98 protein-coding genes, 3 pseudogenes and 1 riboswitch (2 of these 102 cut by a window edge) are annotated in these 115,343 nt (G+C 59.7%); of the genes and pseudogenes, 56 read left to right on the top strand and 45 right to left on the bottom strand.

What is annotated here, in order from left to right; translation table 11 throughout:
- From AC13QE_RS04790 to AC13QE_RS04775, 4 genes are all read right to left on the bottom strand, one after another.
- Positions 1–834, bottom strand: partial view of a hypothetical protein gene (locus AC13QE_RS04790; RefSeq protein ID WP_488482795.1) — the 5' portion only. 1,095 nt of this gene lie to the left of the window's left edge; the window shows 834 of its 1,929 coding nt (coding positions 1–834); its start codon is at positions 832–834; the stop codon falls past the left edge of the window.
- A 110-nt stretch (positions 835–944) separates the two neighbouring features.
- Positions 945–1,907 (bottom strand): FkbM family methyltransferase, encoded by a 963-nt coding sequence (locus tag AC13QE_RS04785; RefSeq protein ID WP_488482794.1) that lies wholly within the window; start codon positions 1,905–1,907, stop codon positions 945–947.
- Between the two features lie 85 nt (positions 1,908–1,992).
- Positions 1,993–4,071 carry a glycosyltransferase gene (locus tag AC13QE_RS04780; protein ID WP_488482793.1) on the bottom strand — a complete coding sequence of 693 codons (2,079 nt, stop codon included), beginning with the start codon at positions 4,069–4,071 and terminating at the stop codon, positions 1,993–1,995.
- A gap of 264 nt (positions 4,072–4,335) precedes the next feature.
- Positions 4,336–6,138 carry a Hint domain-containing protein gene (locus AC13QE_RS04775; RefSeq protein ID WP_488482792.1) on the bottom strand — a complete coding sequence of 601 codons (1,803 nt, stop codon included), beginning with the start codon at positions 6,136–6,138 and terminating at the stop codon, positions 4,336–4,338.
- 385 nt (positions 6,139–6,523) lie between these two features.
- Between AC13QE_RS04775 and AC13QE_RS04770 the strand changes: the two are divergent.
- Both AC13QE_RS04770 and AC13QE_RS04765 read left to right on the top strand, forming a co-directional pair.
- A pseudogene (locus AC13QE_RS04770) lies at positions 6,524–6,813 on the top strand (transposase family protein); the annotation flags it as partial.
- 36 nt (positions 6,814–6,849) lie between these two features.
- Positions 6,850–7,021 (top strand): annotated as a pseudogene (locus tag AC13QE_RS04765) (transposase); the annotation flags it as partial.
- A gap of 65 nt (positions 7,022–7,086) precedes the next feature.
- Here AC13QE_RS04765 and AC13QE_RS04760 read toward each other — a convergent pair.
- The 6 genes from AC13QE_RS04760 to AC13QE_RS04735 form a co-directional block, all read right to left on the bottom strand.
- Complete coding sequence (locus AC13QE_RS04760; protein WP_488482791.1) at positions 7,087–8,277, bottom strand: Hint domain-containing protein; 1,191 nt, start codon at positions 8,275–8,277, stop codon at positions 7,087–7,089.
- A 53-nt stretch (positions 8,278–8,330) separates the two neighbouring features.
- The gene (locus AC13QE_RS04755; RefSeq protein ID WP_132718417.1) at positions 8,331–9,023 is read right to left on the bottom strand and encodes an outer membrane protein; all 693 of its coding nucleotides are present in this window, start codon (positions 9,021–9,023) and stop codon (positions 8,331–8,333) included.
- 902 nt (positions 9,024–9,925) lie between these two features.
- Positions 9,926–10,489, bottom strand: coding sequence for a DUF982 domain-containing protein (locus tag AC13QE_RS04750; RefSeq protein WP_488482790.1), 564 nt, complete (start codon positions 10,487–10,489; stop codon positions 9,926–9,928).
- Between the two features lie 371 nt (positions 10,490–10,860).
- Complete coding sequence (locus AC13QE_RS04745; protein ID WP_015343001.1) at positions 10,861–11,106, bottom strand: helix-turn-helix domain-containing protein; 246 nt, start codon at positions 11,104–11,106, stop codon at positions 10,861–10,863.
- Positions 11,107–11,407: 301 nt separating this feature from the next.
- Entirely contained in the window at positions 11,408–11,941 is a 534-nt protein-coding gene (locus AC13QE_RS04740) for an NUDIX hydrolase (RefSeq protein ID WP_132718411.1), read from the bottom strand.
- Positions 11,942–12,238: 297 nt separating this feature from the next.
- Positions 12,239–13,567, bottom strand: coding sequence for a dicarboxylate/amino acid:cation symporter (locus tag AC13QE_RS04735; RefSeq protein WP_113231205.1), 1,329 nt, complete (start codon positions 13,565–13,567; stop codon positions 12,239–12,241).
- Between the two features lie 218 nt (positions 13,568–13,785).
- Here AC13QE_RS04735 and AC13QE_RS04730 point away from each other — a divergent pair, with 218 nt between their 5' ends.
- Complete coding sequence (locus tag AC13QE_RS04730) at positions 13,786–15,663, top strand: sensor histidine kinase (RefSeq protein WP_488482789.1); 1,878 nt, start codon at positions 13,786–13,788, stop codon at positions 15,661–15,663.
- On the top strand, positions 15,660–17,036 hold the full coding sequence (locus AC13QE_RS04725) for a sigma-54-dependent transcriptional regulator (RefSeq protein WP_488482788.1): 1,377 nt from the start codon (positions 15,660–15,662) through the stop codon (positions 17,034–17,036). The genes AC13QE_RS04730 and AC13QE_RS04725 overlap by 4 nt, the downstream gene beginning before the upstream one ends.
- A gap of 53 nt (positions 17,037–17,089) precedes the next feature.
- On the opposite strand, the gene AC13QE_RS04720 is transcribed toward AC13QE_RS04725, so the two are convergent.
- The 3 genes from AC13QE_RS04720 to AC13QE_RS04710 all read right to left on the bottom strand — a co-directional run bounded on the left by AC13QE_RS04720 (position 17,090) and on the right by AC13QE_RS04710 (position 20,495).
- Complete coding sequence (locus AC13QE_RS04720; protein ID WP_488482787.1) at positions 17,090–18,700, bottom strand: hypothetical protein; 1,611 nt, start codon at positions 18,698–18,700, stop codon at positions 17,090–17,092.
- Positions 18,701–18,911: 211 nt separating this feature from the next.
- On the bottom strand, positions 18,912–19,787 hold the full coding sequence (gene yghU / locus AC13QE_RS04715; RefSeq protein ID WP_488482786.1) for a glutathione-dependent disulfide-bond oxidoreductase: 876 nt from the start codon (positions 19,785–19,787) through the stop codon (positions 18,912–18,914).
- 561 nt (positions 19,788–20,348) lie between these two features.
- The gene (locus AC13QE_RS04710) at positions 20,349–20,495 is read right to left on the bottom strand and encodes a DUF1127 domain-containing protein (protein ID WP_015342994.1); all 147 of its coding nucleotides are present in this window, start codon (positions 20,493–20,495) and stop codon (positions 20,349–20,351) included.
- 234 nt (positions 20,496–20,729) lie between these two features.
- Positions 20,730–20,826, top strand: a riboswitch (TPP riboswitch).
- Between the two features lie 50 nt (positions 20,827–20,876).
- Between AC13QE_RS04710 and thiM the strand changes: the two genes are divergently transcribed.
- Genes thiM through AC13QE_RS04690 form a run of 4 tightly spaced genes read left to right on the top strand, consistent with a single transcriptional unit; the run spans position 20,877 to position 23,894 of the window.
- Positions 20,877–21,680: a hydroxyethylthiazole kinase gene (gene thiM, locus AC13QE_RS04705; protein WP_488482785.1), complete on the top strand. Its 804-nt coding sequence runs from the start codon at positions 20,877–20,879 to the stop codon at positions 21,678–21,680.
- A complete protein-coding gene (gene thiE, locus AC13QE_RS04700) occupies positions 21,677–22,315 on the top strand; it encodes a thiamine phosphate synthase (protein WP_488482784.1) in 639 nt (212 codons plus the stop codon). Before thiM ends, thiE begins: the two co-directional genes overlap by 4 nt.
- A complete protein-coding gene (gene thiD, locus AC13QE_RS04695) occupies positions 22,312–23,133 on the top strand; it encodes a bifunctional hydroxymethylpyrimidine kinase/phosphomethylpyrimidine kinase (RefSeq protein WP_488482783.1) in 822 nt (273 codons plus the stop codon). Before thiE ends, thiD begins: the two co-directional genes overlap by 4 nt.
- The gene (locus AC13QE_RS04690) at positions 23,130–23,894 is read left to right on the top strand and encodes a 3-oxoacyl-ACP reductase (protein ID WP_488482782.1); all 765 of its coding nucleotides are present in this window, start codon (positions 23,130–23,132) and stop codon (positions 23,892–23,894) included. Before thiD ends, AC13QE_RS04690 begins: the two co-directional genes overlap by 4 nt.
- A gap of 80 nt (positions 23,895–23,974) precedes the next feature.
- On the opposite strand, the gene AC13QE_RS04685 is transcribed toward AC13QE_RS04690, so the two are convergent.
- Positions 23,975–24,847, bottom strand: a complete 873-nt coding sequence (locus AC13QE_RS04685; RefSeq protein ID WP_488482781.1) for an undecaprenyl-diphosphate phosphatase — start codon at positions 24,845–24,847, stop codon at positions 23,975–23,977.
- Positions 24,848–24,906: 59 nt separating this feature from the next.
- Here AC13QE_RS04685 and AC13QE_RS04680 point away from each other — a divergent pair, with 59 nt between their 5' ends.
- Positions 24,907–25,230 carry a hypothetical protein gene (locus tag AC13QE_RS04680; protein WP_488482780.1) on the top strand — a complete coding sequence of 108 codons (324 nt, stop codon included), beginning with the start codon at positions 24,907–24,909 and terminating at the stop codon, positions 25,228–25,230.
- A 134-nt stretch (positions 25,231–25,364) separates the two neighbouring features.
- Here AC13QE_RS04680 and AC13QE_RS04675 read toward each other — a convergent pair whose 3' ends face one another.
- On the bottom strand, positions 25,365–26,069 hold the full coding sequence (locus tag AC13QE_RS04675; protein ID WP_488482779.1) for a transcriptional regulator NanR: 705 nt from the start codon (positions 26,067–26,069) through the stop codon (positions 25,365–25,367).
- 177 nt (positions 26,070–26,246) lie between these two features.
- Here AC13QE_RS04675 and oiaX point away from each other — a divergent pair, with 177 nt between their 5' ends.
- From oiaX to AC13QE_RS04595, 16 genes are all read left to right on the top strand, one after another.
- Positions 26,247–27,506, top strand: coding sequence for a 3-oxo-isoapionate-4-phosphate decarboxylase OiaX (gene oiaX, locus AC13QE_RS04670; protein ID WP_488482778.1), 1,260 nt, complete (start codon positions 26,247–26,249; stop codon positions 27,504–27,506).
- A gap of 5 nt (positions 27,507–27,511) precedes the next feature.
- Positions 27,512–28,846, top strand: coding sequence for a four-carbon acid sugar kinase family protein (locus tag AC13QE_RS04665; protein WP_488482777.1), 1,335 nt, complete (start codon positions 27,512–27,514; stop codon positions 28,844–28,846).
- A 90-nt stretch (positions 28,847–28,936) separates the two neighbouring features.
- Complete coding sequence (locus AC13QE_RS04660) at positions 28,937–29,764, top strand: phosphogluconate dehydrogenase C-terminal domain-containing protein (RefSeq protein WP_488482776.1); 828 nt, start codon at positions 28,937–28,939, stop codon at positions 29,762–29,764.
- A 78-nt stretch (positions 29,765–29,842) separates the two neighbouring features.
- Positions 29,843–30,784, top strand: a complete 942-nt coding sequence (locus AC13QE_RS04655) for a substrate-binding domain-containing protein (protein ID WP_488482775.1) — start codon at positions 29,843–29,845, stop codon at positions 30,782–30,784.
- A gap of 188 nt (positions 30,785–30,972) precedes the next feature.
- Positions 30,973–31,617, top strand: a complete 645-nt coding sequence (locus AC13QE_RS04650) for a DUF2291 family protein (RefSeq protein ID WP_488482876.1) — start codon at positions 30,973–30,975, stop codon at positions 31,615–31,617.
- Entirely contained in the window at positions 31,614–33,167 is a 1,554-nt protein-coding gene (locus AC13QE_RS04645) for a sugar ABC transporter ATP-binding protein (RefSeq protein ID WP_488482774.1), read from the top strand. Before AC13QE_RS04650 ends, AC13QE_RS04645 begins: the two co-directional genes overlap by 4 nt.
- Entirely contained in the window at positions 33,164–34,228 is a 1,065-nt protein-coding gene (locus tag AC13QE_RS04640) for an ABC transporter permease (RefSeq protein ID WP_488482773.1), read from the top strand. Before AC13QE_RS04645 ends, AC13QE_RS04640 begins: the two co-directional genes overlap by 4 nt.
- 1 nt (position 34,229) lies before the next feature.
- Positions 34,230–35,264 (top strand): Gfo/Idh/MocA family protein, encoded by a 1,035-nt coding sequence (locus AC13QE_RS04635; RefSeq protein WP_488482772.1) that lies wholly within the window; start codon positions 34,230–34,232, stop codon positions 35,262–35,264.
- Entirely contained in the window at positions 35,261–37,144 is a 1,884-nt protein-coding gene (apnL, locus tag AC13QE_RS04630; protein WP_488482771.1) for a D-apionate lactonase, read from the top strand. Before AC13QE_RS04635 ends, apnL begins: the two co-directional genes overlap by 4 nt.
- Positions 37,145–37,201: 57 nt before the next feature.
- Positions 37,202–38,221, top strand: a complete 1,020-nt coding sequence (locus AC13QE_RS04625) for a dihydroxyacetone kinase subunit DhaK (RefSeq protein ID WP_488482770.1) — start codon at positions 37,202–37,204, stop codon at positions 38,219–38,221.
- Positions 38,218–38,856, top strand: coding sequence for a dihydroxyacetone kinase subunit DhaL (dhaL, locus tag AC13QE_RS04620; protein ID WP_488482769.1), 639 nt, complete (start codon positions 38,218–38,220; stop codon positions 38,854–38,856). The genes AC13QE_RS04625 and dhaL overlap by 4 nt, the downstream gene beginning before the upstream one ends.
- 87 nt (positions 38,857–38,943) lie before the next feature.
- Entirely contained in the window at positions 38,944–40,197 is a 1,254-nt protein-coding gene (locus tag AC13QE_RS04615) for an ABC transporter substrate-binding protein (RefSeq protein WP_488482768.1), read from the top strand.
- An 87-nt stretch (positions 40,198–40,284) separates the two neighbouring features.
- Positions 40,285–41,184, top strand: a complete 900-nt coding sequence (locus tag AC13QE_RS04610) for a carbohydrate ABC transporter permease (protein ID WP_183713856.1) — start codon at positions 40,285–40,287, stop codon at positions 41,182–41,184.
- Complete coding sequence (locus AC13QE_RS04605; RefSeq protein WP_015342974.1) at positions 41,181–42,068, top strand: carbohydrate ABC transporter permease; 888 nt, start codon at positions 41,181–41,183, stop codon at positions 42,066–42,068. Before AC13QE_RS04610 ends, AC13QE_RS04605 begins: the two co-directional genes overlap by 4 nt.
- 38 nt (positions 42,069–42,106) lie before the next feature.
- Positions 42,107–43,621 (top strand): DUF5060 domain-containing protein, encoded by a 1,515-nt coding sequence (locus tag AC13QE_RS04600; RefSeq protein ID WP_488482767.1) that lies wholly within the window; start codon positions 42,107–42,109, stop codon positions 43,619–43,621.
- 17 nt (positions 43,622–43,638) lie between these two features.
- Positions 43,639–44,703 (top strand): ABC transporter ATP-binding protein, encoded by a 1,065-nt coding sequence (locus AC13QE_RS04595; protein ID WP_488482766.1) that lies wholly within the window; start codon positions 43,639–43,641, stop codon positions 44,701–44,703.
- A 24-nt stretch (positions 44,704–44,727) separates the two neighbouring features.
- Here AC13QE_RS04595 and AC13QE_RS04590 read toward each other — a convergent pair whose 3' ends face one another.
- The 3 genes from AC13QE_RS04590 to AC13QE_RS04580 form a co-directional block, all read right to left on the bottom strand.
- The gene (locus AC13QE_RS04590) at positions 44,728–45,090 is read right to left on the bottom strand and encodes a hypothetical protein (RefSeq protein ID WP_488482765.1); all 363 of its coding nucleotides are present in this window, start codon (positions 45,088–45,090) and stop codon (positions 44,728–44,730) included.
- Between the two features lie 238 nt (positions 45,091–45,328).
- Positions 45,329–47,371 carry an oxidoreductase gene (locus tag AC13QE_RS04585; protein ID WP_488482764.1) on the bottom strand — a complete coding sequence of 681 codons (2,043 nt, stop codon included), beginning with the start codon at positions 47,369–47,371 and terminating at the stop codon, positions 45,329–45,331.
- Between the two features lie 67 nt (positions 47,372–47,438).
- Complete coding sequence (locus tag AC13QE_RS04580; protein ID WP_488482763.1) at positions 47,439–48,356, bottom strand: DMT family transporter; 918 nt, start codon at positions 48,354–48,356, stop codon at positions 47,439–47,441.
- A 108-nt stretch (positions 48,357–48,464) separates the two neighbouring features.
- On the opposite strand from AC13QE_RS04580, the gene AC13QE_RS04575 reads away from it, so the two are divergent.
- A complete protein-coding gene (locus tag AC13QE_RS04575; RefSeq protein WP_132718343.1) occupies positions 48,465–49,340 on the top strand; it encodes a LysR substrate-binding domain-containing protein in 876 nt (291 codons plus the stop codon).
- Here AC13QE_RS04575 and AC13QE_RS04570 read toward each other — a convergent pair.
- Positions 49,315–50,307, bottom strand: a complete 993-nt coding sequence (locus tag AC13QE_RS04570; protein ID WP_488482762.1) for a GlxA family transcriptional regulator — start codon at positions 50,305–50,307, stop codon at positions 49,315–49,317. The genes AC13QE_RS04575 and AC13QE_RS04570 overlap by 26 nt on opposite strands.
- Positions 50,308–50,414: 107 nt before the next feature.
- Between AC13QE_RS04570 and bcoG the strand changes: the two genes are divergently transcribed.
- From bcoG to AC13QE_RS04525, 9 genes are all read left to right on the top strand, one after another.
- A complete protein-coding gene (gene bcoG, locus AC13QE_RS04565) occupies positions 50,415–51,317 on the top strand; it encodes a 3-dehydrocarnitine:acetyl-CoA trimethylamine transferase BcoG (RefSeq protein WP_132718338.1) in 903 nt (300 codons plus the stop codon).
- A 7-nt stretch (positions 51,318–51,324) separates the two neighbouring features.
- Positions 51,325–52,815: a carnitine 3-dehydrogenase gene (locus AC13QE_RS04560; RefSeq protein ID WP_488482761.1), complete on the top strand. Its 1,491-nt coding sequence runs from the start codon at positions 51,325–51,327 to the stop codon at positions 52,813–52,815.
- 12 nt (positions 52,816–52,827) lie between these two features.
- Positions 52,828–53,988, top strand: coding sequence for an acyl-CoA dehydrogenase family protein (locus tag AC13QE_RS04555; RefSeq protein ID WP_488482760.1), 1,161 nt, complete (start codon positions 52,828–52,830; stop codon positions 53,986–53,988).
- A gap of 4 nt (positions 53,989–53,992) precedes the next feature.
- Positions 53,993–56,050, top strand: a complete 2,058-nt coding sequence (locus tag AC13QE_RS04550) for an acetate--CoA ligase family protein (protein ID WP_488482759.1) — start codon at positions 53,993–53,995, stop codon at positions 56,048–56,050.
- Between the two features lie 6 nt (positions 56,051–56,056).
- Positions 56,057–56,839 (top strand): carnitinyl-CoA dehydratase, encoded by a 783-nt coding sequence (locus tag AC13QE_RS04545; RefSeq protein WP_488482758.1) that lies wholly within the window; start codon positions 56,057–56,059, stop codon positions 56,837–56,839.
- Between the two features lie 126 nt (positions 56,840–56,965).
- A complete protein-coding gene (locus AC13QE_RS04540; RefSeq protein WP_488482757.1) occupies positions 56,966–58,555 on the top strand; it encodes an ABC transporter substrate-binding protein in 1,590 nt (529 codons plus the stop codon).
- A 190-nt stretch (positions 58,556–58,745) separates the two neighbouring features.
- Positions 58,746–59,753 (top strand): ABC transporter permease, encoded by a 1,008-nt coding sequence (locus AC13QE_RS04535; RefSeq protein WP_132718327.1) that lies wholly within the window; start codon positions 58,746–58,748, stop codon positions 59,751–59,753.
- Entirely contained in the window at positions 59,750–60,577 is an 828-nt protein-coding gene (locus AC13QE_RS04530; RefSeq protein WP_488482756.1) for an ABC transporter permease, read from the top strand. Before AC13QE_RS04535 ends, AC13QE_RS04530 begins: the two co-directional genes overlap by 4 nt.
- Entirely contained in the window at positions 60,570–62,201 is a 1,632-nt protein-coding gene (locus AC13QE_RS04525; RefSeq protein ID WP_488482755.1) for an ABC transporter ATP-binding protein, read from the top strand. Before AC13QE_RS04530 ends, AC13QE_RS04525 begins: the two co-directional genes overlap by 8 nt.
- 27 nt (positions 62,202–62,228) lie before the next feature.
- On the opposite strand, the gene AC13QE_RS04520 is transcribed toward AC13QE_RS04525, so the two are convergent.
- Positions 62,229–63,338: a thioesterase domain-containing protein gene (locus AC13QE_RS04520; protein ID WP_488482754.1), complete on the bottom strand. Its 1,110-nt coding sequence runs from the start codon at positions 63,336–63,338 to the stop codon at positions 62,229–62,231.
- 163 nt (positions 63,339–63,501) lie between these two features.
- Positions 63,502–64,287, bottom strand: coding sequence for a helix-turn-helix domain-containing protein (locus AC13QE_RS04515; RefSeq protein WP_488482875.1), 786 nt, complete (start codon positions 64,285–64,287; stop codon positions 63,502–63,504).
- A gap of 122 nt (positions 64,288–64,409) precedes the next feature.
- On the opposite strand from AC13QE_RS04515, the gene AC13QE_RS04510 reads away from it, so the two are divergent.
- Positions 64,410–65,990, top strand: coding sequence for an ABC transporter substrate-binding protein (locus AC13QE_RS04510; protein ID WP_488482753.1), 1,581 nt, complete (start codon positions 64,410–64,412; stop codon positions 65,988–65,990).
- Between the two features lie 21 nt (positions 65,991–66,011).
- Positions 66,012–68,015, top strand: coding sequence for a CocE/NonD family hydrolase (locus AC13QE_RS04505; protein WP_488482752.1), 2,004 nt, complete (start codon positions 66,012–66,014; stop codon positions 68,013–68,015).
- A gap of 1 nt (position 68,016) precedes the next feature.
- Here AC13QE_RS04505 and AC13QE_RS04500 read toward each other — a convergent pair whose 3' ends face one another.
- The 9 genes from AC13QE_RS04500 to AC13QE_RS04460 all read right to left on the bottom strand — a co-directional run bounded on the left by AC13QE_RS04500 (position 68,017) and on the right by AC13QE_RS04460 (position 77,620).
- Positions 68,017–68,937 carry an alpha/beta hydrolase gene (locus tag AC13QE_RS04500; RefSeq protein ID WP_488482751.1) on the bottom strand — a complete coding sequence of 307 codons (921 nt, stop codon included), beginning with the start codon at positions 68,935–68,937 and terminating at the stop codon, positions 68,017–68,019.
- Positions 68,938–69,369: 432 nt separating this feature from the next.
- Positions 69,370–69,768 carry a (R)-mandelonitrile lyase gene (locus AC13QE_RS04495; RefSeq protein WP_488482750.1) on the bottom strand — a complete coding sequence of 133 codons (399 nt, stop codon included), beginning with the start codon at positions 69,766–69,768 and terminating at the stop codon, positions 69,370–69,372.
- A gap of 138 nt (positions 69,769–69,906) precedes the next feature.
- Positions 69,907–71,538 (bottom strand): FGGY-family carbohydrate kinase, encoded by a 1,632-nt coding sequence (locus tag AC13QE_RS04490; RefSeq protein WP_488482749.1) that lies wholly within the window; start codon positions 71,536–71,538, stop codon positions 69,907–69,909.
- A complete protein-coding gene (locus AC13QE_RS04485; RefSeq protein WP_488482748.1) occupies positions 71,538–72,266 on the bottom strand; it encodes an SDR family oxidoreductase in 729 nt (242 codons plus the stop codon). The genes AC13QE_RS04490 and AC13QE_RS04485 overlap by 1 nt, the downstream gene beginning before the upstream one ends.
- A 25-nt stretch (positions 72,267–72,291) precedes the next feature.
- On the bottom strand, positions 72,292–73,542 hold the full coding sequence (locus AC13QE_RS04480; protein ID WP_488482747.1) for a sugar ABC transporter permease: 1,251 nt from the start codon (positions 73,540–73,542) through the stop codon (positions 72,292–72,294).
- Complete coding sequence (locus tag AC13QE_RS04475; protein WP_112337216.1) at positions 73,539–74,360, bottom strand: ATP-binding cassette domain-containing protein; 822 nt, start codon at positions 74,358–74,360, stop codon at positions 73,539–73,541. Before AC13QE_RS04475 ends, AC13QE_RS04480 begins: the two co-directional genes overlap by 4 nt.
- A gap of 86 nt (positions 74,361–74,446) precedes the next feature.
- Positions 74,447–75,532 (bottom strand): ABC transporter substrate-binding protein, encoded by a 1,086-nt coding sequence (locus AC13QE_RS04470; RefSeq protein ID WP_488482746.1) that lies wholly within the window; start codon positions 75,530–75,532, stop codon positions 74,447–74,449.
- 201 nt (positions 75,533–75,733) lie between these two features.
- Positions 75,734–76,618 carry a cupin domain-containing protein gene (locus AC13QE_RS04465; protein WP_488482745.1) on the bottom strand — a complete coding sequence of 295 codons (885 nt, stop codon included), beginning with the start codon at positions 76,616–76,618 and terminating at the stop codon, positions 75,734–75,736.
- Between the two features lie 597 nt (positions 76,619–77,215).
- Positions 77,216–77,620, bottom strand: coding sequence for a DUF983 domain-containing protein (locus AC13QE_RS04460; protein ID WP_112337219.1), 405 nt, complete (start codon positions 77,618–77,620; stop codon positions 77,216–77,218).
- Between the two features lie 332 nt (positions 77,621–77,952).
- On the opposite strand from AC13QE_RS04460, the gene AC13QE_RS04455 reads away from it, so the two are divergent.
- From AC13QE_RS04455 to AC13QE_RS04435, 5 genes are all read left to right on the top strand, one after another.
- Positions 77,953–78,411, top strand: coding sequence for a universal stress protein (locus AC13QE_RS04455; RefSeq protein ID WP_488482744.1), 459 nt, complete (start codon positions 77,953–77,955; stop codon positions 78,409–78,411).
- Between the two features lie 118 nt (positions 78,412–78,529).
- The gene (locus AC13QE_RS04450) at positions 78,530–79,786 is read left to right on the top strand and encodes an arsenic transporter (RefSeq protein ID WP_488482743.1); all 1,257 of its coding nucleotides are present in this window, start codon (positions 78,530–78,532) and stop codon (positions 79,784–79,786) included.
- A gap of 59 nt (positions 79,787–79,845) precedes the next feature.
- Positions 79,846–80,445, top strand: a complete 600-nt coding sequence (locus AC13QE_RS04445; protein WP_246712164.1) for a TetR/AcrR family transcriptional regulator — start codon at positions 79,846–79,848, stop codon at positions 80,443–80,445.
- 41 nt (positions 80,446–80,486) lie between these two features.
- Positions 80,487–81,467: a zinc-binding dehydrogenase gene (locus AC13QE_RS04440; protein WP_488482742.1), complete on the top strand. Its 981-nt coding sequence runs from the start codon at positions 80,487–80,489 to the stop codon at positions 81,465–81,467.
- A gap of 177 nt (positions 81,468–81,644) precedes the next feature.
- On the top strand, positions 81,645–84,002 hold the full coding sequence (locus AC13QE_RS04435; protein ID WP_488482741.1) for a heavy metal translocating P-type ATPase: 2,358 nt from the start codon (positions 81,645–81,647) through the stop codon (positions 84,000–84,002).
- A gap of 89 nt (positions 84,003–84,091) precedes the next feature.
- Here AC13QE_RS04435 and AC13QE_RS04430 read toward each other — a convergent pair whose 3' ends face one another.
- The 8 genes from AC13QE_RS04430 to AC13QE_RS04395 form a co-directional block, all read right to left on the bottom strand.
- Positions 84,092–85,132, bottom strand: a complete 1,041-nt coding sequence (locus AC13QE_RS04430; protein WP_488482740.1) for an LLM class flavin-dependent oxidoreductase — start codon at positions 85,130–85,132, stop codon at positions 84,092–84,094.
- Positions 85,133–85,144: 12 nt separating this feature from the next.
- A complete protein-coding gene (locus AC13QE_RS04425) occupies positions 85,145–86,056 on the bottom strand; it encodes an ABC transporter substrate-binding protein (protein WP_488482874.1) in 912 nt (303 codons plus the stop codon).
- Positions 86,057–86,160: 104 nt separating this feature from the next.
- Complete coding sequence (locus AC13QE_RS04420) at positions 86,161–87,105, bottom strand: ABC transporter substrate-binding protein (RefSeq protein WP_488482739.1); 945 nt, start codon at positions 87,103–87,105, stop codon at positions 86,161–86,163.
- A gap of 93 nt (positions 87,106–87,198) precedes the next feature.
- Positions 87,199–88,980, bottom strand: coding sequence for an amino acid ABC transporter permease/ATP-binding protein (locus AC13QE_RS04415; RefSeq protein WP_488482738.1), 1,782 nt, complete (start codon positions 88,978–88,980; stop codon positions 87,199–87,201).
- 40 nt (positions 88,981–89,020) lie between these two features.
- Complete coding sequence (locus AC13QE_RS04410) at positions 89,021–89,569, bottom strand: GNAT family N-acetyltransferase (RefSeq protein WP_488482737.1); 549 nt, start codon at positions 89,567–89,569, stop codon at positions 89,021–89,023.
- Between the two features lie 8 nt (positions 89,570–89,577).
- Positions 89,578–90,777: a M20 aminoacylase family protein gene (locus AC13QE_RS04405; RefSeq protein WP_488482736.1), complete on the bottom strand. Its 1,200-nt coding sequence runs from the start codon at positions 90,775–90,777 to the stop codon at positions 89,578–89,580.
- A 15-nt stretch (positions 90,778–90,792) separates the two neighbouring features.
- Complete coding sequence (locus AC13QE_RS04400) at positions 90,793–92,142, bottom strand: LLM class flavin-dependent oxidoreductase (protein WP_488482735.1); 1,350 nt, start codon at positions 92,140–92,142, stop codon at positions 90,793–90,795.
- Between the two features lie 24 nt (positions 92,143–92,166).
- Positions 92,167–93,159, bottom strand: coding sequence for an LLM class flavin-dependent oxidoreductase (locus AC13QE_RS04395; RefSeq protein ID WP_488482734.1), 993 nt, complete (start codon positions 93,157–93,159; stop codon positions 92,167–92,169).
- Between the two features lie 273 nt (positions 93,160–93,432).
- Between AC13QE_RS04395 and AC13QE_RS04390 the strand changes: the two genes are divergently transcribed.
- The 8 genes from AC13QE_RS04390 to AC13QE_RS04355 all read left to right on the top strand — a co-directional run bounded on the left by AC13QE_RS04390 (position 93,433) and on the right by AC13QE_RS04355 (position 101,051).
- Positions 93,433–93,642: a hypothetical protein gene (locus AC13QE_RS04390; protein WP_488482733.1), complete on the top strand. Its 210-nt coding sequence runs from the start codon at positions 93,433–93,435 to the stop codon at positions 93,640–93,642.
- 331 nt (positions 93,643–93,973) lie between these two features.
- Positions 93,974–94,954, top strand: a complete 981-nt coding sequence (gene tauA, locus AC13QE_RS04385) for a taurine ABC transporter substrate-binding protein (RefSeq protein WP_488482873.1) — start codon at positions 93,974–93,976, stop codon at positions 94,952–94,954.
- Between the two features lie 55 nt (positions 94,955–95,009).
- The gene (locus AC13QE_RS04380; protein WP_488482732.1) at positions 95,010–95,798 is read left to right on the top strand and encodes a taurine ABC transporter ATP-binding protein; all 789 of its coding nucleotides are present in this window, start codon (positions 95,010–95,012) and stop codon (positions 95,796–95,798) included.
- Complete coding sequence (locus AC13QE_RS04375) at positions 95,795–96,649, top strand: ABC transporter permease subunit (RefSeq protein ID WP_488482731.1); 855 nt, start codon at positions 95,795–95,797, stop codon at positions 96,647–96,649. The genes AC13QE_RS04380 and AC13QE_RS04375 overlap by 4 nt, the downstream gene beginning before the upstream one ends.
- 84 nt (positions 96,650–96,733) lie before the next feature.
- Entirely contained in the window at positions 96,734–97,804 is a 1,071-nt protein-coding gene (locus AC13QE_RS04370; protein ID WP_488482730.1) for an LLM class flavin-dependent oxidoreductase, read from the top strand.
- Between the two features lie 152 nt (positions 97,805–97,956).
- Positions 97,957–98,406: a manganese-binding transcriptional regulator MntR gene (gene mntR, locus AC13QE_RS04365; protein WP_488482729.1), complete on the top strand. Its 450-nt coding sequence runs from the start codon at positions 97,957–97,959 to the stop codon at positions 98,404–98,406.
- A gap of 215 nt (positions 98,407–98,621) precedes the next feature.
- The gene (locus AC13QE_RS04360) at positions 98,622–100,091 is read left to right on the top strand and encodes a sensor domain-containing diguanylate cyclase (protein ID WP_488482728.1); all 1,470 of its coding nucleotides are present in this window, start codon (positions 98,622–98,624) and stop codon (positions 100,089–100,091) included.
- Positions 100,092–100,211: 120 nt separating this feature from the next.
- Entirely contained in the window at positions 100,212–101,051 is an 840-nt protein-coding gene (locus AC13QE_RS04355; RefSeq protein WP_488482727.1) for a mechanosensitive ion channel family protein, read from the top strand.
- 150 nt (positions 101,052–101,201) lie between these two features.
- Here the strand turns inward: AC13QE_RS04355 and AC13QE_RS04350 are convergent, their stop codons facing one another.
- From AC13QE_RS04350 to AC13QE_RS04335, 4 genes are all read right to left on the bottom strand, one after another.
- Entirely contained in the window at positions 101,202–101,864 is a 663-nt protein-coding gene (locus AC13QE_RS04350) for a hypothetical protein (protein WP_488482726.1), read from the bottom strand.
- Positions 101,865–102,280: 416 nt separating this feature from the next.
- Positions 102,281–103,372 carry an LLM class flavin-dependent oxidoreductase gene (locus AC13QE_RS04345; RefSeq protein WP_488482725.1) on the bottom strand — a complete coding sequence of 364 codons (1,092 nt, stop codon included), beginning with the start codon at positions 103,370–103,372 and terminating at the stop codon, positions 102,281–102,283.
- Positions 103,373–103,902: 530 nt separating this feature from the next.
- Entirely contained in the window at positions 103,903–104,244 is a 342-nt protein-coding gene (locus tag AC13QE_RS04340; RefSeq protein WP_488482724.1) for a nucleotidyltransferase domain-containing protein, read from the bottom strand.
- Positions 104,245–104,373: 129 nt separating this feature from the next.
- Positions 104,374–104,844 (bottom strand): Lrp/AsnC family transcriptional regulator, encoded by a 471-nt coding sequence (locus AC13QE_RS04335; RefSeq protein WP_488482723.1) that lies wholly within the window; start codon positions 104,842–104,844, stop codon positions 104,374–104,376.
- A gap of 127 nt (positions 104,845–104,971) precedes the next feature.
- Here AC13QE_RS04335 and AC13QE_RS04330 point away from each other — a divergent pair, with 127 nt between their 5' ends.
- Positions 104,972–106,219, top strand: a complete 1,248-nt coding sequence (locus tag AC13QE_RS04330) for an argininosuccinate synthase (RefSeq protein WP_488482722.1) — start codon at positions 104,972–104,974, stop codon at positions 106,217–106,219.
- Between the two features lie 37 nt (positions 106,220–106,256).
- Positions 106,257–107,174: an ornithine cyclodeaminase family protein gene (locus AC13QE_RS04325; protein ID WP_488482721.1), complete on the top strand. Its 918-nt coding sequence runs from the start codon at positions 106,257–106,259 to the stop codon at positions 107,172–107,174.
- Positions 107,175–107,213: 39 nt separating this feature from the next.
- On the opposite strand, the gene AC13QE_RS04320 is transcribed toward AC13QE_RS04325, so the two are convergent.
- Positions 107,214–107,795, bottom strand: a complete 582-nt coding sequence (locus tag AC13QE_RS04320; protein WP_488482720.1) for a nucleotidyltransferase family protein — start codon at positions 107,793–107,795, stop codon at positions 107,214–107,216.
- A gap of 233 nt (positions 107,796–108,028) precedes the next feature.
- Positions 108,029–108,931, bottom strand: a complete 903-nt coding sequence (locus AC13QE_RS04315) for a LysR family transcriptional regulator (RefSeq protein ID WP_488482719.1) — start codon at positions 108,929–108,931, stop codon at positions 108,029–108,031.
- Positions 108,932–109,035: 104 nt separating this feature from the next.
- Between AC13QE_RS04315 and hglS the strand changes: the two genes are divergently transcribed.
- The 3 genes and pseudogenes from hglS (at position 109,036) to AC13QE_RS04300 (ending at position 113,264) form a co-directional block, all read left to right on the top strand.
- The gene (hglS, locus tag AC13QE_RS04310) at positions 109,036–110,430 is read left to right on the top strand and encodes a 2-oxoadipate dioxygenase/decarboxylase HglS (protein WP_488482718.1); all 1,395 of its coding nucleotides are present in this window, start codon (positions 109,036–109,038) and stop codon (positions 110,428–110,430) included.
- A 59-nt stretch (positions 110,431–110,489) separates the two neighbouring features.
- Positions 110,490–112,022 carry an L-piperidine-6-carboxylate dehydrogenase gene (amaB, locus tag AC13QE_RS04305; RefSeq protein WP_488482717.1) on the top strand — a complete coding sequence of 511 codons (1,533 nt, stop codon included), beginning with the start codon at positions 110,490–110,492 and terminating at the stop codon, positions 112,020–112,022.
- A 5-nt stretch (positions 112,023–112,027) separates the two neighbouring features.
- Positions 112,028–113,264: pseudogene (locus AC13QE_RS04300) on the top strand (pyridoxal phosphate-dependent aminotransferase).
- Here the strand turns inward: AC13QE_RS04300 and AC13QE_RS04295 are convergent.
- Complete coding sequence (locus AC13QE_RS04295) at positions 113,261–113,401, bottom strand: hypothetical protein (RefSeq protein ID WP_165915246.1); 141 nt, start codon at positions 113,399–113,401, stop codon at positions 113,261–113,263. The pseudogene AC13QE_RS04300 and the gene AC13QE_RS04295 sit on opposite strands and share 4 nt — an antisense overlap.
- Between AC13QE_RS04295 and ydiJ the strand changes: the two genes are divergently transcribed.
- Positions 113,400–115,343 carry the 5' portion of a D-2-hydroxyglutarate dehydrogenase YdiJ gene (ydiJ, locus tag AC13QE_RS04290; protein WP_488482716.1) on the top strand. 1,092 nt of this gene lie beyond the right edge of the window, so only the first 1,944 of its 3,036 coding nucleotides appear in the window; its start codon is at positions 113,400–113,402; its stop codon lies off the right edge, out of view. The two genes, AC13QE_RS04295 and ydiJ, sit on opposite strands and share 2 nt — an antisense overlap.

The following is a 115,343-nucleotide window of genomic DNA, read 5'->3' as shown; positions in this document are numbered from 1 at the left end:
CGCAGAGTTAAAGACGCTGATGCAATGCGTTGTATTATAGAATAAGATATTATCGAAGTCGACCCGGCCACCATTATTTGAAATTACAAAGAAATAGGGATAGGCGTTTGGGGTCCAAGGACCAGTACCTATCGTTGGCTGATCGTCATAGAACGCTATATAAGAAAAGGAAGGCGTACCTCCTTGGCCAGAAAGTCCACTTATTGTGGCGGGGGTGAACGAAGCGCTAGAGCGGTGAATCCACGTCCCAAGCATATTTGTGCTGCTCAATGATCCCGCTAAAACCGCCTCATTCCAGCCTGCTCCGCGGAAGCAAGGGGTCTGCGCCGACATTGTTACTGCAGAGGACCATAACCAAATTCCCGCCGGGATAAAGATGCAACCAACATTTGCGTCGTAGGCTTTCTGGACATATTGGCCAATATCTGTCGAGTTGTTGTTTTGTGCGCCCCAAATGCGGATGTCCGTTATTGTGCTAGGCTGCAGCATCCAACACCCTGTCCCGCTTGATGGTTGGACCTTCGCGCCGTTATCTGGGCCGGTGCAGTTGGATGCCGACAAGGTGTATGTAGCCGCGCCGCCGTCACCGGCAGCATAAAATCCGCTACGGACAATGGTCGTTCCCACCGCCAGTCCCGAAATGGACGTCGATTGTAACGCAGCGTTTGTTTGGACCGTGCTGGCGCTTTGCGCCCAGGCACCCGTACTGAAACTGAACACGATAAGTGCCCATGCGAGCAGCAAAAATTGTCCGGCAGTACGGTCGTTGTTTTCTGGCAACCTGCCTAAGAGATAGCGATAGCCATAGCTCACGTCGTCCTTAGAAATTGGCATTTTTACAGTCCTCAACGACTTATGGAGACGAAGCCGCTTCGCGTCATCCCTTGCCACTTGCCAAAGGCACGCGAGAACTCCCAACGGAGGAAATTCTCAATAGTTATATTTCAGTTTGAAAACCGCTCACGGGGGATCAGCGCCAGATCTTCAAGGCGAGTATTCGCTCCATAGTTCTGTAAAAACAGGCCGGGATCTCCTATGTCCTTCGGTGCGCCCGTCGGGTCCGCTCGATCAAGAAGACCAATGTGATAATCAATATCGACAAACCTCTTTAAATAGCTCAGCGGGTCCACTCCAGATATGCGCTGAAGCATCTCTGGCGAAAACTCCGTCGATATGATGGGCCTATCGCGCTTTATAAGGGGCCAAGCGCCGTCAAAAACCTTGGACTCTGCGCCCTCTACATCCACCTTAATGAAATCGATGCGCTTTTGGACAAGCTGATCCAGGCGAAAAACCGGTACCACCGTACAATAAGGACTGCTTAAAACAGCGGAGGTTTCCGGCAGCAACCCGCCATTAGAACCTACATGCGTAGAGAAATAGGCAGCCCCTTCGGCACTGGATAATGCGACAGGCAGAAGCTTTACATTATCAATTTCATTTCGCTCGATGCTCAACAGTATCAAGCGACTATTTTCGGAATTCGGCTCTATTGCTGTTACAGAACCCGATGGTCCAACGAGCCTCGAGGACAACATCGTAAAATACCCGATGTTTGCACCTATATCGACGACGTGCATTCCTTCTGTGATTGTCGATTTACAAAAGGCAGTGACATGAGGCTCGTATATGCCGGAATGCAATATGGAAAGACCGACAGCCCTATCCGCATTATCTACCGCCAAGCTAAACGATCCGAGATCAGCGTAGAAAATGTCCTCTGGTCCAAATCTGACAATGATAGGCGTGTTTAAGCTCTGACGATCAAAAACACCTATAACAGAACGAATTTTTGAATAAGATAGTTCTCCATCCGAAATGCCGTGTCTGCTAATGTGATCTTTATGAGATGGAGGAATATCGTTCCCATACAGGAACTGACATATAGTTTCTAAATTTCCATCCATAAATAATCCTCCATTCACTGCATTGATCTCGGGAATCGAGATAAAAAATATAGGCGAACCAAGCCGCCTAACAGGACGGCATCGATCAGTTTCGGCCTAGCTGGGATTGGAGCATGACCTTCTCCAACAAACCCACTCGTTCCAGTGGGTCCGCCCCGTCGCAGTACGCAACGGCTGAGAGCCCGAGATGGCATGACCGGTCGCCGGTATCGCCAAATCTGCCCCGCGTCAGCAGATTGACCGTAACTTTCCCGTGCGGCCCGACAATGCCCCCGAACGAGATATAGCTCGACTGATCGACGAGTCGGAAAGAGCACGTTTCTCCCCCGGCATCGGCGATAACGGCGATATTCTCGCTGAGAGGCGGACATTTCACCTCAAGATAGATGCGCACGCTCTCGCCCTCGGCGAGTTCGCTGTCGAATACAAGCCGGGAGCGGCGCTGGCTTGCCCAAACGCCCCAATCTTCCATAGCGAACCAGCCTGAGTCCCGCGCTGCACGGAACGTGAGGATCCGCCGGCCTTCGGCAGCGATGCGCAACAACGCCGTGTCGCCACCTTCGATGATCATGTTGCGAGGCAGGCGGCAATTCAATACCCCAGGCTGGTCGCCCAGTCCAACACTCATGTCGATCGCCGTCGAGAACAGCTCGGAGCAGAACGAATCCCACGATTTTGGCACGAAATTCTCTTTGATATCGCGCTGCCAGGCGGCCAGGTTGCTGCGATCGACAATGACCTGCTTAAAGAGGTTGTAGCCGTCCTCGACGTTGTACGGATTGATGTAACGCACGAAACTCCCTCCAACCTCTGGCATTGAGGTGGCGTTGGAGGCGATGCACGGCTTGCCGTAATTCAGGCTCTCGCCAATTGGCAGGCCAAAGCCTTCGGCAAAGCTTGTATAGGTCGTAAACAGAGAATGCCGGTATAGATATTCCAGTTCGTCGTCCGAAATATCGTTGAAGATGTAGAGCCAGTCCCCGACATAGCCGTGGGTGGCCAGATGGTGGCGCAATTCATCGATCTGCCAGCCCCATTTGCCCACCCAGACGAGCTTCGGTGCCTTGTCGCCCAGTTCGCGGATCAGACGTTCCCAGATGCGGATCTGGTACATATGATTCTTGCGAACCTCGATCGTTGCAACACAGAGGACATATTCCTCCTCTGCCATGCCGAGGATGTTGGTATTAAGGATCCTCGTCTTCTTCTGTGTCTTCCGCAGCTCCGTGGCGAGCGGAATTGCCTTGACGGGCAGCTCGAAGTTGAGACGCTCCTTGAAATAGGCTCTGATTTCGGATGCGACGAACTCCGAATTCGCCAGAACGAAATCGCAAACCGACAATACATCGATCAGCTGTCTTTGAAACTTGTCGACGGCAGCCTGCTGGACATATTCGGGATTCCGGATCTGGATGAGATCGTGAATGAATACGCAGAAGCGCATGCCCTTTTCACGAAGCTTCCGCATGACATCGTAGTGCGGATAGATCCAGAAAGCGCCTGCAACGACGAATATATCATCCTGCGCGGGCCACACTTCGAAGCGCGCGTCGAATACGGCGGCAATCGCCTTATCGACCATGCTGCGATCGACAATCGGGACATCGAACTGGCGAACAAGCGTTGCAAGTGCCGCCGGGCTCGCGGCGAGAATCCGATGGCGATCATATTCGGGGATCACCGGGATGACGCGGTAATCCTTGAAAATACCGGACTCAATATGAAGGACCAGATTGGCAACGACGCGTTGAATTCCACTCAGGCTCTTGTTGTGCTGAGCATATTCCATGAGGTCGGTAACATCGAGCCAGATGGTCTTCACCGCTTTTTCGCTCTCGGCGCTGAAATCGGAAAAGACATCGCCGGCGGCGCCCGCTGCCACGAGTTCGATGACGGCATCGTGGTTGCCAGGGTTGCACTCTACCGAACGCTTGTAGCTTTCGATTGCTTCGCCCGTGCGGCCCATGACCTTCAGCAGGTGCCCGCGCTGCAGGTGAATGTCGGATTCATCCGGGCTGAGCTCCAGCGCCTTCTGATAGCGCTTGGCTGCCTCACGATAGTCACCCGCTTCCTTGAGGCAGTTTCCCGCCTGAACCCATATCCCTGTGTCCTCGGGATTGGTCTGCAGATGCTCATCATACAAGTCGGCCGCTTTCTGCCACATTCTCGAATCCCGCGCCGCGTCAGCCTCACGGACGACATTTCTCATTTCTTCCTTGCTGCGAAAAATGTTCATGAAATCTCGCCCGGTTTGTTGGGTCAGGTTGATCGCGATGGCTAAGGGGATTTCGGCGATGGTTCGTCGGCGCTCGCAACTCCGCCGGTTCCTGCCGGAGACGGATAGGTCGATCCCATCCGTCTCCGGCTGCTGAACAGCTCCTCACTCTGTCGGCGGTCCAAAGGTGGGCCGCCGCAAGGTAGGCCTTCCTCAGGCGGCGCGAAGCCCCGCCACGTCCGTTTCTTCCGGTGCCACCCAAGGTTGGCCGGCCTCCGCATAGCCTGTCAGGCGCAGGATCACATGACCCTTGCAATCGGCCCACAGCGTGGCCGGCAGCACGAGATGACCATTGGTCCACGACCAGTTGCAACCTGCAGCGAGCTCTTCGGGATGCAGGCCGACGAGACCGTCCAATGCAACGTCATGATCGGTCTTGAGGCCATCGAAGATACGCAGGCTCTCAAACCGCACGCCGAGCGCACGAACCTCGCGGCCGGGAGAAAAGGTCCGCGACACCAGGCTCGCCGTCTTGGCAGAAGCCGGGAAGATGAACCGGGCAAGGTCGCCGTCGATCTGCCCCTCCACGCGTTTGCCGTCAACCAGCATGTGCAGGTCCATATCCGCAGCCCGGCTCCAGCCGAGTGATTCGGCCCGCGCGATCAAGCGCTCGCGCATCGCCTCGACGAGGACACCGCGGTCGACGAAGGGACGGGCATAGCGGGTCAGGCTCTCGGCCACACGCTGAGCGGCGTCGACCTCGACAAGGCGACCATAAGCCTTGCCGAAGAAAGCGCGATTGCCTACTTCCATGTAGCTCTCGCAGCCCAGGCCCTCGGCCATCAGCACATCATGGCTTTCCAACTCCACATGCCAATATGTGACCTCGGGCCACTCCTCGCGGACGATCGTCGCGCCATTGGCCAGCTCGCCGACCGGCACGAACACTTCGCCCATCAAGTCCACGCACACCGCATGGCCGCCGGACAGCAGCAGATCGCGAGCGGGCAGGTTATCGCCGAAGGCGCCGGCACGAACCCGGACCGGCCACTCGTTGCGCACCGGCCGCTCGACCCGCTTGTTGCCGATCCAAATTATCGGACGGGCTTCGCCGGTCGCCGTGATCGCCAGATCGCCAACCCTCAGATCTTCGACGGCGACCTCGCCGCGCGCGGTGAGGATACGCGTTCCGGAAACGAAGCAGGGTGTTGCCACCGGAGTAATGTCTATCGCCGCGCCATTCGCAGTGATTGTCAGCGGACCCGCCTGGCCGGCTGTGAAAGTGCCGGTCGTGAAACTGGTGCCAGCAACGCTGACATTTCCGAGCGGATTGTTGCTGCTGTCGAAAAGGCTGATCGTCTGGGAGCCGCCGCTCGAAGTGATGGTGTAGTGATCGACCGATCCGGCCAGCCCCTGGAATTCGATCTTGTCCGTCGCGGCATCGAAACTATTGATGGTCGTCGACGAAAGATCGAGAACCGCCCCACCGGCGTTCGCGACGAACGTGCCGCCGCCAGCGCCGAAGTTGATGGTCGTGCCGTTCAGCGCGCTCACCAAGGCCGTTCCGTTGGTGAACGTGCCGCCATTCTCGATATCGACAGTCAAGCCGCTCAGCGCTCCGAGGACCGAGCCGCCGGCAGCGGTGGCGGTGCCGCCGTCAACGATGACGGTCATGCTGCTCAGGGCGCTAATACCCGAATTGATAGTGGCGTTGCCGCCCACATAGACCGTGGACGAGCCTAATAGCGCAGCGGTAATGTTGACGGTTGCCGTCGCGCCGGGGGCCACGACATAGTTGGTGTTTCCGAGAACCGATAGGATGGACAGCGAACTGGTGCCATTAACCGGCGTCGCGACATTGCCTGGCGCGATATTGGTTACCGTTGTTGTCGTAGCGTCAGGGTTGGTGATGGTGAGGTCGTAATTTGCACCTATCCCAAGTGGGCCACCAGGGTTGTAGGTCAGATTATACTGTACGCCACTCGCAGTGGTGGCACTATAATTGCCTTCCGCCATGTTTCTTGCTCCGTTGAAATAAACGAGTTCAGAACTAGTCTATGCTGACCCTCATCGCGTAGGACGATGGAGCTTCGGTTCGCCCTTCGCACATCTCCTTCAACGCCGTAGCACGAGGAACTCCAGAGCATGCAAAGACCATTGGCACTTTTGTCCAGGCAATCCCGCCCCTGCCACACCATTCCCGTCATGACAGTATAAAACGCGACAAAATCTTTATGATCATAGTCTAATAGAGGTATTTTCTGATTTTCTCCGAAGCGTAGTCGACTTTCCAACGCGGAATCACACGCACCATAGCCTCTGGTTGTGAGATGGGTGCAGCGTCTCGGGGTACCTCGCTTACCGCTTAAAGGCTGCCGATGGATCGTTCGCCAGCTTTTCTCGGATCAATAACCGATTGTTTCCCAATGCGCTTTTGTGGATGGCTCGCTCCGGCCGCCGCTGGCGTGACCCGCCCGAGCATCCGGACGGCTGGCGTTCTGCAAGGGGACGCTCTTATCGCTGGATCAACGTGAGCGTGCTGGACGATATGCTTGCGGCGCTTGCTCGTGAAGCAGATCTCGAATGGCTGATGATCGATTCGACCATCGTTTGTACCCATCAACACGCCGCCGGACGCACACAAAGTCAAAGGGGGACGGATGCCGGGGCCTGGGGCGATCTCGGGGCGGGCTGACCACCAGAAAGCGGGAACTGAACTCGTCATCCTGGGATCGGAAAACTAAGCGAGCCTACGACACTGGACTTATAAGGAGCGCAGCCGCATTGAGCGCTTCTTCAACAAGCTCAAACAGTTCCGTCGCGTGGCAACCGCTACGATAAGTTGCCGCAAACTTCATGGCTTCTCAAACTCGTTGCTATCGCCATATGGCTTAAATAGTTAAATCGTCTCCACCGCCTAGTAAATAGGACGAAACAGCATCGTCTTATCGCGTTATTCTTCTTTCAGGATGCTTCAGCCTCGCGGACGCGATAGCCCATTTCTTCCGCCCGCCTTTCAATAGACATACGGGCTTGCTGGAGCACTCTGCCGGCATAGACTGGTGGATAGCACCAGTCATTCCAGGTGCGCGTTGCCGTGCCTGCAAAGGAACCGAAGCGCAATACCCCAGGCTCAAGGAAGGACATACGACCACCAAGAGCGAGATATGTCTCGGTCTGTGCGCCTTCGGCAAGAATGATCGAATGCTGTTCGAGCTCGATATGGTAATACTCGAACGGCACCAAAGTCGTCTCCTGCGTGATCGTCGTACCGTTGAGGAGGAATTTTGCTGGAATCAACGATTCCTCCAGAAACATGCAACGGTCCGGCGAAACGTAAAGATCCCGGTAAGGGACGTTTTCGGCAAGGGCGCCCGCCTGTATGCGAACGGGAAGGGTATCGCGTGGCTTATCGATCGCCTTCGGATCAATCCGACGCCGTCCGACCCATCTGATTTCCGCAACGCCTTTGTGGGTGACCACAAGATCGCCCGCCCGTAAGTCCTCGACCGGAGTATCTCCCTCGGGTGTGCGAATGAGTGTGCCACGCAGGAAGCAGCTCGTAAAAGTCAGGCTGTCTGTGTTGGCATCGTAGGTGTAGGTGACACCCACAGGGATGGTATAGGAGCCGAACGGTATCGCGTTCAACAAACCACCGAAGAAGGTGATAGTATTCCCTGCTTGAGAGACGACGTTCGAGCCTACCACCTCGATCCTGTCTCCCGATTGAACGTTTACGACGTTCGGCGGGGCCGAGAGGCTCAAATTGATGCCGCCTGGATCGTAGGCGAACAGCCCACTGCCGTTTGCATCGGCAAAATCCACGGTAGCTCCGTTTAAAAGGTCAACAGTAGGCAGGCCCACATCCGCCGTAATACTCGAATTGGAACCTATCGCATAAGTATAGGTCGAAGCGGCCCCGACATTTGCGAGGCCGGCATTGATCGTCACATTCGCACCACCGATCGCTTTGATCGTTGTATTTGAAGCCGCGCCGATGCCGACGATGCTACTGATCTCGACATCAACGCCGTCAACAATCATCGTGCCGTTGGCAACAAGATTAAGTTGGATGCTATCCGAGGGAGTGCCTGCATTGCTACTATCAATCCTGGTCGTGCCGTTGTTAATTAGGTCGATGCCAATCAAAGCCATGTTATTATCCTCTCCGACAGATTAACATGTTGTCTTTCAAGGCAAAGCTGTCGTCAGAACTTGTAGTTCAGACCCACCCGAACGGCATGAAAATCAAGGCTGCCTTTTGTGTTGAGGGCATCTCCCCCAAATTTGCTGCTGCCAAAATCGACATACTGATATTCGAGTTTTGCCGTCACATGATCGGTGAAGGCGTGTTCGACACCGGCGCCGACAGTCCAGCCGGCCTTTGTCTTGTCATCGTCGAAGCCGACGCCAGCCAATGCACCCTTATAGTTGACATGCCCATAGGCGAGACCGCCGGTGCCGTAGAACAAGGTATTGTCATAGGCGTAACCGATGCGAGGACGGACAGTGCCGTACCAGTCGATCTTTGAAGATGCGCTCGCGATATCGCTTCTGAAGGAATCGCTGATGTCAGCACCCTGGAAATCAGCTTCAAGGCCGACTACCCAGTTCGGGTCAAACTGATAATTATAGCCGATCTGGCCACCACCGAGAAAACCGGATCCCTCAAGCTTGCCATACCTGCCAAGATAATCTCCGAACGAATGGAAACCGACATTGTCGTTGCCGCCGAAACCGCCGCCGGCGTTCAGACCCACATAGAAGCCGGTCCACGAAAATACCGGCGCCGCTTCGACAGGGGCTTGAGGCGGCGTGGAAACCGCAAGGTCTGCTGCATAAACGGTACTCCCCGCAACCGCCGCCATCAGAAAAACGGTGGATCCCAAAAACTTGCGCATTCGAAAATTCTCCTTAAAGGAATTCACGAGATTCAACATGTAACTTGTGAAAGTTCACGTTGAAGCCATAATATCGACGCGATTATAGCTGTAAATACGTAATTGCTAATAAATATTTTTATAAACTATACATTATTTGTATAACGCTGTCGCAATATGTATTGAGGTAATGGCGATTCTATACTGTTGGATCACCCAAATACTCCGGAATCTACCGTTGCCGATCAACACGGTTTAGAATCGGAAGGCCGGCTTCGCGTCGCTGCATGCGAATAACTTGTTTCGTCGGCAAAAGGCCGCCGTCAATTTCCGGTGACGTAATTGGATGCAGCCTGTCGCTTTCGATATAGACAGTCTACGCGCTGTTCTGCACGTTTCGAGCGCTACCGCAGATATCAATCTGCTGCGCCGGGAGGCCTGACGGGGCGGACCCTTTGAAGGAACGTCTGGCCTCCCAACTGCGCGCAATGCCCTGCCCCAACATCCCTTTCGGAAAGAACCTGCCGGCAGTGCATGCGCGAAAGCAGACGTATATGGTCTGTGCTCGCAATAGCATTCAAACGGGAGAAGAACTGGCGGCATCTCGGGCTGCAGCATTGCGAGACAGGTGGCGTGTCGGGCGTTAGGTATCGGCTTACTTTAAAACCGGCTTTCCAACGTCAGACGCAATCGGACCTCTGCTGTCGCTTTGCGTATGGACGACAGGACGGTGAAAAGCCACATCTTTGGAGCTATCGCAACCGCCAATTTGCGATGGACGGGAGGCCCGGCCGCCTTGCTTCAAGCACCGGTCGGGCCTCCTCGTTTGCACCATGCGTGGCTCACCATGCAGTTGCGTCTTTTCTCGCACACGCTGTAGCGCTTTGGGATTTCAGAGGACGGGAAGGTTAACAGACCGGCCTTTAATCGCCGGAGGTAACAACGCGTATACTCACCGCATCCGCTGCCTTCAGGAAAGCAGAGCGAACCTGTTCAGGCGAGGCTCTGCCTTTGACGCCGTCGATACAGGCTTGCAGCGCTTCTTCGAAGGCATCCCCGCTGCGGATCGGCCATTGCGTGGTAAGATACTCGATCGCCTGGCCAATTGAAGCGATGAATTGAAGCTCGCCGCCATCAGGCGGTGCAATGCCGATAGGCGCGAATGCCAGCTCTTCTGGATCGTTGGAGGCGTCAAATGGCGGCGCCTGATCTTGATCCCCGGCGTTTTCGGATTTCGCGTGTCGCCGTCTCGTCACGAGCGTGGCGAGCAATGTCATGTCCCGAGCGATCTGGTCCAGGGCTGCTAGTTTGTCCTCTTTAGCTGGCGCCCGATCCAAACTACTCCCTTCAGCTTGCGTTCGCTCCTGGGGTATTGGCGGGCGGTCATCCGCCTTCGTCTGAGGACTGGGAACTTCAACAGGGATTGAATTAACGAGCTGCTCACCATGATCGAGGTCGGCGCCGCCATTCTCATCATTCCGCCGCATGCTGTACGTCCCAATGAGCGCCATCGAATACATCTCACTTACGGCTGGCGTGCCGTATCATGCTGCTTCGATAAAAGTACGACTAATAAAACGTATTTGATTGGTACAGGTTAAAGCTTTGAAACGATTTTGACCAGTATCGCGACAGGAAAAAGAGCGAATACTCATAAAATCATACGAATATTGGCTTATTTTCGATGTATAATTATGGGAGTTTTCGCTTAAAAAGCCGATAGACATGCGTGAGCGCGACAGGCGCTCTTCGGAAGTCGTCACGCCGACCCGGTGCATGTCGCGTCAAGATCTGCGGTGTTTTGCGACGAAAAAAGCCGTCGGAACGTTGAAGGGGCGCACCGAAGTGCGCCGCCTGCTCAGACGATGAAGAAAGTCGATGGCGGAACCTGTAATGCGGTGGCAATACGGCGAAGTTTTGCCGGATCGGCCTCGGCTCCAGCCTCGATTTCAATGATTTCCTCACTGGTGAGGCCGCAGGTTTCCGAGAGGTCGTCAACGGTGTAGCCGATGGCTTCACGCGCCTGCCGCACGGCAGCAGCGATCTCACCATCAGGAACGGTAGAAACCTTTGAACTATCGATATTATTCGGAGTAATGGACATGAAATTTCTCCTTCCAAAGTCCGCCGGCCAAATCGTTGCCGGGTGAAGGCAGCTATTGCAGCCATGAGGCAAATCGGCCCAAACAAAAGCGGCCGAACGCTGCGTCAATATAGGCATCAATGCGGCGAGGGCAAGCACGCAGGCGCATAGCAGCCAATCGCTTGGCTCTCAGCTCATTTCGAAATTTAATATTCTGTGATGGCGACGACACGTCAGGGTTACAGAAGAACGAACTCTGCTGCGCGTCGTCTTGAGACGGTTGCCGCCGCCCGGCTGCGAACGCCACCTGCAACGATGACGATCACTTCCGGCCTTTTGCCTTGCGCACCTTGCGCTCAGCCGCAAGTAAAAGTCCCTTGAGTTCCGGTTCACGCACACGGTTGGCTGCTTCGACGAAGGAAACCCACTCGACACGGCGCTGGCCTCGCTCCGGGAAGTCCTGAAAGGTCTGCTCAACCTCAAGCAGATGCAATCCGACAATGCAGGGAACGCGATTACCGTCGGCAAGCTGCTTTAAATAGGTGAAATAGCCGAACGGCTTTTTCTTAACCTTGCCGCGTACGCCGGCTTCTTCGTAAGCCTCGATGGCAGCAACTTCATGCGGCTTCTTGCCCTTGATCGGCCAGCCCTTGGGCACGACCCATCGGCCGCTTTCCCGGCTGGTGACGACGAGCATCTCGGCTTCATCGCAGTCGGGCGTCTTCCTGTAGCAGATGGCGGCATATTGCTCATGGACCTGGCCGTGCAGCAACTCGTCCGCATGAGAGGCAAGTTCGGACAGAAAGCTCTCCGACCGTCGCAAGGCTTTTTGCTGCGCTGAGAGTGAGGAGGCCATGTGCGCTACTCGCGACATGGTCGATCGACGCACATGTTCCTCGAAGCTGGCTGGCTTGTGCTCACAAAAATCGTCTGTGACACGCTGCCCTCCTGTCCGCTTGGGTTTCGTCGAAATTCACAACTGTCAGTATGATGCTGTGAGCTGTTGCAGTGACAGTTTTATGAAGGCGGCTGTTGATGATGCGAGGGGCAGCAGCCATCTGGCGGTGCTACACGAAACTGTGATCAAACGGCACGGAAGTGGAAAAACGGCCCTCGAAAGGGCCGTTTCATCCTTGGGAGGATGATGCGAAGTTTACTCGGCCGCCTGCAGGGCAGGCACCTCGATCTCTTCGCTCAATTGCCCCGCCATGGCGGCGGCAAACTTGGTCTGGTCGAGTTCATTTTCCCAGCGGGCGACGACGACCGTGGCTACCGCATTGCCGACGAAGTTCGTCAGTGCACGGCATTCGGACATGAAGCGGTCGATGCCGAGGATCAGCGCCATGCCGGCGATCGGAACCGACGGTACGACAGCAAGGGTAGCAGCAAGCGTGATGAAGCCTGCACCGGTGATGCCAGCAGCACCCTTGGAGCTCAACATCGCGACGAGCAGCAGCAAGATCTGGTCGCCGAAGGTCAGCGGCGTATCGGTTGCCTGAGCGATGAACAGCGCCGCCAGCGTCATATAGATATTGGTGCCATCCAGGTTGAAGGAGTAGCCCGTGGGGATGACGAGGCCGACGACGGAGCGTTTGCAGCCGGCACGCTCCATCTTGTTCATCAGGCCCGGCAATGCAGCTTCGGACGACGAGGTGCCGAGAACGAGCAGCAGCTCTTCCTTGATGTAGCGGATCAGCGCCAGGATCGAGAAGCCGTTATAGCGGGCAACGGCGCCGAGCACGACGAGCACGAACAGCAGCGACGTGGCGTAGAAGGTGCCGATCAGGAAGGCCAGATTGGCGATCGTGCCGATACCATATTTGCCGATGGTAAACGCCATGGCGCCGAAGGCACCGATGGGAGCGAACTTCATCAGCAGGGCAACCATGCGGAAGATCGGCGTGGTCAATGCCTGCAGGAAATCCGTCACCGGACGGCCACGTTCGCCGGCAGCGCCAAGCGCAATGCCGAAGACGACCGAGAAGAACAGCACCTGGAGAATATCGCCCTTGGCGAAAGCGCCGACGATGGTATCCGGAATGATGTTCATCAGGAAGCCGACGACCGACGCATCATGGGCCTGTGCCGCATAATTGTTGACGGCCTTCGTATCCAGCGTCGCCGGATTGATGTGCATGCCGGCACCCGGCTGCACGACGTTGGCAATGATGAGACCGACGATCAGCGCCAAAGTCGAGAAGGTCAGGAAGTAGATGAACGACTTGCCGACGACACGACCGAATTTCTTCAAGTCCGACATGCCGGCGATGCCGGTCGTGACCGTCAGGAAGATGACCGGCGCGATGACCATGCGCACCAGCTTGATGAAGGCGTCGCCCAGCGGCTGCAGCGATGTACCGAGCTGCGGATAATAGTGACCAAGCAGGATGCCGGCAGCGATGGCGGTGAGAACCTGCACATAGAGATGCCGGTAGAAGGGAACTTTGGCGCGCGTTTCCGCGGCAGCGATGGGAGCAATCATGATGTCCTCCGTTAAGCCCAACCGATCTCTCGGCCCTCCGGGCGACGACTAGAATTCAACAGCCTCCGACTGTTTCATCATTTATTGCAATGACCGTGCCAAATGCGCGTCATGATTTTAACACATTGCTTTTGTTGAGTTTTAATTTCCGGCGCGGATCCAAGATCATCGATCTGTGCGACTATTCGCACAGATCGAATTGCGGCGCGCGCGAAATCATGCACAATACGGCAATGCTGCAGCGCCCGGCCAACGAACGATTTCTAACGCCCGAGCAACTGGGCCGGCGCTCACGCCGGGTCTGGCTCGTGTTTGCGTTTCTAAGTGCGGCTGTCATTGCGGCTGGTCTTTATGGCGCGAATTTCTATGGTCGGCTCTCGGCAATAGAAACGCTGCAGAGGCAGGGGCACACGGATGCGAACCTCAAGGTTGCCCTGCTGCGCGCAGTCCTCGAACGTCCGCGCGCCCTGCCGCTCTTGCTGGCCGACGATCAGCAGGTGCGAGATGCGCTCGCCGAGAAGCACATCGACGATGTTGTCGCCCTGGACCGTAAGCTCGAAAGTCTCGTCTCCGGCACCAGCGCATCCGTCCTTTACGTCACCGGCAAGGACGGCGTTGCCATGGCTTCCAGCAACTGGCGCGAGCCCTTGAGTTTCGTCGGCAACGACTATTCCTTTCGTGACTACTTCCGCAAAGCCATGGAAGCGGGAACCGCCGAACATTATGCGCTCGGCACGGTCAGCAATCGCCCTGGCCTCTACATTTCCCGGCGTGTCGGCGATGTCGGCTCTGCGCTCGGTGTCGTTGTGGTGAAGATGGAGTTCGATCAGCTGGAGGCTGACTGGAGCGAGACCGGCCGTCCCGCTTACGTGACCGACGAACGCGGTGTCGTGCTCATCACCAGCCTGCCCTCATGGCGCTTCATGACGACTGCTCCCCTTGCGCGCGAGGAAGCCGACGCGATTCGAAAAAGCCTGCAATTCGGCGCAGCACCGCTTTCACCGCTTCCCGTCAGTCATCCCGAAAAAGTTGGTCCGGATGCAACCATCGTGCGCGCCGTTCTGCCCGGAAGCAGCGCTGCCGAATATTTGCAGCTGACCGTTGCGGTTCCATCGACGCCCTGGCAGCTCGGCTATCTGATCCCGACCGATCAGGCGATCGCTTCATCCGTGCGCGAGACGCGCTTCCTTACCTTGACCGTTCTTCTGCCGATCCTCGCATTCGCTGCTTTCCTGCTGCGACGCCGCGACGTATCGGCCATGCAGATCGCCGTCAGCCGGATCGCGCGTGAAGAATTGGAGCGCCGGGTTCTTGAGCGCACGGAGGACTTAAGCCAGGCCCGCGATCGGCTGGAGGCGGAAATTGCAGACCACCGTGCGACGGAAGCCAAGCTGCAGGGTGTGCAGCAGGATCTCGTGCAGGCCAATCGCCTTGCCATCCTGGGTCAGGTCGCCGCCGGCGTAGCCCATGAAATCAATCAGCCGGTGGCGACGATCCGTGCCTATGCTGAGAATGCCAATGTCTTCCTTGATCGGCAGCAGACGGAGCCGGTGAAGGAAAATCTTTCGGCGATCGCGGCGTTGACGGAGCGTATCGGCACGATCACCGAAGAACTGAAGGCCTTTGCCCGCAAGGGAAGGACTGCACCGGAGCCGGTTGATCTCAGAAGCGTGATAGAGGGGGCCGTGGTCCTGCTGAGGAGCCGTTTTGCCGGTCGGCTGGATGCGCTGAAGATCGAGTTGCCGCCAACGGGGCTCGGCGTTGTGGGGACCCGCATCCGCCTGGAACAAGTGCTGATCAATCTCTTTCAGAATGCTCTGGAGGCCCTGGAAGGTCGCGACGAGGCCAAGGTGGAGGTGTCGGTGCATGAAACTTCAGAGGAGGTCGAGATTGTGGTTTCTGACAACGGCCCCGGCATTCCCGCGGCGATCCTCGACTCGCTGTTTACACCCTTCAACACGTCCAAGGAAAAAGGCCTCGGCCTTGGTCTCGTCATTTCAAAGGATATCGTCGTCGATTATGGCGGCCGGATCGATGTCGAGAGCAATGACAGCGGCACACGCTTCACCGTCCATTTGCGCAAGGCCACACCATGAGTGAGAGTTCCCCCGTTTTCCTGATCGACGACGATAGGGATCTGTTGAGAGCGACGAAACAGACGCTTGAACTGGCTGGCTTTGCCGTCTCCGCCTTTTCTGCGGCAAGCGAAGCGCTCCATGCTCTCAGAGCCGATTTTGCCGGTGTCGTTGTCTCCGATATCCGCATGCCGCAGATGGACGGGCAGCAGCTCTTCGCTCGCATCAAGGCGCTCGACGCCGATCTGCCGGTCATTCTGGTGACGGGTCATGGCGATATTCCGATGGCGGTTCAGGCGATCCAGGATGGCGCTTATGATTTCATCGCGAAGCCCTTCGCCACAGATCGATTGGTGCAGAGCGTGCGACGTGCGGCCGAGAAGCGGCGGCTCGTTCTGGAGAACCGCGCTTTGCGGCAGGCGGCGGAGCAGGCGCAGGGCGATCTGCCGCTGATCGGACAGACTCCCGCCATCGAGCGGCTGCGCCATACATTGCGGCAGATCGCCGATACGGATGTCGATGTGCTTGTCACGGGAGAGACTGGCAGCGGCAAGGAAGTGGTGGCGAGCCTGCTGCATCGGTGGAGCCGGCGAGCGAAGGGCAATTTCGTCGCGCTGAACTGCGGTGCCCTGCCCGAAACCGTGATCGAGAGCGAGCTTTTCGGCCACGAACCGGGCGCTTTTACTGGCGCCCAGAAGAAGCGCGTTGGGCGCATCGAACATTCAAGCGCCGGCACCCTGTTTCTCGACGAGATCGAAAGCATGCCGCCGGCAATTCAGGTGCAAATGCTGCGCGTGCTGGAAATGCGCGAGGTGACGCCACTCGGCACCAATGAAGTCCGCCCCGTCGATCTTCGCGTCGTTGCGGCGGCGAAGGTCGATCTCGGCGATCCCCGCCAGCGCGGCGATTTTCGCGAGGATCTCTATTATCGCCTCAACGTTGTCACGCTTTCCATTCCGCCATTGCGTGAACGGCGCGATGACATTCCCCTGCTCTTCGGCCATTTCGCCGATCGTGCCGCCAATCGCTTCAACCGCGAGGTGCCGGCCATGTCCACAACAGTGCGCCGCCATCTGCGGGAGCACGACTGGCCGGGCAATGTTCGCGAACTCTCGCATTTTGCCGAGCGCTTCGTGCTCGGCCTCGAATCTACGGCAGCAGCAAAATCTGACGAAGCGCCGACGGCGGATGAAGGCCTGCCGCTGCCCGCTCGGGTAGAGCGCTACGAAGCCGAACTCATCCGCGAAACCCTGTCGCAGAACAATGGAGATGTGCGCCGTACCATCGAAGCGCTCGGCATTCCAAGAAAGACCTTCTACGACAAGCTGCAGCGACACGGCATCGTCAGAGGCGATTTTGCCGGCTTTGACGGGGATGATCGCCGAGGCTCATGATCCGCTGCCGATCGGCGGATCATGCCAATCGAAGCGGGTTGGCGCGACGCGCTTCAGGCGCTGCGGCGCATTTCCTTGGCATTGGAACCGTCGCTTAGTCGGGTCGCTGCCTCGGCGGTGCGATCCAGAACCAGCATAGCTTGGGCGACCACCGCCGCAAGCGCTTCATCGCTCCTGGAAGCGGCCACGACCAGCGGCGCGCTCAGGCAAATTCTAAGAGCACTTGCCGGTACGTCACCAAAATCGGCACAGCGAACGGGCTGGCCGAGACGCACCAAGGCAACTCCATCGCCTTCGACGGCCAGCTCCTTGTAGACCGCCACCATTTCCGCTGCAGTCAGCATGGCGCCATCTGTGCAATTGCGCAGGTAAAACGAAAAGATGGAGGGAATTTCATCCCAGCGAAGAGCCGATGATGCGCCCCACAGCTCACGCCGCTCCAACGGCCGGCTCTGCAAAGGCTCGAATGCCGGATCGTTCGCAAGACGATCGGAGACTGCGTCTGCAAAGGCGGACAAAACCGTGACTACACGGGCTTCAGGAATATCGAGGAAGCATCCGAGTTCGAACAGCGCGGCTTTCCAGCGTAGCAGGAGGCCGAGATTGGCGCGGTCCGGCAAGATATTGCGAGCCGCCCAGCCTTCTGGCCACTCCGCCCTCCCGCAATAGTCGGCCAAGGCTTCGGGCAGAGTGCGCGATTTGAAGCGTTCCGACATTTCTGGCGGGCACAGAAGCGCGCCGCTGAAAATCGGTCCGGCGAGGAATTTCGAACCCGTCAGCGCGACCATGAAACCATGGGCGAGATAGGCGCGGATCGTTGCCGCTGACAAGCGAAACTGGCAGGCATCGATCATGATATCCAGCACGGTGCCGAAACGCTCCTTCAGACGCATGACGGTCTCAAGGCTCGGCGCCAGCAGGCTGGTCTTCGATACGTCTGTTACAACGAGAAGGCACCTGAGGCCGGCTGCGCGCGCAAGCTCGATGAGGCCGCGCAGCTCCTCTTCCACCTCGCTATCGGCGCGAAGCGAACCATCCTTGCTGCGCACGGCAATGGTGGCGTTGCGTGTTGCGTCCCCTGGCCGCAATTCTTCGCCCTTGGCGACGGACCGTGCGCTGCTGACGCGGCTCATGAAATGCCGCCCGGCCGACGCCATCATGACGCCGCTGCCCGTTTCGTTCCCCATCAGCGTGATGGTCATCAGGGCACGTTGATCCTCGCCCGCCAGCAGTGCTGCCGAAAAGAGATGAATGTCCGTGCCCGATGTGGCCAGGATCGCATCGATCCAGGGTGCCGACGCTTGGTTGAGGCCGAGCAAGCGCAATAGATCCTCCCGCACGCGCCCGATTTCGCGATCGTAGACAGCCGTCGGCGAGCCTGTCTCCATCTCCCGCCTCAGATCCGCGGAAAAGGATTCGACCGCGGCAAAGGCGGCGGCGGATATGGTCGATGCCGTCGACGAGCCGAAAGCGAGATCTTCGGGCCGGGGCGCCGGACCATAGCCATACATGTTGAGGCCAGTGAGCGGATCGCAATCCAGCCGTTCATCGCCACCCGACACCAGGTGTTTCAGCAGCGCATCCCTCGCCTCGCTCTGTTGCTTCGACAACGCACCCGTAGTCGCATTTTTATCCAGGGTACGGTCGTCAGCAACTTGCTGCATGGAGAAGCATTCCTCTTTCGCCAATGTCGATACGCTTTGCAGAATCGCGCTGCGGTCTACGCCGAGCGGGGGAGCCTCGGCAGCCGAACATTACGCTTCACAAGATGGAGCGAGGCTGACTTGCTAGGCCGGCAGCGCCAACAGTAAGAGCAATAAAAAAGCTCGCGATCCGGAGGGTCGCGAGCTCATTTCTGCAAAGCGAATTGTCGGGTCAGCCGGCAGCTTCCAGCTTATCCTGCGTCTTCGTCTCGAAGTCGCTGGCATCGTGGCGCTCACGCAGCTGCTCGGATGGATCGCCCGACATGCGGTTGACCATGCGGCCGCGCTTGACGGCAGGACGCGAGTAGATTTGCTCGGCCCAGCGCTGCACGTTCTTGTAGTCCTGCACCTGCAGGAACTCGGCCGCACCGTACTGCCACCCCTTGGCCAAACCGCCGTACCACGGCCAGATGGCGATATCGGCGATCGTATAGTCGCTGCCGGCGATATATTCGCTTTCAGCCAGACGGCGGTCTAACACGTCGAGCTGGCGCTTCACCTCCATGGCAAAGCGATCGATCGCATATTCGATCTTCGTCGGCGCATAGGCGTAGAAGTGACCGAAACCGCCGCCGAGATAGGGAGCGCTGCCCATCTGCCAGAACAGCCAGGAGAGGCATTCGGCACGCGCTGGCTGCTCGCTCGGCAGGAAGGCGCCGAATTTTTCGGCGAGATACATCAAAATCGAGGCCGATTCGAAAACGCGAACCGGCTTCGGGCCACTGCGGTCGAGCAAAGCCGGGATCTTCGAATTCGGATTGACGTCGACGAAGCCGCTGCCGAACTGATCGCCCTCACCGATCTTGATCAGCCAGGCATCATATTCCGCGCCACTATGACCAAGAGCCAGCAGCTCTTCGAGCATTATGGTGACTTTCACGCCGTTAGGCGTTCCAAGCGAATAGAGCTGAAGGGGATGGCGCCCAACAGGCAGTTCCTTCTCGTGAGTCGGGCCGGCAATCGGGCGATTGATATTGGCGAACTGGCCGCCATTGGCCTTGTTCCAGGTCCAGATTTTCGGCGGCGTATATTCGGCAGAACCGGTCATGGGCATCCTCCTTTTTCGGGAATCGAATTTGGGCGATCTTCGATGTAGCGCGCTACATAGATCGCACATAGGGGTCGCTCTTCATTTTTGCGAGAGGAGAATGCGCACTCTTTAACGCGGAAGCGCTCGTGCCGCCTGGGTTAGGCGCGGACTCTTCGACCGCGTTAGGCCATTGGCAAATGTCTGGAGGTTCATGAAACGAAAAAGCCTGCCGCGGGAGGAGGAGCGGCAGGCTTTTTACAAGAACCGAACAGCGGATGGGAGGAGGAGTTCCGCTATTCCTGCAGCCGTCCCTGGGAGGAGGATAAGGACGTCTGCCAAGCGAAGGGATGCGGGAGGAGATGCATCGCTTCGATGAAGACGAATATACCAGTCTCTTGCTCAGTTCATAGGCATTTCTTTGCAAGGCAGTTATGCGCCATGCGAAAACCGGGTAGCTGGGTCGATCGCAACCTTCAGGCGGCGCGGCTAAGAATGAGCGGGATGCCCATAAAGCAAAAGCGCCTGCTCGGGGGAACAGGCGCTGGCATAATGCAGCTTTATGAGGAGCCGCTGCGGCCGTTAGCGAGCGATCGCTGCGCGGGCAACGTTGCGGATTTCGCCGCGATCGATACCCAGGTCGTGCAGTTCGCGCGTGGACATACGGCCCAGTTCGGCGACCGTCTGACGATACTTGCGCCAGTTGTTGAAAGAGCGTGCTACGTTCATGATGATCCCCTTTCCTTGGGCTTTCGAAGCTGAGCTGCCGTGCTTGGCGCTCCCGTCGCTTCGATGAGAGATATATAGTCGAAACCCTCGGCTTTTTGCAGAGCTAAGGCATCACTGCACCTATGCATATATTGCATATGTCGCCGCAAAAGCAGGCGGTCGTCATCCTGTCGATCACGCCTGCCTTTGCGATTTGCTGATGACAGCGCCTCCTTTGTCTGCGAAAAGAAGAGAGATGAGAGACAGGGGCGTCCGCCATCCGGCGGGCTGAGAAGCACCCTTCGAACCTGAACCAGATCATGCTGGCGGAGGGAGTCGCTCGGGACCTCGCGAAGCTGAAGCACGTCGTCCCTACGCGTCTCGCCGCCCGAAAGGGGCGATATGCAAGACCAAATCACACCGGGTAATCTACTTCGCACCATGCGGGAAAGCCCTCCCCTGGTGCAATGCATCACCAATTTCGTCGCCATGAATATCGCGGCCAATGTGATGCTCGCCGCCGGCGCATCGCCGGCAATGGTCCATGCCGAAGAGGAGGCCGGCGAATTTGCCGCTATCTCCGGCGCGCTGACGATCAATATCGGCACGCTCTCGTCCGGCTGGCTTGCGGGCATGCTGAAAGCCGCACAGTCGGCAAACGAAGCGGGCAAGCCCTGGGTCCTCGATCCCGTCGCTCATTATGCGACCGCATTCCGTCGCGATGCCATCGCGCGCTTGCTGGAACTAAAGCCGGCAATCATTCGCGGCAACGCATCCGAGATCATCGCGCTTGCCGGCGGCACGAGCCGCGGCCAAGGCGTCGATAGCCGCGATGCCGTTGAGCAGGCGGAAGATTCCGCCCGTCAACTCGCGGAAAAGCACAGCTGCGTAGTGGCAGTCACAGGCGTTACGGATTTCGTCACCGATGGAGGGAAAGCGCGGCGCATTGCTGGAGGATCGCCGCTCATGCCGCAGGTGACGGCACTCGGCTGCTCCCTTACTTGCCTTGTCGGTGCGTTTGCGGCGGCAGCTCCAGATGATCCTTTCGATGCGACCATAGCGGCGCTTGCCGTCTTTGCCGTTGCCGGTGAACAGGCGGGAGCAATTGCAGATGGCCCAGGCTCCTTCTCCTGGCGCTTCCTCGATGCCCTCGCTGGCCTAACCCCTGAAACGCTGGATCGCGACGCAAGGATATCGGCAGCATGAAGCAAGACTTCGATCTATCGCTCTATCTCGTCCTCGATCCGCTGCTATGCCGTGATCTCGGCATGGTGGAGACGACGCGGGCGGCGGTGGCCGGTGGCGCTACCATCATCCAGCTTCGCGACAAGGAGGCTTCGACCGCCGCCATGATCGAGACCGGCCGCGCCCTCAAGCAAATCCTGCACGGAACGAATGTCCGGCTGATCGTCAACGACAATGTCGAGGCCGCCATCGCCATCGGCGCCGATGGCCTTCACATCGGCCAGGAAGATATGAATGCCGCCGACGCTCGCCGCGTGATCGGCCCGGACATGATCCTCGGCCTCTCGGTGGAGACGGAGGCCCTCGCCTCCGCCATCGATGCCCGGATTGTCGACTATGTCGGTGTCGGCCCGGTCTTCGCCACACCCACCAAGCCCGACCACAAGCAGCCGATCGGCTTCGACGGCCTTGCCCGCATTGTCAGGCTCTGCCCGGTTCCGTCAGTCGCGATCGGCGGCCTCAAGGCAGAGCATGCCGCAAACGTTTACTCGGCCGGGGCCGATGGTCTCGCGGTCGTCTCGGCCATATGCGGCCAACCGGACCCGCAAGCAGCGACAACCATCATCGCGAAAGCCATCAAGGAGGCTCGCCAATGATCCGTAATGTCTTATCCATCGCTGGCTCCGATCCCTCCGGCGGCGCTGGCATTCAGGCCGACCTGAAGGCTTTCTCCGCTCGCGGCGTTTATGGAATGGCGGCTCTGACTGCTTTGACGGCGCAGAACACGCAGGGCGTCTCCGGCGTCCATCCCGTGCCCCCGCATTTCGTGGCAGACCAGATCAATGCGATCTTTGCCGACGTCCGTGTGGATGCAGTCAAAATAGGCATGATCGCCAATGCCGCCATCGCCAATGCCGTCGCAGACATTCTGGCGCGACATCGCGATATACCCGTCGTTCTCGACCCGGTCATGATCGCCAAGGGTGGTGCCGCCCTGCTCGCTGCCGATGCCGTTGACGTGCTGACCACACGATTGTTGCCGCTTGCGACCGTCATTACCCCGAACCTGCCCGAAGCGGCTGCGCTGTTGCATGACGCGGAGGCGAAAAGCCGCGAAGACATGGCGCGCCAGGCGCGTGCGCTGGCAGCGCTCGGGCCTTCGGCTGTCCTCGTCAAGGGTGGTCACCTCGAGGAAGATGAAAGCCCGGATGTGCTCGCAAGCGGCGATCGTGTGACCTGGTTCGAAGCTGAACGGCTGCCGACCAAGAATACGCATGGAACGGGCTGCACGCTCTCCAGCGCCATCGCGGCCGAGATCGCCAAAGGCCTGCCGCTTGCCGAAGCCATTGCATCCGCCAAAGCCTATCTCGCTGCCGCGGTTGCCGCCGCAGGCCAGCTTTCCGTCGGAAGCGGCCATGGGCCTGTGCAGCATTTCCATGCGCTCTGGCCAAACGGACGAGGAGCAGAGAAATGAGCCTGTCACTCAAAGATCAGATTGTCATCGTTTCCGGTGCAGGACGCGGTCTCGGTGCTGCCATAGCGACGGCCTTCGCCCGGGAAGGTGCGAAAGTGGCGGTCAACTATCGCGCTAGCCGCGAGAGCGCAGAGGCGCTCGCAGCAGAGCTCGGCGATCATGCCAAGGCCTTTCAAGCCGATATTCGCGATCTCGAAGCCACCAAGCGGCTTGTCTTCGAGGTGACCGAGCATTTCGGAGCGCCCACGACCATCGTCCACAATGCGCTGGCTGATTTCAGCTTCAACGGTGACGCGCGTTCCAAGCTGGATGCCTTGAGCTGGGCGGAGATGGCCAAGCAGTTGGAAACCGCGCTGCAAGGCGCATTGAACCTGATACAAGCGGCGCGGCCGGCGATGGCGCAGGCAGGCTTTGGCCGGATCGTGACGATCGGCACCAATCTTTTCCAGAACCCTGTGGTGCCCTATCACGATTATACCGCCGCCAAGGCGGCATTGCTATCGCTGACCCGCACGGCTGCCGCCGAACTCGGCCCGCTGGGGATCACCGTCAACATGGTCTCCAGCGGTCTTCTGCGCACGACGGATGCTAGCAGCGCCACGCCGGAAGCCGTTTTCGACATCATTGCCGCGAACACGCCGCTGCGTCGCGTCACTACGCCCGAGGAGGCCGCCGACGCGGTTCTTCTCTTCGCAAGCCCCTGGGCACGGGCTGTTACAGGACAGAACCTGATCGTCGATGGCGGTCTAGTCTTCGGATAGTAGCTCCGCAACGAAAATGGCGCTGCCTTAGAGAGCAGCGCCATGTTTTGAGCTTCGCAGCACGCTAAAAGTCAGCTTGCTCAGGCCCAGCCCATGGTCAGCACGCCAAAGAGAATGACGGCGCCGAGCACGATACGGTAGATGACGAAAGGCCAGGTCGAGAAGCGCTCCAGGAAGCGCATCAGCCCCCAGATGGTGACGAAGGACGCTATGCTGCCGACGATCAGGCCAACGAGCAGAACCGACCAGGCCTCCATCGGAATATGCGCCTTATGGAGCTCATAAAGCTCCTTCAAGCCGGCAAGAGCGATGGCCGGCAAGCCGAGCAGGAAGGAGAACCGGGCCGCCTCCTCTCTTTTCAAACCGAGGAACAGTGCACCGGTCAGGGTCGAACCCGAGCGCGAGACACCGGGGATAAGAGCACCGACCTGCGTGATGCCGACAAAAAGGGCATCCATCAGCGTCATCTGTCCGATATCCTTCCTATGGCGACTGTAAAGCTCGGCGACGGCCAAGAGCAAGCCCATGACCACGCAGGCGATACCGATTACCCAGAGGCTGCGGAAAGACGTGCCGCAAGCGTTCAGGGATGATGACAGCAGCAGGCCGGCGATCACGATCGGTACGGTGGCAATCACGATGGCGATGGCAAGCCGGATGGAAGGAGAGCTCCAATCCCTTTGCCTGATCGCATCGAGCGATCCAAAGGTGACGTAGCGGACGTCGCTCCAGAAATAGGAAACGATCGCTGCAAGTGCTGCGAGCTGCATCGTCGCCGAGAAGGCAGAACCAGGGTCCTGCCAGCCCAGCAAGGCCGGCACCACGCGCATATGGGCAGTGGACGAGACCGGCAGTAGCTCGGTCAATCCCTGCACGATGCCCAGAATTGCGATCTTGGCATAGCCCAGGGCAACAAAGCCCGTATCCACGCCTTGCGTACAAACATCAGCCACGTTTTGATATCCTCAGTTGTTCAGGGGGCTTAGCACCGGAGTGGTGCGACGAACTAGCTGTGAAACTGGTTCCCAAATTGAACTTGGCAATACCTGGCGAAGGTGTCGCCAATTTCACATCGGGACAAGCTGAGGATATAGCCGCGCAGGCTGAACTCTATCTGAAATTGCCGGCTCAAATTTCGGAGTTTGGCGTATTTCTAGCCTTCATCCTCCGGCAACGCCTGCATGTAGCGAATCATGGTGTAGAAGCCGGCGAGGAGGACCAACGCGCCTGCCGCATGATGCAGATTGTGCAGCATCGTATGGTGATGCCTGAGCAGAAGGCAGCTCAGATTATAAAGGGTTATGGCCACCGCCGTCATGAGAGCGGCCAGGAATAGCGCCATGTTTCGCTGAAAGAAATCAATCATCACGCACACCTCATTTGAGTGCCAACAGATTCCATAAGGATTGGGGAGGAATTACGACAAAGGCACTGAGCCGCGGCGCCGTGGCGGGCGAACACCGATGGGGCTCATTTCGTATAGAGCGCGCGCGATCTTTCCAGATGCTTGAGCATGGCCTGCTCGGCGCCATCTGCATCATTTTCAGCCAGGCGCGCGAGGATTTCCTCATGTTCGACAAGCGTGAACTTTTCCTTGCCAGTCCAGATCAGCATGTCGGTATGATAGGCTTTCAGCCATGCGAGCATCGCTTCGCTGACGGCAGCAAAGATCGGATTGCCGGAAATCTGGGCGATGCGCGTATGGAACTGCATGTCCGCAGAAATGAAGTCCTCGGCATGTCCGAGTGAGCTGCGCTGCCGGTCGATGATCTCACTGAGATCGGCAACATCTTTCTTGCTCGCGCGCTGTGCGGCCTCGCGTGCCATGCCGCGCTCGAAGAAGATGCGGGCGCTCTTCAACTGTTCAAGGGAATCAGGTGATTGCGACAACATGATCTTTGCGGTCAGGTCGACCTGCCGAAAGATCGACTTCGCAGTGAGCTGAAGCACCTTGGCACGCTCACCATGGGAAATGTTGACCAGCCCCATATTGGCAAGGGCCTGCATGGCCTCCCGGATCGCCGGACGTCCGACACCGAAGCGTTCCATGAGGACACGCTCTGACGGCATCTCATCACCCGGCTTGAGCTCTCCCGACGTGATCAACCGTTCCAGCCGGTCGAATACTTCATCGGATAGCTTTCGGCGTACAATTTGTTCGACTGGCTCGCCCATGGAATCCCGCTTTCCCAAAGCTTTACTCCCTTATGCATTTTTGGCCGCCATGGCGGAAGCCCCACCCTACCGACAACCGGGCAAAAAATAGTTTGCAGAAGTTGGAATACTCATTATACCAGATCACCAGTTTGCGCCACGCGGAAAATCGTCGGCGAGAGGAGCATTCACCCACTCATGACCATCACCATCACCTACCGTATCGAAACGCCAGGCAGTATCGAGGCGATGGCTCGCAAGATCGCCAGCGATCAGTCGACAGGCACCTTCGTCGCCGTGCCGGGCGAGACGGAAGAACTCAAGGCGCGCGTGGCCGCGCGTGTCGTCGCGATCCACCCCCTTGCTGACGCGGAGCGTCCGACTTGGCCGGAGGTGGCCGAGGGCCACGGTCCGATCCATCGGGCCGATGTCGACATCGCCTTTCCGCTGGATGCGATCGGCACCGATCTTTCGGCACTCATGACGATCGCGATCGGCGGCGTCTTCTCGATCAAGGGCATGACCGGCATCCGCATTGTCGATATGAAGCTGCCGGAGGCCTTCCGCAACGCGCATCCCGGCCCGCAATTCGGCGTTGCCGGCAGCTTGCGCCTGACCGGCGTCAGCGGCCGCCCGATCATCGGCACCATCGTCAAGCCGGCGCTCGGCCTTCGGCCGAAGGAAACGGCGGCACTGGTCGGCGAGCTGATCGGCTCCGGCGTCGATTTCATCAAGGACGACGAGAAGCTGATGAGCCCGGCCTATTCGCCGCTCAAAGAGCGCGTCGAGGCCATCATGCCGCTGATCCTCGATCACGAGCAGAAGACCGGCAAGAAGGTCATGTATGCCTTCGGCATTTCGCATGCGGATCCCGATGAGATGATGCGCAACCACGATCTCGTGCTGAAGGCCGGCGGCAATTGCGCCGTCGTCAATATCAATTCCATCGGCTTCGGCGGCATGAGCTTCCTGCGCAAGCGCTCCGGGCTGGTGTTGCATGCGCATCGCAATGGCTGGGATATCCTGACCCGCCATCCCGGCGCCGGCATGGATTTCAAGGTGTATCAGCAGTTCTGGCGCCTGCTCGGCGTCGACCAATTCCAGATCAATGGCATCAGGATCAAATATTGGGAACCGGACGACAGTTTCGTCGAATCCTTCAAGGCGATCCGCACGCCGCTCTTCGACCCCACAGACTGTCCGCTCCCCGTTGCCGGTTCCGGTCAATGGGGCGGCCAGGCGCCCGAAACCTATCAGCGCACCGGCCGGACGACGGACCTTCTCTATCTCTGCGGCGGCGGCATCGTCAGCCACCCCTTCGGACCGGCGGCCGGCGTTCGTGCGATCCAGCAGGCCTGGCAGGCGGCGGTTTCGGACATTCCGCTTGAACAATATGCCAAGGACCACCCGGAACTTGCCGCCTCGATCGCAAAATTCAGTGACGGCAAGGACGCCTGAGAGCAATGTCCAATCTTCTTCTCAACTATTACGGCGATGATTTTACTGGCTCCACCGACGTCATGGAGGCGCTTGCCTCGAACGGCGTGCCGACGGCTCTCTTTCTCGGCGTTCCGAGCGAAGCCACGCTGGAGCGGTTCAAAGATTGCCGCGCCATCGGCATTGCCGGCACCAGCCGCAGCGAGACGCCGCAATGGATGGACGAGCATCTGACATCAGCATTCGAATGGCTGAAGAGCCTCGATGCTGCGATATGCCATTACAAGGTCTGCTCGACCTTCGATTCCAGCCCCGGGATCGGCAATATCGGCAAGGCAATCGAGATCGGAAAAGCGCTCTTTGCGCAATCCGTCGTACCGGTCGTGGTCGGAGCGCCACAGCTCAAGCGCTACACTGCTTTCGGCCACCTTTTCGCGGCCTATCAGGGCGAAGTCTTCCGTATCGACCGGCACCCGGTCATGAGCCGGCATCCCGTTACGCCGATGGATGAGGCTGATCTAGCCGTGCATCTGAGCAGGCAGACGTCCCTCCCCGTCAGCCTCGCCGATCTCGTCACGATCCGGGCAGCCGACGCCGATGCGCGGATCGATGCGCTGACGGGAGACAAGGAGGGTATCCTGCTGCTTGACGTCGACAGCGCGGAAACGCAGGCCGCCGCAGGACAGCAGCTATGGCGTCTGGCAAGCAAGGGCAACGCCTTCATCGCAGGCTCATCCGGTGTCGAATATGCCCTTCTCGATGCCTGGCGCAACGAAGGTCTGATCGGAGAGAAGCCGGTATTCGCCCCTCCCGGCAAGGTCGATCGTCTGGCAGTCGTTTCCGGCAGTGTATCGCCGACGACTGAACGGCAAATCCGCCGCGCCACGGCCAATGGTTTTGACGGCATCGATCTCGATCCATTGGTGCTTGTCGGTGAAAATGCCCCGCAGGCGTTAGATGCGGCAGTGGCCTCGGGCGTAGCCAGCGTAAAGGCCGGACGCAGCGTCATCCTTCATACCGCGCTCGGTCCGTCCGCTGACCGCGGCGGCGATATCGATCGTATTCCCGGCGCCCGGCATCGCCTGGGGCAGGCTCTCGGCACGATTCTGCGACGGTTGATCGAAGAGGAAACTCTCGGCCGCGCCGTCATCGCCGGCGGTGATACGTCGAGCCACGCGCTCAAGGAATTGCGTGTCGAAGCCCTGACGACACTTCTCCCATTGCCCCAAACGCCGGGATCGCCGCTTTGCACCGCCCATGGCGGCTACGCGCCCACCAATGGCCTGCAGATCGCGCTGAAAGGGGGGCAGGTCGGCACAGACGATTACTTCGCGCAGATCCGCGACGGCAGGGGATCATAGCTGCATCCTTCTTCAGCATGAAGTTGGCATGCTCATTGACTCATCATACCACTTACGATACCACATTCTGAAAGTGAACGAGGTACTAACATGACTGCAATTGCTCTTTTCGGCGCCGGCGGCAAAATGGGCTACCGGCTCGCCAAGAACCTGAAAGGCTCGCGCTTCGATGTGCGCCATGTCGAGGTTAGCGATGCCGGCAAGGCCCGCCTGAAGAATGACCTTTCCGTCGATTGCGTCCCCGTCGATACCGCGCTGGATGGCGCAGACGTCGTGATCCTTGCTGTACCGGATACTGCGATCGGCAAGGTCGCCGCCGGCATTGTCGACAAGCTCAAGCCCGGTACGATGGTCGTCGCCCTCGACGCCGCAGCCCCCTTTGCAGGCCATCTGCCGCAGCGCGAAGACCTCATCTATTTCGTCACCCATCCCTGCCATCCGCCGATCTTCAACGACGAGACCGACATGCAGGCCAAGAAGGACCATTTCGGCGGCCTCTTTGCCAAGCAGCATATCGTTTCGGCGCTGATGCAGGGTCCGGAAAGCGCCTATGCTCTCGGCGAGGAAATCGCCAAGGTCATCTGGGCGCCCGTCATGCGCTCGCATCGCGTCACCGTCGAGCAGATGGCAATGCTGGAGCCGGGTCTTTCAGAGACCGTCTGCGCCTCGCTGCTCGTCGTCATGCGCCAGGCCATGGATGAATGCGTCGCACGCGGCGTTCCGGCGGAAGCTGCCCGCGACTTCCTGCTCGGCCACATGAACGTGCTCGGCGCCGTCATCTTCAAGGAAGTCGATGGCGTCTTCTCCGACGCCTGCAACAAGGCGATCGAATTCGGCATTCCTGCCTTGATGCGCGACGACTGGAAGAAGGTGTTCGAGCCGCAGGAAATCGCAGACAGCATCCGTCGCATCACCTGATAGACGTCCCGGGAGGGCGTCGCCCTCCCTTTGCCGCCCTGCTGGGAACAGGGCCTGTTTCATAACTGGGAGGAGACCATGAAACTGAGACGCAGACTGACACTTGCAGCCTTTACCGGCGCACTAGCGCTGGGCACGGCAATGCCGGCTTTCGCGGCCGATTTGATCGCCATCATCACGCCGGCCTTCGATAATCCATTCTTCAAGGCAGAGGCCGTCGGCGCCGAAGCCAAGGCAAAAGAGCTGGGTTACGAGACGCTGGTCATGACGCATGACGACGATGCCAACAAGCAATCGGAAGTCATCGACACGGCTATCGGGCGTGGCGCCAAGGCCATCATCCTCGACAATGCCGGTGCGGATGCGACGGTCGCCGCCCTGAAGAAGGCCAAGGATGCGGGCATCCCGTCCTTCCTCATCGACCGCGAAATCAACATCACCGGCATCGCCGTCGCCCAGATCGTTTCCAACAATTACCAGGGCGCCCAGCTCGGTGCGCAGGAATTCGTCAAACTGATGGGCGAGAAGGGCAATTATGCCGAGCTCGTCGGCCGCGAAGCCGATACCAATGCCGGTATCCGCTCGCAGGGCTACCACGACGTTATCGACGACTATCCGGATCTGAAGCTGGTCGCCAAGCAGTCGGCGAACTGGAGCCAGACCGAGGCTTATGCCAAGATGGAAACCATCCTGCAGGCAAATCCTGACATCAAGGGTGTGATCTCGGGCAACGACACCATGGCGATGGGTGCGATTGCCGCTCTGCAGGCCGCCGGCCGCAAGGATGTGATCGTCGTCGGCTTCGACGGCTCGAACGATGTGCGCGACTCCATCAAGGCGGGCGGCATCAAGGCGACGGTCATGCAGCCGGCCTACGCCCAGGCTCAGAAAGCGGTCGAACAGGCCGACGCCTATATCAAGAACAAGACGGCGCCGAAGGATGAGAAGCAATTGATGGATTGCGTCCTCATCAATGCCGACAACGCCGATAAGCTTGAGACCTTCGCACTGAAGAACTGATGGCGGACCACTAGAGCCTGATGATTTTAGGTCTGTTCGACCTAAAATCTGAATCCGCTCTAGAATCAAAGAAGTAGAGCGCGATGTCGTCCGAAAATCGCCTACACTTTTCGGCATCACGCTCTGGGTTGGAGGGCGCGGCAGAACCGCGCTCTCCGGAGCTTTTCTGCAAGATCGAGGTGCATTGCATGTTGAGGATCAGGGGCGCGCTCGTGGCCTTTGTATTGGCCGCGGCATTGCCCGGCTGCAAGATTATCAAGACGCCGACGCCCGAGGAGAAGGCGGCAGCGGCGGCAAAGAGTGCCTTCGACCCCGCAACCAAAGTGGAGGCGATCTGGCAACCCCAGGTACTGCCCGCCATTGATAAACGCGCGGGCGACCTCAAGACGGTGTTGCAGGCTATAGCCGCGAATCCCGATGACGCCGGCGTGAAATACGGAAATCCGCGAAAACAGGCTTCGTCGCCCTGGACCTACGCCGTCAAGCTGAGCGGCAAGATCGTGGCTGCCGACACAGCCTCCCGCGCGGGCACCCTCGACGTCGATGTGGATGGCGACGGCAAGGCGGATGCGAAGGTGCAGATCGGCCCGGCGGTCCGCGGCACGGCGCTGCGCGACGCGCTGGATTTCCTGGACTTCAACGAATTCAGGAACCAGATCGAATGGGCTCAATTCGGCAAAGCCTTCAATGAGAAAGCAAACTCATCCTTTCTGGCAGCTCTGCCTCGCGACGGGCTGATTGGAAAGACGGTCAGCGTAACGGGTGCGTTTCCGCTCCTCCCTTCCGGTCAGCTGCCTTTTATCACCCCTTCGGCCCTGACATTGGGGCAATGACCATGAGCGAAACCCCAAGCAACGACATCATCCTGCGCCTGGAGGACGTTTCCAAGGTTTATTCCGGCATCGTCGCCGTAAAGCATGCCAACCTCGAGCTGCACCGCGGCGCGGTCAATGTGCTTGTCGGCGAAAACGGCGCCGGCAAATCTACCCTGATGAAGATCATCGCCGGCGTCGAACGGCCGACTTCGGGGCGCATCCTGCTTGAGGGCGAGGAAGTCTCCTTCAGCAGCCCGGCCGACGCGCAGGCTCGCGGAATCGGCATGATCTTCCAGGAGCTCAATCTCTTCGCCAATATGACAGTGGCCGAAAACATCTTTGCCACGCGTGAAATCACCCGCGGCATTTTCGGTATCGATCACAAGGCGCAGATCGCAAGGGCCAACGAGTTTCTGGATCGGCTCGATGCCGGCATAAGCGCCGAAACCATGGTAGAGGATCTGCCAATCGGGCAGCAGCAGCTTGTCGAGATCGCCAAGGCCATCTCGCTCGATGCCCGTATCCTGATCATGGATGAGCCGACATCGGCGCTATCCGCGACAGAAGTCGATATTCTGTTCAAGGTCATTGCGGAGCTGAAGGCTCACGGTGTGGCGATCGTCTATATCTCGCACCGGCTGGACGAGCTGATGCGGATTGGCGACTATATTACCGTGCTGCGCGACGGGCAGATCACCGGCCAGGCCATGGTTCGCGATATCGATACGAAATGGATCGTCCGGTCGATGATCGGATCGGATGCCAAGGACTTTGCCAGGGACGGAGGCCATACGATCGGCAAGGAAGCCTTCCGTGCCGAGCAGATCAGCCTGCCGAGACGTACGGGCGGCCTTGCCGTCGATCATGTCTCGCTGTCGGTGCGTGCCGGCGAAATCCTCGGCATCTACGGCCTGATGGGTGCCGGGCGCAGCGAATTCTTCGAATGCGTGATGGGCCGGCATATGCATTCGACCGGGCGGATCTACATCGATGGCGTGGAGGTTCGCGCCCGCGACACCACCCGGCGCATCCGGCATGGCCTCGCCTTGATTCCGGAGGACCGTCAGCGCGAAGGATTAGTGCAGGTGCTGTCGATCGCCAGCAATTTGACGCTTGCGAGCCTCGGCCGCTTCGCCCGGCTGTTTTTCCATATCGATCCAGGTGCCGAAAAGAACGCCATTCGCGACATGATCCGCGATCTCTCGATCAAGGCGCCCAATCCCGATTTCGAGGTTACCTCCATGTCCGGCGGCAACCAGCAGAAGGTCGTCATCGGCAAGGCGCTGATGACCGATCCGAAGGTGCTTTTGATGGACGAGCCGAGCCGCGGCATCGATGTCGGCGCCAAGGCTGATGTCTTTCGCACCATGCGCAGGCTCGCCGGCAAGGGCCTGGCAATCTTGTTTTCAACCTCCGACCTTGAAGAGGTCATGGCTCTTTCGGACCGCATCGCAGTGCTCAGCAACGGCAAACTCGTGACCGTTCTCGACCGAAGCGAAGCGACGGAAGAGGCCATCATCGCGGCATCCGCCAAGGGACACGGACATACAGGGAAACTCGCGTCATGACCGCAGATACCTCTTCCGGCCTTGCGGCCGATCGCTCGAACGGCTCCGTTCTCCTGACGCTGATGAAGCTCAGGACCTTCATCGCGCTGTTCGCCGTCGTCATCTTTTTTGCGATCTTTGCACCGAATTTCACCTCGACCGCCAACATCATCCTGATGTCCAAGCACGTCGCGCTCAACGCCTTTCTGGCCATGGGCATGACCTTCGTGATCGTCACCGGCGGGATCGATCTATCGGTCGGTTCGATCGTCGGCCTTTGCGGCATGGTGGCCGGTGCCCTCATCCTCAATGGCGTCGAACTGCCGATCGGATATACGGTCTACTTCAACATCTACGAGATCATCCTTATCACACTGGCCGTCGGCCTAGGGATTGGTCTCATCAACGGCCTGCTCATCACCAAGCTCAACGTCGCGCCCTTCATCGCCACGCTTGGAACGCTCTACATCGCCCGCGGCCTGGCGCTTCTGTCTTCCGACGGTCAGACCTTCCCGAATCTCGTGGGCCGGCCGGAATATGATACGACGGGCTTCGATGTCTTTGGCGCCGGCCGCCTGCTCGGCCTTCCCGTTTCCATCTGGATCCTGATCGTGCTGGCGCTACTCGCCGCTTACGTCGCCCGCTCGACGCCGATTGGCCGGCACATCTTCGCCGTCGGCGGAAACGAGCGCGCCGCGCGCATGTCCGGCATCCGCGTCGATGTGGTCAAGATCTTCGTCTATATGTTCTCAGGCCTCTGCGCCGCGATCGTCGGCATCGTCATATCGTCGGAGCTGATGGCGGCACATCCGGCAACCGGCGAAAGCTTCGAGCTGAACGCGATCGCGGCGGCCGTGCTCGGCGGCACTTCCATGTCCGGCGGCCGCGGCACCATCGGCGGGACGATCATCGGCGCCTTCGTCATCGGCATTCTTTCGGACGGGCTCGTGATGATGGGCGTCTCATCCTTCTGGCAGATGGTCATCAAGGGGCTGGTCATCATCATCGCTGTCGTCGTGGATCAGGCGCAACGGCGCCTGCAGCAGCGCGTAACTCTCATGCAAATGGCAAAGGCAGGCTGAAATGGCAGAACTCAAGTGCGCATTGATCGGTTGCGGCTTTTTCGCGATCAATCAGATGCATGCGTGGCGAGACATTAAAGGCGCCAGCATCGTTGCGATCTGCGATCGCGACCTGGAGCGGCTGAAGATCGTCGGCGACCAGTTCGGCATCGAGCGTCGCTACACGGATGCCGCAGCGATGTTCATCGACGGTGGCTTCGATTTCGTCGACATCGCAACGACGGTGCAAAGCCATCGCACCCTGGTGGAGATGGCGGCCTCTCACAAGATCCCGGCGATCTGCCAGAAGCCTTTCGCAAAGACGCTGAGCGATGCAAAGGCAATGGTCGCGATCTGTGCTGCGGCCGGCGTGCCGCTGATGGTGCATGAGAACTTTCGCTGGCAGACGCCTATTCAGGCCGTCAAGCATGCCCTCCAGTCCGGCGCGATCGGCGAGCCCTTCTGGGGACGTTTCTCTTTCCGCTCCGGCTACGACGTGTTTTCGGGACAACCCTATCTGGCCGAAGGCGAACGGTTCATTATCGAGGATCTCGGTATCCACACGCTCGATATCGCCCGCTTCATCCTCGGCGACGTCACCTCGTTGACGGCCCGCACCAAACGGGTCAATCCCAAGATCAAGGGCGAGGATGTCGCAACCATCCTGCTCGACCATGAGAACGGCGCGACCTCGATCGTCGACGTCAGCTACGCCTCCAAGCTTGCGACCGAGCCCTTTCCGGAGACGCTGATCGAACTCGACGGTACGAAGGGTAGCATTCGCCTCTCGCGAGGTTATCACCTCGAGGTCAATGGTCCCGATGGCGCGAGCGTCACGGACGCATCGCCGCGACTTCTGTCCTGGGCCTCGCGCCCCTGGCACAATATCCAGGAAAGCGTTCTGGCGATCCAGCAGCATTGGATCGACCGTCTTGCTTATGGCGGCGAGACTTCCACGTCAGGCGCCGACAATCTCAAGACGCTGGCACTTGTCGAGGCCGCCTATGAGAGTGCGGCCAGCGGGCGCCTGATCGATATCGGAGCGATGCTGCGATGAAGACCGAGATCGACCCGTTTCAGCTTTACGGCACGCGCGAGCTCGAAACGCCGCCGATGCGACTAACTTCGGGCAGGCTGGATGTCGATTTCAAGGATGGCAATCTCCGGACCATTCGCTATGATGGCATCGAGGTTCTGCGGGCTGTTTCTTATCTGATCCGCGATCGCGATTGGGGCACCTATTCGCCCGATATCGACGATCTACGGATCGAGCAGCGTCACGATGGTTTTTTCGTCAGCTATCTGGCGCGCTGCGCCGGCCCCGAGACCACCGAGCTTACAGTCGACGTTCGGATAACGGCTCAAGTCGACGAGGCCCTGATCTTCGAAGCAACAGCGCTCTCGACGACCGGCTTCGAAACCAACCGCTGCGGCTTCTGTATCCTGCACCCGATCGTCGGCGTTGCAGGGATGCCTGTCTCGGTTGAGCATGTCGATGGCAGCCGCGAGAGCACGCATTTTCCCGACCTCATCGAACCCTGGCAGCCCTTCAAGGATATGCGGGCAATTACACATAGCGTGGTGGCGAACGTAACAGCCGAATGCCGCATGGAAGGCGACACCTTCGAGATGGAAGACCAGCGCAACTGGTCCGATGCTTCCTACAAGACCTACGTTCGCCCGCTCGCCCTACCCTGGCCTTATCGAATTCCGGCTGGAAAGCCGATGCGGCAGCGCATCGTTTTGACCATCGGGGATATGCGCAGCCTGCCTCCCGCCTCCACCTATGGTTCGGAAGAAACGCCCGCGGTCGGGCTTAGCGCTGGAGCAAGGTCCGGAACCATGCCGTCCATCGGCCTTGTCATTGCGCCGGAGGAGGCGGATGCGACGCTAGCTGCGCGCGACCGGCTGGCTGAAATCGGACCGCAGGAGCTGCTGTTTCACTTCGATCCCGATGCCGGCCATGGTGCTGACGCCTTCAGACGCTTCGCCGCTGTTGCCGCACTCCATCCAGGCAAATCGACGCTCGAAATCGCACTGCCATGCCGCCAGGCACCTCCTGTCGAGACACAGCAAATAGCAGACTGGATGCAGGCGGCCGGCTTCAAACCCGATGCAATCATGATCTCGCCTTCCGTCGACCGGCAATCGACCCCGCCGGGCAGCAAATGGCCGGAATGTCCGCCGCTCGAGGAGGTCTACGCCGCCGCGCATGCAGCCTTTCCCGATATGCGTATCGGCGGCGGCATGCTGAGCTACTTCACCGAACTCAATCGCAAACGAGTGCCCGCGGGCGCTCTGGATTTCATCACTCATTGCACGAATCCGATCGTGCATGCAGCCGACGATCTCAGCGTCATGCAGACGCTGGAAGCACTGCCATTCATCACACGTTCCATACGTGCCATCTACGGCGACAAACCCTACCGTATCGGCCCATCCACAATACCGATGCGACAGAATCCCTATGGCAGCCGGACAATGGACAATCCCCGCGGCGGCCGTATCGCCATGGCTAACATCGACCCGCGGCACAATGCCCGTTTTGCGGAAGCCTTTGCGTTGGGCTACGCCGCCCGTGTCCTCGATGCCGGATTGGAATGCCTGACGCTTTCGGCACTGACAGGATCTTTCGGGCTGATCGCCGGAGAGAACGAACCGTCGGCGGCAGGCGCCAAACGACCGCTGTTCAATACGGTCGCGACGCTGTCACGCCTCGCCGGCCAGCAATGGCAAGAATGCCGGTCGTCCGATCCGAGCGCGGTACTCAGCTTCATCACGGTACAATCCGACGGAGCGCGGTCGCTCCATCTGGTCAGTATCACACCCATCCCACAACTGGTGGAGTTGGGGGAGTTCCGACTTAAGGAACAGAGCGGAAGCAACAGGCTCATGCTTGATGCCTACGGCACTCTTTCGGCTGAGTTGATGGATTGACCTTCAATCGTAGACGCGCATGTTAGTCCCAACAATCGCAATGATTTGGAGGACTGCGTGAAGACGAAGAAGCTGATCAACGAAGGCGCGGCCGCCGTGGATGAAATGCTAGCTGGGATCTTGGCAGCACATCCGCGCCATCTCCGCGCCGTTGAAGGATCGCCACGCTCAATCGTGGCAAACAATGGCCCGCGAGCCGGCAAGGTCGGCCTGGTCATCGGCGGTGGTTCCGGGCATGAGCCGACATTTCTCGGCTTCGTCGGCAAGGGGCTGGCCGATGCCGCCGCTATAGGTAATGTCTTTGCCTCACCGCCGCCCGATCCGATCATCGAATGCGCCAAGGCCGTCGATGGCGGCGCCGGCGTGCTGTTCATGTATGGCAATTATGCCGGCGACGTCATGAATTTCGACATGGCGGCGGAAATGCTGGCCATGGACGATATCGAGGTGCGTACCGTCCTGACGACGGATGACATCGCCTCGGCGCCGATCGATCAGAAAGAGCGCCGCCGCGGGGTTGCGGGCAATGTCTTCATCTTCAAGGCCGCCGGTGCCGCCTGCGATCTGATGTACGGTTTCGACGATGTGGAACGGGTGGCACGCTGGGCGAATGAGCGCACCTATACGATGGGTGTTGCGCTTTCGCCTTGCTCGCTGCCACAGACACGCAAGCCGAATTTCGAGATCGGCGCCGACGAGATGGAAATCGGCATGGGTATTCATGGCGAACCCGGTGTCGCTCGCGGACCAATGCGATCGGCAGACGAAGTAACGAGCGAACTTGTCGGCAGGATCCTCGATGAAATGAAGCCGGCACCGGGCGACCGGGTCGCAGTGCTCGTCAATTCGCTTGGCTCGACGCCGCTGATGGAACTCTACATCATGATGCGCAAGGTCAAGTCGATGCTCGACCATGCGGGCGTCGTCATTCACCTATCGCTGGTTGGCAACTATTGTACATCGCTGGAAATGGCCGGCGCCTCGATCACGCTCATGCATCTGGACGACGAGCTGCAACGGCTCATCGATCACCCCTGCGATTGCGCCATGTTCCGCTCCGGCGAGGCGCTGTCATGACCATGATAGGAACAGAAGAGCTGAAGTCACTTTTCGTGCGGATCGCCGAAGCGATGGCGCGCGAGAAGGACCGTCTATGTGAACTGGACGGCGTGATCGGCGACGCTGACCACGGCATCGCTATGGAGCTAGGCTTCGCCGCCGCAGCTAAGGCGGTTTCGGAGCTGGATTCATCGACATCCGATCCGACGCTGGTCTTCAACACGGCAGCGAAGTCCTTCCTCAACGCCGTGGGTGCCTCGTCCGGGCCGCTCTATGCGACCGCCCTAATGCGTGCGGGTGCCGTCGCCAAAGGGAAGAGCACGCTGAACGACGACGATATGGTCGAGGTGTTTTCGGCCCTCGCCAAGGGCATCCAGGATCGAGGCAAGGCGGAGGTCGGCGAAAAGACCATGGTCGATGCCTGGGCGCCTGCCGCCGCAGCCTGCCGCGCTGCCCGGGATCAAGGGCTTTCACTTGCCGGCTGTTTGGCCGCCGCTCTTGAAGCCGGTGAAGCGGGGGGCGAAGCCACCAAAGATATGATCGCGGCAAAAGGCCGGTCATCGCGCCTCGGCGACCGAGCGCTGGGGCACATGGATCCTGGCGCCGCGTCGGCCGTCGTCGTTATGGCCTGCTTTCGCGACCACTTCATATGATACTGCTGATAAGCTCATCATACCAGTTGACATGTTGACAACGATTTGTCAAAACCGCCCTCAGCTTTGCTCAGAGGAGGACGGGAAATGGCTGGCAACTTCAAATATGCGCGTTGGTTCGGCGCTGCTGCGATAGCGGCGACGGCTTTTTCGGCAACGAATGTTGCCGCAGAAGACTTGACGCTGTGGACATTGAACTTCGACAATGGTGCGGCAAACAGCGCGCTTAAGAAGGTGGCGAAGGATTTCGAAGCCGCCAATCCCGGCACCCATATCGAAATCGTCCAGCGCGGCGTCGATGAGCACAAGACCGCGCTTCGTGTTGCAGCGGGTTCGAGCAAAGGCCCGGATATCTATTTCAGCTGGGCCGGACTTGGCCTTGGGGGCGAATATGTGAAGGCGGGCCTCTCGCTGCCGCTGGACAAATACTACACTCAATACAAGTGGAACGACGAACTGCTTCCGTCCGCCGCCGCTTTTGCCGATCTCTATCCCGGCGGCAAGCATGGCGTTCCCTTCACCTTCAAGGGTGAAGCGATCTACTACAACAAGAAGCTCTTCCAGAAGGCTGGTATCACCGGGGAACCGAAGACCTACGAGGAGCTGCTGGCCGCAGCCGGCAAGCTCAAGGCCGCCGGCATTCCGGCCTTCACCTTCGGCGGCTCGGTCAACTGGCATGTCATGCGCCTGATGGACGTGCTGCTCGAAACCAAGTGCGGCGCCGACAAGCATGACGCGCTGATGGCGATGAAGGCCGATTGGACGAAGGAGCCCTGCGCGACCGACGCCTTCACCGAATTCGCCAAGTGGACGAAGGATTACACGCTGAAGCCCTTCATGGGGATCAGCAACCAGCAGTCCTATACGCTGTTCGTCGCCGGCCGCGCCGCGATGATGCTCGAAGGCGACTGGCTGGTCAGCCAGCTGAGCGGCAGCAAGGTCAATCTCGACGATTACGGCATCGTGCCGTTCCCGACGAACACCAATCGCCTCTATGGCTTTGCCGAGTACAATTACGTCAGCACCAAGAGCAAAAGCCCGGATCTTGCCGCCAAGTTCCTCGACTATTTCCTGTCGACGAAAGTGCAGCAGGATCTCGTTGGCCAGATCAGCTCGATCTCGGTCAACAAGAATGTCCAGTACACCGACCAGAAGCCGCTCGAGGCGAAATGGCTTGAGATCTTCAAGACCTACAGCAAGGTCTACATGAATGGCGACCAGGCCTTCCCGCTTGACGTGACAACCGAATACTTCCGGGTGATCAACGATGTCGCCTCCGGCAACGTCCAGCCGGCCGATGCTGCCAAGCAGCTGCAGACCTTCATCGCCGGTCGTACCTGATCTATCGAGGGGGCCGCCAATGCCAGTTGTGGCGACGGCTCCCTCACCTTCATGCCCACGTGCCAGCTGCCGCCGGGAGCAAGCAGAATGTCATTCCGCAATCGTACTCATGACCCCCGCTTTCAGGCAGCGATCCTGCTTGCCCCGGCCATGCTGATCTATGTGATTTTCGCGCTCTATCCGATGCTGAACGTGGTGGTGCTAAGCTTCCAGAAATGGAACGGCCTCGACCCGCAGCGCCCCTTCGTCGGCCTCGCGAACTATCAGTATATCTTCACGCAGGATCCGGTCTTCTGGGTTGCCTTCCGCAACACGGTGATCTGGACGATCATGTGTGTGATCTTTCCGCCCATGGTCGGGCTGCTGCTGGCGCTGAGCCTCAATCAGAAGCTCTTTGCCCGCAATACCTTTCGCGCCATCTTCTATCTACCTGTTATCATCGCCCCGATTGCGGTCGCGACCATGTGGAAGTGGATGTATGATCCCTTCTTCGGTCTCTTCACGGAAATCCTGACGTCGATGGGCCTGCAGGGCTGGATCCAGGACTGGCTCGGCGACAAGGATATCGCACTTTATTCGGTCTTCGTCGCCTTTCTCTGGCAATCCGTCGGCTTTTCCATGGTGCTGTTTCTCGCCGGCCTGCAGAATGTCTCGCAGACGCTAGTGGAAGCCGCCCGCATCGACGGCGCCGGGCGTTGGAATATCTTCCGCTACGTCACTCTGCCCGCGCTGCGCACGACGCTGACCATCGTGCTGGTGCTGTCGGTCATTTCCTCATTGAAGGCCTTCGATATCGTTTACGGCCTGACCGGTGGCGGGCCGGCGCAATCGACCCAAATGCTGGCGCTTTGGGCCTTCACGCAGGCCATGCAGATCTTCGATTTCGGCCGCGGTGCTGCGATCTCCGTCGTCCTGCTGCTCATCACCATCGCCATCGTCATCCCGTATCTGCGCTGGACGCAGAAGCATGAGGAGGCCGAACAATGACGGCAACATCGGCCACATCCATTTCGGACGACTTCGAGACCATCATACCGGCAAAGCGCAAGCGGGACCCTGTTCTGATCGGCCTATGGATCGCACTGCTGGTCGTCGCCGCGATCTGGCTTGCACCTTTCGTCTTCATCGTCTTCACCTCGCTGAAGACACAGGCCGATGTGACATCGACCGGTGCCTTCATGCCGCCGCTCGATCCGGCCTTTGAAAATTATTCGAGCGCCTGGGGGCGCGGCAATTTCGCCAATGCCTTCCTGAACAGCACCATCATCACTGTGATCAAGGTGCCGCTCGGTCTCATCCTCTCGGCGATGGCCGCCTATGCACTCGCCAAGATCCGGCTGCGGTTCAGCAAGTTGCTGCTGCTCCTCGTCGTTTTCGGCACGATGATCCCGTTTCAGGTCATGCTGGCGCCGCTGTTCACGCTGGTCAATTCACTCGGGCTCATCGACACCTACCCGGGCGTGATCCTGCCCTATATCGCCTTCGGCGTGCCTTATCAGGTCTTCATTCTCCACGGCTTCTTCAAAGGCATCCCGAAGGAGCTGTCGGAAGCCGCCCTGATCGACGGCGCAAGCCATTTCACCATTTTCCGCCGGATATTCTTGCCCGTCTGCCTGCCAGTGCTCGCCGCACTGCTGATCCTGGACTTCGTCTCGACATGGAATGAATTCGCCATGGCGCTCGTGCTACTGCAGGACCAGCATATGTGGACGCTGCCGCTCGGACTCATGTCCTTCCAGGGGCAGTTTTCCAATGATTACGGGCAGTTGAACGCAGCGATCGTCATGACCGTGTTGCCGGCCACCATCGTTTATCTGATCTTCCAGCGCTACTTCGTCTCCGGTCTCACTTCCGGCGCGGTCAAGGGCTGAGCGGTCGCTCCATCCATACATCTTCCGAGGAGAATATCATGTCCAACGCGTCCGTCGAAAAATGGGGCGTCTTCGAAGCGGCCTTCAACGGTCCTTCGAGCGGCAATCCCTATCTCGATGTGGCATTCGATGCCGTCTTCAGCCAGAACAGCCGCGAGATCCGCGTGCCCGGCTTCTACGATGGCGACGGCGTCTATCGCGTTCGCTTCATGCCGGACAATGAAGGCGATTGGTCGTTCCGCACGCGCTCGAAGACATCGGAACTGGACGGCAAGACCGGTTCTTTCGTCGCGACCAAGCCATCCAAGGGTAACCACGGCCCCGTGCATGTCCATAACAAGTTCCACTTCGCCTATGCCGACGGCAAGCCTTTCCTGTCGTTCGGCACTACCTGTTATGCCTGGACGCACCAGCCGCTCGAGATGCAGGCGCAGACGCTCGAGACACTGAAGAAATCGCGTTTTAACAAGATCCGCATGGGCGTCTTCCCCAAGGACTATCCCTATAATGTCAACGAGCCGCTCTACGCCTGTTTCGAAAAGGGTCCGGACGGCAAGGAAGACTTCGATCGGCCGAACCCTGTTTCCTTTCGCCATTTCGAAAAGCAGGTCGCAGCGCTCTGCGAACTCGGCATCGAGGCCGATATCATCATGTTTCACCCCTATGATCGCTGGGGTTACGCTGACATGTCGGCCGAGCAGGATTTCCGCTATGTCGCCTATCTCGCGGCGCGGCTTGCCGCCTATCGCAATGTCTGGTGGGCGCTTGCAAACGAATATGACTTTCTTCTCGACACCAAGCCGCTGCAGCAATGGGATCGCTATTTCCACATTCTCGAAGAGAACGATCCCTATGGCCGTCTGAAGTCGATCCACAACGGCGAGCCAACGATGAACTTCGATCATCGCAAGCCGTGGGTCACCCATACCTGCATCCAGAACTGGGACGTGAAGCGCACGCAGGAATGGCGCGAGGCCTATGGCAAGCCTGTTGTCAACGACGAGCCGGAATATGAAGGCAACATCATCCAGTCCTGGGGCAATCTGACGGCGCAGGAGCTGGTGCATCGCTTCTGGATCACCGTGACACGCGGCGGCTATGCCGGCCACGGCGAAACCTATTCGCATCCGGAAGACCTGATCTGGTGGGCAAAAGGCGGCGAGCTGCGCGGCGAGGCGTGGAAGCGCATCGGCTTCCTGCGTGACTTGCTGGAGCAGGATGTCGTCAACGGCCTCGAACCCATGTCCTCTTATGGCGAATGGCCATGGACGCGCGTTTCCGGTGCGCGCGACGGCGATGTCAGCTACATCTATCTCGGCGAGCACCAGCCGGTCATCTGGTCTACCGGCCTGCCGAAGGACGGGACCGACTATGACGTCGACATCATCGACACATGGGAGATGACGATCACACCTGCAAAGAAGGTGGAAGCGCCCATCCCGCATCCGACGCGCCATGGCGCAATCGTGCGCGGCGGCAAGGCGGATGCGGCCTTCGGCGTGGAACTGCCGGGCAAGCCATACCAGGCGTTGCGCATCCGCAAGAAGCATTGATCCAAGGGAAGAATGTCATGTCCGGATTGACCATCAAGAACGTCAGGAAGTCCTACGGCGCAATAAACATCATCCATGGCGTCGATGTGGAGATCTCGGACGGCGAATTCGTCATTCTCGTCGGCCCATCTGGCTGCGGCAAGTCAACGCTGCTGCGGATGATTGCAGGGCTGGAAGACATCACCGGCGGTGAGATCTCCATCGCCGGACGGGTCGTCAACGATCTGCCACCGAAAGATCGCGACATCGCCATGGTGTTCCAGAACTACGCGCTCTATCCGCAAATGACGGTAGCGCAGAACATGGGCTTTGCGCTGCAGCTTGCCGGGGCGAAGCGCGCCGAAATCGATCAGAAGGTCGGCGAAGCCGCCAAGATCTTGGGCCTCCAGCCATTATTGGATCGCAAGCCCGCTCAGCTTTCCGGCGGCCAGCGCCAGCGCGTCGCCATGGGCCGGGCCATCGTACGCGACCCCAAGGTCTTCCTCTTCGATGAACCGCTTTCCAATCTCGATGCCAAGCTGCGCGTGAAGATGCGGGCCGAAATCAAGGCGCTGCATCAGCGCCTGAAGACGACGATCGTTTACGTGACGCATGATCAGATCGAGGCCATGACCATGGCCGACAAGATCGTCGTGCTGCAGGGCGGGAAGGTGGAGCAGGTCGGCTCGCCGCTCGAGCTTTACGACCGCCCGAGAAATGTCTTTGTCGCTGGCTTCCTCGGCTCACCAGCCATGAATTTTCTCGAAGGCAAGATCACGGGCGGTGCATCGCCGGAGTTGGTCCTACCAACCGGCACACGCATCCAACTCGCCAACGCTCCGGCTCAATCGGAGGATCGGGAGGTTTTTCTCGGCATACGTCCGGAAGATATTTCCTTCGCATCGGAGGCTGGCGTTACCGCAACCGTGACCGTCGTCGAACCCACTGGCTCGGAAACGCACGTGGCGCTTGAGTTGGAAGGCAAGGAATTGACGTGGGTGATGCGGGAGCGCGCCGAACTCGCACCGGGGCAAACGATTCAGATATCGCTCAAGACGCCAAACCTGCACTTCTTCGACAGGGCCAGCCAGCAACGACTGTAGGAAACAGCGCCTGGCGGACCTAAATCACTCAGCTGCGCGCCTTTGGGTGCCATTCATGACCGAAAAAACGCGTTTGACGAAGGCATCGCCGTCGAACTGCCGCGCAGCTCCCTCGGTCACATGATCAGGGCGATCGAATATGAACGTCTCGATGTTGACGACCGGCAAGTTCAATCGCGTCCGCACGTCCCCGATCATCGCGGTATGCGTCACCACCAGGTGACAGCCGGTTGGATCGAACCATTCCTGAAGACCGGTTGTCGGTATGGCTGCGACCGTCAATCCCTGTTGCGACAAAAGCGAACTGATGCGCGAGGCAATCTGCCGATTATCCAGACAGATCAGCACATCGGTCTGCGAAGGGGACGGCGCATGGTTAGCCAGCATCAAACAACCTCTCGTTCACTCACATGCCCGAATATAATGATTCGGCAGGTAACGGGGTGTTATAAGTTGTTACATTTTGTTTCAAAATTAAGGCAGTTCCCACAGCCATATCGCAGCGACGGAACTTCACCTATCACTTAAGACATCCAAGGTACTGCATTGACACCATGAATTTTATCGGCAAACCGCAAAAATGTCTGGAGTGATAACGCGGCTAAAGTCGACAATCCCAATGATCTCACAGAAGCGAGCAATAGCGCAGCGCGTCGTAAATCGCGGCATGGATATTGCGGCTTGCGATCGCATCACCGATGCGGATCAGATCGAACGAACCGGCCTCGTTCTTGACGGGCAGCGGCGATCGCCTGGCGATCAATGCGGGATAGTCGACAGCACCGAGATTGCGCGATAAAGCCTTTAGCTCAAGGTAAAGTTCATCATTCGCCACGGTGCCATGCTCGACGACGACCTGGGACACCCGCCGCTCCCATTGCGTCTCCTCCGAGAAATCGGACCCCAGAACCGCAACGAGTGCATTGCCGTCGCGGCGCACCGATTTCAGGCGCGTATTGATGGTGACCCGGACATTCTTCTCGGCGAAGGTCTTGGCATAGGGCACATGGTTCATGCCGCCCATCTCGGGGGCGAAGAAGCGCTCCGGCGAGACGAGTTCCAGTTCGGCGCCGCCATTGGCAATGACTTCTGCCGCCGACATGCCCGGATGTCCGCCATTGTCATCATAGAGCAAGACCTGGCCCTCGGTCTTTACCGCGCCGGCCAAAATATCCCAGGATGAGGTGACGAGGCTGTCGCCGCTCTCCAGCTCGGGAGATTGCGCGATACCGCCCGTCGCCACGACGACGAGATCAGGCTCGAACGCCATTACATCGTCAGCTCCCGCATAGACGTCGTAGTGGATCGTGACGCCCAACCGCTCCAGCTCCGCAAGCCGCCAGTCGATGATGCCGATCATCTCCTTGCGGCGCGGGTTGCGAGTGAGCAGATTCACTTGCCCGCCGGCCTTGCTGCCCGCCTCCAGCACGTTGACCTCATGGCCGCGCTCGGCCAGCACGCGCGCCGCCTCCAGGCCCGCAGGGCCGGCACCGATGACGACGGCCTTGCGTGATGTTGCTGCCCGCTCGATCCGATGCGGCATTTCGGCCTCGCGGCCGGTCGCCGCGTTGTGAATACAGAGCGCCTCTCCGCCCTCATAGATGCGGTCGAGACAGTAGGTTGCGCCGACGCAGGGACGGATATTAGCCTCCTGCCCGGACATTACCTTGTTGACGATATGCGGATCGGCGATATGGGCGCGCGTCATGCCGACCATATCGAGCTTGCCTTCCGCGATCGCATGACGCGCCGTCGCGACATCGCTGATGCGGGCGGCGTGGAAGACGGGGAATTTTGTCGCAGCCCTCACCTCACCGGCAAAATCGAGATGCGGTGCCGAGGCCATGCCCTGGATCGGAATGACATTGTTGAGCGCCGCGTCGCTGTCGATATGGCCACGGATGATATTGAGGAAATCGATGTTTCCCGACGCAACCAGCCGCCTGGCGATCTCGACGCCTTCTTCCCGCGAAAGCCCCTTCTCCCAGTCCTCGTCTGCCACCATGCGCATGCCGACGATGAACTCCGGGCCGACCGCCTTGCGAATGGCCTCGGTCACCATCATCGAGAACCGCATACGGTTTTCAAGCGAACCGCCGAATTCGTCGTCACGCCTGTTCGTTGCCGGTGACCAGAAGCCGTCGGTCAGATGGCCATAGGCCTCGATCTCGATACCGTCCAGGCCGGCTGCCTGCATGCGTTGCGCCGCCGCGGCAAAGTCGCCAATGATCCGTTCGATATCCCAGTCTTCAGCTGCCTTCGGAAAGGCGCGATGCGCCGGCTCGCGGATTGGCGACGGCGCCAGCACGGGCAGCCAGTCACCTTTGTTCCAGCCGGTGCGACGACCGAGGTGGGTCAGCTGGATCATGACAGCAGCCCCGAACTCGTGACAGTCGTCGGCAAGCTTCTTCAGCCAGGGCACGATCTCATCGCGATAGGCATGCAGATTCCCGAAGGCCGGCGGCGAATCCGCCGAGACGATCGCCGAGCCCGCCGTCATGGTCAGCGCGATACCGCCCTTAGCCTTCTCGCGGTGATAGAGCCTGTAGCGATCCGTCGGCATGCCGCCTTCCGAATAGGCCGGCTCATGCGCCGTCGACATGATGCGGTTCTTCAGTGTCAGGTGCTTGAGCTGATAGGGCTGGAGCAAGGGATCGTTGGAGGTCATGTCGCTTTCATCGCTTTTATGAAGTCGAGGCTCGAACCGCTATCTTTGCTGAGACAAGAGGTTATGGCTATAGCCCATTGACGGGTGCACGACGGCGGCGGCTATGCCGCAGATCGATCGCGGTGTGCCAGACGATCGTTGCGAAGATGATCGCCCCACCGATAAAGGTGGCAACCGGCGGCATCTCCGAGAAGAAGAGCCATACCCAGAATGGCGTCAGCACGATTTCCATCGAACTGATAAGTGCCGCGTCGGCTGCAGGCATCTTTCTCGAACCGAACAGGAAGAGGACAAAAGCGAGCGCGAAATTCGTCGCCCCGAAAGCGGCGAGCAGAAGCCAGTTGTGAATGTCCACCGAGCTTGTCGAGGCAAAGGGCACGAAGACGACGAATGTCAAAAGCCCGCTGACGACACTCGACGGCAGGATCGGAATGCTGGGGTCCATGCGCGGAATGACGATGATGAGGGCGAAGGTGACTGTCATGCCGAGCGCTAGCAGATCGCCGACGCCCGTACCGCCGCCGATCGATGAGGCAACGATGACCGCCACGCCGACGAGGCAGATGCCGCCAGCGATCAAGGTCCGCTTCGCGACCCGCTCCTTCAGCATGGTCCAGCTGAGGAAGGCGGCGATGAACGGTGCGGTCGCGTAGATCATGGTCACATTGGCGACCGTCGTCATATAGAGCGCGCCGATGAAGCAGGCCTGGCTGATCGTCTGGCAGACCAGCATCGCCAGCCCGGCGGGATGAAAGATCGATGCCCATTGCCGCCTGGAGAACCCGCCTTCGAGGAAAAAGCTGGGAACCAGCAGGAACAAGCCGCCGAACAGCGATCGCCAGGCGATCGCCGTCCATATGTCCGTGGTCAGAAGGCGCGCGTAGATGCCGCTGCAGCTCCACGCAAGCATTGCTGTGGCCACGAGTATGACGCCCCTCTCATAATCGCTGGCAAAAGCGGAGCGGGTCGGAAACTGGAATGTCATGTATGGACTCAAAGAATGAGCAGAAGGAACGCCCTTGTGTGCGCCGATATTTGACATCAGGCAAACGAATAGTAGAGATAGTAGCTATCAGAAATATTTGTGACCCGAATGCGCGACCCCATTGAGAGCGACCTGCTGCGGACGTTCCTCGTCATCACCGAGACGTCCAATTTTTCCACGGCCGCTCAAAGGATCGGCCGCACGCAATCGGCGGTCAGCGCCCAGATCAAGCGGCTCGAGGATACGATCGGCGAAACGCTTTTCGAGAGAAGTGCCCGGGGCGCCGTTCTTACCCGCGCCGGCACTCAATTACTTCCCTACGCGCAACGCGTGATCGAACTTCTGAACGAGGCGGCGGCGAATATCCGCACGAAGCCCCTGGATGGGCCGGTCCGAATCGGGATTCCCGAGGAATACAGCCAGACCATTCTTCCGGCCGCCTTGGCCGCGTTCGCAGTCAGGCATCCGGCAGTCGAAGTCACGGTCTCCTGCGATTACACGGCACATAATCTGGCCGCGCTGGAAAAAGACGAACTGGACCTCGCCGTCGTTTTCGATTGGAACAACCAGAGCAAAGGCGAAGTTCTCTGTGTGGACCCAACTGTCTGGGTGACATCATTGGTGCATCGTGTGCATGAGGCGACCCCAATGCCAATCGCTGTCTATCGGGATTCGACATGGTGTCGCGATTTCGCTCTGAAATCATTGGAGCAAATCGGGCGGCGTTATCGTATCGCCTTTATAGCCGATACAAGCTCGGGCTTGAAGAACGCCGTCTCCGCCGGGCTTGCCGTGACCACGCTGTCGCGCAGCAATATTCCGCATGGCTGTCGTGAACTGACGGGTGATGACGGTTTCCCGCCGGTCGATTCCTCCCGCGTCGTGCTTCGACGCAATCCCTATCATTCGAGCGAAGCGATCCGGGAACTGGCAGAGATGGTGCGCGAGGCCTTTCGTCCTATGTCGGCTCTGCTGCAGCCGTAATGCGCCGGCGCAACCTGCGGCGCGTGCCGGACGGGCTTTCCGAGAAGCTGGCACGGTAACTGCGCGAAAAGGCTGATGCCGAATTGAAGCCGGTCATGGCGGCAATCTCGGCAAAGGAGGCTTTCGTCTCGATGACCTTGCGCCGCGCCGCATTGAGCCTCAGCGCCAGATAATGCACATGCGGCGGCGCTCCAATACTCTCTTGAAAGAGCGCCTGCAGATGGCGCGCACTGACACCGACGCGGCGGGCGAGACGCGTGAGAACCAGCGGCTGCTCGATATGGTCCTCCATCAGGTGGATGGCTTGAGCAACTCGCGGATCGCGCATGCGCAGGCCAGCCGTCGATGGCGAAAGTTCTGCCACACTCTGCGTGCTTGCCGGCTCGTAGATGAACAGCCGACTAACTTCGAGCGCCAGTGAATAGCCCTGCCGCCGCCGGATGATTTCGAGCATAAGATCGACCGTCGGCAACGAGCCGGCGGTAGTGATCCGCTTGCCGTCGATCACGTAGCGATCCCTAACCGCGCGCACCTGCGGATAGGCGAGCGCGAAATCGTCGTAATCCTCCCAGTGGACGGCAGCGGAGACATTGTCCAACAAACTTGCTTCAGCCAGCAACCAGGTCCCTGATTCGACGCCGGCGACCATCGAGCGATGACGCGCGGTTTGAGACAATTGCATTTTCAGCGCCTGTGTGGCGCTGCGCCGCCAATTATAGCTGGCGAGCACGAAAAGCGGTGTCGCATCCGATGTCGGGCGAAAGCTGGCGCAGGCCGGCACCGGAATAAGGCTCGTCGTCTCAGCGGGAGAGCCATCCGGCGTGAAAAGGCGCCAGCGGTAGAGCTCGGCTCCGGAAATGCGGTTGGCCCCGCGCAACGGCTCGATCACCGACGCGATCAAAATCAGATTCGTCTCCGGAAGGATCAGGAGGTCGATGTCGAGCGTCTCATTAGCCGATGTCAGCATTCAGCAATCCTTCGAGAGTTCCGAAACTGTATTATACGCTTCCGATAATGCAAAGCATGTCGATGTCTCATGGCTCGTAATGTCCTCAATATGAGGGAGAACAAAAGATGCCTCTTGCGATGAATCGCGATGTCTTCATCACCTGTGCCGTAACCGGCGCCGGCGACACGGTTTCGAAATCCAGCCATGTTCCGATCACTCCCAAGCAGATCGCCGACTCCGCGATCGACGCCGCCAAGGCTGGGGCGGCAGTGGTTCACTGCCATGTCCGCGATCCGGAAACGGGCGCTGCCAGCCGCCGCAACGAGCTCTACAGGGAAGTCACGGACCGCATCCGTTCGGCAGACGTCGATGTCGTGCTGAACCTGACCGCCGGCATGGGCGGCGACTTGATTTTCGGCGACGTCGAGAGCCCCCTACCCCTGAATGCCAAGGGCACCGATATGGCCGGCGCCACCGAGCGCGTTAGCCACGTCGCCGAATGCCTGCCGGAAATCTGCACGCTCGATTGCGGCACGATGAACTTCAATCTTGGCGACTACGTCATGACCAACACGCCTTCGATGCTGAGGGCCATGGCGAAGAAGATGACCGATCTCGGCGTGCGCCCGGAGATCGAGGCCTTCGATACCGGTCATCTCTGGTTTGCCAAGCAGCTTGCCGAGGAGGGCTTGATCGAGGATCCGGTCCTCATCCAGCTCTGCATGGGCATCCCCTGGGGGGCGCCCGATGACCTCAACACCTTTATGGCGATGGTCAATAACGTTCCCAAAAGCTGGACCTTCTCGGCCTTTTCCATCGGTCGCAACGCCATGGCCTATCCGGCGGCGGCGATCCTTGCCGGCGGCAATGTCCGCGTCGGGCTGGAAGACAATCTCTATGCCGGAAAGGGCATGCTCGCGACCAATGCGCAGCTCGTCGAAAAGGCGGTGCAAGTGGTCGAAGGCATGGGCGCACGCATCATCGGCCCCGAAGATGTTCGCAAGAAGCTGAAACTGACGAAGCGCTGAGGCCCCGATGACCAAGATCAACAAGGCGGCCTGCATTGGCGGCGGCGTCATCGGCGGCGGATGGATCGCCCGCTTCCTGCTGGCTGGCATCGATGTCGATGTCTACGACCCGCATCCGGAGGCGAAACGCATTGTCGGCGAAGTTCTGGCGAATGCGGAAAAAGCCTATGCAATGCTGACCGGTGCTCCGCTTCCGCCGCGCGGCAAGCTCACATTCAGGGACACGCTGGAATCCGCCGTTGATGGCGCCGACTGGATCCAGGAAAGCGTGCCCGAGCGGCTGGACCTCAAACGCAACGTGCTGACGCAGATCGATGCCGCGGCAAAGCCAGATGCGCTGATCGGTTCTTCCACATCGGGGCTGCTACCAACCGACCTGCAACGCGACGTGCGCCATCCCGAGCGCCTGTTCGTCGCCCATCCCTATAATCCCGTCTATCTCCTGCCACTCGTCGAGATCGTCGGCGGAGAAAAGACCAGCGCGGCGACGATCCAGGCGGCAATGGAGCGCTTGCCGCCCATCGGCATGAAGGGTGTTCATATCGCTAAGGAGATCGAGGCCTTCGTCGGCGATCGCCTGCTGGAGGCGCTGTGGCGCGAGGCGCTGTGGCTGATCAAGGACGACATCTGCACTGTCGAGACGCTTGATGATGTCATCCGTTACTCCTTCGGCCTGCGCTGGGCCCAGATGGGCCTGTTCCAGACCTATCGCATCGCCGGCGGCGAAGCGGGCATGCGGCACTTCCTGGCCCAGTTCGGCCCTGCCCTGCAGTGGAACTGGACGAAGCTGATGGATGTCGTCGATCTCGACGATGCCCTTGTCGAAAAGATCGGCCAGCAGTCGGACGAACAGGCGGATGGTCTATCGATCCGCGAACTCGAGCGTATCCGCGACGAGAACCTCGTCGGCATCCTTCAAAGCCTGAAGGGAAGCCATGGCGGCAAGGGCTGGGGCGCCGGCAAGCTGCTGAAGGATTTCGAGCAGCAGCTTTGGGCCGCAGGTGGCGGAGCGAAGCAGGGGCTGGACGTTACAAAGCCGCTGCGCCTGATCGACACCAAGGTCAGCCCGGCATGGGTCGACTATAACGGCCATATGACCGAGCATCGCTATCTGCAAGTCTTCGGCGACACGTCGGATGCTCTGCTGCGACTGATCGGCGTCGATCTCGATTATGTGGAACGCGGCCACAGCTACTATACGGTGGAGACCCATATCCGCCATCTTGGCGAGGCCAAGCTCGGACAGGCCATCCATTCGACGGCGCAGATCCTCGCATCTGACGAAAAGCGACTGCATGTCTTCCATGCGCTGCACGACAGCGCGAACGGCGATGTGATCGCCACCGCAGAACAAATGCTGCTGCATGTCGACGCGAAAGCAGGCAAAGCCGTCGCCGCACCGGAGGAGGTGCTGGCGAAGCTCAGGCCGATTTCTGCCGCACACGCAGCCTTGGCCACGTCGGAAGGAGCCGGCCGTCATGTGGGACAAAAACGCTAGGAGGAAGCGATCGTGAATTTCGGGCTCAGCGAAGAACAGGAGATGATCGTCAAGACGGTCAGGGACTTCGTCGAGACGGAGATCTATCCGCATGAAAACGAGGTCGAGCGTACCGGCATCGTGCCGCCTGAAATCGGAGACGAGATCAGGCGCAAATGTATCGAACTCGGCTTCTATGCCTGCAATTTTCCCGAGGAAATCGGCGGCGCCGGGCTCGATCACCTAACCTTTACGCTCGTCGAACGCGAGCTCGGCCGTGGCTCGATGGGTCTCACCGTCTTCTTCGGACGCCCTTCCGGCATCCTGATGGCCTGCGAGGGTGAGCAGCGCGAGCGCTATCTTTTGCCTGCGGTGCGTGGCGAGAAAATCGATGCGCTCGCGATCACCGAGCCGGATGCCGGCTCGGACATGCGCGGCATGAAATGCACAGCAAGGCAGGATGGTGACGATTTCGTGCTCAACGGCACGAAGCATTTCATTTCGCACGCCGATGTCGCCGATTTCGTCATCGTCTTTGCCGCAACCGGCGAAGAGGACACGCATCGGGGCGTCAAGAAGAAGATCACGGCCTTCCTAGTCGATCGCGGCACGCCGGGCTTTGACGTCCTTAGGGGTTATGACTCGGTTTCCCATCGCGGCTATCACAACTCCATCCTGAACTTCACCGACTGCCGCCTGCCGAAATCGCAGGTACTCGGAGAGGTGCATAGCGGCTTCGATCTTGCCAATCAGTGGCTTTACGGGACGCGCCTGACGGTCGCCGCCACCTGCGTCGGCAGGGCACGCCGCGTCTTCGATCTCGCCCTGCCCTATGCGGCTGAGCGCAAACAATTCGGCAAGCCGATCGGCGCCAATCAGGGTGTCTCGTTCAAGCTTGCCGACATGATCACCGAGATCGACGCGGCCGATCTGCTCACGCTGTCAGCCGCCTGGAAGCTCGATGCCGGCATCCCGGCCAATCGCGAGATCGCGTCCGCCAAGCTCTATGCCTCGGAAATGCTCGCCCGTGTCACCGACCAGGCGATCCAGATCTTCGGCGGCATGGGACTGATGGACGACCTGCCGCTTGCCCGCTTCTGGCGCGACGCCCGCGTCGAGCGCATCTGGGACGGCACCTCGGAAATCCAGCGGCACATCATCAGCCGCGACCTGCTCCGGCCGTTCGGAGCATGAAGTCATGACACCGCGCTCGCTCGATCGCCTCATTCGCCCCAGAACGATCGCCGTCTTCGGCGGCAGAGAGGCGCGGCGTGTCATCGAGCAATGCGACCGCATGGGGTTCGCCGGCGAAATCTGGCCGGTGCATCCGACACAGGAAAGCGTGCTCGGCCGCCGCTGCTACCGGTCGGTTGCCAGCCTGCCTGACGCGCCGGACGCCGCCTTCGTCGGCGTCAACCGGACGCTCACCGTCGAGATTGTTCGTGATCTCGCAGCCAGAGGCGCCGGCGGCGCCGTCTGCTACGCTTCCGGCTTCAGCGAGGCCGTGGCGGAACTGGCTGATGGCGCGGACTTGCAGCGCGCGCTGGTCGAAGCGGCAGGTAGCATGCCGATCGTCGGCCCGAACTGCTATGGCATGATCAACGGCCTGGACGGCGCCCTGCTCTGGCCCGATCAGCACGGCATCGTCAGAACCGAGCGCGGCGTCGCGATCCTCACGCAATCCTCCAATATCGCCATCAATCTCAGCATGCAGAGAAGGGGCCTGCCCATCAGCTATCTGATGACGGCGGGCAACCAGGCGCAGACCGGCCTCTCGGATCTCGCCCGCGCCGTCCTTGAAGACCGGCGTGTCACGGCTGTGGGACTGCATATCGAAGGCTTCGGTGATATCAGGGCACTGGAAGCCCTCGCCATGCGCGCCAGAGAGCTGAGGAAGCCCGTTATTGCGCTGAAGGTCGGAAAATCCGAACAGGCGCAGCGCGCCACCGTCTCGCATACGGCCTCGCTTGCCGGCAGCGACGCGGTGGCAGACGCCGTTCTCGATCGCCTCGGCATCGGCCGCGTCGCGACTTTGCCGGAACTCATCGAAACGCTGAAACTCCTGCATGTTGCCGGCCCACTCGAAAGCAACGCCATCTCCTCGATGAGCTGTTCGGGCGGCGAGGCATCGCTGATGGCCGATGCTGCCGTCGGCCGCAATGTCGAATTTCGCGCGTTGAAAGCCGAACAGCTTCCTGCCCTGCGCGCAACCCTTGGCCCGATGGTAACGCTCTCCAACCCCCTCGATTACCACACCTTCGTCTGGGGCGATCTGGCCCGACAGACGGAGGCTTTCAGCGCCATGTTCGCGGGCGGCTATGCCCTCAATCTGCTCGTGCTTGATTTCCCGCGTGAGGATCGCTGTGATGGCGCCGACTGGATGATTACGGTCTCGGCCGTTGCCGCGGCCGCGAAGCAGACGGGGGCCAGCGCCGGCATTCTGGCGACGCTGCCGGAAAACATGCCGGAAGCGATCGCTGAGCAGTTGATCCAAGCCGGCATCGTGCCGCTCTGCGGCATCAGCGAAGCGTTGGCGGCGGCGGATGTTGCCAGCGGGATTGCCGATGCCTGGAGAAAGCCGCAACCATTGCCGCTTCTCAGCACACGGACGGAGACAGGTGAAATCGAGACCTTGAGCGAGGCCGAGGCCAAGGCCGAACTTGCAGCCTTTGGCCTCGCCACGCCGCGCGGCGAGACAGCATCCACGCCAAGCGAGGCGGCCGAGTGCGCGGAACAACTCGGATTCCCGGTCGCACTCAAGGCGCTCGGTGTCGAGCACAAGTCCGAGGTTGGCGCGGTCAAGCTCAACCTATGGGATAAGAACGCAGTCGGAGATGCGGCCGACGGCATGGCTGGTGTCGCACACGGATTCCTTATCGAGCGGATGATCGATTGCCCTATCGCGGAGCTGATCGTCGGCGCGGTCCGCGATCCGGTCGTCGGCTTGACCCTGACAGTCGGCGCGGGCGGAATCCTCGTGGAATTGCTTGAGGATTCCGTCGTTTTGCCGCTCCCCGTGACGAAAGCCGAGGTTCTTGAGCGGATTTCGCGGCTGAAGGTTCGCAAATTGATCGAAGGCTATCGCGGTGGCGCGGCAAGCAACCTGGAGATTGTAGCCGACGCCGTCCTATCAGCGGCAGAATATGTCGTAACGAACGCCGCACATCTTGAAGAACTAGACATTAATCCATTGATGGTCCTAGCAGAATCCCGAGGCGTTGTTGCTGCGGATGCCCTTATCCGACGAAGGAGGTAGCGGAAGTTGCAAGACCCCATTCGAACCCGCTCCGAAGACGGCATCCTCGAGGTCATCATCGACCGGCCCAAGGCCAATTCCATCGATCTCGCGACCAGCCGCAAGATGGGGTTGATCTTTCGCGACTTTCGCGACAACCCGGATCTGCGCGTCGCCATCGTCACCGGCGCCGGCGAAAAATTCTTTTCCGCCGGCTGGGATTTGAAGGCCGCGGCCGCCGGCGATGCTGTTGACGGCGACTATGGCGTCGGCGGTTTCGGCGGCATGCAGGAACTCCGCGACCTCAACAAGCCGATCATCTGCGCCGTCAACGGCATCTGTTGCGGCGGCGGGCTGGAGATTGCGCTCTCCACCGATCTGATCATCGCCGCCCCGCATGCGACCTTCGCGTTGCCCGAGATCCGCTCCGGCACCGTCGCCGACGCGGCATCGATCAAGCTGCCGAAGCGCATTCCCTATCATATCGCCATGGACATGCTGCTGACCGGCCGCTGGCTCAATGTCGAAGAGGCGCATCGCTGGGGCTTCCTCAACGAGATCGTCATCGCCGACAAGCTGATGGACAGGGCCTGGGAACTCGCCCGCCTGCTCGCAAGCGGGCCGCCGCTGGTCTACGCGGCGATCAAGGAAATCGTTCGCGAAGCGGAGGGTTCGACGTTTCAGACTGCCATGAACAAGATCACCAAACGGCAGTTCGCAACCGTCGACCTCCTCTATTCGAGCGAAGATCAATTGGAAGGCGCACGGGCTTTTGCCGAGAAGCGAGCCCCCATCTGGAAAGGAAGGTAGAGGCGGCGGCAACCGCTGAATTTCCCGCATGCTCGCGGGCGACAGGCTTCAGGCGGAAGAGGAACCGTGACCTGAAGTGGCTTGCTCGATAGCTTTGTCAACACGGCAAGAAGAAGGAACAGGGGAATGAACGACTATACGAAATATCTTGCAAGCCGCGTCACCGCGGGTGGTCTCAGCCGCCGCGAATTCATGGGACGCGCAATGGCAGCGGGCGTGACTTTGACGCTCGCCGACAAACTTTTTACCGAAAGTGCAATGGCGGCCGAACCGAAGCGCGGCGGCCATCTGAAGCTTGGTCTTGAAGGCGGCGCTGCAACCGATTCGAAAGATCCGGCAAAATTCCTGTCGCAGGTCATGTTCTGCATCGGCCGCTGCTGGGGTGACATGCTGGTGGAATCCCATCCGCTCACGGGTGCCGCCGTTCCGTCGCTCGCAGAATCCTGGGAGCCGTCGAAAGATGCCGCAACCTGGACCTTCAAGATCCGCAAGGGCGTCAAGTTTCACAACGGCAAGGAACTGACGATCGACGACGTGGTCGCCACGCTCAAGCGCCATACCGATGCGAAATCGGAATCGGGCGCGCTGGGCGTCGTGAAGTCGATCAAGGAGATCAAGGCCGATGGCGACAACCTCGTCCTGACGCTGACCGAGGGCAACGCCGACTTGCCGTTGCTCCTGACCGACTACCACCTCGTAATCCAGCCGAATGGCGGTTATGACGATCCCCTCGCCTCGATCGGCACCGGTCCCTACAAGCAGCTCAGCTTCGAGCCCGGCGTGCGCGCCACGTTCGAGCGCAACAAGGACGACTGGCGTACCGACCGCGGTTTCGTCGACAGCATCGAAATCATCTGCATGAACGATGCCACAGCCCGCATCGCGGCGCTTTCGTCCGGTCAGGTCCATTACATCAACCGCGTCGACCCGAAGACTGTGGATCTTCTGAAACGTGCGCCGAACGTCGAGATCCTGGCTACCGCCGGCCGCGGTCACTACGTCTTCATCATGCATTGTGACAAGGCACCATTCGACAACAACGACCTGCGTCTGGCGCTGAAATACGCCATGGATCGCGAGACCATGGTCAAGAAGATCCTCGGCGGCTACGGCAAGGTCGGTAACGACTTCCCGATCAACAGCACCTATGCGCTCTTCCCCGAAGGGATCGAGCAGCGCAAGTACGATCCCGACAAGGCCGCCTTCCATTACAAGAAGTCCGGCCATAGCGGCTCGGTATTGCTGCGCACCTCCGAAGTCGCCTTCCCCGGCGCCGTCGATGCGGCCGTTCTTTATCAGGAAAGCTGCAAGAAGGCCGGCATCAACATCGAGGTCAAGCGCGAGCCGGGCGACGGCTACTGGACGAATGTCTGGAACGTCCAGCCCTTCTCCACCTCCTACTGGGGCGGCCGACCGACGCAGGACCAGATGTATTCCACCGCCTACCTGTCGACAGCGGACTGGAACGACACGCGCTTCAAGCGACCCGACTTCGACAAGCTTCTGCTTCAGGCCCGCTCCGAACTGGACGAAGCCAAGCGCAAGGAGCTCTACCGCACCATGGCAATGATGGTGCGCGATGAAGGCGGCGTCATCCTGCCGATGTTCAACGATTTCGTGAACGCCTCCACCAAGCAGGTGAAGGGTTACGTTCACGATATCGGCAACGACATGTCGAACGGCTACGTGGCGACCCGCGTCTGGCTCGACGCCTGAAGCGGACGAGAACGCCCTCATCTCCAACGCAGCCGGGACCGCGAAAACTTTTCGCGGTCCTCCCGACGTTTCAAGCAATTTCAGGAAAATGCGCAGCTGTTTTCCGTTCGGAATTGCGTAAAACAACAAGAGAGAGCGGCACAGCGATTCCTGTAAAACATGGAACCGCTCTCAGTGCGAGGCATCGGCCATGTCCAATTCACCTCCCGGAACCGTTCTGCCGGGGCTGAGGTTCAAGCAGCGCTTTCCGCTGCTGGCCCTCATTATCGAGCGTTGTGTGCTCAGTATCATTCTGCTGTTTGCGGTCTCGGTCCTCATCTTCGGCGGGCTCGAAGCCCTGCCCGGCGATTTTGCAACCACTTATCTTGGCCAATCGGCAACGCCGCAGGCCGTCGCCAATATCCGCGAAGAGCTTGGCCTCAACCGGCCCGTGGTTACCCGCTATGTGCAATGGCTCGGCAATGCCGTCCAGGGTGATTTCGGCACCTCCTGGGCCAGCAAGAATTCCGTCGGCGAGCAGATCGGCAAGCGGCTCGGCAACTCCCTGTTTCTCGCCGGCTTTGCCGCGTTGATTTCAGTGCCGCTGGCGGTCTGCCTGGGCATGCTGGCGGTCCATTTCAGGAACCGATTGCCTGATAAGATCATCAATGTCATCTCGCTGGCCGCGATTTCGCTGCCGGAATTCTTCATCGGCTATCTCCTCATCATGTTCTTCTCGGTGAAATTCGGCGTTGCGACCTTTCCGGCGACGGTTTTCGACGGCATGGGCTTCGTCGAGCGGCTGAAGGCCATCGCGCTGCCAACCGCAACGCTTGTTCTGGTCGTGCTTGCGCACATGATGCGCATGACGCGTGCGGCCATCCTTTCCGTGATGTCCTCGGCCTATATGGAAACAGCGGAGCTGAAGGGCCTCTCCGCCTTCCGCGCCATCGTCAAGCACGCCGCCCCCAATGCGCTGGCACCGATCATCAACGTGATCGCGCTGAACCTTGCCTATCTCATCGTCGGCGTCGTCGTTGTCGAAGTCGTCTTCGTCTATCCCGGCATGGGCCAGTATATGGTCGACGCCGTGACGGTGCGCGACATGCCTGTCGTCCAGGCCTGCGGCCTGATCTTTGCCGCCGTCTACATCTTCCTCAACATGACGGCGGATATTCTCGCCATCGTCGCCAACCCCCGTCTGAGGCATCCGCGATGAGATTGAGAGATATCCCCATCACCGCCTGGATCGGCATGATCGGTATTCTAATTGCCTTCATCTGCGCGATCTTCGCACCCTGGATCGCCCCTTTCGGCGAGACGGAAGTCGTGGGCAATGTTTGGCAGCCGGCCGATGCGCAATATTTCTTCGGATTAGACAATCTCGGCCGCGATATCCTGTCGCGTCTGATCTACGGCACCCGCACGACGCTCTTCGTCGCGCTGGCGGCAACGATCATCTCCTTCTCGCTCGGCATTATCCTCAGCTTCACCGCCGCCGTCTCCCGTGGATGGATCGACACGGTCTTTTCGCGCTTCAACGATCTGATGATGTCGATCCCGACACTGATCTTCGCGCTCGTCGTGCTCGCCGTCCTACCGCAGAGCCTGATCGTGCTGATCCTTGTCATGGCCATTCTCGATTCCACCCGCGTCTACCGCCTCGGCCGCGCCGTGGCGCTCGATGTCGCTGTCATGGAATTCGTCGAAGCGGCCAAGCTGCGCGGCGAAGGCAGGATCTGGATCATCTTCCGCGAGATCCTGCCGAATACGCTGTCGCCGCTGCTGGCCGAGTTCGGGCTGCGCTTCGCCTTCTCGATCCTGTTTCTCTCCACCCTCTCCTTCCTCGGCCTCGGCATTCAGCCGCCGGCGGCCGACTGGGGCGGGATGGTCAAGGACAACAAGGACGGCATTATCTTCGGCATTTCCGCCGCGCTTGTGCCCGGCTCCGCCATCGCGGCGCTGGCAATCTGTGTCAATCTGGTGGTCGACTGGCTCTTAAGGCGCACCTCCAGCCTCAAGGGAGGGCGTGGCGATGCCTGAGCTTCTTTCCGTTCGCGGTCTCAAGATCGAGGCGACCAGCTATCCACCGGGCGAGCCGCCGAAGCGCGTCACCATCGTCGACGGCGTCTCCTTCGACCTCCAGAAAGGCAAGGTGCTCGGGCTGATCGGCGAGTCCGGCGCCGGCAAATCCACCATCGGCCTTTCCGCGCTTGCCTATGGCCGAGGCGGTGCGGAAATTACCGGCGGCCAGGTATTGCTCGATGGCGCAGACATCCTGCCGCTCGGCAAATCCGGCATCCGCAGGATTCGTGGCGCACGGGTCTGTTATGTCGCGCAATCGGCAGCGGCCGCCTTCAATCCGGCGCATCGGCTAGGCGATCAGGTGATCGAAGCAACTGTCAAGCATCGCCTGATGTCCAAGGAAGAAGCGAGAAAGCGCGCCCTCTATCTCTTCCGCGTGCTTGGCTTGCCCAATCCGGAAACCTTCGGGGACCGCTATCCGCATCAGGTCTCCGGCGGCCAGCTGCAACGCGCCATGACCGCCATGGCGCTCTGCTCCAATCCCGAACTGATCGTCTTCGACGAACCGACGACCGCGCTCGATGTCACTACGCAGATCGACGTGCTCGCGGCGATCAAGCATGCGATAGAGGAAACGCATACAGCCGCGCTTTACATCACCCATGACCTTGCCGTCGTGGCCCAGATTTCAGACGACATCATGGTGTTGAGGCATGGCAAGACGGTGGAATATGGCAGCGTCCAGCAGATCATCGAGGAGCCGCGGCAGGATTATACCCGCGCCCTCGTCAACGTCCGTCAGGAGGCCCGAGCGGAAGCCGCCGAGCAGACGAGCGCGCTTCTGAAAGTCGAGAATATCAGCGCGCAATATTCGAATGGTTTCAGAGTATTGCACGATGTTTCTCTACACGTTCCTAAAGGCCAGACATTGGCGGTGGTCGGCGAGTCCGGCTCCGGAAAATCGACGCTTGCGCGCGTGATTACCGGCCTCCTGCCGCCGAGCGATGGCCGGATTTCCTTCGACGGCAAGCCGTTGACGCCCGCCTTGAAAGACCGCTCGCGGCAGGAATTGCGGCGCATTCAGCTGATCTACCAGATGGCCGATACTGCCATGAACCCGCGCCAGACTGTGCGCGATATCATCGGCCGCCCGCTGACCTTCTATGACGGCCTCCGTGGCACAGCGAAAACAGCACGCGTGAAAGAGCTGCTGGATCAGATCGAGATGGGCAACGGCTTCATCGACCGTTACCCGGCCGAGCTTTCCGGCGGCCAGAAACAGCGCGTCGCCATCGCCAGAGCGCTTGCGGCCAAGCCCGAACTCATCCTTTGCGATGAGCCGACCTCGGCACTTGATCCGCTGGTTGCCGAAGGCATCCTGAAACTGCTCTTGAAGCTGCAGGAAGAGGCGCATCTCTCCTACGTCTTCATCACCCACGATATTGCCATCGTGCGCGCGATCGCCGACAGCGTCGCGGTGATGCATCGCGGTAAACTCGTCCGCTTCGGTCCGAAATCGCAAGCGCTGTCGCCGCCCTTCGACGATTACACCGACTTGCTGCTGAAATCCGTGCCGGAAATGGAGATCGGGTGGCTGGAGCGAGTGCTGACGACGCGGAAGATGGAGAGCGCCGGAAATTGAGAGCTAGATTATTTCAATCCCGTGACGTCAGCGCGTAAGGCGCGCGCTGATTTCGCGGGCAAGCGTACCGGCGTTGCGGCCGATAATCATGCTCTGGTGGTTGCCGGCAACATCGACCCAGTCGGCATGCGCGAGAAAGCGCCCCCATATGGTCTTGGGATCGCAATCGACCGGTGAGCCTTGCAGGCTGCGGTAGAAGGTCAAATCGCCGTCATAACGGTTTGGTTTATAAAGACCTTTCATGCGCAGAAGTTGTCTGGCAGCCGCATCATAAAGTGGCGGATAATCGCCCATCCATTGCGGCGCCAGTTCCGGATAATAGGCCGTGCGGGGGTCGGCGTAGCGAAAAGAAAGTGGTTTCAATTTCTTCGCGAGGAATTCCCGCCGCTCGATCATCGGCCTATGGGCCTGAGTTGATGTTCGATGGCGTGGTTGAGGATCGGTCTTCTTCAGATTCTTCTTTCGGGTACGAGCTCGTCTCCAGCGTTGCCACATGAAGCTGCCCCAGGTCAGCAGCGGCCATTCTTGCTCGCCCAAGGGGGTATCGAGCATGCCGAGGAACGCGATCTTTTGCCCTTGTGCCCTCAACGCACGCGCAAGTTCCAAGGCAAAAACACCGCCGAAAGAATAGCCGAGCAATCGATAGGGTCCTTCAATTCCCGCTGCCCGCAACGCTTTCAGCGTGCTTTGAACCTCGTCTTCCACTCTTGCCGAATGGTGACGATCGCGGTTGAAGGCCGTCAATGCCACGCCGAGAATTGGCCCCGAAAAGCGGATTTCCCTGATGAGCTGCTGCATTTCCAGGAAGCAGCTTGCTCCGCCAGCAAATAGCAGTAGGGGTGCACTACCTTCGCCGCGTCGGAGCTCTATGATTTTCGGCGAGACTGAGAGGTCTTCGTGATTGGAAATTGCAAGGCTGAGGGCATCAAGGGTGCGATGACGATAGAAGACATTGACATCAAGCTCCTCGCCGGTTTCGCTCCACAAATGCTTGATGAAATTCAAGACACGGTTGACTGAGATAGCTTCGGGAATGTCTGCGTCATGGCGCAAATCAACCTTTGCTTCTTGGCGAAATAGATCGCCGACATAGCTATGAGGGCTGGGATCTGCATCCGTTCTCGCAGAGAAAAGCATCTAACCGCCCCTGAATATCAAAGCATGTGCCGCCAACCTCAAGATTGACTACAATCTTATAAATCGACTCTTAATATATTCTGTAAAAGCACAACTTTCTATTGTATTCGAGAGTTTTCGCCCTTGAACGGCCGAAGACTAACCAAACCGGGCAATCGGCTCCTCAATATTCTGCCGGCACCGCATATACCTCTGCGGATGGATCGGCGAGGAATGAGCGGACCGTCGGCGGCAGCCGGCGTGACGATAATGGCAGGGGTCCGCAGCGCGACAGAAGTTCACGAAGGTCCGGCTCGGTGCCGACATGGCGCCAGATCATCCGCGACGCATAGGGGAGGTTTTCCTTTCGCCAGGAAACTCCCATTGTCGTCCCGCGCAGATAGACGCGCTGGTACTCGTCGAATGGCAGGAGAATCGTCTGTGACAATATGGGATTCGGGCCGACCACACGCTCGGTAATGAAGATCCGGTTTCGATAGAAAGCTGCCAAACCCACATATTTGGAAAACTGCTGGATGCCGTTTCCGGGGTCACGCAGGCGCTCCATCGATTTGACATGCACCAGCCCGCCCTGCTCGATAAGGCGGCTGCACGAACAGACAACCATTCCGGGCCAGGACGGCGAGCGATGATAGGTCTGGAAATAGCCGATATGGCGCCGGAGCGCGGTTAGATCGCCGGGGAACGCCTTTAACAATTCGGAACTTTGATTGAGGTCCAGGGCTGGTTTGCGAAGCCGCTCGCGAAAGAGCCTGGGAGCGAGACCAAAGTCGGCTGCGTCGAGATCGAAGTACTTGGCGATACGCGCGAGATTATGGGCAGACGGCCGCGTCTGACCATTGATATATCGGTTGAATTGTTGCCGGTTGATATCGATTGCACGGCACAGATGCGAAATGGAGCGCTGCGTTGCGCAGGCAATTTTAAGGTTCTCAACCAGGTGAGGCATCCGTAACTCCGTCTTGGAATGAACTAGCGTAAACTCGCTTAAAGATGCGTCAAGTCGCGAAATTGCGTGAAGCAGCCTGACCTCTACGTTTCCTCCCAACAACGTTGAAAAAGGGAACTGCAATGACGCGTGAAAAGGATCAATCTTCGCCTCTGAGCATCGGCCGCCGCCACTTCCTGGGCGGTGCCGTCGCACTGGGCGCTTTGCCTGCCCTCGCCTCCGGCCTCCTGATGCCGCGCGATGCCCGCGCGCAGGAAGCAAAACGTGGCGGCCATCTGAAGCTTGGCCTCAAGGGCGGCGCCACCGGCGATGCGCTCGATCCGGCGACCTATAGCGCCTCCGTCTTGTTCGTCATTGGCCGCCTCTGGGGCGACACACTTGTCGAATCCGATCCCAAAACCGGCGCTCCGCTGCCGTCGCTGGCAACCTCCTGGACGCCGTCAGCGGATGCATCCGTCTGGACCTTCAAGATCAGGAACGATGTGCAGTTTCACGACGGCAGCAAGATGACGGTCGCCGATATCGTCGCGACACTGAAGCGGCACGCGGACAAGAACTCGCAGTCGGGCGCTCTTGGGCTCATGGCCTCGATCACCGGTATCGAAGAAAAAGCGGGCGATCTTGTTCTGACGCTTTCCGAAGGCAATGCGGACCTGCCGCTCCTTCTCACCGACTATCACCTGATCATCCAGCCGAAGGGTGGCGTCGACAAGCCAGCGGCGGCCATCGGCACCGGCCCTTACATTCTGAAAAGCTTCGAACCGGGCGTTCGCGCAACCTTCGAGAAGAACGCTAGGGATTGGCGCTCCGACCGTGGCTTTGTCGACAGTGTCGAGATCCTCGTCATCAACGACAACACCGCCCGCATTGCAGCGCTTGCCTCCGGCCAGGTGCATTTCGTCAACAATGTCGATCCGAAGACCGTCCCGATGCTGCAGCGGGCACCGACCGTCGAGATCGTCCGCAATGCAGGCAAGGGCTTCTACTGCTTTCTGATGCATTGCGACACGGCGCCCTTCGACAATGCCGATCTGCGGCTTGCGCTGAAATATGCCATCGACCGCCAGTCTATCCTCGACAAGGTTCTGGGCGGCTATGGAACGATCGGCAACGACTATCCAGTCAACTCCAACTACGCGCTTGCGCCGACCGATATCGAGCAGCGGCCATATGATCCGGACAAGGCCGCCTTCCACTTCAAGAAATCGGGCCTCGATCGCCCCGTTCAGCTGCTCACCTCAGATGCAGCCTTTCCGGGCGCCGTGGATGCGGCGATCCTGTTCCAGCAGAGCGCGCGCAAGGCCGGCATCACGATCGACGTCAAGCGCGAACCGGAAGACGGCTACTGGACCAATGTCTGGAACAAGCAGCCCTTCTGCGCCTCCTTCTGGGGCGGTCGTCCGACGCAGGATTCGCGCTACTCAACCTCCTATCTCTCGACCGCGGAATGGAACGACACGCACTTCAAGCGTCCTGACTTCGACAAGTTGGTCCTGCAGGCTCGGTCCGAGCTCGATGAAGCCAAGCGCAAGGTGCTTTATCGACATCTGGCACTGATGGTGCGAGAAGATGGTGGCCTGATCCTGCCCGTCTTCAACGACTACATCATGGCCTCTGCGAAAACGCTGAAGGGATATGTCGACGACATCGGCAACGATATGTCCAACGGCTACATCGGCAGCCGTGTATGGTTTAATGCCTAATTCTCTTCTGGATATATGATCATGGCTGAGCGCAGCTTCACTACCATCGAAAATCAGTGGATCACCCTGAAGGACGGAACGCGGCTTGCCGCGCGCATTTGGATGCCGGATGGCGCGGAGAGCGATCCCGTGCCTGCCGTTTTCGAGTTCCTGCCCTACCGCAAGCGTGACGGGACAAGCCCGCGTGATGAGTCCACCTACCCGGTCTTTGCCGCAGCCGGGATTGCCGGCGTGCGTGTCGACATCCGTGGCTCCGGCGAATCCAGCGGCATCATCGATGGCGAATATACCGAACTGGAGCTTGCCAATGCCTGCGAGCTGATTGCCTGGATCGCAGCACAACCTTGGTCGAACGGTTCTGTCGGCATGATGGGCATTTCCTGGGGCGGCTTCAACTGCCTGCAGGTCGCAGCCCTGAAGCCCCCGGCACTGAAGGCGGTGATTTCGATCGCCTCTACGGTCGATCGTTATAATGACGACATCCACTACAAGAACGGTTGCCATCTCTCCGCCCAGCTTTCCTGGGCGGCGACCATGCTCGGCTATCAGTCTCGCTCACCCGATCCGGCCATCGTTGGTGATGATTGGCGGGATATGTGGCTGGAGCGCCTGGAGCAAGAACCTTTCTTCATGGAGGAATGGCTCCAGCATCAGCGCCGCGATGACTTCTGGCGGCATGGGTCGATCTGCGAAGACTTCGCGAGCTTCGATATTCCCGCCATCGTCATTGCCGGCTGGGCTGACGGTTATCGCAACACGCCTCTGCTGGCCATCGAAGGGCTGGGCGATAAGGCGAAGGCGCTGATTGGCCCATGGGTTCACAAATATCCGCATTTCGCCTGGCCGAAGCCGCGAGTCGATTTCCATGGAGAAGCGATTGCCTGGTGGAACCGCTGGCTGCGCGGCGAGCGCAACGGCGCCGAGACCATGCCATCGGTGCGTGCCTATATTCTTGACGCCGCCAAACCCGCCATGCGGCGTGATTTCGATCCCGGCTTTTGGATCGCCAAGCAAGAATGGCAGCAGCCGGAGATGCAGTGCTTCTATGTCGAGCAGTTCGGTACGCTGATGGAAGGCATGCCGATCCCGCATGCGCCGGAACATCCCGTCTATCTGCGGTCACCGCTCGATACGGGCACGGCCTCCGGCGAATGGTTCACTCTGAAGCCGGACGTGGAGATGGCGATCGATCAGCGTATCGACGACGCCGGGTCGCTGACCTTCCAGACCGCGCCGCTGGTCGAGGACCACGACTATCTCGGCCGCCCCGTCGTCACCTTGACGCTGCGGTGCGACGCCGAAACCGCCAATCTCTGTGCAAGGCTCGTCGATATCCATCCGGACGGTACCGCGACGCGCGTTTCCTTCGGCGTACTCAATCTCGCTCATCGCAACGGCAATGCCGCGCCGGAGCCGCTGAGCAAGGGACAGCAGGTCAGAGTGACGTTAATGCTCGATGCCTGCGGCTATCGTTTCCGCAAGGGGCACCGGATCCGCCTGTCGCTATCAACAGCCTATTGGCCAATGGTGCTGCCGCCGCCGGAAGATCCTGGCCTGACGATCGATATCGCCTCCATCGGCCTTGCGTTGCCTAAGCTCGGCGCGCATGAGATCATCGACATCAAGCAGCCCGACAATCCCGATCCGCTGCCGAAGTATATCGAACATGCACCTGGTTCGACGAAGCGGCAGGTGGTGCGTGATCTTTCGGCCGGCATCACCCGCTATGAAATCCATGAGGATACCGGCCTTTCCGAACATCCCGGCACAGGGCTTTCCACCCGGCAGCTGCGCGAGGAAACCTGGTCGATCACGCCGAACGATCCATTGTCGATGTCCGGCGTCTCGACTTGGACTTGCGACATGCGACGCCCCGGCTGGTTCGTTCGCACGGTAGCGACATCGTCCATATCCTGCACGGCAAAGGACTGGGTCATCAGCGCCTCGGTCGTTGCTTGTGAGGGCGAGACCGAGATTTTCAGGAAGACATTCGAGGAGAAGCGCATCGCGCGCGACCTGATGTAGGTCAGCTCGACCCCGCAAACCGGCTTGCCGCTGCGCAGATGGCGGCAAAGCCGGCCTGCGCGCCTTCACTCATATGCCGTGCCCTCAGCCAGGCATGCACCATCTGCGGCTCCTCACGAAACCAAACCTCCACACCCGCCTGCGCCAGACGGGCCGCATAGTTGCGGCCGTCGTCGCGCAGAGGATCGTAATGGGCCACTGTAATGAAGGCGGGCGGAAGACCAGCCGCGGATGACAAGGCAAGCGGCCCCGAGACCGGATCGCCTTCCGGCGCCTGCAGAATAGTGCGGTAATAGGCGACATCGGCCGTCGTCAGGCCCGGCGCCTCGGCCATCTCCTCATAGGAGCCGGAGACGAGATCGCCGCCGAGTGCGGGATAGATCAGGATCTGGCCGACAATGCCCGAAAGCCTCTCGGCTTGCGCCCGCACCGCCAATCCGGCCGCCAGATTACCGCCGGCACTGTCGCCGATCAGCACGACCGACTTCTTCTCGGCGAGCAGCTGTTTGAGGACACTGAAACAATCATCCGTCTGTGCCGGCCAGCGATATTCCGGTGCCAGCCGATAATCGACCGAGATCAGCTCGGCGCCGGCATGATCGGCGATCTCCGCGCAGATCGCATGATGGCTCTCGAGCGAACCGACGACGAAGCCGCCGCCATGGAGATAGAGGAGCTTCGTTGTCGTACGGATATTGGCGGGCTTGTAATGCCTGACGGGAACCGTTCCGGATACAAGATCATCCGCGGTCTGCATGCCCTCCGGTAAAGGGTGATCGAAACGAGCACAGAGTGCGTCATACCATTGACGCTGCTGGACGATGGAGGCCGTTACCGCATCCGGCGGATAGAAGGAATCGCAGATCTCCATGAACTGCAAGATGCCGGCTTCGCTCGGCATAGGACGTTCAGCAGAGGTCATCGGATATCCTCGATTCGTGCCAATAGATCGACACTACGCGGCGATGCAACCGAACGCTTATCTGCCGACGGCCAGCACCGCCGCGATGGCGACATCTACCGACTGTGCCGAGTTCAATCGGCCGCAAATACGCTGCTCGACATCAGAGAAAAACCCGTCGGCATCTGCATGCATTGCGCATTGGACCATGTGAGCATTGCAAGCGCGAGAGCCGCGCCAATCACAAGCCGAAGCATGATATTTCCCCATCCGTGTTGCTGCCGTCGCGAGGTCAGTTCCGTCGCGGGGCATTCGATCGTTAGGCCGGTGCCGTGGAAACGGCAGGGTTCCGTCTATACTGACCTCGTGCGGCTGACTTATGGCCAAGCCATGGCAAGTGCTAGGTGCTCGCGAGCGATCCGCTCGGGCTGGCCCGACCGCGGGGCTGGACCTTCACCTGGCGTAATATTGCTCGTCCGTCACCTGCTCCAGCCAATCCACCACCTTGCCGTCAAGGTGTTCGTGGATGGCGATATGGGTCATGGCTGTCGTCGGCGAAGCGCCGTGCCAATGCTTCTCGCCCGGCTCGAACCAGACGATATCCCCGGGGCGGATCTCCTCAACCGGGCCGCCTTCGCGCTGAACGAGACCCAGGCCCGCGGTGACGATCAAAGTCTGACCGCGCGGGTGGGTATGCCACGCAGTTCTTGCGCCGGGTTCAAACGTGACGCTGCTGGCCGCGGCTCGCCGCGCATCATTAGCCGCAAAGACCGGGTCGATGCGGACTGTACCGGTGAACCAGTCCGAAGGGCCTTTGCCGGAGGGCTGCGCGCCGTTCCTCGTGATATCCATGATGACCATCCTTTCCTGCAATGAGCCATGACGGCTCGGCTGCATGAGGGCAATTTAGCCCGCAATTGACAAAGCGGTAGGGGGCCATCTGCGTATAGACTTATGAATTGGAGCAATAAATGTCGTTTCTCGCCGGACTTACGACGCCATCAAGGCCCGGATGCTGCGATCTGCCGATTGTAGCAGCTCGAAAGCTTCGTAACGCCGTGCATGCAACGCCTTGACGGCACCGTCCGCCGGCTCGAACTTCTTCGCCAGTCGCGACATGGTTGTCATGGCTTCCAAGAGCGAACCGCAATGTCCGCCCGCCGTCGCGCCGAGCATGGCCGCACCGAGAAGAACCGGCTCCTCCGTATCGGCGACGGCGACAAGTCTGCCGGTCGTATCCGCGAGAAGCTGACGCACCAATCCGCTCTGGGCAGCACCACCGCTGGCGATAATCAGATCGCAGGCGACGCCGTCCTTCGCCAGCTTTTCGAGCAACTGCTTGAGGCCATAGCCGATACCGCAGAGGCCGGCGATGTACAGAGCGATGAGATCGTCGATGCCAGTCTCCAGCCCGAGGCCGGAGATGACGGCGCGTGCATCGGGATCAGCATAGGGTGAGCGGTTGCCGAGAAATTCGGGAACCACTTGGATGGATTGCGCGAGCTTCACGGCGTTGGACGCGTTGCCGCTCGTCTGCATAGCCTGCCGATCAAGCCAGGCGACCAGCGACAAGCCCTCCGCCTCGGCCTTCTGACGCGCCTCACCGGCGGCCGGATGCATGGTAACGAGATGATCGATCGCGGCACCGGCAGCGGATTGACCGCCTTCGGTCAGCCAGAGGCCGGGCACCATGGCCGAATAATAGGGTCCCCAAACGCCATCGACGAAGATGGCCGCTTCGCTCGATGCCATCGAGCAGGCGGATGTGCCGAAGATATAGGCGAGCCTGCTCCTGACATCGGCTTTACCATCCGGTCCCTGCCCGCCCAGCGTGCCGACACCGCCGGCATGCGCGTCGATGAGCGAGGCGCCGACGGGCGTACCAACGGCAAGGCCAAGATCGCGGGCGGCGCTTTCGTTCAAGCCCTCGCCAAGCGCCGTACCCGGCTCGACGATCTCGGTGCCGATCCGCACAAAACCTTCGTCCGCCAGCTCACCAAGGCCGATATCCTTGAAATATTGCGCGTCCCAGCGCTTTTCGTGGGCCAGATAGGTCCACTTGCACGTCACCGTGCAGACCGATCTCTGCAGCGAACCCGTCGCGCGCCAGGTCAGATAATCGGCAAGATCGAAGAAATGATCAGTTGCCGCAAAGGAGCGCGGCAGATTTCGCTTCAGCCACAAAAGCTTCGGCGTCTCCATCTCGGGTGAGATGCGGCCGCCGACATAGCGCAGCACGGGATAGTTTCGGGCATTGATCTCCGCCGCCTCGCCGGCCGCGCGATGATCCATCCAGACGATGATGTTGCGATCGGCGTCGCCCGAGGGGCCGACTGGCACGGGCTGACCATCCGCCTTGACGGCGACCAGCGAGCAGGTTGCATCGAAGCCGATGCCGGAGACATCAGCGGCTGCGATCTTCGCGGCTGCGACAGCCTCTTTGACGCTGTCGCGAACAGCCTGCCATATCTGCTCGCTCGATTGTTCGACGATGCTGCCGGCCTCGTGCCAGATGGTGATCGGCCGCTTCGCCGCGGCGAGCAGATGGCCACGCGCATCGAACACTCCAGCCCGGGCGCTGCCCGTGCCGACATCGATGCCGATGAAATAAGGTGCCGTCATCAGAGATCCGTACTCAAGGGCAGGATCACCAGATCCCGGATTACGATGTTACGCGGTCTCGATAGCATGAAGACCACCGCCTCCGCCACTTCGGTCGCCTCCATCAGGCCGCCTGCGGCGATCGCCTCGTCAAGCTTTGCCTGCGGCCAATCGCTGATCAGCGCCGTCACCACCGGCCCCGGCGCCACGGCGCCGACGCGGATGCCATGCTTGGCGACCTGGCGCCGCACCGTGTGCGTAAAGGCCTGCACGGCATGTTTGGACGCCGTGTAGATCGGCTCCCAGACCACCGGCACCAGGCCGGCGATCGAACTCGTCATGATGATATCGCCCGTTTTGCGCTCGATCATGTGCGGTAACACCATGCGGACCGAACGGAAGGCTGCATTGATATTCAGATCCAGCATCCGGTCCCAGGCATCGGGATCGCCTTCTGCAACCTCGCCGCCGATATAGGCGCCGGCATTGGCATGGAAGATATCGAGCTTGCCAAATTTGCCGAGAATCTGCGGCATCATCGTTGCCACACTCTCGGGATTCAAGAGATCGACGACGACGGGAAAGGCGTTCGGCCCCAGTTCGGAGCAAAGGCTTTTCAGGCTATCTTCGGCCCGGTCGACGAGGGCGACGCTGGCGCCCTCGTTCAATAGCGATTTGGCGCATTCCAGGCCAATTCCGGACGCAGCCCCGGTGATGGCGGCAACCTTGCCGGCGAAATCCTGTCTCATGACAATCCTTACCTTCTTGAAGAAATCAGCCGCGCCCATGCGAGGCGCGGGAACGACGGGCGAGCGAGTCGACGATGACGGCAATGGCAAGAACTGCGCCTGTAATCATGTAGCGAAGCGCCGACGACAGATCGAGCATGGTGAGGCCGCTGGCGATCGACTGGATGACGATAATGCCGAGCAGTGCCGAATAGGCGCTGCCGCGGCCGCCGAAGAGGCTGGTGCCGCCGATGACAGCCGCCGCGATCGCATTCAGATTGACGTCGCCGCTGCCCGCCTGCTGGCTGGCCGAGGCCAGGCGTGCTGCTGCGAGCACACCGCCAAGGGCTGCGAACATCGCGCAAAGCACGAAGGCGCTGGTATAGATCCTGCGTACATTGATGCCTGCGCGCCGCGCCGCTTCGCGATTGCCGCCGACGGCGGACATCGATCGGCCCCATTGCGTGCGCGTCAGCGCATAATTCATGACGATGGCGAGCACCACGAACAGGGCGAACATCCAGGGAATGCCACGATCCTGATTGAGATAGAAGGCGACGAATTCCAAGGCCACGGTAATGACGGCCGCCTTCGCCAGCAGGCCACCGACGGAGGGCGCGGAGAGGTTCGCCTGCTTGCGCCGCCGCACGGTGCCCAAGCCGGTCAACAGCAGGACCGCACCCGGAATAAGCGCGAAGGCATACGCAAGCGGTCGAGGAATGACGAGAAGCTGGCCGAAGTTCACGATGGCCGAGCCATAGGGCAGATTAATCGAACCCGTCGCTCCAAGCAGATAGAGTTGCATGCCGAGTACAGCGAGAAGGCCTGCCAATGTGGCAACGAAACTCGGCATGCCCAGCCGGTTGAACAGTACGGCATAGATGGCGCCGATCACGCCGCCGACGACGAGCGCCGCCAGGATCGCCAAGGCCACCGGCCAGCCCTCATTCACCCAGAGCATACCGACCATGGCCGAGGCGAAGCCGCTGATTGAACCCACCGAAAGATCGATCTCGCCGACCATCAGCACACAGACAATACCGAGCGAGATGATGCCGACGGTCGACGCGTCGAACAGCAGGTTTGCCAGGTTGTTGCTCGAAAGGAAGGTCGGGTTGAGTGTGCCGAACACTGTCCAGATGATGACGAGCCCAACGACGACGGGCAACGATCCGAGATCGCCGGAGCGCACCTTGTCGATGGAGGAGCGGATCGTGGCCGCAAGCCCGGTATCATGATTGACGCGAACGTCGCTGCGGTCGAGCAGCAGGGTGGATTGCTTGCCATTCTCGCTCATGGCTGGCCCCCTTCTCTGAGTTCCTGTTGGGCCTGACGTCGCCCTGCCCGTCGCGACACGGCGTTTTCCGTGGCTCCGGTGATGGCGCTGACGAGTTCCTGATTTGACGTGTCGGGATAGAAAATCCCGTTATTGCGGCCGAGGCGCAGCACGACGATACGGTCGGCGACGGCGCGCACATCCTCCATATTGTGGCTGATCATGATGACGCCGAGGCCCTTGTCGCGGACGCGTTCGATGAGGTTCAGCACTTCGGCGGTTTGTGCGACGCCCAGCGCTGCGGTCGGCTCGTCGAGCATGATGAGTTTCGGCTCAAGCAGCAGCGAACGCGCGATCGCCACCGTTTGCCGCTGGCCGCCGGAAAGCGATGCGATCGGGATGCGCACGCTCGGGATGCGCGCCGCGAGCTCATTGAGCAGCGTCCAGGCGCGAACCTCCATGGCGGTTTCGTCAAGCTTCAGCGGGCTCAGCTCCCGGCCGAGGAAAATGTTGGCGACGACATCGAGGTTCTCGCAAAGCGCCAGGTCCTGAAAGACCGTGGCGATACCGAGATCGAGCGCCGTTGCGGGATCGCTGAGGGTCACCTGCTTGCCGCGGAATGTGATCGTGCCTGCACTCGGTTGATGGACACCGGCCAGAACCTTGACGAGCGTCGATTTGCCCGCGCCATTGTCGCCGACAAGCGCCACGACTTCGCCGGCATGCACATCGAGGTTGATATCCGTCAGTGCCGAGACGGCGCCGAAGTGCTTGGAGACCCCCTTGAGGCTGAGCACAAGCTCGCCGGACGGGGCTCTATGATCGGAAGCGTCACTCATGACCAGCCACCTTCTCGGGTTGAAATGCTATCGGATGCGTTTTGCCTCCGACCGCCGAAGCGGCCGGAGACTGGGAGGAGCAGCTCTCAGCTGCCGATACCGAGCTTCTTGCAGCCATCGGCATAGCGGTCGTTGCAGAGCTGTTCCGGAGTCTGGATCGGCTTGCCGTTGACGGTCTTGTCGATGATCTCGGCCTTCAGGTTTTCGGACGTGACCAGGGCCGGTGTGAACAACTTGGTCGGCGTGTCGAAGAGCTTCGTGTCGGCCTTCGGCGTCCCGCCAGAGAGCAGTTCGATCGCGACATTGGCAGCGGCGGCAGCCACGATCTCGCTCGGCTTGGAGATGGTATTGTACTGATCGCCGGAAATGATGAGCTGCAGGCCGGCGATGGTCGCGTCGTTGCCGGTGACCGGCGGAGCAGGATCGAAGCCCGCGGCCTTGAAGGCGGCGACAGCGGCACCACCGGTGCCGTCATTGGCAGCAACAACGCCGAGGATCTTCTTGCCGAAGCGGGTGATCTGGCCGCTTGCCCATTGCTGCGCCTTCGGCGGCGCCCATTCCGGCGTGTCGAACTCCGCAAGCACTGGATAGCCGCCATCGGCGAGACCGGCATGGATGCCCTTCTTGATCAGGCCGGCGGCAGCATCGGTGGGCGAGCCATTGATTTCGAGAAGACCGCCATCACCTGCCTTAACGCCCTTTGCCTTCAGATGATCGACCAGCGATTTGGCAATCATCTTGCCGATCTCCTCATTGTTGAAGGAGACATAGTAGTCGGCAGCGGCCGAAGGGATCGGGCGGTCGTAGGCGATGACCTTCACACCCTGGCTTTGTGCGAGCTTCACCAGCGAAGCGGCGGCAGTGGAATCGACCGGATCGAGCACGATTGCCTTCGCACCCTGCGAGATCGCCGAATTGAACTGCTGCTGCTGACGCGAAGCATCGCCATTGGCGTTTTGATAGATGACCTTGCAGCCGGCGCAGAGCTTCTTCATTTCCGCCTGGAAGCCAGGGAAATCATGCTCTTCATAGCGCGTCGAGCTCTGGTCGGGCATCAGGAAAGCGACGGTCGTATCCGTCACCTTGGCGGATTGCGCAAAGGCGGACGTACTGGCCAAAAGACCAACCGCGAGCGTGGCTGCGCCGGCGATTTTCAGTGCGAAATGGTTCATTGGAATTTCTCCGTTCCAAATGGTAATGGTTTCCCTCGATCATCACGGCTGTCCGCACGCGATGCTCTTGTTTGGCTGTCCGGCAACGGCCATCCGGCCGACGCGGCGGTAATTTTGGACAAGCCTTCTCCTTCGGACGGCAAAGGTGCCTGCCCGTTCGCTTGCCCTGAATTTTGTCTCTCCTCCCTGTCCTCCCTTGTGTTAGGCGGCCTCCACCGCGCGTGCGTGCTGTGCCAAGAGCGACCTGAACCGGGAGGGCGCCATGCCCTTCAGATCCAGAAAACGCCGATTGAAGTTCGAGATATTGTTGAAGCCCGCTGCAAAGCAGATGTCGGTGATCGTCATGTCAGCCTTGCTCATCAAAAGATGGCAGGCGAAGTTGATGCGCAGCCGATTGACATATTGCACCAGCGCCATGCCGGTATGGCGGCGGAAGCTGCGCGAAAAGGCGCTCGGGCTCTGGCCGGTCAATTCGGCCAGATCGCACTCGCTGAACGGCTCGGTCAGATGCGCATTGATGTAAGCCAGCGCCTGGTTGACACCCGCCGACATGAAGCCGGAGGGATCCGGCTGATAGCCGGCGCTGGCGAGCGTGCGCGTGCCTTCAGCCCGGCTCATCGCATCAAGAATGTTCATGAACAGCTCGATACGCCGGATACCGGTTGCCTCGACAAGTTCGCCGAGGATCGGGCCGACGATGACAGCCGTCTCAGGCGTGAAGAGCGCACCGCGGCGGCTCGTTTCAAGAATACCTGCGCAGGCCGATAGTTCGGGGAAGACCTTGCTCGCATCGGCAAAGAAGGATTCGGAAAATTGCAGCACGCGGCAGCGCAGCGGCAAGGTAACGCCGACGGGCACATCGCTCACCCAATTATGCGGCAGGTTCGGTCCCGTCAGCACCAGATTGCCCGGCTCGAACTCGCCGATGAAGTCGCCGATGAAATATTGGCCCGTCGTCGCGACGACGTGGTGGATTTCATATTCAGGATGGAAATGCCAGCGAACGGTGCGGTAGGGATAGCCGTGTTCCCAGGCCTTGAAGGATTCTCCACTGCCGATCGCGACCACTTCCAAATCGGGGTTCATCGGCAAGCCTCCTTTCCATCCGTCCGCGTTGCAACGGTTGCGGCGCCTCCTCCCAGAGGCCATCACGTCTTCTATGTGGTAAACCTACCCCTCATAAGCGCCCGCCGCTACTACGCCTTGTACGCCCGACTGATACTTTTTTGACTTGAAGGGTGACTTATTTGGCGAAATGTGCAGTGCGGCATAGGCGCTGCGATGCCGAAGGGTCGATATCCGGCATCGAGCGCCGAGAATTTCGCTTTGATCCGAGGCGTCAAGGGTGCCTTCGGCGGGCGCTTGCGGTCCGCTGGTTTCGTTATTTCTGCTTCCCTTGATCATGATGCCACTTAATGGCGAAGAACATGCCCGTGCCTAACACGAGAACCTTGAACAAGATGAAGACTAAAGGGAACCAATCCCACATTTCGGATATTTCCAGGCTAATTGACACTATTTATCGTGAGGAGCACCACCTCGAAACTGATGCTCTGGCCGCTTTTTTTGTTCAAACCATCGTCGAATCCAACTTCGATCATAACATTCCCGCCCACACGGCACAGTGGCGCCATCATCCATCTCGCCGCGACGGTCATCAATTCGAGATGAGGCCCACAGACCTTAGCTCGCCGAATGCGGCGTCTCGGTTGCCGGCAGGCGGACGAGCTTACCTTCCTCGGCCTTGTAGAAGTACTGACTGGCGACAAGCCAGCCCTTCAGGGGGCGTAGAGGTGGGATGCAGGTCGCCAGCATGAAGGGGCCAGTCAACAGAAACTGCACCCAGACCGGAGCGGAGAAGGCCACCTCCAGCCAGACGCCGAGAAGAACGCTCGGGATACAGGCGAAACAGATGACGAAAAATGCCGGGCCGTCGGCCGGATCGGCAAAGGAATAGTCAAGCCCACACGCCTCGCATCGTTTGCGCAGGGTCAGAAATCCGTCGAACATGCGCCCCTGACCACAGCGCGGGCAGCGGCACCGGAGACCAGTCTGCAATGGGCTCAGCGGGGGATAGTCAATATCCATGACATTACTCCTGATTCAATCTCTCAAGCGAATGCAATCAATTAGTAAATTGAATGCATGCAATATATGTATAATGAATGGAATGATCGAGTCCAGTTGTCAGAATGACGCAGCTGCTTCCGGGCAAAGTGGGATAAACCGATGCCACACGGCGACGGAGCGAGCAGATATGCATGGTTTGGTTTGCATCATGGCGGCGGCGAGACTTGACGAATCCCGCCATTATCGATGTGCTGAATATTCGTATGCTCGCCGTGCTCGTCGCAAGTTTAACCGGACAGATGCCAGTGACGCTAAGAACGACTGCGGCCAGGGCGTTTTGGGAGAATGCAATGTATGACAATATCATTTGTGCCATTGGGCTTGGCTCACGCGAACGCGCCGAGCGCCTGTTGCGCACATCCCACGCACTTCTGTCTCCAGACGGCGAATTGACGGTCGCTCACGTTATCGAACGCTTCCTCTCGGGACGGGAAAGCCCGGACGAATGGACTGTCTCAGCGATCACGGAAGCCGAGGAAAAGCTCAATGCCTTGTGCAGGCGTCTCGGCATTACCGCGACCATCGATGTGCGCATGGGCACGGCATCGACGACGCTGCTGACCATCGCCAAGGAGAGGAAGGCCGATCTGATTATCCTCGCAACGCATACGTCCGATATCATCGATCGCATATTCGGTTCGACGGTCGAATACGTCATCCGCCATGCGGAATGCTCCGTCCTTGTCGAGCGAGCCGACAAATCGCATGACGATATCGCTGGGAAAGCGGATACGGCGAAGAAGGCATAACGCTCCCTCGGAGTGGCCTTTCATGCCGGGTTCTCTGCGAGTATAGCGCGGTTACGGTTTGCGCTGCCCCGTGGTGATGCTACATAGCCGCTCCGACCTCAAATCCAAGACGAGATGAATGACTGAATCCGCCATCACCTGGAGCATCGCCGGCCTGACTGCCCTCGGTGTCGTTACACGCCCATTCCGATGGCCGGAAGCAATCTGGGCTGTTCTCGGCGCAGCGCTGCTCGTTGCGCTTCGGCTCATCGGTCCAGCCGAGGTATGGACAGGCATATCCAAAGGGTTCGATGTCTATCTCTTCCTGATCGGCATGATGCTTTTGTCGGAGCTAGCACGGCGCGAAGGGCTCTTCGACTGGGTGGCGGCAATCGCCACCGCGCATGCCAAGGGCTCTCCTCGCCGGCTGTTCGTGCTCGTCTATGTCGTCGGCGTAGTCGTGACGGTATTCCTGTCGAACGACGCAACCGCCGTCGTACTCACGCCGGCCGTCTACGCAGCCTGCCGTGCGGCGCGGGTGAAGGACCCCATGCCATATCTGCTGGTCTGCGCCTTCATCGCCAATGCCGCGAGCTTCGTGCTGCCGATCTCCAATCCGGCCAATCTGGTGATCTTCGCCGGCGGCGAGATGCCATCCCTGTCGCGCTGGATGCAGACCTTTCTGCTGCCATCAGTCGTGTCGATCATCGTCACCTTCGCCTGCCTCTACTGGACGCAACGCCATGCACTGGCGGAAGACACGATCGCCCGCGAGGTTGGTCAGCCCGCCCTTTCCCATAGCGCCAAACTGGCAGGATGGGGGCTGATAGTCACCGCCCTCATTCTGATCGTGGCGTCGGCCATGAATGTCGATCTCGGCATCCCGACATTTGTCGCGGGCCTCCTCACGACCGTCATCGTTCTCGCCCTTACCCGGCAAAATCCGCTGGAGACGGTTCGCGGCATCAGCTGGAGCGTAATACCTCTGGTTGCGGGCCTTTTCGTGATCGTCGAGGCGGTCAACCACACCGGGCTCACCGCCCTCCTGTCCGAAAAGCTGGCGTTGCTGGCGGCTCAGTCGCAGACACAGGCCGTCGGCGCTGCCGGGCTTTCGGTTGCAATCGTCTCTAATCTGGTCAACAATTTGCCGGCCGGTCTTTTCGCCGGCAGCGCCGTACAGGCAGCCCATGTTCCTGATTCCATTGCCGGCGCAGTGCTGATCGGCGTCGATCTCGGCCCCAACCTCTCCGTCACCGGCTCGCTTGCCACGATCCTCTGGCTTGCTGCCCTTCGCCGCGAAGGGCTGCATATGGGAGCGCTGGCCTTTCTGAGGATCGGTGCTCTCGTGATGTTTCCGGCTTTGATCCTCTCGCTTGCTGCCCTAGCACTGATCTGACTGCGAACAACATCGAGTTTATAGACGACCGGTCGATTATTTGTTACGGACCGCTCATGATGACGAAGAAGAAATCGGAGCTGACTCGCAGCCATATTCTCGCAATCGGGCGGGAACTGGTGCTGCGCAAGGGTTTCGGAGGCGTGGGCCTGAAGGAGCTGCTCGAGCAGAGCGCCGTGCCGAAAGGCTCATTCTATTACTATTTCGCATCCAAAGAGGCCTTCGGCTGCGCCCTGCTGAAGCAATATTGTTCCGACTACGCCGAGCGGCTCGACGCGCTCTTCGGCTGGAAAGGCAATGGCCGCCAGCGGTTGATGCTCTATTGGAATGCCTGGCTTTCCGACGGCAATACGGCCAGCCTCGCCGACCGGTGCCTGGTCGTGAAGCTTGCCGCCGAGATCTCCGATCTCTCGGACAATATGCGCGTGATCCTGCTCGGCGGTGTCGAGGACCTCATTCGCCGCATCACCAACACAATCACCGAGGGACGCGAGGACGGTTCGATTTCGCCATCGTGCATCCCGGAAAAGACGGCTCGTTCGCTCTATAGCCTATGGCTCGGGGCGGCAATCCTGGCGAAGCTAGGAAAAGACAAGACACCGCTCGACCAGGCCATGCTTGCCACTGAGCAAGCCCTTTTGGCACCCGGCGGCCTTTGATCCAAAGCAGGACCAGCATGTCAACACACAAGGAAAATACAATGCGCAGTGCCATCCACGATGTCTTTGGCGATCCGGCTTCGGTCCTTTATCTGGCCGACATGCCGCTGCCGGAGCCTGCCGCCGGAGACGTGCGCATTCGCACCATTCTCTCCCCCATCCACAATCATGACCTTTGGACCGTGCGCGGCGCCTATGGCTACAAGCCGGTTTTGCCTGCTATTGGCGGCAGCGAGGCGGTCGGCTTTGTCGATGCCGTCGGACCTGACGTCGACAAGACGCTGATCGGCAAACGTGTCGTTGCGGCCGGCGTCCATGGCACTTGGGCAGAGCAATTCACGGCGCCGGCAGCAAGCCTTGTTCCGGTGCCTGACGTGATCTCCGACGAAGCCGCAGCGCAGCTGATCGCCATGCCGTTCAGCGCTATCTCGCTTTTGGAATTCCTCAATGTCGAGCGCGGCGACTGGATCATCCAGAACGCAGCAAATGGTGCTGTCGGCAAGACCCTGGCCATGCTGGCACACAGCCGCGGCATACACATGATCAATCTCGTTCGGCGAGACGGCGGCATCGATGAGCTATCCGCATTCGGTATCGGCAACGCCGTCTCGACCGCGGCGCCCGATTGGAAGGCGAAGGTGCGCGCCATGATCGGCGACGCGCCGATCCGTGCCGCAGTCGATTCCGTCGGTGGTGTTGCGAGCAACGACCTAGCAGACCTGCTGGGCGAAAACGGCCTGCTGGTTTCCTTCGGCACTGCTGCCGGCAAGCCGATGCAGATCGCCTCGAGGGCCGTCATCTTCAAGCAACTCACGATCAAGGGCTTCTGGGGCATCAAGATCAGCGCCGCCATGCCGGCGGAGGAGCGGCGGCGGCTGATCAGCGAACTCATCACACGCGTCGCCTCAGGCGAAGTAAAGCTACCCGTGGAGGCAGCCTACGACATCACCGAGATCTCGGAAGCTGTGAAATCCTCGTTGGCGCCCGGCAAGACCGGCAAGGTTCTGCTGAAACTTCTATAGGTTTTCCTGGGCCTTGGCGTAGCCGCTGCAGCAGAGAGCTGGGGCGGCTACGAGGCACGCGGCTAGATCGATTGCAGCGCCTGCGAACGATTACGCAAAAATTCGCAGAATTGCTCTTGTCCCTCTAGTTACTAGAGGATGTAGCGATGGTTCCAAGACAAAATCTGGAACCGAAACATGACGTCGCCAACACAACAGAGCCGCTATCGCGTAGAGGGCATGGATTGCGCCTCCTGCGCCGCGAAAATCGACACGGCCGTTCGCCGGCTGCAGGGTGTCGAGGATGTTTCCGTCTCAGTCACCGCGGGCACGATGACGATCAAGCATCAGAGCGACCCGAACCTGCTGCCGAGCATCGCAAAGCGTGTCACTGGACTGGGCTACAAGGTTTTTCCACTGCCGCAAAGCAGCGTTCCGACAGAAAAAGCCAATCATGACGATCACGCCTGCGGTTGCAGGCACGACCATCACACGCACGAGTCCGATGGCCGCGACCATGGTCATGCGGGGCACGATCACGAGCATGATCATGATCACGGCGGCAAGCACGATCATGGCGCCGACAGGCATCGACATGGTCATTCCGGTCACAACCACGCTTCGAATGAGCGCGATGCCTCGGTTGCCGGCCTCCACGGTCACGATCATGGACCGACCAGCGGGCCATGGTGGAAATCCGCCAAAGGCCGCCTGACGATCGCAAGCGGTGTGGCGCTCGCCGCCGCCTGGGGTATCGGCAAGCTGGTTCCGGCACTGGACGTCTGGATCTTCAGCGCGGCCATGTTGGTCGGCCTATTACCGATCGCCAGACGCGCCTTCATGGCCGCAACGATGGGCACGCCGTTCTCGATCGAGATGCTGATGACGATCGCGGCCATCGGCGCCGTTATCATCGGTGCCAGCGAAGAAGCTGCTGCCGTCGTCTTCCTTTTCCTGATCGGCGAGTTGCTGGAAGGCGTTGCGGCCGGCAAGGCGCGCGCCAGCATCCAGTCCCTTACGGATCTGGTACCCAAGACCGCGCTCATTGAGGAGAACGGCAAGACCCGCGAAATGCAGGCTGAAAGCCTTCCTGTCGGCGCCATCATCCTGGTGCGCCCCGGCGACCGCGTTCCGGCCGACGGCGTGATTCTCTCCGGCGAAAGCGCAATCGACGAGGCGCCGGTGACAGGCGAAAGCACGCCGGTGCGCAAGAGCGTGGATGCAAGCGTCTTTGCCGGCACGGTCAATGGTGACGCCGCGCTGCGTGTTCGGGTAACGGCGGCAGCATCGGACAATACCATCGCCCGCATCGTCAAGCTGGTCGAGGAGGCGCAGGAATCGAAGGCTCCGACCGAGCGTTTCATCGATCGCTTCTCGCGTTATTACACGCCAGGTGTCGTCGTTGTCGGTGCACTCGTCGCCGTCATCCCGCCTTTATTCCTGGGCGGCAGTTGGAGCGAGTGGGTCTATAAGGGTCTGGCTATCCTACTGATCGGGTGCCCATGCGCCTTGGTCATCTCGACGCCGGCGGCAATCGCGGCATCACTGTCTTCAGGCGCCCGCCGCGGCCTGTTGCTGAAGGGTGGCGCCGTGCTGGAAAATATCGGCAAGGTCACCGCCGTTGCTTTCGACAAGACCGGCACCTTGACCGAAGGCAAGCCCAAGGTCACCGATATTGTCGGTCTCGGCATGAATGAAACGGACGTGTTGCGCCTGGCAGCCGCGCTCGAAACCGGCTCCGGCCATCCCCTTGCCCGTGCCATCCTCGACCGCGCAGCTGAAGCCGGAACGGATATCCCTCAGGTCATCGATGCCAAAGCGATCGGCGGAAAGGGCGTCAGCGGCACGGTCGATGATGTAGACGTTTTCCTCGGATCGCCGCAGGCAGCCACCGACCGCCTATTATTGACCTCGGAGCAATCGGCTCGGATCGCCGCACTCAATGATGAAGGGAAAACGGTTTCCGTCGTGGTTGCCAAAGGTGCAGCCGCCGGCCTGCTCGCTATGCGCGACGAGCCGCGCAGCGATGCGGCCGCGGGGCTCAAGGCGCTGGCCAACGCGGGCATCAAGACGATCATGCTGACGGGCGACAATCAGCGCACGGCTGAGGCGATCGGCAAGACGCTCGGCATAGAGGTTCGCGCGCAACTACTGCCCGAAGACAAGCAGCGGATCGTCGGTGAGCTGAAGCGGCAAGGCTTTCAGGTCGCCAAGGTCGGCGACGGCATCAACGATGCGCCAGCGCTGGCAGCCGCCGATGTCGGGATTGCCATGGGTGGGGGCACCGACGTTGCGCTGGAGACGGCGGATGCCGCCGTGCTGCACGGCCGCGTCGGAGATGTCATCGAGATGATCGATCTTTCCAAGCGGACGATGAGCAATATCGGCCAGAACATCACCATCGCGCTCGGCCTCAAGGGTGTGTTCCTGGTGACCACGATTATCGGCATTACCGGGCTCTGGCCGGCAATCCTCGCCGATACCGGCGCAACCGTACTGGTGACCATGAATGCGCTTCGCTTGCTCGCGCTGCGGCCTCGCCCGGTAGCCGCTTAAACCACGCAAAGGCTGCGCCCCCACAGGTCGGCACCATACGGACCGGGACGGCCTTATCTCGCCTGCCCGGTCCTACTGTTATACAGCCTTCAGGATGCGGATCGTCGCAGGAGCGTGGCCTCTTTCCAACCAAGCTCCGGAGCGATCGATGTCACGAAGTCGTGGATGATCTGCCGGTATTCCTCATCGTGGAACTCATAGGGCAGCTCCAGCCGGAATTCGTTGACATGAGGCAAGATCGGATCTTTGCGCAGGCGCTCAAGAATTTCATCCGAGGAGCCGATGATATCGCGGGCGAAAAGCGTGCGGCGTTCGCCTTGGGGTGAAAGCGTGCGCTCATAGCGGCCGGCGGCGTAGTCCGTATAGCGTTTGCGGGTAATCGCATCCGCGCTGTCGAAGGGCACGATGACTCGTCCGAGCGCCACCCGCCTCGTATCGCCTCCGGACGCGCGATAGGTTTCCAGCTGGCGCGATTGCGCAACGAAGAAATCGTCGGTCTGCTCGCCCGTGGTGACGTTGCCGATCAGCAGATTGAAACCGTTGCGTCCGGCCCATTCGGCAGACCGCAACGAGCCGCCGCCATACCAGATGCGATCGATCAGCCCCTTCGCATAGGGCTGAAGCCGCGGACGCTGCGGGCCGAATGGCGTCTTGATGACCGTATCCTGATTGCCGAGATAGGCGCCCCTCAGATTATCGGCAAAGCGCAGCACCCGCTGATGGGAGAAATCGTGGTTCTCCCAATCGCCATCGAAAGCAAGCGGCCCGATCAGATCCGCATGCAGCGGCCGACCAGCGCTCAATCCGATGTTCAGCCGTCCGCGCGAGAGCACATCCACGGTCGCCAGATCCTCGGCCAGCCGATACGGGCTTTCATAGCCGATGGGAATGACGGCGGTGCCGAGCTCGATATGGCGCGTGCGCTGCGTCGCAGCCGCCAGAAAGGCACTCGCCGAGGAAATGCCGGGCTCCAAGTGCCGCTGACGAACCCAGGCGCTGTTGAAACCCCTCTGCTCTCCGTATTCGAGCAATTGCAGGGTCTGTTCCAGACCGGCTAGCGGATCTTCATCCGGATAGTTTCCAGGCGTGAGAAAGCCGATATGGCTGATCGATGCGGCTTGGCGGCTCATGCGGCTGTCTCCTCAAAATTTCGGCAGGCCCGGCGGATTGGTTTCCGACTTCGGCAAGGCTTCTTCAGCAAGATGCCAATGATCGAGGATCTTGGCGTAGGTACCATCCTTGATCAGCCCATTCGTTGCGATGGTGAGCGCCGCCGCGAGACCACTGCCCTTTCGCGTGGTGATCGCGACATCCGAGCGATCCGGCCAACCGGCGCTCAGCGTGCCCACGCGCTTGATGTTCTTGTCGCGAGCGGCGATGTAGACAAGCTGGGCGTGCGGCTGCACGATGACATCGGCGCGGTTAGAACGCAGAGCCAGAAGGCTCGCCGCCTCGTCGTCGTAATATTGCAGCTCGATCGGCTTCAGGCCGGCTTTGACATCCTCATCGCTCCATTTCAGCAGGATGCGCTCCTGGTTTGTACCAGCGCCGACGATGATGCGCAGGCCGGCAGCATCCTTCGGTTCCTTGATAGACCCAATCTTGCTGTCACTCTTGACGAAGAAACCATGCAGGCCTTGCCGATAGGTGGAGAAATCGAACTTTTCCTTGCGCTGCTCGGTGACGCCGACATTGGAGATGACAGCATCATACTTGCCCGAGGTCAGCCCGAGCGGCCAGTCGATCCAGGCGACCGGGACAAGCTCGAGCTTCAGGCCGAGTGCATCGGCAACCGCATAGGCATAATCGGGATCGGCGCCAACCACCGTCTTGGCATCTGTCGCATAAGTCGCAAGCGGCGGGCCGCCCGGCGCGACTGCCACGGTAAATGTGCCTGGCGTGACGAACTTGAAATTCTTCGGGATGGCGGCAATCGCTGCTTCGTTTTTCGCCGCGTGAACACGTCCCGGCTGTTCCGGGCTCAGGTCGAAATCTTCGGCCGCCATTGCCGGCGCGAGACCGGTCAAGGCAAGCGCCACTGCACCTGCCAGCATAGTTTTGAAGTTAATGCGGATAGTCACGGAACCTGTCTCTCCATTTGCGATGGATGGGAGCGGACCGACGTGAGCCCCACTGACGCCGGTCCGCCCGACCAACATTACGAACCGCTTTTCGGCAGGCCCGCAGGGTTGGTCTTGGATTGATCGACCGCTTCAGCAGTCAGGCTCCAGCGCTTCAGCACTTCGCCATATTTGCCGTTCTTGATCAGATCGTTGAGTGCGAGGGTGATGGCATCGGCAAGGCCTGCGCCCTTTTTCGTCGTCACGGCGATTTCGGCCGTCAGCGGCCAACCGCCCGAGACTGTGCCGACGAGCTTCCTCGTGCCGTTGATGGCGGCCTTATAGGCCTGTGTCGCATTCGGATTGAATTCGACATCGGCACGACCGGACTGCAAGGCAAGATCGGCGGCGGCACGGTCGTCGTAATACTGAACCTCGATAGGTTTCAGTCCGGCTGCTACATTCTGGCGGTCCCATTCGAGAATGATCTTCTCCTGATTGGTGCCAGCGCCGGTGATCACCTTGAGGCCTGCGACATCCTTCGGCTCCTTGATCGCGGTGATCTTGCTGTCAGCCTTCACGTAGAAGCCGAGCACGTCCCTGCGATAGGTGGAGAAATCGAACTTCAGCTTGCGCTCTTCCGTGACCGTTACGTTGGAGATGACAGCATCATATTTCCCGGAGGAGACGCCGAGCGGCCAGTCCTCCCAGGCGACCGGCACCAGATCGAGCTGCAGGCCGAGGGAGTCGGCAAGCAACTGTGCAATATCGGGATCGGTGCCGACGACCGTCTTCGCGTCGGTCGCATAAGTAGCGATCGGCGGATCCCACGGGTTGATCGCGACCGTGAACTTGCCGGGATTGACGAACTTGAAGCCCGGCGCAATCGCCTTGATCGCTGCCTCGTCCTTCTCGGCACGGATGCGATTGGATGTATCCGGGCTCAGGTTGAACTTTTCGGCCGCAATCGTCGGCGTCCCACTCATCGCTACCGCCGTCAACACGCCGGCAACGATATATCTTGCTCTCTCAATGAATGTCATTTCCCTTCTCCTTTTTCAATTTTAAGTTGTTGATACAGCTATAATGGCCCGGACGCCTGCTGCGTCAGAGCGTCGAATGCTTGCCTGCGACTGCTAGAGAACCTTGGCGAGGAAAGCACGCGTGCGCGGATGTCTCGCATCGTTGAGGATCTGTGTGGGCGTGCCGGCTTCGATAACATGGCCGCCCTCCATGAAGACGATGCTATCGGCGACCTCGCGGGCAAAGCCGATCTCGTGGGTGACGATGACGAGCGTCGTACCGGTGCGCGCAAGCTCCTTGATCACATCGAGCACTTCGCCCACGAGTTCAGGATCAAGTGCGGAGGTCGGCTCGTCGAAGAGAAGGACCTTCGGCCGCAGTGCCAGGGCACGGGCGATGGCAACACGCTGCTGCTGGCCGCCGGAAAGCTGGCGGGGATAGGCATCGATCTTGTCGCTAAGGCCGACGCGGGCGAGAAGCTCTTGCGCATAGGCAGTCGCTTCGTCACGGCTCACCCCACGTACCTGGATGGGTGCCTCGATAATGTTTTCTAAAACAGTGAGATGCGGGAACAAGTTGAAGTTCTGAAAGACCATACCGATGTCGGTCCGGCGCTTCAGAATGTCCTTTTCCTTGAGCTCATAGAGCACCTCGCCCTTCTGCGTGTAACCGACGAGTTCGCCATCGACGGAGATGAAGCCGCTGTCGACGCGTTCGAGATGATTGATGGCGCGCAGCAGCGTCGATTTCCCCGAGCCCGACGGGCCGATAATGGCCGTGACGCTGCCGGCTGGCAGGTTGAGCTCGACATCGTCGAGAACTTTCAGCGTGCCGAAGCTCTTCGAAATACCATGGATGCGCACGGCACCGCCCCTGGCACGAAGATCTGTCACGCTCCGAAAAGCGGCGAATGCCCTGGTGTCCGAACTACGGTCTACAGTAGCGGGCAGCGGCCGCTGGAAGCGTCGGAGGAATGCCTGAAACGGCAACGGCGTCGGATTGCGCACCGCACCCCTGGAGAAATAGCGCTCGATATAGTGCTGAGCAATCGATAGCACCGTCATGATGACGAGATACCAGACGGTTGCCACCATCAGCAGTGGAATGACTTCCAGATTGCGGCGATAGATGACCTGCACCGTGTAGAAGAGTTCCGGCAGGGCGAGCACGTAAACCATGGATGTGCTTTTGGCGAGGCCGATGATCTCATTAAAGCCCGTGGGCAGGATGGAGCGCATCGCCTGCGGCAGAACGATGCGGAACGCCTGACGGCGACGCGATAGGCCAAGGGATGCGGCCGCTTCCAGCTGACCTTGGTCAACCGACAGAATGCCACCGCGCACGATTTCGGCAAAGAAGGCCGACTGGTTCAGCGTCAGTCCGAGAAAGGCCGCGGCAAACGGTGTCAGGAGCTGCGTGGTCGGATAATCGAAGAGAACCTTGTCGCTGAACGGGACTCCAATGCTAATGGTTTCATAGAGATAGCCGAGATTGTTGAGAACCAGCAGCAGCACAATCATTGGGATCGAACGCAGCAGCCAGATATAGCCCCAGGAGAGGCTCGCAAGCAGGGGCGACTTCGATACGCGCGCCAGAGCCAATGCCGTTCCGAGGATAGAGCCCGAGACCGCCGCAAGCGCTGTCAGAAGCAACGTCCTGCCAAGGCCAACCAGGACCGGCTCGGCAAAGAACCACTCGGCGAAGACACCCCAGCCCCAGCGCGGATTGGTGAAGGTGGAGTAGAGGACGACCGCCATGACGACTGCGGCAAAGATCGTGCCGGCGGTTCGTCCAGGGTGCCTCGCCGGCACGATGCGATAACGCGAATAATCAGTCTTCGTCTCGGCGGCTCCAGTGCCTCGATCGACACCCGCAAAATCCGTCGTCAGCGCCATGATCTTTACCCCTTTTTGATTGTCGTTGATCCGCGAGGCATTACCGGCCGGCGGCTGCCAAGCGCTGCTGCGAGCCCGAGGTTTCGGCGATATAGGCCAGAGCCAAATGGCTGATATCTTTCTTGAAAGGCAGGCTCTTGTAGATTTCCGGATCGACGGAGGTATCGAACAGGGCTGTATAGCCGTTGTTGAGATAAAGACCGACCGCCTCGGGTTGGCGAAAGCCTGTCGTCAGGTAGATGCGGCGATAGCCCTGCCGCGCCGCCTGGGCCTCCAGCTCGACCAGCAGCCTACGCGCCAATCCCTGGCGACGGAGATCGTGCCGCGTCCAAATCCGTTTGAATTCGGCAGTTTGGTCGTCATAGTGCTTGAAAGCGCCGCCGCCGATCGTCTCCCCGTTTCGGAGCAGGAGCAGGAAATTGCCATGCGGCGGCGCGAAGGCCTCCGGCGGATAGCGATTGAGTTCGGCAGCCGCCCCTTCAGCATTGAAATAGTTGCCGTAGCGACTGTCATATTCGTGGATCAGTTCGTCGATCAGCGGCTTGGCGCGCGGGTCCAGCGTGGTCGTATAAAGAAACGTGTCGCTCATGTCGTTCGTCACCCGTTGTCATTCGCGAGGAAAGTTTCGGCGAGCCGCACCCAGTAGCGAGCCGCTGGCGCGATGATCGCGTCGTTGAAATCGTAGCGGGCGCTGTGCAGCGGCGCGCTGTCACCATTGCCGACGAAGAAGTAGCTCCCAGGCTTTGCCTGCAGCAGGAAGGCAAAGTCTTCGCTTGCCGTCCTCGGCCGGAAATCCGCCACGACGGCAGCGCCTCCAAGCGCCTGCAAGGCGACATTGCGGGCGAATTCCGTTTCCTCGGCATGATTGACGAGGGCGGGAAAACCGAGGCGGTAATCGACTTCCGCTGCGGCGCCAAAGCTTTCCGCCTGCGCGCGTGCCAGGGCGGAAATTCGGTCCTGCAATCTCGCCCGAACAGTCTCATTGTAGGCGCGCACGGTCAGCTTCATCTCCACGCTTTCCGGGATGACGTTGGAAGCCGAACCGGCGTGAATGGAACCGACCGTTGCAACCGCCATTTCCTGAGGATCGATATTGCGCGAGACGACGCTTTGCAGGGCGGTGATGAACGAGGCCGAAGCCAGCACCGGGTCGACCGCACGATGCGGCTCGGCACCATGCCCGCCCTTTCCAACGATCGTGATGACCGCCTTGTCGACTGAGGCCATCGCCGGCCCGGCAACGAAGCCGAACTGCCCCGACGGGACGCCCGGCCAATTGTGCAGGCCGAACACCGCATCGACCGGGAAGCGATCGAAAAGTCCCTCCGACAACATCTTGCGCGCACCCGCGCCGATTTCTTCAGCCGGCTGGAAAATTAGCCGCAGCGTGCCGCTGAAATTGCCGCTTTCGGCAAGATAGCGGGCAGCAGCCAGCAAGATCGACGTATGTCCATCGTGGCCGCAGGCGTGCATGACGCCGGGATTGGCACTCTCGTAATCAAGTCCGGTCGCTTCCTCGATCGGCAAGGCATCCATGTCGGCACGGATGCCGATACTGCGGTTACCAATGCCCCGTCTTAGGGTCGCGACCACGCCGGTCCCGGCTATGCCGGTCGCGACTTCATAGCCCCAATCGGCAAGCAGCGAGGCTACCTTCTTGGCAGTGCGATGCTCCTGAAAGGCGAGTTCGGGATATTGATGCAGGTCGTGCCTAAGCGCGATGATTTCATCGAGATAGGCGGCGATCCCTGTCTCGATTGGATCGGTAATCGAAGCGGTCTTGATGATGGCGTTCATGGTGATCGTCCTGGCTCAAGCGCCTACGGCTTTTGCGGGTTCGATGTCGGCAGCCTCTGCCGCATAACGGCTTTCGCGATATGGCAGTCCAAGGTGATCGCGCAGCGTCTCGCCTTTCAAAGCGGGATCGAAATAGCCGCGCTCGGTCAGGATCGGCAGGACATACCTGGAGAAATCGTCGAAGCCTTCACCGATGACGGGGAAGCCGAGGATGAAGCCGTCGGCGCCCTCTCCGTCCACCCAGCGGATGATTTCACTGGCAATGTGCTCGGCCGTGCCGATGAAGGAGGTTCGCGGTGTTGCCGCGTCGAGCGCCACCTCGCGCAAGGAGAGCCCCTTCTCGCGCGCCGTCTTCTTGATGCGATCGGTCGTGGCGCGGAAATTGTTGCGGCCGATATCTCCGAGGTCGGGAAACGGCTCGTCCAGCGAATAGGCGCTGAAATCGTGATGATCGAAGAAGCGACCGAGATAGGCGAGCGCTTCCTCGATGGTGACGAGATTGCGGATCGCCTGATACTTGGCTTCCGCCTCCTCCTGCGTCGCGCCGACGATCGGCCCGATGCCCGGGAAGATGCCGACATCGGCGGCACTGCGGCCATGGGCAATCGCGGATTGCTTGACCTGCTTGTAGAAGGTCTTCGCGTCTTCCAGCGGTCCGCCATTGGTGAAGACAGCATCGGCATGTTTGCCGGCGAGCCGAATGCCGGAATCGGAGGCGCCGGCCTGGAAGACCACCGGCTGGCCCTGCTTTGAGCGACCGATATTGAGGGGGCCTTCGATGCGGAAAAACCGACCTTTATGGTTCAGGCGATGCAGCTTGGATTTGTCGGCATAAACGCCGCTCTCACGGTCGCGCACGAAGGCATCGTCGTCCCAGGAGTCCCACAGGCCCTTGATCGCATCGAGATACTCGTCGGCGATCTCGTAGCGCAATTCATGCTCGGGATGCTCGCGGCTATAGTTGCGGCCGGAGCCTTCGAGCGGTGAGGTCACTGCGTTCCAGCCGGCGCGGCCCCCGCTGATGAGATCGAGCGAGGCGAATTGGCGGGCGATGGTGAAGGGATCGCTATAAGAGGTGGAGACCGTACCCACCAGACCGAGCTTCGTCGTGAAGGCGGCAAGCGCCGAAAGGATCGTCAGCGGCTCGAAGCGATTGAGGAAATGCGGGATCGATTGCTCGTTGATATAGAGGCCATCGGCAACAAAGGCGAAGGCAATCCCTGCCTCTTCAGCTTTGCGGGTCGTCTCGATGAAGAAGTTGAGATTGGTGCTGGCATCGACCGGGACGCTCGGATGCTTCCAGGCATTCATGTGGCCGCCGGGGCCTTGCAGCATGATGCCGAAAGTGACGTGTTTTTGAGCCATGATGATCCTCCTGGGACAGGCCGCTCAGGCAACGAGGGAAAGGCGTTCTTTGGCGAGCAATTCTATGGAGTTGAGCCGTTCGGCCGCGGTCAGCGCCGGCGTGTCGAGCACGAATTCCTCGACGCCGTAACGGCGATGGAGCGCGTCAAGCTCGTCGCGGATCTGCGCCGCCGTGCCATGCAGCACGCTCGGCGCCTTTTCTTCGGTCCGGAACTCCGAGAAGCCGGCCTGACGGGCAAATTCCGCCGCCTGCTCCTGGGTGCCGACATTGACGCTTTGGCCGTTGGGCAGGAAGAGCTTGACGATGCGCAGCTGGCCGACGCGCTCACGGGCATGGGCTTCGCTTTCGGCGGCAAAGGCTGCGAGCGCCAGGATCGGCACCTTGCCGCCCGTCGCATTCCCGTAGGCTTCGAAGGTATTTCGCAGATTTTCGGGATCGCCGTTCAGATGGCCGGCAAACACTAGCCTCCAGCCCTTCTCCGCAGCAAGCCTTGCGCTTTCGACGCTGGCGCCGAGAAGGAAGCGCTCCGGCGCGCGCGGCGGAAACGGCGTCGCCAATGCGCCATTCGAATGCGAGTCGGCCGCAAGATAGGTGTTGATATCGGAAAGCTGCTCGGCGAAGTCAGGCTTCTTCTCGGGATCGAAGGCCCGCTGCAATGCCCGCGTCGAGAGCGGAAATCCTCCCGGCGCCTTGCCGACACCGAGGTCCACGCGCCCCGGCGCCAACGACGCCAGGAGATTGAACGTCTCGGCAACCTTGTAGGCGCTGTAATGCTGCAGCATGACTCCGCCGGAGCCGACGCGGATCCTCGAAGTCCGGGCAAGAAGATGAGCGATCAGGACTTCCGGCGCCGAACTTGCGAGGTTCGCCATATTATGGTGCTCGGCGACCCAAAAGCGATGATAGCCAAGTTCTTCGGCCCTCGCGGCCAGCCTCGTCGTTGCGCCAAGCGCATCGGTGGCACTGAGCCCATGTTCGATCGGACTTTTGTCGAGAAGACTAAGGAGATAAGACATGCCGTTTCATCCATGTTTTCGCTCGATGTCGACCACGGAGCGCTATAGTCTATAAAAAACATAGATTTTAAGTTATTTAAGAAACAGCTTTCTTTTTCTTCTGCCGGATGCGGAAAAAAACGGCAGCGTCGTGCGAGCTAGCAGTGGATTCACGATTCCAAGCGCATTCGGCAAAGGGAAAAGCACACAATCGACGGCGATTGCATGCAATAGATTGCCAAAACCCGCAAATCAGTTCACCTTTCGGCCATGCCAGATATCGCACGACCATTCGTGACCGATGATGACCCTGATCGGGACATTCGCTGCCAGGACGCGCTTCAAGCCGCTTATCAGGAGTTGGTGAGCGCTGCGATCATGGCGGGATGGTCTGAACGCGAGGTCGTTCTCGCGATTGGTGAACTTGCGGACAAGCACTTGCTCTCGCTTGAAACCAATGACAACGCAGATGCTTTGATTGCATTGCTCCGGCGGATGACCTGATGGCCCCATCCGGGTCACGTCGCAAGCGACCTTAAATTTCGGCTCTTTCGCTATTGAGGCGTGGTCGGCTGTCCTCACGAGGGTAGGCGCTACAGTTCATATATTGATGGCTGCCGGTTGTTTCTTTTGCTGGAAAGATGCCACGGTCGCAGTCCGTACGAATTCAGACAAACAATTCCTATTATAGTCTATAAAAATAGTTTGCTATTTCTATCGATCCACTCCCCGATTTCGCTAGGTTCTGCGCGTTGCATTCACGGAACCGCCGGCAGATCTGATCCGGCCAAGGGGACTAGTTATGAAGTTCAACACACTGATCACTGCGGCCGTGATGGGTCTCGCCAGCATTTCGATGGCGGTCGGCGCGGCCGCTGCCGACAAGAAGGTCGTCGTCGCCTATCAGACCGATGCCCTGCCCTCCTCTGTCGCGATCGCCAACGGCGAGTTCGCCAAAGAGACCGGCTATGAGATCGATTTCCGCAAATTCAATTCCGGAGCTGAGATCTTCGCCGCCATCGCATCCGGCGACGTCCAGATCGGCTATGTCGGCTCAAGCCCATTTGCCGCTGCCGCCTCGCGCGGGCTGGAGGTGAAGGCATTCTACCTCTCGTCCATCTCCGGCGTCGATGAAGCGCTCGTGGTGCGCAATGGCTCCGGCATCCACACACTCGCCGATCTGAAGGGCAAGAAGCTCGCGGCAGCCCCCGTTTCCACCGACCACTATCAGCTGCTCGCTCTCATCAAGTCCCTTGGTCTGAGCGAAAAGGACGTACAGGTCTTCGCCGTTCCGCAGCCGGAAATCGTCGCAAGCTACAATCGCGGCGATATCGACGGCGGTTTCGTCTGGGACCCTGCACTCACCGAGCTGAAGAAGAACGGCAAGGTGCTGGTGACATCCAAGGACGTGGCCGACAAGGGTGCCCCGACGTTTTCCGCCTGGGTCGCAACCTCGAAATTTGCCGCAGACAATCCGCAATTCCTGAAGGCCTATGCCTCGGTGATCAACAAATACTACGCCTCGTTCGCAGCCGATAAGGCCGCCTGGGGGCCGGACAGCGACAACGCCAAGGCGCTCGCAAAGCTGCTCGGCGGCACGGCGGACCAGCAGGCCACCGCACTCAAGAACCTCACACTGCTGACGCCCGATGTGCAGGCATCGACAGCATGGCTCGGCGGTGGCGACCAATCCGGCGCTGCCAAGATCCTCAAGGACACGGCGGCCTTCCTGAAGAGCCAGGGAAAAGTCTCCGAAGTCCTGCCGAACTATGGTGCGTTCGTCACCGCCGACGCGCTTGTCAGCGCAAGTAACTGATCCTCCCTGGCGTCGGCGCGCTTGTCGCGCCGGCGTCGCAATATCGAGAGAGCCCATGCTTCAAGTCGACCATGCCAGCGTCTTCTTTGCAGCGCGTGACGGCAGAACCGTTCACGCGCTCGATCGCGTTTCATTCAACATTCCGGAGCGCGGTATCGTCGTAGCGCTCGGCGCGTCCGGCTGCGGCAAATCCACCCTGCTCAATGCGATCGCCGGTTTCCTGCCGCTTTCGGAGGGAAGGATCACGCTCGACGGAAGGCCTGTTTCAGGACCAGGTGCCGATCGAGGCGTCGTCTTCCAGAAGGATTCGCTGCTGCCATGGAAGTCCGTCATCGACAACGTGGCCCTCGGCCTGCAATTTGCCGGACTGGGCAAGCGGGAACGCCGCGATCGCGCTTCCGAGCTTTTGCGGCTGGTGGGCCTCACCGACTTTGCCAATGCTCTGCCCTATGAATTGTCGGGCGGCATGCGCCAGCGCGTCGGCATTGCCAGAGCACTCGCTACCGATCCCGACATATTGCTGATGGACGAACCCTTCGGTGCACTCGACAGCCTGACGCGTGAGCAGATGCAGGAACTGCTGATCTCCGTCTGGACCAGAACCGACAAGCGCATTTTCTTCATTACCCACTCGATAGAGGAGGCGCTTTTCCTCGGAACGGAAGTTCTGGTCATGTCTCCGAGGCCGGGGCGTGTCGTTGCGCGTTTCGAACTCGATTTCGTACATCGCTTTGCCGCCAGCGGCGATACGAGAGCGATCCTGTCATCTCCCGAATTCGGCAATCTTCGGGACGAGATTCGCGCGATCCTTCACAGCGTCGATCACGTCAGGAGTGCGGCATGAGCGATATTATCGAAACGCGACCAATCGCCGGACCTGAAAAGGAAACACACTCGAAGCTGGTTCGCATTCCCGGCTTCGGCGTTGGTGAAAAACCCACCATCGCCATCAGCATCGCCACGGCGGTCGCCTGCCTGGCGCTGTGGTGGCTCGTCGCCAAGCTCGGGCTGGTGTCGCACCTCTTCCTGCCTCGACCTGACGAGGTGCTGACGCAGATCGGCGTCGTCTACCGCGATGGCTATGCCGGCGCCTCGCTTTCCGAACATATATTGGCGAGCTTGTTTCGTATCGTCGTTGCTGCGGCCATCGCGATCGGGATAGGCATTCCCGTCGGTCTGCTGATGGGCCTCAACCGCTGGGCAAAGGGAATTCTGGATACGCCCATCGAATTCTATTGGCCGCTGCCTCCCCTTTCATATCTGCCGCTGATGATCATATGGCTTGGAATCGGCGAAACCTCGAAGATCACCCTTCTCGTGCTCGCCATGTTCGCGCCTATATGCTTGTCCGCTCAGGCCGGCGTGCGTTCGCTGCCGCTGGAGCGGGTCAATGCCGCGCGTTCACTGGGGGCAAACCGGCTGCAACTTTTCCTGAATGTCGTCCTGCCTTCGGCCTTGCCGGAAATCCTGACCGGCATCCGGATCGCCTTCGGCATCGGCTGGGGAACCCTGGTGGCGGCAGAGCTCATCGCCTCGACACGCGGCATCGGCTTCATGATCATGTCGGCATCGCAGTTTCTTGCCACCGACGTCGTCTTCGTCGGGATCGGCATCATCGCGGTCTGCGCCTTCGCATTTTCCGCCGCCATTCGCATCCTCGAGGCGGTCCTCGTTCCGTGGAAGGGCAAGCTTTAGTCGCAACGGCCGGAAGCCGAGATCGCTTGCGGCTTTCCTCACCATCAAGTCCCTCATTGGGTTCAGAAGACTGACAGGCACAGCATGAGCAGCAATTGCGAATTTCTTTGGTACATCCCCAATGATGTCAAACCGGGCCATCGCGGCGATTCCGCCGTCGAGAATCATAACAGCCTGGAGACCCTGACCAGCCATGCCAAGGCCCTGGAAGATCACGGCTGGAAGGGCGCATTGATCGGCACCGGCTGGGGCCGACCCGACACCTTCACCGTCGCGGCCGCACTTACCGCACGCACCACCAGCTTCGAGCCGCTCATCGCAATCCGCCCCGGCTACTGGCGGCCGGCGCATTTTGCTTCCGCCGCCGCCACGCTAGATCAGCTGAGCGGCGGACGGGTGCGCGTCAACATCGTCTCGGGCAAGGACAATCTTGCTGCCTATGGCGACAGCGAGGGCGATCAAGCCCACCGCTATGGCCGCACCAAGGAATTCATGCGGCTCACCCGCAAGCTCTGGACCGAAGAGAATGTCACCTATGAGGGAGAACATTTTCGCGTCCGCGAATCCACGGCGGCTCCGCGCATCGAGCCTCGCGGGAAACGCCTGCATCCCAAACTCTATTTCGGTGGCGCTTCGGATGCGGCAGAGCGTGTCTCCGCCACGGAGGCCGATGTGCAGCTTTTCTGGGGCGAGCCGCTCGCCGACATCGCTGAGCGGATCAGTCGGCTCAGGACACTCAGCCGAGATCTTGATCGCGATCTGCCGCCGCTTGAATTCGGGCTGCGCATAACGACGCTGGTGCGCGACACGACGGAGCAGGCCTGGATCGATGCCGAGGCGAAAGTCGCCGAGATGGCTGAGAATAATGGCGTCGGCTGGAACGATCACCGGCAATCGATCGCGGTGGGCCAGAAACGGCTGTTCGATCTCGCCGCGCGTGGCGACGTGCTTGATGACAATCTCTATACTGCGCCCGGCAACTTCGGCGGTGGCGGCGCCGGCACCACATGGCTGGTCGGCTCGGCAGAGGATGTCGCCCGCTCCTTGCGCAAATATCGCGATCTCGGCATCACGCACTTCGTTCTCTCGGACACGCCGTATCTGCCGGAGATCAAACGGCAGGGCGAGCAGCTGCTGCCGCTTTTACGCGGCTGAAGTCTCTCAGACGCCATATCAACTGAGGCAGGACTATTTCGATTTCACAGGCGGCCGAAACCGGCCGTCGGGGTTTCATAACGTCGCTGAATTATTTATAGTCGAGGCTAAATATCATTACACGGTTCTTAATCATGGGGAGATGAGCCGCCTTGACGAAATTGCCTGCCGCCGCGGAAAGCCGTCTGTCGTCGACCGAAATCGAGACGCACGCCGAGGCCTTTCAGAAAAGCCGCGAAGATCGACGCACGGAATTGATGGAAGACTACGTCGAGCTCATCGCCGATCTGATAGAACATGCCGGCGAGGCACGCCAGACCGATATTGCACAGAGGCTGGGAGTAACGCAGCCGACGGTCGCCAAGATGCTCAAGCGCCTGGCCGAGGAAAATCTCGTTACTCAACGCCCCTATCGTGGCGTCTTTCTGACTGAAGAAGGCCAGCGCCTGGCCGCCGCAACCCGCCGACGTCACGAGATCGTGGAGGCGGTCCTCTGCCGTCTCGGCGTCGATCCCGATACGGCAAGAAACGACGCCGAAGGAATTGAACATCACGTCAGCCAAAGGACACTCGAAGCCTTCGAGCGCTTCTTGAGGACGTGACTGCTTGCAGCTGACAAAACCGATTGCAATCAAGCCAGAGCCTCTTCTGGGCATATTTTCAACAAGATGAGTTGAAAAGAAATTGATACGCAGCGTTCGGCTTGACCCGTTACTTGATGTCAACGCAAGCTTTACGAATGCTTGCTAACCAGAATTTAGCGAACTGCTGGCCTTTGTATTACGAATACTGACTTTTATTGCCGGCGCAGGGAATCATGATGAACGCCCAGGACTTCAGCAGCACCATTTTCGATCTTGCCCCCGTCGCCATGTGGCTGGAGGACTTCAGCGGCGTCAAGGAGCAGTTCGAATTCTGGCGCGCTGAGGGCGTGACGGACCTGCGTTCCTATCTGCTTGCCGATTTGCAGCGCGTTGCGACCTGCTCGCAGAAGATCAGGCTTCTTGCTGTCAACGCCAGGACGCTTGAGCTTTTCGAGGCGCCTTCCTTCGAAACGCTTGTCGGAAATCTCTCGCAGGTATTCCGGGACGAGATGCTGCAAAGCCATGTGAACGAACTTGTGGCGCTCTGGGAGGGCAAGACCGAATTTTCCGGCACCGCGGTCAACTACTCACTCGGCGGCAAAAGGCTCGACATCCAGCTGCGCGGCATCATCCTGCCGGGTCACGAGAGCTCCTGGAGCCGATTGTTGCTGACCACGGAAGACGTGACCGCTCGTGAGGAGGCAAGACGGCAGGAAGAGCGGCAGCGCCGCTATGCGGAAGGCATGTTCGAACATTCGCCCGTTTCCCTCTGGGTCGAGGATTTCAGCCGCGTAAAAATCCTGCTCGATAAAATCCGCGACCGCGGCATCGTCGACTTTCAGGTCTTTCTCGATGTGCATCCGGAATTCGTCCAGCAATGCATGAGCGAAATCAGCGTCCTTGACGTCAATCAGGCAACGCTCGATCTCTTCTGTGCGCCGGATCGCCAGACCTTGCTCCACCGGATCGGTGAAGTGTTCCGCGGCGATATGGAAAAGCATTTTCGCGGGCAATTGATGGAGTTGTGGAACGGACGCCTCTTCCATCAGCGCGAGGTGCTGAACTACGCTCTCGATGGATCGGAGCGCCATGTCCTCCTGCAATTTTCTGTATTTCCCGGTTACGAGAACGACTGGTCGCTCGTGCAGGTGGCGCTGACGGATATTACCGCCCGCAAGAAAGCGGAAGCCTATCTCGAATATCTCGGCAAGCACGATGTGCTCACCCGGCTTTTCAACCGTGCCTTCTATATGGAGGAGCTCAACCGGCTGGAGCGCAAATCGCTTCGGCCTGTCTCTGCGATCATCATCGATCTCGACGGGCTGAAGGAAGCCAATGACGAGAGCGGCCACGATGCCGGCGACGCGCTGTTGCGGCGCATGGGTGAGGTGCTCAACAGCGTCGTCTCGCTGCCAAATCACGCGGCGCGCATCGGCGGCGACGAATTTGCCGTTCTCCTGCCGGGCGCCGATGAAATCACGGCCGCCGCAATGGTTGAAACGATCAACGAGTTGCTGAAGATCAACAATCAGTTCTATTCAAGCGCGCCTCTCAACGTCTCCGTCGGCGTTGCAACGAGCCAGCCCAGCGAGACCATGGAAGCCATGATCAAGCGCGCGGATATCGGCATGTACGAGCAGAAGAAGGCTCATTACGCCGCGGCGGCTACCACACGCACACATCGCGCAAAGAACGGCGCCTGAGGCCCGGCACTCAGCTAGAGCCCTATAATCCATTGAAACAATTCGTTTTCACAGGCCCGATCACCGGGAACAAAAATCGCGACTTCTCATTTGGCTCGCGGAGAAAGATGGAGTTTTGACATGGACGATCAAGCCGCCAACATCGTGGTCGCAACCCGGACGGCGCTCGACCAGGCCTCAGCGCTCGCGGTCCAATACGGCTTCTCGCTTCTCGGCGCAATCATTCTCCTGATCGGCGGTTGGCTTCTTGCGGGCGTTATCAGCCGCTCGGCCTATCGCGTCATCTCACGCATCCGCGGCATCGACGAAACGCTGGCAAGCTTCTTTCAGAATGTGCTGCACTATAGCTTGCTCATTCTTGTCTTCATCACCGTACTTGGCCAGTTCGGCGTGCAGACCGCCTCCATCATCGCCGCTCTCGGCGCTGCCGGTCTCGCGATCGGCCTCGCGCTGCAGGGCACGCTTCAAAACATCGCCGCCGGCATCATGTTGCTGATCCTGCGACCGTTCCGGGTTGGCGAATATATCGAGACGACGAACGTCAAAGGCTATATCAAGGAGATCGGGCTCTTCGCGACGGAGATGAGGACGGCCGACGGTCTCTACCTCATGGCGCCGAACTCGACGCTCTGGAACACGCCTATCCTCAACCACAGCCGCGAGCCGGACCGCCGCCAGCAATTGTCCGTTGCCATGGGTGAGAAAATCGACATCGATCTTGCCCGCAAGACAATCCTCGACATCCTGAAAACGGATCAGCGCATCAAGGCTGCACCTGCACCGAAGGTCTACCTCGATGATCTGTCAGCCGATCAAGCCGTGCTCGACATAGAATATTGGACGGTTACATCGTCCTGGTCGGATGTCCGGCATGACGTGGTGTCCAAGCTGAAGGCTCGCCTTGCCGAACCGGACATCACAATCAAAACGGCCGCAGCAGTGGGTGGATCCGACGAATGACCTCCACGAAAGCCAAGCCTGCCGCCGGCAGGGAGCTGAGCAAGCGGCAGGCTTTGCGAGGCACGACACCTCAAGCAAGATCGATTTCTTGCGAGGTCTAAACTTCCGCTAGCGGCATTTGTTCCGCATCATCCGAACTCTGCGATTACCCTACCATTTGATGCGGTAGTCCAGACGGACATTGCCAGCTGGCGTCAAAGTTTGCGGATCGGCGAACGATGCCGAGAAATTCAGGTTCGGCGCGAGCGGCTGCTTAAACGAGACCGTGCTGGAAAAGGCACTGCCGACGTCCTTCAGGTTGCCGATCGCGGAGATCGAAGTTCCCGTCCAGGGAACGGCAACGGTAACGGCCTGAGTCGCGACAATGGAGTTTGCCGCGCTCCGCGTGCCCGCGTAGTTGACGTTCAGCGACCTCGACGTGCTCATGTCCAGGTTTTCCGACACCGTCCAGCTCCGCGAGCGTTCGAGGCAAAGCGTTCCCGTGCTGTTGAGCGCATCGACCCTCAATGACACCTCACGGCGCCATACGGTGGAAAAGCGCTTGTTATCGTCGATTGCCGTGCCCCAGAGGGTCGCCAAGCTGCTGCTGCGCAAGATCACGCCGGTGGCTGCGCTACCAAGTCCGAGATCCATGCCGGCGCTGACATCCCAGGCCATCGGCAGCCGGAAACCGAGAGTGGTCTTGTATGTTCTGGGTGCGACTTTGACCGGCGACCAGATCATCAGATCGCTGGCTTTGGTGACCTGCGGCAAGCTGACACTCGCAAGAAGACCAAGAACGCCGCGGAGGACACGTTTTGACTTGAAGCCCATGTTAAAGCCCGCATTCTCTATGCCCTGACCTGACGATGTTCAGGCATACCAAGGCAACAGCCAGACACGGAGCGACGCCGCATTCCGGCTTGGGATTGATTCTGTTCGATTAGGCACCGGCAAAATTGCGGCACATCGGAGCCAAGGATGACGGCATCCGGTTGAAGGGAACAACGCTGCTTCCAATCAAGCAGCACCCTTCGCTTAAAAGAATCCCATCCGGGGCCACGCTTGTAAACCCCTTGACCTCAAGTTTTTTGCTGCGTTGCACACATGTCGCACCCGCGACACCGCCGCAAGAAAGCGACATTGCCGTGAGTGGCCTGAAAAACCCGCCTTGCAGGGACAAATATGTCGCCATCAAAGGATAATCACATTCCCGCGAGCGGCGACAATGCAAGCACCGCGGCAGTGGTTCACTCCACCCGGAGCCCAGCCTTCTTCAAAATCGGAAGCACCCGATCGCAGAAATAGGGCAGTTCCTGCGTATAGTTGACGAAGGACAAGGCGATGCCGGTATAGCCTTGCTCGGCAATGGCAATCATCTCTTCAGCAATACGCTGCGGCGTGCCGATCAGCGGGTAGCTGCCTGCTCCGCCGGCAAAGCGCTGCCGGTAGCGCTCATAGGCCTCGCGATCATGGGACTGCGAGAACTCCTTCTTGCCAGCCATGTGTTGGTCGACGGCGGCGTGATCGGCCATCGTTACGGCATAGCGGGTGTAATAGTCTTCCGCCTCCGTCTGTGTCTCGCGGCAGACGGCGTGACAGACGGTGTAAACGCCAACCTGCCCGCCTCTGCCTTCCGCCCGCGCTGCGATGTCGGCCACATGCTTTCCAGCGTCATCGATCTCGGTAAAGGTGGTAAAGAGATAGTCGCAATGGGCGGCGGCAAAGTCTCGGCCGGGGCCGCCGAAAGCCGCATTCATCGTCACCGGCCGCGGCGCCTGCAGGCTGGCAGGGCGGCTGACGGCTTCCTTCAGATTGTAATAGGTGCCGGCATAGTCAAAGGGCTCATCTGAGGCATAGAGCCTCTCGACGATTTCGAGCCATTCGGCTGCCTGATCGTAGCCCTTTTCGACCAGCGGCACGCCGAACATGCCGAATTCCTTCGGGTTCCAACCACAGACAATGTTCAACCCCGCCCGCCCCTGACTTATGTGATCGACAGTCGCAAGCGACTTGGCAGCATAAAGGGGATGGACGAGCGGCACGTGCACCGTCATGAAAAGGCCGATCCGCTCGGTCGCGGCCGATAGCGCGGCAGCCCAGGTAAAGGTCTCGAAAGACCACTCGCGCACGCGGTTCTTGCCGCCGAAACCGCGCCAGCGGGCAATCGGCAGAAAGAATTCAAGCCCCGCCCGATCCGCAATCTGCGCCGCCGTCAGATTATCCTGCCAACCGGCGGCCCATCGCTCCGGCACATCGGTGATCGCGAGCCCGCCATCTGCATTGGCAGAAAAAACACCAAGCTTCAGCCGGTTCGGCCCCTTCAGCGGATGCAACTTCATGGCGGCTTTCTCCTCCCGAGTTCACCTGGTGTCTATCCTGCAATTTGCAGCGACCCGATAGGAATGTGTGAGCGTTGCCCTAAAAAATTTCAAGCTTAAAATTTTTCGATCAGCACTTAACAATCAACCACCGGGCACAAGCTCTTCCGTCTCGCCTGTTGCGATGCCATGCGCTTATCACCGGCGAAAAATGGTCCGCCACGCCGGTCCAGTTCGCTGCGTGTGAGATTGCATAATGCCTCGACATCTCCCGCTGAAGCCCTACTGAAAGCATCGTCGAAGCTATCGGCCAAGTCCCGATCCACCTCACGAAGTAGGCGGGGAATCCATTTGCCCCTGCCCGACCATCTTCCTCGTCCCAGCAGCATAAGGTCAGCCAAAGGCTGGTAGAGTTGCGCGGCAATCGCTTGTATCTCCGGAGCCGCCGGCTCACCATGAAGGTCATCGAGAAGATCGGTGATCTGATATTTCAGAGCATTCAGCTTCTCACCTTCCAGCTCCGGTGGGCTGGCGTGGAGAATGCTGGCAGCTTAGTCTCTCCAGATCTGCCCCTGGTCAGGATTTGGCCCGAGGATCTGACCTGTGGCAACCATATGAATGATAACGGGATAGCCGCGCTCAATATCGCTCTCAAAGAACCAGCTGAGCGTCTCCGGGTCGTGAACAAACACTTCGAATGGAAAGTCGCCCTCGACAAAGGTTTCGCGCCAAGCGGTTTCGAGCCGATCGAAGACCACGACCATATCGATGTCGGAGCCCTTTCTTCCCTCGCCTCGTATGATTGACCCTGAGGCAAAGGCAAAGGAATAGCCCGGGAAACGGCTTGCGAGAACCGGGCGTGTCGCCTGCATCGCCGTTTCGAATATGCTCATTTCGCTCTCCAAACATCAATTCTATTGCAGGTCCGATATGCCCGCCAGGGTCCGAGCAGCCAGGCATCGGCTCCGTAAGCTCAACGGCACTTCGCCGCCGCCATAATTGGCCGACAGCTGGCTGCAATGCTACGAGGCCAAGGGCAACTCGAAGCTTCGCTTCAATGTTTCCATCGGAACATCGGTCTTGACGTTCAATACGCTCGGGATGCGGGTCAAGTGGTCGGCCTGAAACCGCCAATAGCTGTGAAGATCAGTCGTGACGATGCGCAATATGGCATCACACTCGCCGGTAGTCAGATAACATTCCATCACTTCGGGAAACCGCCTGACAGCCTCCGCAAATTGCAAGGTGACTTGCGCATCCTGCGTCTTGAACCAGACGCGGGCGAACACGGTGAGGCCCGCCCCCACCTTTGCCGGATCCAGCACGGCAACATAGCGATCGATGATGCCGGCATCCTCCAGCAATCGCACGCGGCGAAGACAGGGTGACGGCGACAGCCCCACTTCCTTCGCGAGATCGACATTGGAAATGCGTCCATCCCGTTGCAATACCTTGAGAATACGCCGGTCTATCTCGTCCAGAGTCGATGACACTATATAGCTCCCATGAACGATCCAGTGGCATAATATGCCAAATTCTCTCGTATTCTTGAACTCTTTGCGAGCTCATTGCGCGGGGATTGGCCTATCGTTTCAGCCGTCAACATGGAGACGGAAACCGATGTCGAAAAAGCTCAAGAAAGTCGTCCTGGCCTATTCGGGAGGACTGGACACATCCATCATCCTGAAATGGCTGCAGCAAACCTACGGCTGCGAAGTCGTGACCTTTACCGCCGACCTTGGCCAGGGCGAAGAGCTTGAGCCCGCCCGCCGAAAGGCCGAGCAATTGGGCGTGACAGATATCAGGATCGAAGATGTCCGCGAAGAATTCGTTCGGGATTTCGTCTTCCCGATGTTCCGGGCAAACACGCTCTATGAGGGGCAATATCTCCTCGGCTCCTCCATCGCCCGCCCGCTGATCGCCAAGCATCTCATCAATATCGCACGCGAGGTGGGTGCCGATGCCATAGCCCACGGCTCCACAGGCAAGGGCAATGACCAGGTGCGTTTCGAACTTGCGGCCAATGCGCTCGATCCATCGATCAAGATCATCGCTCCATGGCGCGAGTGGGCCATCCAATCGCGCGCCCAGCTGATCGAATACGCCGAAGCGCACCAAATTCCCGTGCCGAAGGACAAGCGTGGCGAGGCTCCCTTTTCGACCGACGCAAATCTCCTGCATACGTCCACCGAGGGAAAGATCCTAGAAGACCCGGCCGAAATCGCGCCATCACATATCTACCAGCGCACCGTCGATCCTCTGGAGGCGCCAGACGAGCCGGAAATCGTCGTCATCGGTTTTGAAAAGGGCGATGCAGTTTCCCTGAATGGCGAAGCAATGGCACCAGCGGCATTCCTGACGAAGCTCAATGAATTGGGCGGCAGGCATGGGATCGGCAGGATCGATCTCGTCGAGAACCGTTTCGTCGGGATGAAATCGCGCGGCGTTTACGAAACTCCAGGCGGCACGATCCTGCTCGCCGCCCATCGCGGGATCGAATCCATCACGCTCGACCGCGCCGCTGCACATTTGAAGGACGAGATCATGCCTCGCTATGCTGCGCTGATCTACAACGGATTTTGGTATTCGCCCGAGCGGGAAATGCTGCAGGCATTGATAGACCGGAGCCAAATCCATGTCAGCGGCGAAGTGACACTCAGGCTCTATAAGGGCTCAGCCTGTGTGATCGCTCGCACCTCGTCCGCATCGCTCTACTCGACCGACCTCGTCACCTTCGAGGAGAGTTCCGGAGCATACGACCACCACGACGCCGACGGCTTCATCAAACTCAATGGCTTGCGCCTGAAAAGCTGGGCAATGCGAAACGCCAGGATGGCCGCCTCTGCTATTGACCTCAACTGCGCTTGAGGTTGCAGAGTGGCTGGCATAACGAGGCCGATCCGCAATGAAGATATTGAAAGACGAGGATTTATGCCCCGGCGCAGTCATGCGTGGGGCGATCGATGCCTTGGAAGCAGCTTTCCAAGCCAAGGCGGCGGGCAAGATGGTGTCTCCACCCCGGCATCACGTCCGCTTTCCCGATCGTGGAGATATCGTGTTTACGGTCGGCGGCATCGATGGCGAGCGGCCGCTTGCCGGCTTTCGTGCCTACGAGACCTTTGCCGGCGGGCAGCATTCACAAGTCGTCGCTGTTTGGCGTGCCGACACGGCTGAACTGCAGGGCATTATATTGGGGGAACGGCTCGGCCAGATCAGGACAGGGGCAATCGGAGGCGTAGCCATCCGCCACCTCAGCACTCCCGCCGCCCGCACGGTCGGCATCATTGGCAGTGGCGCGCAGGCGCGAACACAGCTCATTGCCGCTGCCGCCGTTCGCAACATAGGCTCTGTCCGGGTCTTCAGCCGAAACCCGAGAAACTGTGCCGCCTTCGCTGAAGAGATGCAATTGGAACTCGGCATTGCCGTTGAACCGGTTACAAGTGCCGCGAAAGCCGTTGCCGATGCCGATATCGTGTTATGCGCAACAAGCAGCGACACGCCGGTGATCGATGCTTCGGATTTAAAAGCCGGCGTCCACATCAATACGATCGGCCCCAAAACGCTCAAGGGGCACGAACTCGGCCTGGACGTCGCAGATATGGCCAACGTCATCGCCACGGATTCCCTTGAGCAAACGCGCGCCTATGCGTCTCCTTTTTTCCTTTCCGGAACCATGCATGAGGAGCGAATGCTCGATCTTGCTGCCATAGTCGCCGGTCATGCGGCCGGCAGAACGTCGCTTCTTGACACGACGCTCTTCTGCTCGGTCGGCCTGGCGGGCACGGAGGTCACCGTAGCATCGGCCATACTCGACGCGGTCTGACATTGGGGCGGAAATCACGCGGCCGAGCCGCGAAACCCCTCAAACGTCCCAGCCGACGATCGTCAGCCTCGGCCAGACTGCAATCCAGCGATTGACTTTCTGCTCGTAGATCGCCTGTGTGATCTGCTTCTTGTTGGGGCGCACGACGCCATTCAGCAGATCGGAAAGACCGAACGGAGCACAATAATCCAGACGATCATGGCCATTGGAACGCAATCCCACCGCGGTTGCCGTAGTTGGAAAAGTGGTGATGGCGTCTAGGGTCGATTTGTAAGGCGGGATCGGGTATCCGAACTTGGCTTCATACCAGCAGTGAACCCGGGCTTCGTTCTTCACATCGATCCAGACCGGCAAATCAGGAAAGATCCCGCGGACCCGAGCGACATGATCGGCCTCCGCTTGTTCAGACAGATCGTCGGCATCGAAATAAACAATGTCGAGGTCATTGATCCCGTGAGACAGAGGCAACCCGAAGGCATGATTCCAAACGGTCTGGGCAACGGCTCCCGCCACCAGCCAGCAATCTGGCAATGCAATCTCATCCCAGCGCCGGAGAAGCGACATGAGCAAAGTGCTCTTGAAGACGATATCCTCCAATTCCGCCTGTTCGCTCGTCGTCATTGCCTTCACTCGCCTGGAAACGACCCTGCGGCCATAGTTCACGGCCCTGCCTTCTGCATTCAAGCATGATTCTCAGCGGTAAGTGTAAGACTTTGCCAGCGCATAGGCGCTGCCCCTGATCGGCGGTTGCGTACAAGTCGTAGCAGCCGATCCATTTCTCCATGCGAATTCAAAAGGGCGTCAGACACTTGTGGTCCGTGCAGATTGATTTTGAAAGATCAACCGGGCACTACCTACGATTGCGGCGTGACCTCGCTCAGCAGCCAATCCTGAAACAGTGTCGCCGTCTCGTTCGTCTGCTTCTTTTCCGGCATGACGACGTAATAACTGTTTTCGGTCGGCATCGGCAGATTAAACAGCGGCAGAAGCGTGCCGGCCTTGAGTTCATCCTCGATGAGATAGGTCGGCAGAAGCGCCACGCCGAGCCCGGCGATGGCTGCTGCGATGATCATGGAAAACTGGTCGAAGCGCGCGCCGGGATAGGCATTCTCCGTCGGCAGCTCCTGCAGATCGAACCATTGCGCCCAGAGCTTCGGGCGCGTCGTCAAATGCAGCAGCGGGGCTCCCGATAGTTCCCCCGGCGAGACGAGGCGCAATCGCCCGGCAAGTTCTCGACTGGCAACAGGCAGCACGGTTTCGTTACAAAGAAAAGTCGCGACGGCTCCCGCCCATGCCGGCAGACCGTAGTGAATGGCGAGATCGAAATTATCCTCCTCAAAATTGAAGGGCTTGGACCGGGATTCCACCGTGATGGCGACATCGCGATGTTCGTCGAGAAACCGGCCGAGGCGCGGCACCAGCCAACGCGTACCGAAAGTCGGCAAGGTCGCGACCTTCAGCGATAATTTCATCTGGCCGGCGGCAACGGCGCCGATCATGAGCCGCTCCGAACGCAAGAGCAGATCCTTCACCTCGGGCAATAACCGAAGCCCGGCCTCGGAGAGTACGACGCGCTGACGAACACGTTCGAACAATTTCAGGCCCGTCTGCTGCTCGAGATCGCTGATTTGACGGCTGACGGCGCTTTGCGTCAGATTGAGTTCTTCGGCCGCACGCGAGAAATTCTGGTGGCGCGCGGCGCATTCGAATGCCTGCAGGTTAACGATGTCAGGGATGAGGCGGCGGCGCATGGTCATTCCATTTTCGCATCAAGTTAGAATTTTCTCTCACAAGACCAGCCGTCGAACAAGAGATATTCTGCCAGATAGGAATGACATAGTCTTTCAGGAAGAGATCGCACATGAAGCCTGACCACATCTCGACCAGCGATATTCGCAGCGCTTTTTCCGCCGCCATGTCGGCGATGTATCGCGAAGAAGTCCCCGCCTATGGCACGCTCATGGAGCTGGTCGCCCGCGTCAACGATGAAACGCTGGCCGCACAGCCCACGCTGAAGGAACGGCTGGAAGCGACCGATTATCTCGATCGTATCTCCGAGGAACGGCATGGCGCCATCCGGCTCGGCACGGCAGCGGAACTTGCGATGATGGCGCGCGTCTTCGCCGTCATGGGCATGTATCCCGTCGGCTATTACGACCTCTCGACCGCTGGCGTGCCTGTACATTCGACTGCATTCCGCCCGATCGGCGATGCGGAGCTGAAGCGCAATCCCTTCCGCGTCTTCACCTCGTTGCTGCGGCTCGATCTCATCGCCGATGAAGATCTTCGCAAGGCGGCCGCAGAGATTCTGGCCAAACGCCAGATTTTCACCGATGGCGCCGTCGCACTCACCGAAAAGGCTGAACGCGAAGGCGGCTTGAATAAGGAAGACGCCCAGCGCTTCGTCCGCGAGGTTTTGGAAACCTTCCGCTGGCATGACGAGGCCAATGTCGATGCCGGCATGTACCATCGCCTCCATGATGCCCATCGCCTGATTGCCGATGTCGTGTCCTTCAAGGGGCCACATATCAACCATCTGACGCCGCGCACCCTGGATATCGATCGCGTCCAGGCGCTGATGCCGGAGTACGACATCGCCCCCAAAGCTGTCGTCGAGGGGCCGCCCACGCGCAACTGCCCGATCCTGCTGCGCCAGACCTCGTTCAAGGCGCTCGAGGAGCCAGTCTCCTTCCGCAATGCCGATGGCATCTGGGAAGCCGGCTCGCACACCGCCCGCTTCGGCGAGATCGAGCAACGCGGCATTGCGCTGACGCCGAAGGGCCGCGCGCTTTATGACCGGCTGCTCGATCAGTCGCGCAAGATCGTACGCCCGGCTGCAGATGGATCGAACGCGCACGACTATGAGGCCGCTCTGGCTCAAAGCTTCGCCGACTTCCCGGATGACTGGGCGGCAATCCGCGCCGAAGGGCTCGGCTATTTTACCTATTCGCTGACGGCCAAGGGCAAGAGTGCCGCAACGAGCCATGGGGATATCGACGCGCTGATCGACCAGGGCTTCGTCCAGTTCGACCCGATCGTCTACGAGGATTTCCTCCCCGTCAGCGCTGCCGGCATCTTCCAGTCCAATCTCGGCGATGGCGCGCAGCAGGACTTCGTCGCCAGCCCCAACCAGCAGCGCTTCGAGGTCGATCTCGGCATGAAGGTGCTGAACGAATTCGACCATTACGCCGGCATCGAACAGGCATCTATCGACGCCTGCCTGCGAGCCCTTTCCAAACAAGACGCCGCCGAGTGAGGTGATGCGGCAATAAAAGCCGCGCGCCATCCGGATCAAGACAAGTGGAGTTTCAAACGATGAACATTGCAGCCAAGACCCCTTCCGTTGCAGCCGAAGCTGCCGCCATTCTCGAAAAGCTCGGCGTCGACAAGGCGCTCTACACGCAAGGCGACATGCCCTCCTATTCCCCGGTCACCGGCGAGAAGATCGGCAGCCTCAAGACCGTTTCGGCGGATGAAGCGGCAAAGAAAATCGAGAAGGCGCATGCAGCGTTCCGCGCCTGGCGCCTCGTGCCGGCCCCGAAGCGCGGCGAACTGGTGCGCCTGCTCGGTGAAGAGCTGCGCGCCGCCAAGGACGATCTCGGCCGCCTGGTTTCGATCGAAGCCGGCAAGATCCGCTCGGAAGGCCTCGGCGAAGTGCAGGAAATGATCGACATCTGCGATTTCGCCGTCGGCCTTTCCCGCCAGTTGTACGGGTTGACGATCGCGACCGAACGTCCGGGCCATCGCATGATGGAAACCTGGCATCCGCTTGGCGTCGTCGGCATCATCTCCGCCTTCAACTTTCCGGTTGCGGTCTGGTCATGGAACGCGGCGCTGGCGCTGATCTGCGGCGACGCCGTCGTCTGGAAGCCGTCGGAAAAGACGCCTCTGACCGCTCTTGCCTCGCAAGCGATCCTTGACCGCGCACTTGCCCGCTTCGGCGACGCGCCGGAAGGCTTGTCGCAGGTGTTGATCGGCGATCGTGCGATCGGCGAAATCCTGGTCGACCATCCGAAGGTACCGCTGGTTTCGGCAACCGGCTCGACCCGCATGGGCCGTGAAGTCGGGCCGCGGCTCGCCAAGCGCTTTGCCCGCGCCATTCTCGAACTCGGCGGCAACAATGCCGGCATCGTCTGCCCCTCGGCCGATCTCGATATGGCATTGCGCGCTATCGCCTTCGGCGCCATGGGCACGGCCGGCCAGCGCTGCACGACGCTGCGCCGCCTCTTCGTTCACAAAAGCGTCTATGATCAGCTCGTGCCGCGGCTGAAGAAGGCTTATCAGAGCGTCTCAGTCGGCGATCCCCTGCAGTCTTCCGCTCTCGTCGGCCCGCTAATCGACAAGGCCGCATTCGACAACATGCAGAAGGCCATTGTCGAAGCGAAGGCCCATGGCGGCTCTGTCACCGGCGGCGAGCGTGTCGATGTCGGCCATGCCGACGGCTATTACGCAAAGCCGGCGCTAGTGGAAATGTCGAAGCAGGCTGGCCCGGTCATGGAAGAAACCTTCGCGCCCATCCTCTATGTCATGCCCTATGACGATTTCGACGCCGTTATCGACGAACACAATGCCGTCGCCGCCGGCCTTTCATCCTCGATCTTCACGCGTGACATGCAGGAATCCGAACGCTTCCTGGCAGCCGACGGCTCCGATTGCGGCATCGCCAACGTCAATATCGGCACCTCTGGTGCTGAAATCGGCGGCGCATTTGGCGGCGAGAAGGAAACGGGTGGCGGCCGCGAATCCGGCTCCGACGCCTGGAAGGCCTATATGCGCCGTGCCACCAACACCGTGAACTACTCCAAGGCCTTGCCGCTGGCGCAAGGTGTCTCCTTCGACATCGAGTAAGCTCCATGACGATCGCCACGAAAATCGAGGAGGCGGGCTTCAAGGCCGCTTCGCGGATCGCCTCCATCGGCGTTTCCACCATTCTTCAGATCGGCGCGCGCGCCAGTGCGATGAAGCGTGACGGCTTGCCTGTCATCATTCTCGGCGCCGGCGAACCGGATTTCGACACACCCGACAACGTGAAGGAAGCCGCTAAGGCCGCCATTGATCGTGGCGAAACGAAATATACCGCGCTCGACGGCACGCCGGAGCTGAAGAAGGCGATCGCCGGAAAGTTCCAGCGCGAGAACGGTATCGACTACGCGCTCGACGAAATCACCGTGGCGACGGGTGCCAAGCAGATCCTGTTCAACGCCTTCATGGCGTCGATCAATCCGGGCGACGAGGTCATCATCCCGACGCCCTATTGGACCTCCTATTCCGATATCGTCGAGATCTGCGGCGGCGTGCCTGTTCTGATCTCCTGCGACGCTGCCGCCGGCTTCCGCCTGAAGGCTGATCAGCTCGAACAGGCGATCACGTCCAAGACGCGCTGGCTGCTCCTCAACTCGCCATCGAATCCATCAGGTGCTGCCTATTCCAAGGCCGATTATCTGCCGCTGATCGAGGTGCTGCTGCGCCATCCGCATGTCTGGCTGATGGTCGACGACATGTATGAGCATATCGTCTATGAGGGCTTTGAGTTCACCACGCCTGTCGCCCTCGAGCCGAGCCTCAAGAGCCGGACGCTGACGGTCAACGGCGTTTCCAAGGCCTATGCCATGACCGGCTGGCGCATCGGCTATGCTGGCGGTCCCAAGGCTCTCATCAAGGCGATGGCGGTCATCCAAAGCCAGGCGACCTCCTGCCCCTCTTCCGTCAGCCAGGCAGCGGCCGTTGCCGCACTGAATGTGCCCGCAGGATTTTCTTGAGGGTCGCAAGGCAAGTTTCCAGCGTCGGCGCGATCTGGTGGTCGGAAGGCTCAACGCCATTGAGGGCCTGGATTGCCTTATGCCGGAAGGCGCCTTCTACACATTCTCCGGCTGCGCAGGCGTGCTTGGAACGACAACGCCATCGGGAAAGATGATCAAGACGGATGCGGATTTCTGCGCCTATCTGCTCGATGAGGCCCGTGTCGCTGTCGTACCCGGCTCGGCCTTCGGATTGTCGCCCTATTTCCGCATTTCCTACGCGACGTCGGAAGCCGATCTCGTCGAAGCCCTTGATCGTATCGAGCGCGCCTGCTCGGTGCTCCGGCGCTAGAACAGCGGTGGCAGACGCGCAAGACGGCTGCCCATCCGGAATTGCGTGAAAACAAAGAGATAGAGCATTTCCATAATTCCGTTTAAAAGCGGGAATGCTTCAATCATCGCGTAAAACGCCGGAAGTCTTCGCATCATGATACCACGCCTCGTTTCGGCGAAAGACAGTTTGCAACATCAGACCGGCGCCTTCGCCCGTCGACTATCAGCACTCGGCTTTCAAGGAGATGTTGAGACGGATGACGGCGCGCGGACGGTCGTCTCGACCGACAATTCCATCTATCAGGTCAAGCCGACGGCAATTCTCTATCCGCGCGGCGTCGAAGATCTGAAACTCATCGCCAAAGCCATATCCGAGTCCGCATTTTCCGATCTTGTCATCGCTCCGCGCGGCGGTGGCACCGGGACCAATGGGCAATCGCTAACCTCGGGCATCATCGTCGACTGCTCCAGGCATATGAACCGCATCCTGGAGATCGATCCGGTCCGAAAGATCGCCCGTGTCGAAGCCGGTGTCGTCAAGGATCAGCTCAACAAGGCGCTGAAACCATACGGTCTGTTCTTCGCGCCCGAGCTTTCCACCTCCAACCGCGCGACGATCGGCGGCATGATTTCCACCGATGCCTGCGGCCAGGGCTCGCGTCTCTACGGGAAGACAAGCAACCATGTTCTCGGGCTGCATGTGGTGCTCTCAGACGCTAGCGACTGGTGGTCGCGCCCGCTCGCCGAGACCGAGCTGAACGAGATCAAGGCTCGTGATGATCGCATCGGCGAAATTCACCGGGTAGTGGATGCGATTGCCAGGGACAAAAGCGAGCTGATCGCGGCGACCTTTCCGAAGCTCAATCGCTACATGACCGGCTACGATCTCGCCCATATCCGGCGAGAGGACGGCCGCTTCGATCTGAATGCGGTACTGTGCGGCTCGGAAGGCACACTTGCTTTGATTGCCGAGGCCGAACTCAACGTGCTGCCGATCCCGGCGCAATCGGCCCTCATCAACATCCGCTATGGCGATTTCAACACTGCGCTCGAAGATGCCAGACGGCTGGTCGCATTGAAGGTCGCCTCGGTCGAAACGGTCGACGAAAAAGTGCTGGGTCTCGCCAAGGGTGACATCGTCTGGAGCGGCATCGCCCACTTCTTTCCGGAGGACGCATCCGGCTCGGCCAACGGCATCAATATCGTCGAGGTGCTGGCCGACGATCGCGATGAGCTGGAGCGCCAGCTCGCAGATGTCACCACCGCGCTTGATGACCGCTCTTCAGCACGCCACAAGGGTTATACAATCGCACGCGAAAAGGCCGAGATCGAAGCAATCTGGTCGATGCGCAAGCGCGCCGTCGGCCTGCTCGGCAATGTCGAAGGACCGGTGCGCCCGGTGCCCTTTGTCGAGGATACCGCCGTTCCGCCCGAGCATCTGGCTGCCTATATAAGGGAATTCCGCGCCCTTCTTGATGCCGAAGGGCTGGATTACGGCATGTTCGGCCATGTCGATGCCGGCGTGCTGCATGTTCGCCCGGCGCTCGATCTTACCCGCGCCGACCACCAGCCACTCGTCCGGAGGATCAGCGACGGCGTCGTTGCCCTCACCCGCAAATATGGCGGCGTGCTCTGGGGCGAACATGGCAAGGGCGTGCGCTCGGAATATGTCCCTGAATATTTTGGCGAGCTCTATCCCAGTCTGCAGGAAATCAAGCGCGCATTCGACCCCGGCGATCGCCTCAATCCCGGCAAGATCGCATCCGGCTCATCCCGCCCGTTGCTGAAGATCGACGAAGTGTCACTGCGTGGCGACTTCGATCGTATCATCGGCAACGACATCCGTGCCGCCTTCGACAATGCAGCCTATTGCAACGGGAACGGCGCCTGTTTCGATTTCGACGCGACAAGCCCGATGTGCCCCTCCTTCAAGGCAACGGGTGATCGGCGCTATTCGCCGAAGGGCCGCGCGGCGCTGATGCGCGAATGGCTGCGCCTGCTTGCGGAGCGGAAGATCGATCCTCGGCGCGAGGCCGAAGCTCAACGCCGTACCAATCCTTTCGGCAATTTCTTGCGGCGAGCGGTAAACTCGCTCAAT

The organism is Martinezella sp. CNPSo 3957 (assembly GCF_057784395.1).
This window is presented reverse-complemented; position numbering and strand designations above follow the sequence as displayed.

What these genes read in the sequence shown, in the direction of transcription:
- AC13QE_RS04345 (WP_488482725.1), bottom strand. Translation starts at nt 103,372, where the DNA reads ATGAAGTTGCATCCGCTGAAGGGGCCGAACCGGCTGAAGCTTGGTGTT.
- AC13QE_RS04580 (WP_488482763.1), bottom strand. Translation starts at nt 48,356, where the DNA reads ATGACATTCCAGTTTCCGACCCGCTCCGCTTTTGCCAGCGATTATGAG.
- AC13QE_RS04410 (WP_488482737.1), bottom strand. Translation starts at nt 89,569, where the DNA reads ATGAGCGACACGTTTCTTTATACGACCACGCTGGACCCGCGCGCCAAG.
- dhaL (WP_488482769.1), top strand. Translation starts at nt 38,218, where the DNA reads ATGACCATGATAGGAACAGAAGAGCTGAAGTCACTTTTCGTGCGGATC.
- AC13QE_RS04465 (WP_488482745.1), bottom strand. Translation starts at nt 76,618, where the DNA reads ATGAACCCCGATTTGGAAGTGGTCGCGATCGGCAGTGGAGAATCCTTC.
- AC13QE_RS04570 (WP_488482762.1), bottom strand. Translation starts at nt 50,307, where the DNA reads ATGCTGACATCGGCTAATGAGACGCTCGACATCGACCTCCTGATCCTT.
- AC13QE_RS04455 (WP_488482744.1), top strand. Translation starts at nt 77,953, where the DNA reads ATGTATGACAATATCATTTGTGCCATTGGGCTTGGCTCACGCGAACGC.
- AC13QE_RS04340 (WP_488482724.1), bottom strand. Translation starts at nt 104,244, where the DNA reads ATGAGCATATTCGAAACGGCGATGCAGGCGACACGCCCGGTTCTCGCA.
- AC13QE_RS04525 (WP_488482755.1), top strand. Translation starts at nt 60,570, where the DNA reads ATGCCTGAGCTTCTTTCCGTTCGCGGTCTCAAGATCGAGGCGACCAGC.
- AC13QE_RS04575 (WP_132718343.1), top strand. Translation starts at nt 48,465, where the DNA reads ATGCGCGACCCCATTGAGAGCGACCTGCTGCGGACGTTCCTCGTCATC.
- AC13QE_RS04650 (WP_488482876.1), top strand. Translation starts at nt 30,973, where the DNA reads ATGTTGAGGATCAGGGGCGCGCTCGTGGCCTTTGTATTGGCCGCGGCA.
- AC13QE_RS04480 (WP_488482747.1), bottom strand. Translation starts at nt 73,542, where the DNA reads ATGAGCGAGAATGGCAAGCAATCCACCCTGCTGCTCGACCGCAGCGAC.
- AC13QE_RS04360 (WP_488482728.1), top strand. Translation starts at nt 98,622, where the DNA reads ATGATGAACGCCCAGGACTTCAGCAGCACCATTTTCGATCTTGCCCCC.
- AC13QE_RS04720 (WP_488482787.1), bottom strand. Translation starts at nt 18,700, where the DNA reads ATGCAGCAAGTTGCTGACGACCGTACCCTGGATAAAAATGCGACTACG.
- AC13QE_RS04415 (WP_488482738.1), bottom strand. Translation starts at nt 88,980, where the DNA reads ATGGCGCTGACGACGGATTTTGCGGGTGTCGATCGAGGCACTGGAGCC.
- AC13QE_RS04475 (WP_112337216.1), bottom strand. Translation starts at nt 74,360, where the DNA reads ATGAGTGACGCTTCCGATCATAGAGCCCCGTCCGGCGAGCTTGTGCTC.
- AC13QE_RS04395 (WP_488482734.1), bottom strand. Translation starts at nt 93,159, where the DNA reads ATGTCTTATCTCCTTAGTCTTCTCGACAAAAGTCCGATCGAACATGGG.
- AC13QE_RS04755 (WP_132718417.1), bottom strand. Translation starts at nt 9,023, where the DNA reads ATGCGCAAGTTTTTGGGATCCACCGTTTTTCTGATGGCGGCGGTTGCG.
- AC13QE_RS04585 (WP_488482764.1), bottom strand. Translation starts at nt 47,371, where the DNA reads ATGACCTCCAACGATCCCTTGCTCCAGCCCTATCAGCTCAAGCACCTG.
- tauA (WP_488482873.1), top strand. Translation starts at nt 93,974, where the DNA reads ATGGGTCTCGCCAGCATTTCGATGGCGGTCGGCGCGGCCGCTGCCGAC.
- AC13QE_RS04520 (WP_488482754.1), bottom strand. Translation starts at nt 63,338, where the DNA reads ATGCTTTTCTCTGCGAGAACGGATGCAGATCCCAGCCCTCATAGCTAT.
- AC13QE_RS04430 (WP_488482740.1), bottom strand. Translation starts at nt 85,132, where the DNA reads ATGAGCCGCCAAGCCGCATCGATCAGCCATATCGGCTTTCTCACGCCT.
- AC13QE_RS04660 (WP_488482776.1), top strand. Translation starts at nt 28,937, where the DNA reads ATGACTGCAATTGCTCTTTTCGGCGCCGGCGGCAAAATGGGCTACCGG.
- AC13QE_RS04740 (WP_132718411.1), bottom strand. Translation starts at nt 11,941, where the DNA reads ATGGCCTCCTCACTCTCAGCGCAGCAAAAAGCCTTGCGACGGTCGGAG.
- AC13QE_RS04405 (WP_488482736.1), bottom strand. Translation starts at nt 90,777, where the DNA reads ATGAACGCCATCATCAAGACCGCTTCGATTACCGATCCAATCGAGACA.
- AC13QE_RS04440 (WP_488482742.1), top strand. Translation starts at nt 80,487, where the DNA reads ATGCGCAGTGCCATCCACGATGTCTTTGGCGATCCGGCTTCGGTCCTT.
- AC13QE_RS04590 (WP_488482765.1), bottom strand. Translation starts at nt 45,090, where the DNA reads ATGCTGGCTAACCATGCGCCGTCCCCTTCGCAGACCGATGTGCTGATC.
- AC13QE_RS04450 (WP_488482743.1), top strand. Translation starts at nt 78,530, where the DNA reads ATGACTGAATCCGCCATCACCTGGAGCATCGCCGGCCTGACTGCCCTC.
- AC13QE_RS04710 (WP_015342994.1), bottom strand. Translation starts at nt 20,495, where the DNA reads ATGAACGTAGCACGCTCTTTCAACAACTGGCGCAAGTATCGTCAGACG.
- AC13QE_RS04350 (WP_488482726.1), bottom strand. Translation starts at nt 101,864, where the DNA reads ATGGGCTTCAAGTCAAAACGTGTCCTCCGCGGCGTTCTTGGTCTTCTT.
- AC13QE_RS04485 (WP_488482748.1), bottom strand. Translation starts at nt 72,266, where the DNA reads ATGAGACAGGATTTCGCCGGCAAGGTTGCCGCCATCACCGGGGCTGCG.
- AC13QE_RS04295 (WP_165915246.1), bottom strand. Translation starts at nt 113,401, where the DNA reads ATGATGCGAAGACTTCCGGCGTTTTACGCGATGATTGAAGCATTCCCG.
- AC13QE_RS04375 (WP_488482731.1), top strand. Translation starts at nt 95,795, where the DNA reads ATGAGCGATATTATCGAAACGCGACCAATCGCCGGACCTGAAAAGGAA.
- AC13QE_RS04780 (WP_488482793.1), bottom strand. Translation starts at nt 4,071, where the DNA reads ATGTGGCAGAAAGCGGCCGACTTGTATGATGAGCATCTGCAGACCAAT.
- AC13QE_RS04420 (WP_488482739.1), bottom strand. Translation starts at nt 87,105, where the DNA reads ATGACATTCATTGAGAGAGCAAGATATATCGTTGCCGGCGTGTTGACG.
- AC13QE_RS04490 (WP_488482749.1), bottom strand. Translation starts at nt 71,538, where the DNA reads ATGACGGCACCTTATTTCATCGGCATCGATGTCGGCACGGGCAGCGCC.
- AC13QE_RS04560 (WP_488482761.1), top strand. Translation starts at nt 51,325, where the DNA reads ATGACCAAGATCAACAAGGCGGCCTGCATTGGCGGCGGCGTCATCGGC.
- bcoG (WP_132718338.1), top strand. Translation starts at nt 50,415, where the DNA reads ATGCCTCTTGCGATGAATCGCGATGTCTTCATCACCTGTGCCGTAACC.
- AC13QE_RS04515 (WP_488482875.1), bottom strand. Translation starts at nt 64,287, where the DNA reads ATGCCTCACCTGGTTGAGAACCTTAAAATTGCCTGCGCAACGCAGCGC.
- apnL (WP_488482771.1), top strand. Translation starts at nt 35,261, where the DNA reads ATGAAGACCGAGATCGACCCGTTTCAGCTTTACGGCACGCGCGAGCTC.
- AC13QE_RS04320 (WP_488482720.1), bottom strand. Translation starts at nt 107,795, where the DNA reads ATGACGACGAGCGAACAGGCGGAATTGGAGGATATCGTCTTCAAGAGC.
- AC13QE_RS04775 (WP_488482792.1), bottom strand. Translation starts at nt 6,138, where the DNA reads ATGGCGGAAGGCAATTATAGTGCCACCACTGCGAGTGGCGTACAGTAT.
- AC13QE_RS04330 (WP_488482722.1), top strand. Translation starts at nt 104,972, where the DNA reads ATGTCGAAAAAGCTCAAGAAAGTCGTCCTGGCCTATTCGGGAGGACTG.
- AC13QE_RS04785 (WP_488482794.1), bottom strand. Translation starts at nt 1,907, where the DNA reads ATGGATGGAAATTTAGAAACTATATGTCAGTTCCTGTATGGGAACGAT.
- hglS (WP_488482718.1), top strand. Translation starts at nt 109,036, where the DNA reads ATGAAGCCTGACCACATCTCGACCAGCGATATTCGCAGCGCTTTTTCC.
- AC13QE_RS04610 (WP_183713856.1), top strand. Translation starts at nt 40,285, where the DNA reads ATGTCATTCCGCAATCGTACTCATGACCCCCGCTTTCAGGCAGCGATC.
- AC13QE_RS04445 (WP_246712164.1), top strand. Translation starts at nt 79,846, where the DNA reads ATGACGAAGAAGAAATCGGAGCTGACTCGCAGCCATATTCTCGCAATC.
- AC13QE_RS04735 (WP_113231205.1), bottom strand. Translation starts at nt 13,567, where the DNA reads ATGATTGCTCCCATCGCTGCCGCGGAAACGCGCGCCAAAGTTCCCTTC.
- AC13QE_RS04510 (WP_488482753.1), top strand. Translation starts at nt 64,410, where the DNA reads ATGACGCGTGAAAAGGATCAATCTTCGCCTCTGAGCATCGGCCGCCGC.
- AC13QE_RS04655 (WP_488482775.1), top strand. Translation starts at nt 29,843, where the DNA reads ATGAAACTGAGACGCAGACTGACACTTGCAGCCTTTACCGGCGCACTA.
- AC13QE_RS04435 (WP_488482741.1), top strand. Translation starts at nt 81,645, where the DNA reads ATGACGTCGCCAACACAACAGAGCCGCTATCGCGTAGAGGGCATGGAT.
- AC13QE_RS04400 (WP_488482735.1), bottom strand. Translation starts at nt 92,142, where the DNA reads ATGGCTCAAAAACACGTCACTTTCGGCATCATGCTGCAAGGCCCCGGC.
- AC13QE_RS04470 (WP_488482746.1), bottom strand. Translation starts at nt 75,532, where the DNA reads ATGAACCATTTCGCACTGAAAATCGCCGGCGCAGCCACGCTCGCGGTT.
- AC13QE_RS04355 (WP_488482727.1), top strand. Translation starts at nt 100,212, where the DNA reads ATGGACGATCAAGCCGCCAACATCGTGGTCGCAACCCGGACGGCGCTC.
- AC13QE_RS04760 (WP_488482791.1), bottom strand. Translation starts at nt 8,277, where the DNA reads ATGGCTTTGATTGGCATCGACCTAATTAACAACGGCACGACCAGGATT.
- AC13QE_RS04530 (WP_488482756.1), top strand. Translation starts at nt 59,750, where the DNA reads ATGAGATTGAGAGATATCCCCATCACCGCCTGGATCGGCATGATCGGT.
- AC13QE_RS04595 (WP_488482766.1), top strand. Translation starts at nt 43,639, where the DNA reads ATGTCCGGATTGACCATCAAGAACGTCAGGAAGTCCTACGGCGCAATA.
- yghU (WP_488482786.1), bottom strand. Translation starts at nt 19,787, where the DNA reads ATGACCGGTTCTGCCGAATATACGCCGCCGAAAATCTGGACCTGGAAC.
- AC13QE_RS04425 (WP_488482874.1), bottom strand. Translation starts at nt 86,056, where the DNA reads ATGCTGGCAGGTGCAGTGGCGCTTGCCTTGACCGGTCTCGCGCCGGCA.
- AC13QE_RS04495 (WP_488482750.1), bottom strand. Translation starts at nt 69,768, where the DNA reads ATGGATATCACGAGGAACGGCGCGCAGCCCTCCGGCAAAGGCCCTTCG.
- AC13QE_RS04380 (WP_488482732.1), top strand. Translation starts at nt 95,010, where the DNA reads ATGCTTCAAGTCGACCATGCCAGCGTCTTCTTTGCAGCGCGTGACGGC.
- AC13QE_RS04690 (WP_488482782.1), top strand. Translation starts at nt 23,130, where the DNA reads ATGAGCCTGTCACTCAAAGATCAGATTGTCATCGTTTCCGGTGCAGGA.
- AC13QE_RS04615 (WP_488482768.1), top strand. Translation starts at nt 38,944, where the DNA reads ATGGCTGGCAACTTCAAATATGCGCGTTGGTTCGGCGCTGCTGCGATA.
- AC13QE_RS04315 (WP_488482719.1), bottom strand. Translation starts at nt 108,931, where the DNA reads ATGACCATGCGCCGCCGCCTCATCCCTGACATCGTTAACCTGCAGGCA.
- AC13QE_RS04505 (WP_488482752.1), top strand. Translation starts at nt 66,012, where the DNA reads ATGGCTGAGCGCAGCTTCACTACCATCGAAAATCAGTGGATCACCCTG.
- AC13QE_RS04730 (WP_488482789.1), top strand. Translation starts at nt 13,786, where the DNA reads ATGCACAATACGGCAATGCTGCAGCGCCCGGCCAACGAACGATTTCTA.
- AC13QE_RS04600 (WP_488482767.1), top strand. Translation starts at nt 42,107, where the DNA reads ATGTCCAACGCGTCCGTCGAAAAATGGGGCGTCTTCGAAGCGGCCTTC.
- AC13QE_RS04635 (WP_488482772.1), top strand. Translation starts at nt 34,230, where the DNA reads ATGGCAGAACTCAAGTGCGCATTGATCGGTTGCGGCTTTTTCGCGATC.
- AC13QE_RS04645 (WP_488482774.1), top strand. Translation starts at nt 31,614, where the DNA reads ATGACCATGAGCGAAACCCCAAGCAACGACATCATCCTGCGCCTGGAG.
- AC13QE_RS04750 (WP_488482790.1), bottom strand. Translation starts at nt 10,489, where the DNA reads ATGCGGCGGAATGATGAGAATGGCGGCGCCGACCTCGATCATGGTGAG.
- AC13QE_RS04460 (WP_112337219.1), bottom strand. Translation starts at nt 77,620, where the DNA reads ATGGATATTGACTATCCCCCGCTGAGCCCATTGCAGACTGGTCTCCGG.
- AC13QE_RS04325 (WP_488482721.1), top strand. Translation starts at nt 106,257, where the DNA reads ATGAAGATATTGAAAGACGAGGATTTATGCCCCGGCGCAGTCATGCGT.
- AC13QE_RS04675 (WP_488482779.1), bottom strand. Translation starts at nt 26,069, where the DNA reads ATGGGCGAGCCAGTCGAACAAATTGTACGCCGAAAGCTATCCGATGAA.
- thiE (WP_488482784.1), top strand. Translation starts at nt 21,677, where the DNA reads ATGAAGCAAGACTTCGATCTATCGCTCTATCTCGTCCTCGATCCGCTG.
- AC13QE_RS04535 (WP_132718327.1), top strand. Translation starts at nt 58,746, where the DNA reads ATGTCCAATTCACCTCCCGGAACCGTTCTGCCGGGGCTGAGGTTCAAG.
- AC13QE_RS04745 (WP_015343001.1), bottom strand. Translation starts at nt 11,106, where the DNA reads ATGTCCATTACTCCGAATAATATCGATAGTTCAAAGGTTTCTACCGTT.
- AC13QE_RS04605 (WP_015342974.1), top strand. Translation starts at nt 41,181, where the DNA reads ATGACGGCAACATCGGCCACATCCATTTCGGACGACTTCGAGACCATC.
- AC13QE_RS04370 (WP_488482730.1), top strand. Translation starts at nt 96,734, where the DNA reads ATGAGCAGCAATTGCGAATTTCTTTGGTACATCCCCAATGATGTCAAA.
- AC13QE_RS04640 (WP_488482773.1), top strand. Translation starts at nt 33,164, where the DNA reads ATGACCGCAGATACCTCTTCCGGCCTTGCGGCCGATCGCTCGAACGGC.
- AC13QE_RS04500 (WP_488482751.1), bottom strand. Translation starts at nt 68,937, where the DNA reads ATGACCTCTGCTGAACGTCCTATGCCGAGCGAAGCCGGCATCTTGCAG.
- oiaX (WP_488482778.1), top strand. Translation starts at nt 26,247, where the DNA reads ATGACCATCACCATCACCTACCGTATCGAAACGCCAGGCAGTATCGAG.
- AC13QE_RS04540 (WP_488482757.1), top strand. Translation starts at nt 56,966, where the DNA reads ATGAACGACTATACGAAATATCTTGCAAGCCGCGTCACCGCGGGTGGT.
- thiM (WP_488482785.1), top strand. Translation starts at nt 20,877, where the DNA reads ATGCAAGACCAAATCACACCGGGTAATCTACTTCGCACCATGCGGGAA.
- thiD (WP_488482783.1), top strand. Translation starts at nt 22,312, where the DNA reads ATGATCCGTAATGTCTTATCCATCGCTGGCTCCGATCCCTCCGGCGGC.
- AC13QE_RS04550 (WP_488482759.1), top strand. Translation starts at nt 53,993, where the DNA reads ATGACACCGCGCTCGCTCGATCGCCTCATTCGCCCCAGAACGATCGCC.
- AC13QE_RS04725 (WP_488482788.1), top strand. Translation starts at nt 15,660, where the DNA reads ATGAGTGAGAGTTCCCCCGTTTTCCTGATCGACGACGATAGGGATCTG.
- amaB (WP_488482717.1), top strand. Translation starts at nt 110,490, where the DNA reads ATGAACATTGCAGCCAAGACCCCTTCCGTTGCAGCCGAAGCTGCCGCC.
- AC13QE_RS04665 (WP_488482777.1), top strand. Translation starts at nt 27,512, where the DNA reads ATGTCCAATCTTCTTCTCAACTATTACGGCGATGATTTTACTGGCTCC.